The sequence below is a fragment of the Parabacteroides sp. CH2-D42-20 genome (genome assembly GCF_003670185.1).
GTDB classification, from domain to species: domain Bacteria; phylum Bacteroidota; class Bacteroidia; order Bacteroidales; family Tannerellaceae; genus Parabacteroides; species Parabacteroides distasonis.
Genome location: NZ_RAYG01000021.1, coordinates 1 through 115,343, shown reverse-complemented (window position 1 = coordinate 115,343; position 115,343 = coordinate 1). Strand labels below are relative to the sequence as shown.

The window sequence follows — 115,343 nt, the reverse complement described above, 5'->3', positions numbered from 1 at the left end:
TTCCAAACCTGTATGAGTGACCGCATAAACCGCATCATAACTTTGAGAACAAGACAATATCTTTCTCAAGTTGTAAAACATCAGTTTCCACTTATGAAGATAGGGATTGAAGGGAAAGGTATGATATATACATTCAACACCATATTGAGATAAATGTGTCAGACCATATAAAAGATGTCCGGGAATCTTTCCTGCCTTCCAATCTTCATAATAAGATTTAATGGGCACCATATGGTAATAATAAACTTTCATCATCAATTCTATTTATTCAACAAGTCATCTAATCGGTTCATAAAATTAGCAAAATATGTATCATAACTATTTAGCATCTTATTCTCCTTAAGTCTCAACTCTGATAAAACAGGAGTCATATCCAAAGCTACTGTCAATTGCTCTACCAGCCCATCTTTTGAGTGAGAATCAAAAATCGCACCATTCTCTAAAGGATTAACCAAACAGGCGGCTCCTGCCGCAGAAGAGCATAAGGTATAACAACCTGCCAATAATGCCTCATTCACCACCGCTCCAAAACGCTCATAATAACTTGGCAGCACAAATATCTGGCCGACATTATAACAAGCATATAGATCCTTACCTTGCTTTTTCCCAGCGAAAATCACATGGTCAGCCAATCCATTTCTCTCCACATGTCGCTCTAAAGCCACTCGCTGATCACCATCACCTACAAATAAAAGAATAGCCTTAGGATACCTATTTACAACCAAGGCTAAAGTATCCAGTAAAAAGAATAAATTCTTGATATCTATTAAACGACCGACAAACAGCAGAACTTGCCTACCTCTTAGATGATACGTATCCTCCAACATCCTAGAAACAGGCAACGCGTTCTCCAATAGCAACCTAAAATCTTGATCTTTTTGGATAATCGGGAAAAACAAAAATTTCCGCTTCGCCTGAAAGTGTTTAACATACCAAGACAGCACATCATCGTTTGTCAAGATAATACCACTGTAAAACTTAACCGCGATAAAACGCATACATCTTTTCACAAGACTTGCGCTTTCAGCAATCTCTTTGCTATCATCACAAATCGTAAAAATAGACAATTTCCAGTTGAATAGGAATTTATAAACCAACAATAATAAACCCAATATATTATACTCACTACAAAATACCACATTCGGCTGTTCCTTCCTCAATATCGAGAAAACCTGCGTCCTAAGATTCTTAATCCCGAATAATCCCGGAGCCAGAAAGCGAGGTGCAAATTCCAATCGCCCTCTCAACTCATCTTGAGCGAATGATTGCTCCAATACATCTCCAAACTCAAAATAGAATATAGCATCAAACTCCTTATTCAAGGAATTAAAAAAATCTACTCGATAAGGAGCTATCGCCGGATGAAAAACCACAAGTTTCTTTTTCATTTCAAAATGCGTTTTATCTTTTCGGAGTTCCATACTTTCCTATTTGTCTCCAACTTCATTTTCCAATAAGAACGTCTTTCCGGATTTCCCAACAATAAGAATTGAAGAATACGAATATAACTTTTCAACTGGGTAATAGCAAAGATCAATCGGCAGCCAAAGATACCATAAACCTTTCGAAAATAAATGTATTGTCCCTCATATAAAAAATAAAGACGAGATTGCTTTATATAAGAAGCACGACCCTCCAGATGAGTAATTTGAGCGGATGGAACTGAATAAATGGAAAAGCCCGCCCGGTTGATGCGATGGCACAACTCCGTTTCCTCATAGTTCATAAAAAACTCCGGAGAGAAACCACCCACCTCCAACAGAACAGATTTCCGAACCATTAAATCCGCTCCTGTAATTGACGCTACCGGGATAGGCCTATCTTCCTTATTAAAATATACCGATCGCGGGAATGATAAGTTAATCGGAGAGATATACAAAACAGATAAAAATTCCCATATAAATGAAGGGAATTTTCTGCTAAATGAAGTTGTGGGTACCCCTTGCTCATCATACAAATTCCCGCCACAAGCTCCCACATTGGGGTGTTCTACCAAATACGTATACAACGTATCAACCGCATCATTCCGTAATAGGGTATCCGGATTCAAAAACAAAATACAATTACCGGAAGCATACGACATACCCAAATTATTCGCACGCCCAAATCCTAGGTTCTCTGAAGCTTGTACACATACAACTTCTGGATAACGTTTTTTTATCAATTCTAACGAGCCATCGCCTGAATCATTGTCTACGACTATTATTTCATAACGATACCTTACCGCTTTCTCTTTCAGCGACCTAATACTGTCCAATATCAATGGAGCTGTTTTATAATTTACATATATAATAGAAATATCCATCTTAATTAAACACTTTGAACTTCAACCACGCTAGCCCTGATCGATTCGAAACATACAACCAAGCTAAACGCCACCAATCTTTCTGAGAATATTTAATCTGCTTACGTCGATGTAGCAAGAGATATATGTCTTCCGCCTTGCCGACAAAATAGCTGAGCCCCAATTCTTCACCCTCTTTTTTACCCCCTCCACAAATCGCAGATACTACATTATCCGCATGTTGTCTATATTGAACCAGTTTATGATCACAAAGATAGATACCTCCGTTATGATAAGCCATAATCGCCAGCCATTGATCATGGTAATAATAATGAATCGGAAAAGGAAATAATATGTCTTTCAATGACGCACAAAACAAACAAGTACAGCCCATCACATTATTCAAGCCATAAAGATATGTAGCTAACGGAACCGAACAAGGGAAATCCAATCTCTCAGTCATCTCTCGCCCTTTCACATCCACATAACGGATATTTGAATGTACTAACGATACCTTCTTTTCACGCATTATATGCAACAAGATCTCCAATTTATTTCTCTCCCAGATATCATCTTGGTCTGAAGGAGCGATATAGTCACCTTCCGCTAAAGCAATCGCCTTCTCGAAATTACGCCGGACACCCAAACGAACCTCATTCCGTATAATCATCCAACGGATACTTGGATAGTCATCCGCAAACTCTCTTACAATATCCATCGTACGGTCGGTCGATTGGTCATCACACACTACGATCTGCCACGGTAGAATCGTCTGTCCAACGATACTCCGCAACTGCTCACGAATGAATTTCTCTCCATTATAAGTACATAATGCGACACTTATTTTATCCTTTCCTATCTTTACCTCTTTCATTTCCGACATTTATTAAGGAGTAAATTCACGCCTTCCAAGAATACGACAGAACGCAACCGCCATAAAGCGAACGCATAAAAAAGAATTGACAAACTAATTTTCAATAGTAACAATATATATAGATTCTCAATCTTAATCGTTAAGACATATACCACAAAGAAGACGAACAAAGTAACCACCAAATAAGGTAACACATCTTGCGCCAATTGTACCAAACGGACACGAATCAATCGATAAACCAAAAGATGCCACACAAATAACATAAATACATAAGTAAGCACATATGCAACAACCATACAAAGAATACCAAAAGATGCAGTAAGCCATAATATAGCCAATTGTAATATACCATGGAACACATTCGCATATAAAAACGTATCCGATTTCCCGTGCGAGACAAGAACTTGGGTATATAGCAATATAAGCGGTCCTATCGCCCCTTGAACGCACAATATTTGTAATATAGGTACACTCTCTAACCATTTATTGCCAATCGTGGCACAGATAAACTCCTCTGCTACAAAAGCCAATCCCAGCATAGCTGGAAACGACACGAACGCAGCGAAACGAACCATCTTGCGGAATACATTCCGCTGACGTTCCAAATCATCATTCACTTGCACGAATACAGGTTGCGCCACCGAATTGATCATATTGCTCAACATCGAACCTCCCATAGTCATCCACTTATTTCCTTGCGAATAATAGCCTAACACATTAGCGTTATATAATTTACCTAACAAAACAGAAAACACATTATTATTGACCTGTTGGAAAATATTCGTAAGGAACAACTTTACACTAAACGGAAACATCTCTTTCAGAGGTTCGATCGAAAAATCAAGACTAGGGCGCCAAGATACAACCATCCATTTCAACAAAGATACACTTGCCACATACACCGTACTTTGAATTGCCAATGCCCAATAAGCAAAACCATTGAATGCCAAAAGAACCCCACATATACCCGACAAGAACAACGCAAAAACATCAATCTTCGCCTGTATCTTGACTTGTAATTGCTTAAATAAGATAACATGAGGAACAATCGCCATTCCAGAAAACAAAAAACTCGCAAATATTACCCGAGATAAATTAACCAGTTCTTGACGATCATAAAATGACGCAATCAGCGGAGCTGAAAAAAAAAGAACAATATACAAACAGATGCTTACAACAAAAGAAAACCAAAACACTGCATTATAATCCTTATGAGTAGCATCCAATTTGTTAGTCAAGGCTACCGAGAAGCCACTATTTATAATCGTACCTGCAATACCACTAAATATCGCCAACATCCCAACCAATCCATAATCCTCGGCATTAAGTGTACGTGCCAGATAAATACCAAACAACATCCCCAACAACTGTTGCACACCATTACTTACCCCTCCCCAGAAGAGCCCTTTCGCTGTCTTATCTTTTAATGATTGTTCCGCCATTTGATACGTATGGTAAAGTGCGGCAAAGATAAGCATTTACCTTTGGCTAACACTAAAAAAATGAAAGCTTTTCTTTGCTTTATGTATATTTACGATCTTCCGCAGATGATGTGGAAACAAAGAGTTATTGTAAAAATTCTTTTTATCCCTCGAACCCTCTTTATCTTCCATAGAAAAACACGTACGTGTTTTCTTAAAAACATGAGCAACTTTTCAAAAAAAGACGTACATGTTTTCCGAGAAACATGCACGTCTTTTTGGAGCTCTGATTATCAAATAATTATAGCGACACACAAAATCATCACCTTATTGTAATGATTTCACATATCTACTCACTACTATTTCACACTTTTCCCCGCATAAATCCTCCGTATAATATCCACCACCTTCATACCTTCCAAGACGTTGGTCGTTATGATCTCGCCGGGGACGCCGGAAAGGACATTGACCACGTTACGGATCACGAAGTTGTGGTTTTGGGCGGAGCCTTTGTAAGGGCCATAATCATTGCCGGGGTTGGTAGGGGCCAATTCCGGTATTTCATACCCCTTGATATGGCAATATTCTACCTCATTCATATATTGACCGCCGATTTTCACGCTGCCATTCTCAGCCACGATCAGCATGCTGCTTTCCAGATTCTTGTCCCATACCGCCGTAGAGTAGCTCAAACTACCCATTCCACCGTTCACGAAATTAAAATTCACGAAACCGGAATCCTCAAAGGCGGTCAGTTTCTCGTGGTTGAAGTCGGCGAAACGGGTCTGGATATTACAGATATCCCCGAATAACCAGTACATAATGTCGATGAAATGGGAGAATTGGGTGAATAAGGTACCACCATCCAAGGCAGCGTCGCCATGCCATCCTCCGGGTTTATAGTAGCGTTCGTCACGGTTCCAGTAGCAATTCAGCTGCACCATATAAATCTGGCCTAATTTTCCGGACTCAACCATCTCCTTGATCCAGACCGAAGGCGGGGAATATCGGTTTTGCATCACGCAAAATACCTGCTTACGGAATCTCAACGAGGTATAAACCACTTTCTCGGCATCCGCCAAGGTCAAGGCCATAGGCTTTTCTATGACCACATGATGTCCGCTCTCTATCGCTTGGATCGCCATCTCGGCATGTAAGCCGTTGGGCGTACAAATATTCACCACATCTATATCCAATCCCAAACGGAATAGTTCATCTATATTCCGGGCGAAAGGGACCGCATAAGCCTCGATCCCCAGCTCCTCTTTCGGACGGATATCACATAAAGCGACCAACTCCGCTCCTTCATCCCGGGTAATCATCTCGGCATGACGCTTACCTATATGACCACAGCCGATCACGGCGAAACGTATCTTCTTATTCATAAAACACTCTTTATAGATTCTATAATATAAGCCTGCTCCTCTTCTGTCATCTCCGTATGAATCGGCAAGGATAATACGGATCGGCTCAAGCGAGAAGCGACATTCAAATCCCCGGAAATCCGGCATCGACCCCTCATCACCTCTTGCTCCTGCAAAGGCAATGGATAATAAATCATAGAAGGAATGCCTCGTTCTTTTAACGCAGCTTGTACTTGATCCCTCTTTTCTACAGCTAGCTGTACCGTATATTGATGATAAACATGCGATGAAAAGGCTGATTTTAGTGGTTTGCGTACAGCATCCAATCTGGAAAAGGCAGCATCGTATCTAGCAGCCACTTTACAACGAGCGGCGGCAAATTCATCCAAATACCGAAGCTTAACATCTAAGACAGCGGCCTGCAAGGTATCCAAACGGGAGTTGCAGCCCACCAAAGCATGATGATATTTTACCTTTTGCCCATGATTGGCGATCATTCGCAGTCGTTCGGCCAATCGTGCGTCGGAAGTAAACATCGCCCCACCATCACCATAACAAGCCAACGGTTTCGAAGGGAAGAAGGAGGTCGTTCCTATAGAGGCGATCGTACCGGCTTTCTTCACCGTTCCATCCGAGAAAGTATAATTAGCACCGATGGACTGGGCATTATCCTCGATCACATATAGATTATGACGGCTGGCGATACGCAAGATCGGTTCCATATCACAACACTGGCCAAAAAGATGAACTGCGATAATAGCTCTCGTCTTTTCAGACAAGGCATCTTCTATCTTTTCCGGGTCTATATTGAATGTACCGGGATCTACATCCACTAATACCGGCACTAGGCCCAGCGCCAAAGCGACCTCAGCCGCAGCGATATACGTAAAAGCAGGAACGATCACCTCATCGCCCGGATGTAAGTCGAATGCCATCAAGGAGATTTGCAAAGCATCCGTACCGTTGCCGCACGGGATCGCATAAGGAATACCTAAATAATCTGATAAATGGTTACAAAATCCCTTCACCTGAGGGCCATTGATAAAGGCGCAAGCATTTATCACCGTTTGCATGGCGGGATCGATCTCACTACGCAAACGTTCATACTGCTTCCGCAGATCTACCATCTGTATCTGTTTCTCAAGCATCTTATCCACTCAAAAATAGGGCTATCCCATCGTTAAAACGGAATAGCCCCCTCATTATTGCGTCTACCTTATTATTTCACCTCGCTACCCGGTTTCACCTCTTTCTCCGGGGTGATAACGGCCAGCTTTCCATCGAAATTCTCGGCGGAGAGAATCATGCCCTCGGAAACAATACCTTTCAGCTTACGGGGAGCTAAGTTAGCGATGAAGCAAACTTGCTTGCCTACCAATTCCTCGGGTTTATAATGCTGGGCGATGCCCGATACGATCGTGCGTTTCTCCAGGCCATCGTCTATACGGAACTGAAGCAGCTTATCCGCTTTCGGAACCTTCACGCATTCCAGAACCGTACCCACACGGATATCCAGTTTCATGAAATCATCGAACTCAATATTCTCACGGATCGGTTTCGCCTTATAATTCGCTTCCTCATTCGCTTTCTTCGTATCCAATAATTTCTGCACTTGGGCCTCGATCACGCTATCCTCTATCTTCTCGAACAACAACTCTGCCTTGCCCAATTGATGACCGGCCTCCAATAGATCCGTAGCACCTAGGCGATTCCATCCCAACGGCTCTACATTCAGCATCTTGTTCAGTTTCTCCATGCTAAACGGCAAGAACGGCTCAAAAGCGATCGCCAGATTAGCCGTAATCTGCAAAGCGATGTTCATGATCGTAGCGACACGAGGCATATCCGTCTTCGCCAACTTCCAAGGCTCCATATCAGCGAGATACTTATTTCCGATACGGGCTAGGTTCATCGCCTCTTTCTGAGCGTCACGGAAGTGGTAGGTATCCAACAGGCGTTCCACGTTCTCTTTCACATCCGCGAAATCCTTCAAGGTCTGACGATCATAATCCGTCAACTCGCCAGCCGCCGGCACCTTACCCTCGAAATACTTATCCGTAAGGACTAAAGCACGATTCACGAAGTTCCCTAAGATAGCGACCAACTCGTTATTATTACGAGCCTGAAAATCTTTCCATGTGAAATCATTATCCTTTGTCTCTGGCGCATTGGCCGTCAAGACATAGCGCAACACGTCTTGCTTGCCCGGCATATCCACCAGATACTCGTTCAACCAAACCGCCCAGTTGCGGGAAGTAGAGATCTTGTCGCCCTCCAAGTTCAAGAACTCGTTGGCGGGGACATTCTCCGGCAAGTTATAAGAACCTTCCGCTTTCAGCATGGAAGGGAACACGATACAATGGAACACGATATTATCTTTACCGATGAAATGGACCATTTTAGTCTCCGGATCCTTCCACCAAGTCTCCCAGCTATCCGGCAGCAACTCCTTCGTATTAGAGATATAACCGATCGGAGCGTCGAACCATACATACAGCACCTTTCCTTCCGCCCCTTCTACGGGAACAGGGATACCCCAATCCAAATCGCGACTCACCGCACGGGGTTGCAGACCCATATCCAGCCAACTCTTACACTGCCCGTAGACGTTCGGCTTCCATTCCTTATGATCCTCCAAGATCCATTTACGCAAGAATGGCTCCCACTTATCCAAAGGCAGATACCAATGCTTCGTCTCACGCATCACCGGCTTGCTGCCACTGATAGCGGATTTCGGATCGATCAAATCCGTCGGGCTAAGGGAGGTACCGCAAGCCTCGCACTGATCGCCATACGCCTTCTCGTTTCCACAATGCGGACAAGTACCCGTGATATAACGGTCGGCCAAGAATTGCTTCGCCTCCTCATCGTAGTATTGCTCGCTTGTTTTCTCGATGAATTCGCCTTTATCATACAATGTACGGAAAAAATCCGAGGCCATCTGATGATGCGTAGCGGAAGTAGTACGAGAATAGATATCAAACGTGATACCGAACTCCTCGAACGATTTCTTGATAATACCGTGGTAACGATCCACCACATCCTGCGGCGTGATCCCCTCCTTCTTCGCTCTCAACGTGATGGGTACCCCATGTTCGTCCGAACCACCAATCATCAACACTTCCTCCCCCTTCAAACGAAGGTAACGGGCATAAATATCAGCAGGCACATATACCCCGGCCAAATGGCCGATATGCACCGGTCCGTTCGCATACGGCAACGCCGTAGTAATCAGCGTTCTCTTAAAATGTTTTTCCATACCTTGTGTTCTCTTTTTGAGGGGCAAAGGTACGGAATAATTTGGTTAGACGGAAAAGAATAATTTCCTTTGTGAGTGAGTTTCCTCTTAATGAGGCTAGGAACTTTACCTCTAATAATAATATATATGGGAAGAAGACATAAAAACAAGGTATAAAAAAAGAGCTTACCGCTAGGGGACATAAGGCGGAAGCTCTTGACATCATCGAAAAAGGTAATTTCTTCGACAAAAAGAAGATTATTATAATAAAGATCGAAGATAAGATTTACACAGCGTCCATTACTACTTCCGAGAAAGGGACTCTAATCTCGTTTATTTAAATCCAAACCTATACACCAACGCCAACCGGAAATTAAGCATGAAATGGGTCGCCGAGAAATTCTCCGTAGTCTCGCTCACCTGTGCATCATAATCCCGCTCGTAAGTGGAAGCATCAAAGATAATTCGTGAGCCAAAGCCAAACCCAGCCTCAAAAGCGAAATTCCCGGAGATAGGTTGCAAATAATTCAGCATCGCCCCGATACCGAAGAACTGTCCAGTCTCTCCATGTCCTAACGGCTCATTATCGCGCACGTTGAAGTTTCCGTATTTCATCTGCAAGCCCACGTTGAATCCCCGATAAGTACTATCATCGTTAAACCATAGTCGAGGCTCCAAAGATAGCACCGACACTCCCCACAAATTATTAGGATTCCCTTTATAACCAAACCGAGAATACATACCTCCCAATACGACAGAACCCCAACCTCCAAACATATACTCCAATTCCAAGTTTGGCATGATAGACCCTGTCTTCAATTCCGCTCCCTCCTTACCGACACTTAAACCCGGGGGAACCGTCATCCAAGGCAGTACATTCGTCCTAACAGTCAAATTTGTCATTTGGAAAGTAGGATAGACTTTCTCCATCGTCACGGCACGAGTCTCCGCCTGCCGGGGCTGATATGCGGTAGACTGCCGTTCCGGAGCTTGAAGCTCAGGGGTTACAGCTACCGTTGCCTGCCCAGTAATCTCAGGTTCCGTCCGAGCCGGTTGAGAGACTACCGGCGTTTGCCTCACCTTCTCCTGCGCAGGAGGAGCCACCGGAACCATCGCCCCTTCCTCATAAGGAAGATCGGCCTTATTGCTGATCACGACATAAGCGAACACCTCATCATCCACGCAAAGATCCGGATCATTGAGCACGTAAATATAAGGGACCTCCGTATATCGTTTTAGGCTTGCCGAGATAGCAGGTATAGACTGATCCGTGGAATAAAAGATCTGCTTATTGGCAAACTCCGGCATAGCGAAATAAAGCAGATACACATGCACGCTATTCCCCCATTCCCCGCTACGGTCTACATAGAAGGAGATTTGTTTATTATCAAGCTCGTATTTGTTTTTCAGATATTTCCTCACGGTATTCCCCCGCCACATGGCAGTGTTGACAGCGTTTTTGGATACCGCTCCTGTCTCAGTATAGATATGCGAGACGATCAGCACATGAAACTCCCCATCCATCAAAGGATTCATCACCGGCCAGATTTTCCGATTGAGTCGCTCCATCTCTATTGAATTATTCCCGTAGGTAGCTTGTAGATCAGCCTCTCCGGGTATAAAGGAAAACAAGAATGAATCGCCCTTGGATTTCTCATTCTCCGATTGCCCATGGGCCATAAAGATTGAGAGAAGCGAAAAACTGAATAGAATAATTAGCGAATGTCTCATACCTTGTTCTTTATGTTATATTTTTTGCAAAGTTACTACAAAAAGTAAGATACGTAATATCATTACACTTGGAAATCGGACGGAGAATCTGGATAAATGGAGACAATCACTCGTAAGGATTGACCTCGACCGGTATCTCGACAATCTCTACCGTTCCGTTTACATTAATGGTCAACGTTAATGTGCCTTGCGTGTTCGCAAGACTGTATTGCACGCTGTAGTTCTTGGTGGCGGCGGTGATGGAAGTCTCTTCCGATTCCCGTATCTGTGACGAGGTGGAGAATATCTTGGTCTCGTCTGCGATCAGCTTGCCTTCTATACGGATAAATACATTTGAGAGGCCAGGTTTCACGAACAAGGTCTTGCCGGTTTCTAGGGTATTTGCGGTGGATAGCAGGGTATATTCCGGGTTCTCTTCCGTAGGGTCATCGGCGGTACCAGTGTACACATAAAGCTTGGTGATCGTAGCCATCTTCTGCAACTTAGCGAACTCTTCCGTATTGATCGTGATGATCGAGTTGGTGAGCGTGGCTGTAATAGAAGCGGAGGCAGCCGCAGCGTTAGGGGTAACGGTTACACTTTCCGTTGTCTTCCCCGCAAGCGTGGGGCTGTCGAACTGCAAATCGCCAGTCATTTTATCGTAAGTGGCTGATAGTTCTGTATAGGTACCGGCGGGAACGGCCTTTGTGACCTCATTGGCGAAATCGGAGGATTTGCCTAAAGTAATAGAGCTACCACCTTTTGTCCCGGTGATCACCAAATTTTTTTTAACTTCGTCACTGATCGTAACAGACGTAGTCGATGTGGCTTTCGTTGTTACACTAACGGAGGCATCCGCCTCAAGGGCAAGGCTGAGCTTGCCGGTCTCGGCGATAGACGAGGGGCTTCCGGAGTCCTCTAGGATGTTGCTACAGGAGGGGAGGAAGAGTAATAAGAGGGTGGTTATGCCCAATAAGAATGTTTGTTGCATATTCATTTTTTTTCATAAGTTTATTTATATAATATCTGTAAAGTATAAACTTTAGCCCAAGGACCTGCTGCTGAATACGAACTGTTCAACGTTACCACACGACCGTCCGTAGAAAAAGTGCCATTTCCCGATAATGAATAATTTTTTCCTGCATTATCATTATCCTCACGATTTCCAGGTTGAGAAATAACAGTTGACCCGTTTATACTTGCCGTAAATGTTGTCTCTCGCCACCCGAAGAATACATAGCCATCCCTTACTGTGACATTCGTATCCAAGGTTACATTTACATTATTTGGAATATGGAAATTCTTCGACGTAGCAGTACATTTTCCAATTCCATTTATGCCTCCCAATTGTATCATACCATTCTCATATTTACAATTCCCAGAAGCTAAAGTCCAATCAGCCCCTATCATTGTATCTGGGACATACGGCAACCCCGTGATATGCACCCCCAACGCAATCTCTTTCGTCACGCCATCAAAGGTAGCGGAAGCAGATACAGCATATTGTTTCCATTCCGATACAGACAGGTCACCCTTATCAAAAGAATTGGATGCGATATTCTCAGCCGTTCCCTCATAGGAATAAGTGAACGAGCCATTATATTTCGCATTCGTCAATAGATCATTCGAGATATTCACAGAAGCCTTGACATTATAGATCTTATTATTCTCGCAGCTATTAGCCTCGGCAATCTTTCCCTCCGTATATTTCGTGTAAGAAGTATAGGGTGCGAAAGCAACCTCAAACTCCGGAGCCGGCACAACCACCGTAGCGGTCTCCGTCTGTTCCTCACTTACTTCCTCGCCATTTAGCATGTACTTATATTTCAGCGTATAGTTTCCTTGCGGAAGATAAGGCCAAGCGTTAGCGTCTACCATCACGTCGGGAACAGTGAAGTTTGTGGAGGTATAGGCGCGGACAACTTCGTTCGAAGCGTTCACCAGCTCCGCAGTCCAAGTAGAGATCAATTTCGTAGGTACGCCGGAGAGATCTCCCAATGACAACGTCACCTTGGTACCGTCCAAATAACCGCTCGCATCTTTCGTATGCGTAGCCGTCGCTCGTAACCCAAACGAGAACACCGGGATATCCGGCGTTACATTCAAGGTATACTCCATGGCGGCGGGCAAGGTCGTTTGCGAGAATAGAGGATTGGAGACTTCTTGATTCGTATAGTTCGTACCCGCCAAGTGAACCGATGCGTTCGTGCCCGCCAAGAGATAAACCGTAGGGAATGTATTGTCGGCATTGAGCAAAATCTGCTTTTGCGTCTGCCCGACCTTGACATCCAAATGATAAGATTTATAATGAGCCGCCAAATCCTCCGCTATCACAGGATAAACAGCGGAATAGCCCCATTTCGCCGAAATGGAAGCCGTAGCGGTCTCGCCGGGAATGATCGATACCGTGGTAGATCCGGCGAAGTACCTCGGCAAGATAGTCGTTATCAGCTCCTGATTATTGCCATAGTGTACCTCTACTGTGTACTTGCCCGTTTCTAAAGGAATCCCCGCTTGAGGTATCTCCGTTACAGGTTTATCGAATAGCACTTCCCCCGTCGCACCGATCACCTTCACGGAAAAATCCTTCGCATCCGGCAGATTTTCCAGTTCAGTCTTTGCGGTAGCGGTTTCGTCCGCTTTTGTCTGCGTGGCGGAAGAGACCTCAGCCGTTACGGAAGCGATCTCCAAGCGCAACCTTCCCTCCCCTTTCGGAGCAGAAAGCTCCTCGCCCACACAAGCGGAGAGTGTTGCGAGCAGGGCAAAGAAGGGTAAATATATGTACAAGTGAATATGTCTCATTGCTTTCATCCTATCGTTTGTTTTCCTTATTGTTAGTCGTAAATCAATTCACATTCATCCAGCCAAAGTTTGCTACCCTCGCCGCCCGTGAAGTAATCGCCATACTTGCTAGCAGAAGCGACTACCACGATGTATTTAGGCGTACGGTTCGTGTAGCGGTAATCCAGCACGATATCCGCTTGCGTCCACGAGGAGACAGACTCGCCCTTCGTCAGCTCGCCGTAAGCGATCACCTTCGGATCCGAAGGGTCAAAGAGCTGACGTTCGGAAGGCCGGGTACGGATCTCCAGCGGGGCGTCCCAGTCAGTCAAGGCGATATAAACCTGGCACGAGTCCGGGCGACCTACCAAATATTTGAAATCATCGTCGCCCGACTTGTTGATCGGAACGCAATTGTATTTATAATGGATCCGCAATTTCGAGGGGAAGCTCGTGAAGGGACGGCCGAATTGCAACACACCGTTCGTCCCGTCCGTCCGCACGTAAGTACCCGTAAAGATGTTGCCGGCAGCAAACTTCAAGACGATATATTTCGACTCCAGCGAGGCAGCTTGCCCACTTCCCGTGCTCGTCTCGGTAGTAGGCGTGGAGTTGCTGTTACCCACGGTGGTAGCCCCTTTGTTTCCCGTATCCCAGAAGGAGGTTCCTCCCTCCGCCCAAGGCTGCCAAAGCGTATTCTTGCCCGCAGGCACGGAACTCCAGTCATCGAAGCCTCCGTTCGTCAAGGGTATTGCCTCCGCCGTGGTAAAAGATTGCTCCTCTCCCGCTGTTCCATCTACCGATACCCGGTATTGGTAGGCAGTGGCTGCCTTAAGCCCTGTCAGCGAGGCCGTAAAAGAGGTACCGGACACCTTCACCGCCGAAGCTGCCAACGTGCTCCAAGCTGCGTCAGCCTGTCGCTTATACTCCACGACCGGTGTCTTCCCGCTCTGGATCTTCCCGGAAAGCGTAGCACGGGTTACCATCGCGAAAGCCTCCGCACCACTTGCGTTACTCTCCTTATGATACACGAAGACATTCCATTTCGACATCGTCTCCTCCCAGTTATACCCCACATAGAACTGCCGGGGACCTTTCGAATAATCTTTCTCAGCGGGATCGGTAGGATCTGGTTCCACACGCCCGAACTCCCCTCCAAGCGTCATGCTGTTCACTTGCAGGTCGCTCAATGATTGATCCGGAGAGACATAGATAATCACGTTACGGTTCACCGGATCGATCACGGCATCCGCCACTTGCCCCGTCACGTCCACTTCTCGTTTGATCAATTGCGTCACCGACACCTTCCAGACATATTCCTGATACGTTTTCACCGTAAAAGAAACCGGCTTGGTAAAATCCACCCGCGTATTCGCTTCGGAAGAGACACTGTCCAAAGAGGCGAAACCCGTTGTCGGGAAACGGCGTATATCCGCACACGCAGCCGAATCGGCCATCAAGGTAGCTCCCTCTGTCACTTTCAAGGATTTTATCTTCAAACGGGAGAGATCCACCGAGTCGTTCACGAATAGGGTCACCGTGCGGGCCTTCGCATCGATCGTAGCCTCCACGCTCTGTCCTTCCTCACCGGCACGCTGCCCTTCCACCGTCATCGAAAGGATGGCTCCCTCCAACAACGGATAAGGGATATCATCTTCAATCACGCAAGCGGTCAATGATAACAGACATATTATACAACAGATTATATTTCGATTCCTCATCTTCATTCCTTACAGATAAAACGTCATACCAATATTGATCGAGAAGAGATTGATCTTGAAATTTCCGGAAGAGACCCGCTGCCGTCCCTCCTCTACTTTGTTTGTTTCTTGATCGATCCACTTGAAGTCGAAGCCCATCACACCAACCGACACCTCTACCGCCGACCAATCCGTGATAAACGCCGTCATACCCGGGGCGAAACCGATCTGCATATTCTGTACTGTCTGATACGAGCCGTCATACTCCGCACCGGAACCGGTAGAGTTCTTTCCCGTGCCATACCCATACGTCAAGCGAGCCTCGTTGAAAAGACCGAATATCTTGCTTTTGCCGATCGGCATATACGTCCGGATAAAGCAAGAGGCCTCATATTTATGTTCCAGATAATACAAATTCTTCAAGCTAATATTGAAATCCTCACCCAAGTTCAAGTCGAAATTACCCAGATCCAAGTAATTCCGTTTATAGGCGAAGCGTGCGCCCATAGAGATATTATCGCGAAAGAAATACCCGAAATAGGGGCTTATGCTAAAATCGTAACCTTTCCCCTCTATATCTTTAAGTACCAAGAAGTTCAAATTACTCTCATTATGTTCCGAGTAAGATATCGTACCACCAGCCATCCAAGTGCCTTTAGGGATAAAGACCGTCTTCTGTATCTCGCGTTCGATACGTTGAATCCGTTGAGCCTGCGCCACACCGGTATTACTCAACAACCAAAGAACCACTCCCCACAGGGGAACTATCAAAAACTTATGCATCATTTACTTTCTATTTTAACTCTAATATTTCCGGACGGATCTCTCCGGGAAAGTCGGACAGCTTATTTGCTGTCCGACACCGCAAATGTACTATTTTTCTGCTCATGGTCTAACAGGGAAAAACCTAAACTCAGGCTAGAACTTGTACGGAGAGAGCTGAGAACTTTCTATTCCGAACCGAGCAGCTTAGGAGAATCGCCGTAGATGAGTTCGAGATCATCTAGATATAGTGTGCTACTAGTACTTCCCGTAAAATAATCACCATACTTGCTCGAAGAGAAGACGATGATGACATGGGTCGGTTTCTCCACCAAGTTACGATAGGTCAAGTCAATCGTGAACTGCTTCCACTCTGGAGAAGCAACACATTCCTCATCGGACAAGACCCCGTAGGCGATCACGTCAAAGCCACTGGCATCAGGTTTCCCGTTCTCCAAGATGGACATGAAGTCCTTGGAAGTCCCTGCCATATCCGTATTATTCAACTGATACTTGCCATTCGTAAGGACGATATAGGCAGACCAGAGGTCTGTATCGCCTTCGCCTACCGGCAAACCACTTTGCGCATAATCAATTGCACCAGTAGAATATTGGAACCAACCAGTTAATTGAGTCGGACGAGCAGTGAAGGGTTGACCAAAATCAATCTTGGCACCATTCGTACCTACCAAACCATTGAAAGCACCAGCATAAAGGCTGGCAGCCGCAAATTTACCAATACCAAAAGCGGACGCATACTGAGACTTCAGCTCAGCCGATTTTCCCCCAGCTGTATGCACATTTGTATTGCTTCCTAATGTCGGATTCACATTAACTAGAGCACCTGCTCCCGTAGTTGTTCCAGGATTACTAGAGTCCCAAAAGAATCTTTGAGCCTTAAAATCAGCCTCAGAGATAGCATCCCAAGTCTTACCATCTTGATACCAATCATCCAGTTTCCCATTCGGCAAAACCATTTGCGACTCTGTCGTGAAAGAAGACTCGGAACTAGTTACCTCCTCATTACCATTCTTATAAACCAAATGATACTCATATTTTGTATCAGGAATCAGTCCTTTTAAGATTGTCATGCTATTACCCTCCAAATCGGATGTAATATCGGTTATCACCTTCGTCCAAGCTTCCGTGCCCTGCTGACGATATTCGAACGTCAGATAAGAGGGATCAACCAAATTCCCTTTCATATCCTGGGCATTACCCTCCAAACGGGCGAACGTACTCCACGCATTCGCCGTCTTCACTTCCACAACGGCCGAAGGCTCTGGATAGACATTAAAAGTAAACGTATATACCCGCTCCGTATCATCCGCTTTTACGACGATAGAAGCCTCGCCTTGTTCCTTCACACGATAAGTCAGCTTGTAATGATCACGCGCCTTGACCCCAGCAATCGTATCTTTCTGCCAAAACGTAACATTATGCTTATTCACAACAGAAAGTTCTGTAATCAAGCTATCTACAGGAAAAAAATAATCCCCATCGTCCGTACCCATTTGATAAGAACGAATATCAACTCCCGCTTTAGTAGACTTTATCGTAACCGCAGCTGATTGGAAAGCACTAGAGAAACTCTTATCAAAAGAGACGGTTACCATGACATTCGCCAAAGTACAAGTCAATTCTGCCGTACATTCCTTGCCCGCAGCAACAAATACCTCCGTAGAACCGGAATAATAAGGCTTCGCACAAGAAGTTGATCCATCAAATCCGTTAGAGGAAGCCTTCACCGTATAAGTACCTGCCTTCAAACGAAACGTCTGGCCTTCCCAATCCGTTGTGCTAACCACGGTATCGCCTTTCTCATTAAGAATCCGCACATGCAATTTCTTGGGATCATAATCCGCAGCCGGTCCGTTTGACTTCGTCCGGGGAGAAGAACTCGCTCCAATCTCTAGGCTCAAATAGCCCATAGTGTCACTTTCGCTTGCTAACTCTTCATTTTGACAAGAACTAAATGCCCAGAAACAAAACAGAAGCAAGTATATCGAAAACATCATATATCTCATACTCATATCCCTTGCGTAATTATTCATTTATCGTAATCTTCAACGTCTGTTCTTTAGTAAATTTCCCGTTCACATCCGTGATAACAATATGAAACTCGTGAGCCTTACCCTCATCAGTAGCACCTGTCATATCCAAGAACTGGAAGAAGACACCTATTGGGAAAGTGTATGTCTTTGCTCCTTTAGCAGGAGCGGGAGGTAATCCCATACTTGTCAACAGATTTGTAAAATCATTATTACCAACAAGATTAACACCGCCGTCTACAAAACTCTGCCCGTCCATGCTCAAATCTGCCAATATACCATTAAATCCTGCATTTCCCCCATCAATAGTAACCAATATACTTTCCAATCCGGCAGGAGCAGCAATCAGAGCATCCGCACTAGCTGGTTGATTCCCCTCGGAAAGAGAATAAGTAACATCCGCAGGCAAGGTCAACGATGGCTCCTCACCATCCCCCGGTTCCGGATTCACCGGATCCGTAGGCTTTTCCGGTTCCGTCGGCTTATCCCCAACCGGAATCTCCACCGCTTCCATTTCATCCTCGAAAGTGATCTCCACCTTCATATCAAACCCGGTAATTTTCCCGGATGCGTTCTCAACCACGCCCAGATTAAACACCAAGGCATCCCCACCGGTAAAGAAATTCGAACCGTCATCGTAACCCTCCACGGCATTTTTTCTCGAATACGTCCGCGATTGAGACTTAACTGTTTCGCCAGTCATTAAAGTAGCGTTGAAATTCACGGTCACCGTCTCCACGCCCTCCTCGAAATACCAATAAACAGGAGCAGGATTCGTCCCATCTTTCTCCGTAAACGGCAACGCCGTCTCCGATCCATCATCCACCGTGATTGTCCACGTTTTGAAGTTCGCAAGGAAATCAGCGTTATACACCACCTGCATCCGGCTGTTCTCCCGCTTGCAGGTCACGGTCTCTTGAAACGTTTTATTCGCCTCTACCTTAAGAGCCTTCTCCGTCCCGTAATAAGGAACGCTCATTTTCTTCTTCAACTCACCGGGAGTATGCGCCCTTATGCTATAGTTACCCACAGGCAAGGTAATCGACTCGGGCAAGTCTTCCCCCACGACATAATTGCGAATCTCCTCCTTGTTATCCTCATCCGTGCCATACACCCGGACAGGGAACCCATTCGTGCTTACGTCCGCACCTGTCTCCTCTCCGGCTTTCGTCTGCATCGATACCGGTGCTTTGGCCTGCACGCTCAGCTCCAATACACCCGTATCCTTGACACTTTTATTTCCTTTGATCTCCTCCCGCATCTCGCAAGAGGCCAGCCCTACCAGAACAAGGGCCGCAAAAATTATGACATTATGCTTTCTCATGACTTACTATCCTCATTTTTTGTCGCATCAATCCATTCGGTAGGAATCTCGATTGGTATCTCATGATCCACCGTTGTCTCATCAATCGTGATCTTGATACCCAGCTGCCCAAAAGAAGAAGAGTAATTCGGGGCCACGCTTAACGTCCACGATTTATTACGCGATAATTTATAGGTTTTCACGACCGTTCCCTCTTTCGCATCACCGGCCGGTTCATATTCCTTCTTAGCAGTCAGGTGGATTGTAGCGGTCACGGTCTCACCACCGGACGGCAACCATAAATACCAAGGGTCAATATCCACCTTTTCCCACCGGACGGTAGCCGAACTCGTCTTATATTCCACATAATAATCCTCGAAATAGTCGGCCATCTTCCCGTCAAACGCCGTTTTCACCTTTCCGCAAACCGGCATGCAAGTGAAACTAACCGAAGTATCCCCGCCTTCCACGTTAACAATGCTGGAACCTTCCACATAAAATCCGGCACGGGAAGATTTGGTATCCGCAGTAATCCCTCCCCCTTTGTAAAAAGCCTTCACAAGATACGAACCATTATCCAATGTGACAGATTCCGGATTAGCCGAATAAGTAAATTCCCTTTTCACGTTATCATCCATGTCCAAGATCTGCACCGTATATTGATTCAGATTCTTATACACAGCCTCATCTACTGCCTTTGTCTTACTATTGGAGGAAAAACCGGCATCAGCCACCAAGTCGAGCGTGATCGTCCCCGTCCCTTTCGCCACAGGCACTCCTCCCAACTCCTCCTGTTGGCAAGAGGCCAGCGACAGGCATCCGCCCAGCAGACAAGCCATCCCCCAACTCATAAATCTCATTTTTCTCATATTAATATCTTTAATATACTCACTCCTCAACAATAAGGATATTCAAACCCAAATTCAACTGCAAAAGAACAACATCCCAACAACACGTACAAGGTCTGTTTATATGATTACCTATTCTCTTTTTTAGATTTCACTTCTCACTCCCACACATACAGAAGTGTTTAAGAAAACAACTATGTCCGATTTTTGTAAGCCTCTGTTCTCTTTTTCAAATAGCACAAAGCGACAAGCCATCGCCTTGATCGTGGAAGAAAGATCGTTACAAAATGACAATTTGTAATCTTAACTCCCGAAGAATCGATTATTCCGGGTAAAAGTACGTGCCGCTCCCAAATTTTCAAGAAAAAAACCGCAATCCACTGTTTAATAGTTCTATAGCCCAAAACGGCCTTTTATTCTAGCGAAAACAATTCATGCTAATTCATATTCGAAGCGTAAAAAAGGGAGATCCGGGGGCAAGAATCGGGTTATACCAGTATACGAATGCCCATTCGCAACTACTCACGATCCAGTTCTCGGCTACTTACGATGCCCAACGGCAGTATCGGCATTGCCCAACGACACCTATCGTGCGTACTTTCGCCGCCTAAAAGGTATCCAAAACACGGTTTTCTCACAAAAAAGGCCGATTATTACCTGTGTACTCCCACTATTTTTGGAAGCCTAGAGAACAGTCTTGTCACGATATACGGATCCTTTTGATCAAAACGTCACAAAAGAAAGAATTCCGATAACAAATGTGCTTTCCGGCAAAAGCGGAGCTCAATCCTACCAAGTACAAGAAATATTCTGCGAAAAGACACGACAAGTCTTTGAAAATATCTACTTTTGTCAAGTATTCATGCTTAAGGAATGATAAGAGAGACATGGAAAAAGACATCCCTAAAATAGACCTGCCCCAAGATTGGGTCATCGGGAAGCTCACGGCCGGAGATATTGGATTGCTGAACCTCTACGCCAATTATCCCTGCCGGCTGAAAGCGGGGATCTTCGTGCTCTGTCTGGGAGGAGAGGTGGAGGCTTCTATCAACTTGACGCAGTTCAAGGTAGAACCAGGAAGTTTTATCACGATCTTACCGGGTAGCATTTTCCAGATTCATAAGGTAGATGGAGATCTGCAAATCTATTTCATGGGATTCTCGTCCGATTTCCTTAGTAAGGCAAGCGCAAGTAAATCGGGCATAGATATGCACTATATCGTGAAAGAAAATCCGATCTATCAACCAAAAGAAAAAGCACTACCTCTGTTGAAAGATTATTTCGAGTTGCTGATCAAGACGTACGATATTTGTGGCTCCCAATTGAACAGGAATGTTATCAATCATCTGTTTGGCGGTATATTAATGGGGGTTAGCTCCATGTATAAAGATCAAATGACAGATAAGGCAAATCTCTCTAAAGCAGAGCAAATCAGCAAGAACTTCACACAACTAGTAATGCAAAACTACACCATGCAACGATCCGTTGCATGGTATGCCAAGCGGCTTGGCATCACACAAGCGCATCTAAGCAGCATTATCAAACAAACCACCGGAAAAACTTGCGTGGAGATCATCACCTCCATGGTAATCATGGACGCAAAGGCTCAGCTGAAATCAACAAACCTTTCCATACACGATATAGCCTATGCCCTTAATTTCACGAATATGTCTTTTTTCGGGAAATACTTCAAGCGCCACGTGGGTATGAGCCCGCAGGAATATCGGAATAGTTAAGTTGATACTCACATTCCCCAATTCTCCCTATCCAAACTCCTATACTGTATCGCCTCCGCCAAATGCCGGACTTCGATATGTTCCGAATTATCCAAGTCCGCTATCGTGCGGGAGACTTTCAGGATACGGTCATAGGCACGGGCGGAGAGGCAGAGACGTTGCATGGCGGTTTTGAGGATGGAGAGGCCGGAAGCGTCGGGAACGGCGTACTGATGGAGTAGCTTGGAGTTCATCTGGGCATTACAATAAACACCCTCATAAGCGGCAAAACGCCCTTCCTGGATCGCACGGGCTTTTATGACCCGCTCACGGATAGCGATACTAGGCTCTGAGGGCTGTTGCTCGGATATCTTCTCGAAAGGGACAGGGACAATCTCTATCTGAATATCGATACGGTCCAATAAAGGGCCGGAAATGCGGTTCATATATTTCTGGACGGCTCCGGGAGAACAGAGGCAAGGACGGTCCGGATGGTTGTAGTAGCCGCAGGGACAAGGATTCATGGAGGCCACAAGCATAAAGCCGGCCGGATATTCCACCGTGAAACGGGCACGGGAGATATTGATCACTCGATCTTCCAATGGTTGCCGCATGACTTCCAAGACACTCCTGTTAAATTCCGGCAACTCATCCAAAAAAAGGACACCATTATGAGCCAAGCTGATCTCTCCCGGCTGCGGGAAAGTGCCACCTCCTACCATGGCGACATTAGAGATCGTATGATGGGGAGAGCGAAAAGGACGTTGTACCATCAAGGAGGCGCCACCTCCTATCTTACCGGCTACGGAATGGATTTTAGTTGTTTCCAAGGACTCATGCAAGGTAAAAGGGGGCAAGATCGTGGGGAGACGTTTCGCCAACATCGACTTGCCACTTCCGGGAGGACCTACCATGATCAGATTATGTCCGCCGGCTGCGGCCACCTCCATCGCACGCTTCACGTTCTCTTGTCCCCGGACATCGGAGAAATCGCAATCAAACAATTGCTGGCGGTCGTAAAACTCCTTACGGGTATCAATAACCGTAGGCCGCAATGTAGGTTTCCCCTCCATAAACTCCAGCACCTCTTTGATATTCGAAGCTCCATACACTTCCAGATCGTTCACCACCGCAGCCTCACAAGCGTTTTGCTTGGGTAAGATAAAGCCCTTAAAGCCTTCTTCCCTAGCCTTGATAGCGATAGGCAATGCCCCTTTTATCGGTTGGAGGCTCCCATCCATAGAAAGTTCGCCCATCAATACGAATTTGGATAAGTTGGATGAATCTATCTGCTCTGCCGCCGCCAGAATACCGATCGCCAAAGGCAGATCATAAGAAGACCCTTCCTTACGGATATCTGCGGGGGCCATATTAATAACGATACGATTACGGGGGAATTTATAACCACATACTTGAAGAGCCGAGATAATGCGTTCATGGCTCTCACGAACAGCCACGTCCGGAAGACCGACTAAAAAGAATTGGATACCTTTGGAACAGTTCACTTCTACGGTAACGACCGTAGCGGAAATCCCCTGCACGGCAGCGGCATAAGATTTTACTAACATAGTTAAGAATTTTGAGTTACTAATTACAAATTAAAACCGGAACCTCCTGTTTTCAATCGCTCAGTCTTCGAACAAGTTCTCCAGTGTTTGCTTGATCTCGATTCCATTCTCTGTTTTCATCAAGATCTTATGATCCTCATCTATCAAGAAACAGCGTGGCAATACGCTTACGTTATACAGATCTATCAACATAGCCGCTTGTCCGGCCGAATCTGTTACCAGATTCCACGCTATACTATCCTTCTTCAGTACATCCCGGACATTATCCGGATTATCGTCCAAGCTAACCAAAAGAATATCCAACTGATCTTTCGGATATTTCATCGCTACCTTATCCAGATATAGATCCTCTGTCTGGCACATATCACACCAAGGAGCGGTAAACGTCAGCAATAAATATTTCTGCGGGAAAGAGTCCAAACTTACCGTATTCCCATAAATATTCCTTACGGAGAAATCTGGGGCTTCCGCACCCAAAGCCGTACGTTTCGCACGGGCGCTATATTGCTCCAGCTCCTTCACCAGATAAAAGTCTTTCAACCTTGGATTCAACAACGCCAACAACTCATCAATTTTACGAGTATCATCGGGATCTGAGAAAAAAGATTGAATCAAGACAACGGATGCCTCTTCATTCGGGTTCTCTTTCACATACCGGATCGCTTCCTCGCTCAATTGCATATTAACATTCGCCAAACGAGCGGCGATATCCGTCTCCTCGATCGTATCGTTCAAATCCTTGCTATTTAAAGAATTTGATAAATTTGTCAATTCCGTCAATAAAGGAGCGATTTTCTTCTTAAAAGCGGTCAACTTATCATTTGTCCGTCCCCCCTTTACCTGCAATAGCAATGGAGAGTTAGCGTCGCCCGTGATTTTTACGGTTTCTCCCGGTTCCAGATAAGCCGTAACCCAATGCTCTTTATCCGCGAAGAAGATAGTCACACAATGGAAACCCGCTTCATTTTGATCGATCTGGAACTGCCCGGGTTTCGTACAAGCCACTGTATCAACTACTTTATAATTATCCTTCTCAAATACAGCATATACGGTTTGATCTTCCAGATTAGAAAGTTCCCCTTCAATCCGATAGACATAATCCTTGCCACAAGATGACAAACAAATTATAAAGCCAATAATAAGTGTCAGTTTTTTTATCATTACTCCTTTTTAAGCTCTTCTTATAACAGATAATCCGGTCTAAAGGTAGGAATATTTTTTAAAACTACTTCACATTTATAATAAAATTAACGCAGTTATCATAAAAAAAGCGCAGAATTAGTAATTCCACGCTTTTTTATAAAGATATTTTTAAACCTTGACCTTTTTTAATCAAGGTTTTTTAAGCAATTATAACTGAGGACCAGCAGCAACCAATGCCTTACCAGCTTCGTTGCCTGTGAACTTAGCGAAGTTCTTCTGGAAGCGAGCAGCCAAATCCTTCGCTTTCTCATCCCATTGAGCAGGATCAGCATAGGTATCGCGAGGATCTAAGATCTTCGGATCTACGCCCGGTAATGCAGTCGGAACCTCGAAGTCGAAATACGGGATCTTCTTTGTCGGAGCCTCGTTGATAGAACCATCAAGGATAGCGTCGATGATACCTCTTGTATCTTTGATAGAGATACGTTTGCCGCTACCGTTCCAACCTGTGTTCACCAAGTAAGCCTTAGCGCCAGTCATTTCCATCTTCTTAACCAACTCTTCGCCGTATTTTGTCGGGTGCAATGACAAGAAAGCAGCACCGAAACAAGCGGAGAATGTAGGAGTCGGTTCCGTGATACCACGCTCTGTACCTGCTAATTTAGCGGTAAATCCAGACAAGAAGTAGTATTGAGTTTGCTCCGGAGTCAAGATAGATACTGGAGGCAATACACCGAATGCGTCAGCAGACAAGAAGATAACTTGTTTTGCGTGCGGGCCTTTAGAAACCGGCTTAACGATGTTCTCGATGTGATAGATCGGATAAGAAACACGAGTGTTCTCTGTAACTGACTTATCAGCGAAATCGATCTTACCATCAGCGGCAACTGTTACGTTCTCAAGAAGAGCGTCACGTTTGATAGCGTTGTAGATATCCGGCTCGCTCTCTTTATCCAAGTTGATAACCTTAGCGTAGCAACCACCCTCGTAGTTGAATACACCTTCGTTATCCCATCCGTGCTCATCGTCACCGATCAACAAACGTTTCGGGTCCGTAGACAAAGTAGTCTTACCAGTACCAGACAAACCGAAGAAGATAGCTGAGCTCTTGCCCTCTTTATCCGTGTTAGCGGAGCAGTGCATAGAAGCGATACCACGCAACGGGTTCAAGTAGTTCATGATAGAGAAGATACCCTTCTTCATCTCACCACCGTACCAAGTATTCAAGATAACTTGCTCTTTAGTCTTCAAGTTGAAAACAGTAGCAGTCTCAGAGTTCAAGCCTAATTCTTTGTAGTTGTCAACTTTAGCCTTAGCTGCGTTGAAAGAAACGAAATCAGGTTCGCCGTAGTTAGCCAATTCCTCAGCTGTCGGACGGATGAACATATTAGTTACGAAGTGAGCTTGCCAAGCAACCTCCATGATGAAACGTACTTTCAAACGAGTAGCCTCGTTAGCGCCACAGAATGTATCGACAACGAACAAACGTTTGCCAGACAATTCTTTTACGGCTTTAGCCTTCAAGTCTGCCCAAGCAGCCTCAGAACAAGGCTTGTTATCATTCTTATATTCATCAGAAGTCCACCATACAGAATCTTCGCTGGCTTCATTCTTTACGAAAAATTTATCTTTAGGAGAACGACCTGTATAAATACCAGTCATCACGTTTACAGCACCTAGCTCAGTTACTTGGCCTTTCTCGAAGCCTTCCAAACTCGGTTTAGTTTCTTCTGCGAACAGAACATCATAAGACGGATTGTGAACGATTTCTTTCACATCAACAATTCCGTACTTGCTTAAATCTAAATTAGCCATCTTGAATTTAATTTAAATGATTGACTTTATATAACTTTTCTCTCTACTCTAGTTCGATACGGTGAGGCTTTCCGACCTTTTGGAGCTTGCTGCGACTCCACCTTGTTAACCGCGGTACAAAAGTAATATTTTTTTTTATCGTACACAGCTTATTAAGGAAATTTTTCAGTAATAATTACTCTTTTCCATGCAATTAACAAAACCCTTAGTCTATTTGTAATATGGAGTTTACAAATCATATACTTTTAGCTAGCATCTCAACTATTTCCGAAGTCGTCATCATAGGTATTCGCTTTTATTGTGACTGAAACAAAGATATATACTTTTTTCCGCACAAACAAATCCAGCGTATAAATATAAGAAAGGCGCAGGATAAATATCTTGCGCCTTCTCTTATATCCGATCAGAAATATATTACTTTACCTCCCAAATCTCACCTTTCATCAAAAGGTCGTGTAATTTACGTGTAGGATTCTTCGCTTGTACCTCCTCGATTTGCTGGTGAACAGCCTCATCATAGGTCGGTCCCTCCACATCTCGTATTACGCCTAACGCAATTGGCATATCACCGCTCATCATGGCAAGCATCATATGCAAGGTGTTATCCTTCTCATGGGCGTCGTGTACCAATACGTCATCCATCGTATAACCATCTTGTCCGATCGTTACGGATTTCAGTTTTAGGCCATCTAGCACAAGACCTTTATCCATGTTAGCGCCATAAACCATTTTCTCGCCATGGCGAAGGAAAATCGTACGATCCGCACGGTATGCCTTATCAACGATCCCCTTATGGATACCATCATTAAAGATCACGCAGTTTACCAACACTTCCGTAACGGAAGCGCCTTTATGACGGGCGGAAGCCGTCAATACCTCGGTCGTATTCTTCAAATCCACGTCAATCGTACGGGCGAAGAAATTACCACGGGCACCCAACGCCAACTCGGCCGGGATAAACGGATCTTCCACCGTCCCATAAGGAGAGCTCTTGGATACAAAACCACGGTCGGATGTCGGGGAATATTGCCCCTTCGTCAAACCATAGATCTTATTGTTGAAAAGAACGATATTCAAGTCGATATTACGACGGACAGCGTGGATAAAATGATTACCGCCGATAGCCAAGCAGTCGCCATCACCCGTAATCAACCACACGCTCAAGTCCGGGCGAGCCGTCTTTACGCCGGTAGCGATAGCCGCTCCACGACCATGGATCGTATGGAAGCCATACGTATTCATATAATAAGGTAAGCGGGAAGAACAGCCGATACCTGAGATAACTGCCATATTGTGAGGAGCCACTCCTACCTCGGCCATAGCCTTATGCAGGCAATTCAGTACCGCATGGTCGCCACAACCCGGGCACCAACGTACGTACTGGTCGCTTTTATAATCTTTCGGTTGAAATTTAGTTTCTTCTGTTGTCATCTTTTAAGCCTCCAATATTTTAGTGAATTCCTCAACTAATCTCGCAACGACAAAAGGTTGTCCCTTTACACGATTGAAGCGATACGGGTTAAATCCGGGTACCTTTCCACGTAAATAGTTAGCGAACTGGCCGTTATTTTGCTCAGCCACCACCACTTTCTTATACTTAGAAAGAACCTCAGCCGTATTCTTAGGCAGCGGGTTGATAAACTTGAAGTGAGCGAAAGCCACCTTCTTGCCATTCTCCTGCATCGTCTCCATCGCCTCGTAAAGGTGTCCGTAGGTTCCACCCCAACCAACGATCAATAAATCAGCGTCCTCATCTCCGATCACTTCCAGTTCGGGGATATAGTCGGCGATCTTATCGATCTTAGCCTGACGGGTCGTCACCATCTTCTGGTGGTTAGCCGGATCGGTAGAGATAGCGCTCGTCTCGTAGTCTTTCTCCAGACCGCCCAGACGATGAGCGAAACCTTCCGTTCCCGGAATCGCCCAGTAACGAACCAAGCTTTCCTTGTTACGACGATACGCCTTCCAAACTTTCTCGTCTTGATAATTAGCTACGTAATTCGGCTTAATCTCCGGATATTTATCCATTTCCGGAATTCTCCAAGCGGAAGAACCATTAGCGATAAAGGCATCGGTCAACAAGATAACCGGAGTCATATGCTCCACGGCCAACTTACTAGCCCAGAAAGCAGCATCGAAACAGTCGGTCGGCGTAGAAGCGGCGACTACCACTACAGGGCTCTCACCGTTACGGCCATACAGCGCTTGCATCAAGTCCGTTTGCTCGCTCTTCGTCGGCATACCTGTAGAAGGACCGCCACGCTGAACATCGATAATCACCAAAGGCAACTCAGCGATTACAGCCAAACCGATCGCCTCGCTCTTCAAGGCAAGACCCGGTCCGGAAGTAGACGTAGCCGCCAAGCAACCGGCGAAACTAGCTCCGATAGAAGTACAGATACCGGCGATCTCATCCTCGGCCTGAACCGTGATAACGCCTAAATCCTTACGTTTAGATAATTCATGTAAAATATCAGTAGCCGGAGTGATCGGGTAACTACCCAAGAACAACTGCAAACCAGCCTTCTCGGCAGCGGCTATCAAACCATAGGAAGTAGCCTTATTACCATTCACGTCCGTATAGAATCCGGGCTCGGCTTTCTTACTCTCGATACGATACGTAGAAACCGAGGCATGGATGTTATTACCATAATTATAACCGTCCGTCAAAGCCTTGATATTAGCTTGGGCGATAACCGGTTTCTTAGCGAACTTATTCTGCAACATGTGCATAGCCTCCTCCAGCGGACGCTCGAACAACCAGCAAACAAGTCCTAAGGCGAACATATTCTTACAGCGAAGAGCCGATTTATTGTCCAAGCCAAACTCAACCAATCCGTCTTTTACCATCGTAGAGATCGGAGCGGCAACAACCTGCACGCCAGTCAATCCCAGCTCAGTAAACGGATCATCGGTCGTAAACAAGGCCTTATCCAAATCACTTTTCTTGAAAGAGTCCGTGTCGATTAAAACAATCGCATTGGGTTTTAGGTGTTTTACGTTCACCTTCAGCGCGGCGGGATTCATGGCCACCAATACGTCGGCCTTATCACCGGGTGTGAAGATCTTGCGCGATCCCAAGTGCACTTGGAATCCAGATACACCACTTAGTGTTCCTTGTGGAGCACGTACTTCTGCCGGATAGTCTGGGAATGTAGAAATCTCGTTCCCGAAAACCGCGGACAGGTTTGAAAAGATTGTACCGGTTAACTGCATACCATCTCCCGAGTCTCCCGAGAAACGAATTACAACCTTCTCCAGCGTCTTAACTTTTGTCTGTTCTGCCATAATATACTTTATTAGCTTTATCGCTTATTGGTATTTAGATCGTCCGCAAAGTAAAGCATAAACTTTGCGAGTTCAAAACTTTTCCGCATCAAAAAGCAGAGAGGTATAGATCAAGATTATTAGATGATAGATTAAAATGGTTAGACACATAACTATTCACTGTCTTCCCATAATACATATATACTCCCGCCCTAAAGCCCTTATCCGATTTGATCATTCCTTGCACGGAACCGGCGTCGCCCAACGACAATAATAAAGGCACGAATATATTACTATAAGCCATCGAGGTAGTACGAGCCACCCGGTTGCTGATATTCAGTTTACAATAATGTAATACCCCATATTGCTCGAACACCGCGGGATCTTCCCTCGACAAGCAGCAAGTCGTCTCAAAGCAACCGCCTTGGCTTACCCTCAGATCGATCACCAAAGCTCCCTTTTTCATCGTACGCACCAAGTCCGTAGCGATAATATAGCGATGTCTCGTATTAATATAACGCATCGCCCCGATCACCACGTCAGCGCTACGAAACGCGTTATGCAGCACATTCGGATGGAACGTGGAAGTAAAAAGCCCTTGCCCCAAGACCTGTTGTATTATACGCAATTTATTGATATCATCATCGAATACTTTCACGGATGCTCCCAAGGCCAACGCGGCACGCGCGGCCACGGTCCCGGCGTTTCCGGCCCCGATGATCACCACTTCCGTAGGGGATACGCCCGGGATACCGCCTAATAAGATCCCTTTACCTCCTTGGGTATTGCTCAACAGCTCGGAAGCGATCGTTATGGAAGCCGCCCCCTCGATCTCGGAAGTGACATTCAGCACCGGGAAACGATTATATTCATCCGCCATCAACTCATAAGAGATAGCGGTAATCCGTTTCGCCATCATCAACTCGAAAGCCTCTTGAGCGAATAAATTAAACTGCACCAATGAGAAAACGGTCGTGCGAGGTCTCATAAGCGCGATTTCCACCGGCAACGGAGGCAATATCTTCAAGATCAGATCCGCTTGGAAAACTTCCGCGGGCGTATCGACGATCTCCGCCCCCGCCTCCGAGAAATGATTATCGGAATAGTTGATGCCTAATCCGGCGCCACTTTCCACCAGCACCCGGTGACCGCAATCGGTCAGCATATCCACTGCCTCCGGAGTTAACGGCAAACGTTTTTCCGCCTCGCATCGTTCACGAGGAATACCGATAAGCAAACGGTTATTCACCTTGCTGATCTCTTTCAATACTTCCTGCGGGATATAGGCCCCCTGTGCCTGCCGGCCGTCGTTCGCTTCCATATGCTATAGGATTTTCATTAACGCGTTCGATATGTCATGTACATCAGATTCTGTTAACATCTTCTCGGCATCAAACGTTATGAACGCCTTCGTATAAAACGGATTCCTTTTCTCCAGACTCTCGGCGATAAACGCCCTCAGTTCCTCCCCGGAACGTCCTTTCAACACCGGACGGGTATGTTTGCACAACTCCAGACGCTTCGCCAGCTCCTCGACTGACACCTTCAAGTAAACCGTCGTGCCAGAAGCGTTCATAAACTCCATGTTATCGAAAAAACAAGGAGCGCCTCCTCCCGTGGAGATCAGCACGTCCTCAAACTCAGCGACCTCGTGAAGCATATTCCGTTCTATCTCTCGGAAAGCCTCCTCCCCTCTCTCGGCGAATATCTGCGAAACGGCCTTATGATAACGCCCTTCGATATAGTAATCAAGATCTATGAACGAAAGACCGGCGAGCTTGGCAAGCTCCTTTCCCACCGTTGTCTTGCCCGCTCCCATATATCCGACCAAAAAAACACGTTTCATACGTTATTATAATAGTTTTCGCAAATGTAAACTTTTTCCGGGAACTCTATCTTCTTTATTCCTAAGAATCAATAAAAAAATCATAGGCCAATGGCTTTTACGGTCTGGGTCGCACGATCCACTACCAATAAAGTATGACGAGCACCGGCTATTTTCTCGGGATAGACCATCGAATCTGTAAAGTCCTGCAATAATTTTCCGTTCTTAGGGCTGATCTCCCATAGCTCCGACCGTTTATCATCGACACGAAGCGTAACAAACAAACGATCCCCTACAAACGCTATCGCCTGGGGAGACTTTTCAAATCCCAATGTCACCAGATACGGCGCAAAGCCCGTGTCCCCTGCCCGAATGTCCGCAGGATCGAATAAATAGATCATATTTTTATTCTGGGCCGTCACATACAAAAAGCCATCATTTCGTGCCGCTACCGCATAAGTACCCATTGCCTCTTGTAAATTTACGCTACGGCTATATATAGGTACCCGAGCAGCGGAACCGGGCTGTACATCTTGCTCCAAGACAACTACCAGTTTCCGTTTATCCCGGATAAAGACAGCCCCTTGACTAGCCGTCACATCAAACGCATGAACGGTCTGATAACCACCCTCACCCCAAGTACCCGTACCGATACAAGTAATGAACTCATACGTTTCCGCATCGAACACATCCGTACGGCTTCCCGTATTCGTGACATATATTTTCCCATACGAGCGAGTCACGCCGTTTGGCTCCCCCGCAAAGGTCTCTTTCTTATCTCCGTTCATCCACTCAACCATACTTTTCACATGACGCACATTACCGGAAGATACATCAAAGACCTCCAAACTATAATGTCCCGGAGCGTCATTTGCTACATATAGCGTATTCCCATAAAGATGGACCGCTTTCGGATGAAAAGTTTCCACAGTGGCACCGGGAATATCCAAGGCAGAAAGTATAAATGAGAGAGAAGGACCCTCATCGCCGGCTCTATCCGTCTCCATCGGAGCAAGCCCAAGCCCACCATCTATGGCATCCAGTTCCGGATCATCGATAATGTATTTCGAGGAGGTATACACGCTTTTGTTCTCTACCAAGTTCTTATTCCTCCGAGTATGCAAGAAACGGCGGGAATAAATCGGCAATTTCTTACTCACGGAAAGCTGTGAGTAAACCTTCATACAAATCGTAGGGAAGCCTCCTTCCGCCGGATAATACGTCATATTCCCACTATGCCCATATCCCAAGCAGTGCGCCAGCTCATGATACGGCACATCAGTCCCGTTGGCATCATCCGCATAATGGGTAAGATAGACATATTCACCTAATCCAAAGGTATTTCCCCCGCCCAGGCCGACAACATTCACCACACGCCCATAACACAATCCGCCATGATTCAAGATCTTTTTCTTCAATACATCTATATCCACGATTTGCTCGTTATTTATCAGCTTACCACGCCACTTCTCCAGTTCCTCGTCAAAAAGCGAGGAAGAAAACATCGCCGCCATATTCAAGGAAAGGGCAACCGCCTCACGAGCCAGATGTGGCCTGAAGTTACCCCAGTTTGAACCGGAATACTTACCAAACCAAATATTCCACTTTGGTTTCACGTTAATCATTCCTTGATATACCGGATCTCCACATTCAATCCGCAAACTTATATTCTCGGCCGCCATATCCGGATAGGCTTCTATGGTAACCTCCTCGCCGGAACGCGTATAATAAACCTTCGCCTGTTCCAGAAAAGGCAACTTCATTTTAAACTCCTGAAAAGGTAAAACCGTAGTAAACTCCGCAAACCGTACCTCGTCCTCATAGCCTTCAATCGTCGCCCATACGATCACGTTATGTATAGCCCTGGGTGAATAGAAACGAAGCATCAGCTCATTCTGCTCGGTAACCGACACCTGCAAAGGTTCATTCACCTTGAATTTTCGCTGCGACGAATCGAAAAGAACCTCGTCCGGTTCCTCATCCTGAAGGATATAAGAAGTATTCGACGAATCATAATCCTCCTCCGCCATCCGTATTAAACCATATTTACTCGTTCCTCCACTATTATCCACATCATCTTCATCCGAACATCCGAGAACAAGAAAGCCTCCCATTACAAACAGAATGACACGAATGATCGTGTATCTCAACATTTCATTCATAAATAATCTCTTACCAGTTTTGGACGCAAAAATAGTATTTTTATTTAACTCGCATAAAAGTCACCGTTTTTATGTAATTTTGCCCCGTAGACAGATGTAGATTCGATGATGAAATTTATAGATAAGTTCAATACAATTATCCATAAGCCATTTTTCAGCAAATATAGTACCTTAATGGGGCTATGGGCATTGCTGGGGGTTATCGCATGGATTACCAAGTATTTCCCCGGGAAATATAACAACTTCTCCATCTTCAGGCAATCCTTTTGGCATACGTTGAATGAGTTACCGCTCTATGCCGCCTATCCGGAAGAATACAACGATATTTTTCACTACGGGCCGGTATTTAGCTTGGTAGTGGCTCCGTTCGCCATTACACCGTTATGGTTAGGACTGCTTACTTGGTCGGTGGCGCAAAGCCTTTTCTTATTCTGGGCGGTCAAGATGCTACCGGGGATCAAGCGGGAACGTATCTTTATCTATTGGTTCTGTGCCCACGAGTTGCTTACCTCGCTTTTCATGTCGCAATTTAATATCAGTATCGCCGCTATCATTGTCCTCGCTTACGTATTGATAGAGAAAGAGAAAGACGTATGGGCCGCTTTCGTGATCATGTTGGGTACCTTTACTAAATTGTATGGGATCACGGGATTGGCGTTCTTCTTTTTCTCTCGCCATAAGATGAAGTTCAGCCTATCTTGCGTAGGATGGGCGGTCGTCATGGTCGTAGCCCCGATGATATTGTCCGGGCCGGATTATATAATGTCCCAATATACCGGTTGGTTCGAGGACTTATCCGGAAAAAATTCGGAGAACTTATTCGCGCTCATGCAGAACATTTCCTTCTTGGGAATGGTTCGTAAGATATCGGGATCGGTCAGTTACTCGGACATGTATCTGATAATAGGAGGATTACTATTATTCGGCCTGCCTTATCTACGCATCAGTCAATATAAATATGAGGCTTTCAGGAAAACGTTATTGGCCTCGGTGTTGATGTTTGTCGTACTGTTCAGCACGGGTAGCGAGTCCAGTACCTATATCATAGCGTTTATCGGAGTCGCTATTTGGTATACGGCTGTACCGTGGAAACGTTCGACATTGGATATTGTCTTGATGGTCTTCGCCTTTATATTGACCAGCATGTCTCCGTCCGATCTTTTCCCGAAATACATACGAGTGCATTATGTATACCCGTATGCGTTAAAAGCGTTGCCTTGTATGCTGATCTGGCTAAAGCTGACATTTGAGATGTGTACGAGGAGTTATAATCCGGTAAAGGCATAAATGGAATGAACGCACGAGCAGACATAGATTTGGTATTACCTTGTTACAACCCGCCTTCGGGCTGGGAGGAACAAGTAGCCACCCATTTCCGCAAAGTGGAGCGATTATTCAGCCCGGTACGTTTCCACCTTTTTATTGTCAGTGATGGTTCGAGACGGGGATACGAGCCGGAGACGATCGACCGCCTCCGGCAATTGATACCGGATGTCTGCGTCGTGGACTATAAGCCTAACCGGGGAAAAGGATATGCCTTGCGAGAGGCGGTAAAGCGATGTACCTCTCCTTACATTATTTATACAGACTACGATTTTCCATATACAAACGACTCATTCGGCAGGATGGTCGAGGCGTTGCTAGGAGGAGCGGACGTAGTCGTGGCTACCCGCAGCAAAAGTTATCAGGATAATCTACCTCCTTTCCGGCAAATGTTATCCAAACTGTCCCACATATGCAATACATGGGTCTTGCGGATCAAGATCAAGGATACGCAAGGGGGCATGAAGGGATTCAGCCAAGCGGGACAGGCGATATTCCTGACGACCCGTATCAATAGCTTCCTATTCGATACGGAATTTATCTATAAGGCAAGTCGCCGGAAAGAGATAAACTTACGGACGATCAACGCGAACATCAAAGAAGGACTGGCGGTATCCGATATGGGATTCAAAGTCCTACGGCGGGAAGCGTTGAACTTCTTATCCATCTTATTTCATAGAGATTAATTAACATTCATGATATTACTTAGTTTTGATATCGAGGAGTTTGACGCTCCATTGGAACACGGCGTGGAATTGCCGTTCGAGGAACAAATGCGCACTTCCGTAGAAGGAACCCGGAAGATATTGGCATGTCTGGCCCGTCACCGGGTAAAAGCGACTTTCTTTTGCACGGCGAACTTCGCCCTTCATGCGAAGGATTTGATCTTGGACATCCAAAAGGGTGGACATGAGATCGCTTCGCATGGTTTTTATCACTCGTCGTTCGAGACCCCCGATCTACGCAAGTCCAAAGAGGCATTGGAGGAACTGACCGGACAACCGGTGAACGGTTTCCGTATGGCCCGCATGATGCCCGTCGAAGAAGAAGAGATCCATAAGGCCGGTTACTTATACAACTCGTCCTTGAACCCGACTTGTATTCCCGGCCGTTATAACCATCTGGGGCAACCCCGCACCTATTTCATGAAAGATGGCGTATTGCAACTGCCCGCCTCGGTGACCCCGATCGTCCGTTTCCCCTTGTTTTGGCTGGCTTACCATAACCTTCCGGCCACCTTGTACCGTAAGTTAGCGCTTTGGACTTGGAAAGAGGACGGTTATTTCCTGACCTATTTCCATCCGTGGGAGTTTACCTCCTTGAGCGACCGGAAAGAGCTAAAGTTGCCGTTTATCATGACCAACCATTCCGGTTGCGGCATGGAAAGAAGGCTGGACGCCTTGATCCGTTTCTTCAAGGATAAAAGAGCGCCGTTCGGTACCTATACGCAATTCTCACAAGAAATCTTGAGTAAGAGTCATGGCCAAGAATAAGTTTTATGTCGTATGGAAAGGGTTGAACCCGGGAATCTATGATAACTGGGCGGAATGCAAGGCACAGGTAGACGGACAAGAGGGAGCCAAATATAAATCCTTCGAGAACCGGGAGGAAGCCGCCAAAGCCTTCGAGGCCGGCTATACCCATTACCTAAAGACCGCCTCTTCCCCGAAAGCCGTGGCCCGTCTCGCGCCAGAAGCCCCGATCGGGAACCCCATCAATGAGAGTCTTGCCGTAGACGCCGCCTGTAGCGGTAATCCCGGGGATATGGAGTACAGAGGCGTTTATACCGCTACCGGGCAAGAGATCTTCCATATCGGCCCGCTGAAGGAGGGCACGAACAATGTCGGGGAATTCCTCGCCTTAGTACACGGCCTCGCCTTGCTACAGCAAAAGGGAAGCGACCTGCCGATCTATTCGGATAGCCGCAACGCCATCAGCTGGGTCAAGAAAAAGAAATGCAAAACCCTATTAGCACGCAAACCGATCAACGAACCTATCTTCGAGCTCATCGAGCGGGCCGAGAAATGGTTGAACACCCATACCTATACCACCCAGATCCTCAAATGGGAAACATCCGTATGGGGGGAGATCCCGGCGGATTTCGGAAGGAAATGAGGTAAAGGTAATTAAAATTATATCGTATATTTGCCCAATATATCGAATTCAAGCCTATGAAGATCGCTTTCGACGCAAAACGGATTACGCATAACGCTACCGGACTGGGTAATTATAGCCGGTTCGTAGTGAATAGTTTGTCCGCTTCTTTCCCGGAGCATATCTATCAACTCTATACGCCGGGCAAAGGCAAAGAGGCGTTACGGAAACGGATCGAGGAGCGTCCAAGTGTCTCATTCCATTATCCGGAAGGCAGGTTCGATAAACTATTTCCGTCTTTATGGCGTACCTCCGGTCTAACGACTACGCTTCGAAAAGAGCACGTAGATCTGTTCCATGGCTTGAGTAATGAGATTCCTATGAATCTAAAACAGAACGGAATCCCAGCGGTCGTAACGATACATGACTTGATCTTCTTGCGTTACCCGCAGCTTTATAAACCGATCGATCGTTCCATCTATACCTACAAATTCAAGCAAGCTTGTTTACGGTCGGACAAGATCATAGCGATCAGCCGACAGACGATGCGAGACATCCGGGACTTCTTCCACATTCCGGAAAGCAAGATCGAGGTTATTTACCAAGGTTGTGACCCGATATTCGGGCAAGCGGTTCAAGAAGACGTGAAATCGTCCGTACGCGAGAAATATCAGATAAACGGGCCTTATATATTATATGTAGGGAGCATCGAGGAACGGAAGAATTTATTGCTTCTGGTAAAAGCCCTGAAAGCCCTGAAAGAAGATATCTCCGTGATCGCTATCGGTAAGCATACGCCTTATACGGATACGGTAGAGACCTATATCCGGGAAAACAACCTGTCCGGTCGCATCCGTATCTTGACCCATATACCTTTTAACGAATTAGCCGCTTTCTATCAGATGGCGACCTTATTTGTCTATCCCTCGTTTTTCGAAGGATTCGGTATCCCGATCTTAGAAGCCCAACTTGCCGGTATTCCGGTGATAGCGGCTACCGGTTCTTGTCTGGAAGAGGCGGGCGGATCGTCCGCTCTATATACCGATCCGAGAAATGAGCAAGAGCTGCGCGGCTTGATAGAGTCCGTATTGAACGAGCCGAAGCTGGCCGAATCCATGCGTTCCGGCGGACGAGAGAATATACGGCGATTCATGCCCGACGTATTAGCGGCTCATTTCATGCGAGTATACGAGAATATCTCACGATCTTAGCAAATCCATTTTATCCATACACAATGAATATACTTTTAGTCTATAAAGAAGCCGATATAGCGACCTACAAAATGCTGGAAGGATTGTCCAAGCTTGAGGACTTCAACATCTATATCGCTTCTCCCCAATCGTATACCGACAAAAAGATCTATGGGAATTGTACACCTTTGGATCTGCCGGTCATTACCTCGAAGTTCAACTGGAACGTTATTCGTGCCCTGCGCCAAATCATCAAGACTTATCGGATCGACCTTATCTACTCACCGAGTAGTTCCGGTTTATCAAACGCTCTATTCGCCTCCATAGGCACACGGGCGAAGAATATCGCATACCGAGGTACGCAGGCTAAATTGAAGCGGTTCGATCCGACCTATTATCTAGGCATATTAAATCCCGCCGTAGAGCATGTCGTATGCGAGACCAAAGATATCGAGGAATATCTCTCCCGATTCATCGCACGAAAAAGACTAACAACCAGCACAAAGCCATTTGATATCGATTGGATCAAGGAGGCAGTCCGTACGCCCAAACAAGCAGACGATATTCCGGACGACGCCTTTCGTTGCATCTATATCGGAGCGACGAAGAACAGGCCGTTCAAAGGCTTAACCGATTTGATTCATGCGTTTATCTTATTGGATGATCCACGGGTACATCTTACGATCGTGGGAGAATATGGAGAAAATGATTTCCAATTAGCCCAACAGTCGAAGGTAAGCGCACAAATTCATTTTCTGGGACAGCGTTCCGACGCCATCTCTTTTCTGGTCACGTCCCAGTTGTTTATACTTCCCTCGCACCGGGATGCCTCCCCAAGAGTCGTGCGGGAGGCTATGGCTTGTTCCGTTCCTTGTATCGTAACAGACATACCGGGAGCAAGAGACTTAATCATAGACGGAGTCACCGGATTGTTAGTGCCGCCTTCTTCTCCTCAAAAAATGGCGGCGTCTATCCGCTCGCTTATCGATAACCCGGAGCGATTGGAAGCGTTCGCCAAGGCCTCACGTGAGCATATCATCCAAGATTTCAGCGTAAAGGCTTATACAGATGGCTTCGCCACGTTATTCAGGTCGATCAAGAAAGCATAGATTATTTACAGATTCAGAAACAACGGATATAAGCTAATGAATAGCTATCATAAAGATGGTCCTTCATTCCATGTTTATATTGGAAGGACAGGATATTTTTCTTAAGCTCATAATTTAGCTTTGTCCGTAGAATCATCGGCTTATCTCCATTATCCCGATATCCCCGGAAACCGGCATAATTACAATCCAACGAGAACCCCCGATAGGTCCCTAACACACCTGCCCCATAACAGAAAGCGTCGTTCTGACGATTAACGACATCGTTAGTCATCCAACAATAAAAACCCGCTAAAGCTTGCACACGGATCGAAGCGTTTACATCTTTCCGCTTCCACAACGTACGTCCCAGATTGGCGTCGAACCAATAAGAGGCCGCATCCGTATAACGAGCGTCGCACAAGCGTCCGCCACTGGCGGTTTTCAGGTTGGCGCTTACCACGATATCCATCCATTTCTCGCTCCGGAGGGCTTGGAAATAAAAATTAAAGATCACGTCGCCCCGGCAAACAATCGGGGATTTCAATTCTACCGCATAACGCTCATCCCGCACTTCCGGCGACATCTCATACCATTCTTGGAATACCCAACTGACATTCACCCCTACACGTCCCTTTACGACAGGAATGTACAAACGGGTAAAGATATCTTTCGTCTGATCGCCTCGCGTCTTATGATATTCCCCCCGAAGCTCCACTTCACAACGGCTGGACAGGCTTCCTCCTACCAACTCGGGAATCGGAAAGGCATTTGGCCCGAAATAACGGGGCGAGTAAGTCAGATACTCTACCTTTTCCCACCATTCTAACGCCTTAACCGGAGATACATAGGCCAAAAGACAACTAACAACTAAACAGAACCGGAGTATTTGTATTTTCATAAAAGTCTATAATTCAAATTCAATCTCATGCTTCAACGCATATTTCTTCCAGAAACGATTTCGATAGTATAATATCCAACGAAGGCATTCCGCTTTATCAAAATGCCGGCTCTCGGCATAGGTCTCTGCCATTAAACGAAAAGCGGCTTCCCGTCCCCACAAACGGGAGAAATTCGCGCATCCTCGTTTCAGCGAGACAGGCCCGAAGTGCATCCGGTTTATATCGATCAAGGAGAACTTAACCCCTTCCTCCGTACGATCGTACAATACATTTCCGGGAGAGAAATCGGCATGATAAACCTCCGCCTCATGCAACTTTGCCATATAAGTACCTAACGCACGGAAAATATCCTCGTTCTCCTCTACCGGACGCTGTCCGACTTTATACAATGTCTTATAGCTGGATTGCAAACTGATAAAATAACTATATCCCAAAAGGCCTTTCTCCCGAAAAAGGACATAAGCGATCGGGGCAGGAGTCTCAAACCCCTTGGCAACCAATCGCAGAGCGTACTCATAGGCTCGCACAGCCTTAGGCTGACGGAAAAAACGATAAATAACACGGTTTATCAAGAGGGGGATTCTATACCGCTTGACATTCAGTTCCACACCATCTACCTCAAAAACCTTGATCTCATTCCTCGCCTTATAAATCGTTTTTCCCTCTTCCGAAAATATACGAGGTACACGCCTTACAAAATCCTCGAATCGCCCGTACGCCGGGTTAATGACCTCCTTCATCCGAAACCATTTCATTTAAAGAGGTTAATACCTTGTTTATGATTAGATCCGGATTGAGCTGTCTCATACACGCCCAATCCTTCCGCAGGCAGGGCTTTTGGCCGAATACGGAACAAGGACGGCAAGGTAAGTCCAACTGGATACAATCTTCCGGATCCTGATGATATCCGTAAAATCCGGCATAGGGATGGGTAGCGCCCCAAACGGAAAGCACCCGTGTACCGACCAAGGAAGCGAAATGCATATTGGCGGAATCCATGCAAATCAACAGATCCAACCGGCTGATCAAGGCCAGTTCCTGATCCAAGGAATACTTGCCCGCCACGCTTTTTACCCGGGGATACTCAAAAGCCCATTGATCCAAGAGCGCCTCCTCGTAGCCACGACCACCGAACAGGAAGATGGTAAAATCCTCTCGATCGGAAAGCTCGGCCATGACCAGCTCCATCTCCCCGGTCGGATAAATCTTTCCCCGGTGCTTGGCGAAGGGGGCGATACCGATCCATTTGCCCGTCTTCGTTCCCGCAAGGGGTTCCAAGGCGGATAAATCAGGGGTCGAGGTCTCATAAAGCGAGGTGAACGATTCCGTATAATGAAGTCCAGCGTTACGGAACACATCCGCATAACGTTCGATCACCGGGCGAAGTTGTTTAAATCGTTTATGCTTCGCGTCGGTCAACCGGGCACGATCTTTCCGGGCCTTATCCACGACAAACACCCGTCTGCCGTTCAAGCGGAACAGCGTACGGATAATCATGGTTCGCAACACATCGTGCAAATCCAGCACCATATCGAAATCGTATTTCACCAAGGCAGAGGCAAAACGAAGCAATCCCGCCAACGTTTTCTCCGTGCTCTTCGTATTGATACCGATCACGTTCACGTTCTTCGGGCGGTTGATAAAAACCGGGATCAAGAACGCTTGCGTCAACACGGTAAACGAGTCCGTAGGATTCGCCTTGGCTGCGGAATAGATAACGGGAACGGTCATCGCCACATCCCCGATAGCCGAAAGTCGTATTACTAATATATTTGCCATTATTTCTTACCGTACAACACAGGATTCAAGGCCGGGTCGTTGTACATCTTCATTTGCTTGTAGACCTTCATGTATTTCTTACCGTCACGGATATCGGATAGCAATTGATCCAAAGCCATCGACAAATCCTTCTTCTGCTCCATCAGCACCGCCAGTTTCTGCTCACAACGAGCCTTATGCTCGGCAGTAGCATCCGGACGGTTTGCCTCCTCACGCATATGATAGATCTTTAGCGTAAGGATAGAGAGACGATCGATCGCCCAAGCCGGGCTTTCCGTATTGATCGTAGCGTCCGGCAATACTTTCACGTTCTTGTATTTATCCAGAAAGAAACTATCGATCAACTCTACCAAATCCGTACGATCTTGATTCGACTTGTCGATGCGGCGTTTGATAGCCAGCGCTTCCACCGGGTCGATCTCCGGATTCCGGATAATGTCCTCCAAATGCCATTGTACGGCATCGATCCAGTTCTTAAGATAAAGATAAAACTCGATGCTCTTTACCGCATAGGGATTATGCACTGTAGCATCTACATTGTCAGTTACATGATAAGCCTCCGTAGCTTGCTCAAAAATGCGGAAACATTGTTCGCTGAAGTTCATATATGATTTATTTTCTTTCTGTGAATACTTTGTGGGACAAAGATAATGCTTACGGATCAGAAACCCAATTCTACCGGATAAATTCTATCCTCTTAGCATATATCCTTTCTTTGGCAAGGATACGATGCCGGTAGACGGATCGTTATGAAGCGCTTTACGGAGATAGGTGACCTGCACATTCAAGGCCAGGGAGTTGGCGTATGAGCTAGTTCCCCAGACGGTTTCCAGCAGAAGGTCACGATCCACCGCCAGATTCAGGTTTGTCGCCAGGATTCGCAGAAGATCCGCTTGGCGGGAAGTGATCAATACCTTGTTATTGCCGGTACGGATCTCGTTCGTGGTATAGTTGAAGGTCGTATTTCCGAAATGGAAGCTCTCCTCCAGCACGCTTTCATGGACACCGATCTCAAAACGGTCCTTGATACGGGCGATCAGCTCTTCCGGATAGAAGGGTTTCGCCAAGTAATCGTTTCCGCGCAAGCTAAAACCTTTCAAACGGTCGTTCTTATCGGAACGGTCGGAAAGGAAAAAGATCAAGACATGACGATCTTGCTCACGGATCTTTTCCGCTACCTCGAAACCGTTTAGGCCGGGCATGTTGATATCCAGCATGACCAGATCCGGTTTCACAACCGGGAATTGCTCCAAAGCCATGGTACCATTGCCAGTATAAGTCACCTCATACCCCTCCCGTTCCAAGAATCGCTTCAAGACGAGGGAATACTTAAGGTCATCGTCAGCGAAAAGTATTTTCAATGTCGATTTCATAAGGCTGTAGTCGGTAGATTTATAGTAATTCGAGTGCCTTCACCTAATTCACTTCGCAGGGATACAGAGCCATGATGCGCCTCTATTATTTGGCGAACGTAGCTCAATCCCAACCCAATACCCGGAATTTGCTTATCCGGCAGATGAGACGAACGGTAAAATTTATCGAACACCTTTCGCCGCTCATCCGGAGCGATACCGAAGCCATTATCCGAAACGGTCAATTCGACCCCTTGCTGATTCCAAAGCACTACGATATCGATATTCACTTCCTCTCCCGAATATTTGATAGCGTTCTCTATCAAGTTAGACAAGACATTCGCCACATGTACCGGATCAGCTGTCAGATCCGGCATATCCGGGGGAAAGGCCGTCGAGAAAGAGACTTTTTTCCCGGCAGGGATATTGGTTAGGCGTACCACCTTCTCCACCAACTCACGGAGATTAAAAGCGGAAGGTCTCAAGAGCGTCTCCCGCTCGTCCGCACAAACCATATCTTTCAATTTTCCCAGATAGGCGGAAAGATTATCCAACTCGAACATGGAGTCTTGAAGGACCCGTTCCGTCGTGGCCTCATCCATCCGCATCTCCCGGTCATTCAAGAAAGAGACGAATACCTTCAAGGTTTGTACCGGTCGCCTCAGCTCATGGATCATCGTATGCACGAACCCCTCACGCAACTCGTTCAAGCGCATTTGCTCCCAGATCGTACGGATCTGGAAACCCAAACAAGCCAGCAATAACAAGATAAGGAAAATACTTAGGAAAAGCTGCCATCCCATCCGGCCCAATAACGGATTCATGGGAAGATCCACATCCACCCACACCGCCTTTCGCTCGATCGGGGCGAACACATAGCATATCGAGATAGAGGTTGAAAACAGGTTTTTCGATAATGGTAACCATAAGGCCGATGACTGTCCGGACAATGTATCGCTCGCTACGAACGGACGTACCCGATAATCCAGACCGGGCAGACCGGCAGACAAGATGGAGTCCAAACGCTCCGCAGAGAAAGGCACAAAGAACTCCACGACCGAACGATCTACCCCAACCAATAAGCTATCTTCCGGCATATTCGGGTCCAGATGAAGCCGAAAACTATGGATCTTTGTCGTATCCTTGGGATAAAGCTGGAAACCGAACGAGTTTTTCAACCCATTTAACACGCTATCACCAGACTGGTATTTCGACTGGCGTTCTATGATATAAGTACCTTTCGTCATCTCCGCCTCTTCCTTCCGTATACGAAATTCCTCCTGCCCGGCATGAAATACCTCACCGGCGATCTCATCCGCATAAGTACACATCTCATACCGGAACTGATTGAACAGCCAATAGCCTTGTACCCCGATCGCCGCCAAAGCCGCCGCCAACGAGATTACCCATATCCATCGAATCCTCTTTCCCATATCTTATTCCTTTCCGGCAAAGATAGATAGCTACTCCATGATTACAACGTACATGTAGCCATTTTTATAAGCGGAGTAATATTTCAGTAATAAAAATCTTCCTTACGGCAAACGTTCCTCTCTTACATTCGCGACAAATAACTTCTAAAACCAACAGATCATGAAACGAATCATAGCGACAATCGGCCTGCTTTGCGTAGGTCTGTCAGGGGCGGGACACGAGACGAACGCCCAAGTGACAATCAACATCTTCAACCTAAACGACGTACTAAGAGCCAAGCCCATCGACGAGACACGTTTCACGGTACAATACCAGACCACGTCCATGCCGGACACGCTCCAACCCGACAAGAAAGAGGAAGAGACCCTCATGCTGAAGGTCGGGGATAAATGCTCCGTTTACTATAGTTACGCCAAATTCCTCACCGATTCCGTACTAGAGGCCGACAAAGCCGCCGGAGCCTCACAAGAAGTCATCAATGAACACCTGCAACAATATTCATCCAAGACCAACGCGCAGGTCTACAAGAATTATCCGGCGGGAAAGACCACGACCTTGGATGCCCTTGCCGCCAGTCGCTTTCGCTGCGAGGAAAAGGAGGAGCGCCCGGAATGGACCTTACTGCCCGATACGATGACCATCCTGTCCTATCCTTGCCGGAAAGCGACCTGTCATTTCAAGGGCAGGCATTATGAGGCTTGGTACACGCCGGAGATACCGAAAAGCGAGGGTCCTTGGAAATTATGCGGATTACCGGGCCTGATCCTAAAAGCCCAAGACAGCCAAGGACATTACACTTTCATCTGCACGGGTATCGAACTGAGCCGGGATAAGAACCCGATCCTTTTCGGGGGAAACGATTTCGAGCCGATCAGCCGCAAGAACCTGCAAAAGGTTTACGAACGATATGCCGCCGATCCTATCGGATACATCGCCTTGACCTCGCCACAGGTGAAAGTGACCGTCACCGACGATAACGGGAAACCTTACCAACCCAAGAACATGCCGTATAACCCTATAGAAAGGGAAGAAAGATGAAATGGATCATACTGCATATACACACTTTTTGTTTACTTACGCTGCTCTGCCCGGCAGGATTGGCCGCCCAATCCGTCATCCGAGGGATCGTGATCGACAGGGAAAGCCAACTGCCGGTAGAAGCGGCCACCGTGCAATTAACTAGAGGCAACGTCTCCCTTCCGATCAACTATACGTTAAGTAATAATGAAGGGACCTTTACCCTCACCCAACCGAAGCGGACGGACTCACTTCTCGTCTCCGTCTCGCTCTTAGGGTACCAAACCCAGCAACAAGCCGTACATGCCGGACAAACGCTTCGTTTTGAGATGGAGCCGCAGGTATTCAGCCTAAAGGAGGTGGAAATCCGTCCGGGACGTGTCTGGGGGCAGCAAGATACGATCAATTATGATGTCACCCGCTTTCTCTCCCCAAAGGATCAATCCATCAAGGACGTATTACGGAAACTTCCGGGTATCGATATCGATGATCTGGGGAAGATCTCTTACAACGGGAAAGAGATCCGTAATTTCTATGTGGAGGGACTGGATCTCACCAACGGGAAATACAAGCAAATCAGCGAGAACCTGCGAGCCGACGCCGTACAGAACATACAAGTGATGGAGAACCACCAACCGATCCGTGTGTTACAGAGAAAGATCAAGACCGAAGACGTAGCGTTGAACCTCAAACTGAGACCGGAATTCCGGGATCGCTGGCTGATCAATGCCGAAGGCGGTCTCGGCGCATCCCCGTTCTTATGGAAAGGAGCCGCTGACGCCTTGCAGATCAGCCGCAGAAGCCAATCCGCTTATCTATATAAAGGGAATAATACCGGGCAGGATGTATCGGGCGAGCAAAATACGCTTACCGAATCACCCGAATCCCGTTTATCCGAGCCCAAGATTCCCCAATTTCTGCTACAGCCCTCATTCTCCGCCCCGCTAAAGAAAGAGCGCTGGCTGTTCAACCATATACACAGCCTATCCGCAAATCGCCTATATAAACTGAACGAGAACACCCAACTCCGTATAAACGCCGGTTATATCCACGACCTGCGAACACAGGAAAGGGGGAGTGAGACGACCTATTACCAATCCGAGGACACGATTCATCTAACGGAGCAAAGCGATAGCCGCATTCGCTCGGATCAAGCCAACCTAAATATCGGAGTGGAAAACAACTCGCAGGAAAGGTATCTCAAGAACCAGTCCTCAGCCACCGGAGATTGGCAATCCAGCCTTTCCCATATAACCGGAAACATGGCTTCCACCGGCCGTACAGCATTGAACCAACGCATCAAAACCCCGAACCTCGACTTGCGTAATAATTTACGGAGCCTGTGGAGCTTGGACAAATACACGTTGGAAGTCCAGTCTTTGCTCCGTTACCACAGCAACGCGGCCGATCTTCGCTTGGATAACCACCCTTATCCGATGAACTTACGCAACTTTTATACCGATAATTCCTTCTCATTCCTGAAAAAGAGCGGTTCCCTCACCCAGCGATATACGGTAGGCATAAACGGGGAGATCAGCAATATCGAGAAAAGCCTGCAAACTTATCTCTCACCCGATTACCAATGGAATACCTATAAATGGACCCTATCCCTCAGCGTTCCTCTCAGATGGACCGGATATACAGAGGTCGGTTTCTCCCGCATCTCGGTTAATCCGTCCCTGTCCATTATCTACAAACTGAATTACGCATGGCGTTTCACGGTACACGCCTCCTATAAGGAAAGATACGGAGAGATGACCGACTTATACGACTGGCCTTATCAAACGGATTACCGGAATAGCGTCTGGAATTGCGGAATCCTCCCGGTTTACAGACAACAGCTTTATTCCGTTTATGGGGAGTACAAGAATACGGCACGGGAATTCTTCGCCACGGTAAACCTGACACACAACCGGGAGTGGTACAACCGTATATACGAGCAACGTATAGAGAACGGACAGATACAACGAGTCTCCTTACCACTGTCCAACCACGGTTCCGGATATACCGTCAAAAGCACGCTATCCAAAGGCTTTTACGATCTAGGGCTAAAGACCTCGCTCCTGGCGCTCCTCAATATCAGCAAGGCCGAGCAAATCAGCGGGGGACAAAGGCTTCCCTATCAATATCGTCTCATGCGCCTAGAACCCAAAGTGATCTGGACTCCCAACCGCCATTGGGAGACCAGTTACCAAACCGATATCCGGTACGGAGGAAGTAAAATAGGAGAACGTACCCGTTTGGCGCCCTTATGGAACGTCACCCAACAAGTACAGCTCTCCTACATTTTCTCACCCATAGAGGCAAGCCTTTCCGTAGATCATTATCACAATGACGTGAATGAAGACCAATCCGTCAACGCCGTTTTCGCGGACTTCTCGGTCTCATGGAAATCCGGGCGTTGGCAAATCACCGCCACGGCGACAAACCTGTTCGACAAACGTACCTACGCATACACACGATACGCATCGTTGGAAAGCTATACCTCATGGGTACGTATCCGTCCCCGGGAGTTTCTGGTAGCGATCCGCTACCAGCTATAAACGATCCAGACGAGTCCGGGTTATAGGCGTATCTTCCGCTCCACCGTACCCTCTGCCGTATCTATCCGTATGAAATAAACGCCGGGCTGGACATTTCCCAAGGAAACAGCGTAATCCACCGAGGCTGGAGAATCTACCTTCTCACCATACAGATGACGGCCCGAAGCGTCATGTACATGGATGCTGAACGAACCGGGGACCTCCGCCCAACGGACATGGAAACTTCCTTTCGTACCGCTAGCATATACGGACACGGCCTCTTGCGGAGCCTCCTCGAATACGTTCTCCGTAGAGGTAGGGATTCCCAATATATCCAGCAGACCTTTATACACGTCTATCTTTCCCCATCCCCATTGCTTGTTCGGATAAGAGAGCGGTTTATCCTGAACAGCCGTACGGGAGAAGACATCCTTGATATCATCCGGGGATAAAGCAGGATTCGCCTGTAACCAGAGAGCGATACTGCCAGTCACGAAAGGACAAGCCATCGAGGTTCCACTCATATACCCCCATGGATATCGATGTCCATTGAAAGTGGAATAGCGAGCCTGTGATGCCTTGGCTCCTTCACCGGTCTCACCCTCCAGATAGAATGAGTTATAGGAGGATGCCACCCAAAGTCCGGGTGCTGTTATATCTGGTTTCATGCGATTATCAAGCGTAGGGCCTACGCTTGAAAATGATGTTAACTCACCCAAACTATTACCTGCCAAATAAGAGGTACCCCCATCTACATTTACCGGGCATATACGAGTGGCATAAGCCCCGACAGCTATCACGTTTTTGGCTGATGCCGGAGAGCCGACAGTGAAATCTCCCGTACCGACCGTATAAGGATACCCTTTTCCCAAGTCCGTAAATAAGCTCTCGCCATTGTTGCCCCAAGCCCGGACCGGCGTGTTATTTGTCGCCACATGAAGTAAGAATATCTTTTCATTTTTGGTGCCTTCCGGATAATTGAACTGAATAAAAAGACGGTATCTCCCATTAAACACATATAATTCAGATTCCATTTGCGCCTCATACACCAACGTGCCATCCACGCTCTCACTAGTAAAAACAGAAGACTTAGGCATTGTATCCAAGGCGAAAAACCCGGTAGTATTTAATATCTCATCGCTTTCGCGATCATACAGATCCAGGCAAACAGAAAAAGGTTCCCCGGGCTCGTCCGCCCAAATATCCACCAGTCCATAAGAAAGACCCGTATTAGACCTGCCAACAAAAGTACGCAAGGTATCCGAAGGCGACATCAGTTCGGTATATACTGGCATGTCCCTAGAATTTCCCATGGCAACCGTGATGATTTTTCCCGGTCCGACCATTCGGTCCAACATTATATCCATAAAATTAGTACCATCGTGTCCTCCAATACCATCCCCTAAACTAAGATTCACCACGCAAGGTCTACCCAGTCTCTCGCTCTCCTTGAATATATAGTCCACTCCGTCTACGATATCAGAATTCTGCATGGTAGTAGCCACCAAGATCATATCACTCTCGTTGGCCACACCTTGGTAGGGCGTATCAAACCCTCCTCCGGCAGCTATGCCCGTGACATGGGTACCATGCGTATTTACATCCGAATCAAACGAGCAAGCCGCATCCAGCAGTTCCTCTTCCGTCCTGTATTCCGCTTTACTATAAGGACTCGTTTGGTCCCAAACTTGTTTGATACGATACGCTTTACCCTCCTTGTCATAGAAATTCGGGTGAGTAAAATCTAATCCCTGATCGACCACACCCACGATGACCCCCTTGCCCGTATAAGGCTGGGGAAGCTTAGTCCCCGCATAGGCATCCGCCACGTCCGAGTAGTAACGGGCCGAGTCCATACTGGCCCTCATAGGTTGTGAAGCGGATACATATTGGATACAACCCAGCTCAGACACCGACTCCACGGCAGACAGGGGGATCAACACCGTAGCGATATCTCCCGTCCTTGTCCGGATACGGCACCCGGCCGAATCCAAGGAAGCCCATCCCTCATCCGTCGCCACCTTCACGAAAGCCGAGAGATAATCTCCCGAGATAGAACTCCTCAACAACGAGTTCGCCGTATCTTTCTTCGCTAATTTGTCTAAAAGAATACGTGTATAGGGAGACATCTTGGAATACGTAGGTTCTTGGGCAAACATCCCTCCTACCACAAAAATCGCTAGAAGCAGCGATAACAAAATAGATTTTCTCTTCATATTAACCATCTTTTCCATTATATTTCAATTAAGACGTAAAGCTCGTCTCATCACGCCAGCCACGACATTTTAAATGCGCCATTTTATCTGTCTTATTGTGATACAAAGTAAGGCTTTTAAATGCGGACTTTCATTAAGAAACCCCGCTACCTTACGACATTTAGTCCAAAAACAGTGTGACATATAATCTGGATTCGAGGTAAACTAGGCCCTTTTCATATCTAATCGTCACCAAAAACACTTATAAATCAAAGAAAAATTTATATTTTTGTTCGCTAAAAAGTAAATGAATGAAACTAACATATATAACTTTATTCTTTTTTTCTATCGTACTCTTGAGAGCGGCAAACCCTTCCGCAGATAACCGCCCCCAAGAAAAATTATCTTACCAATCCATATTCAATCAGATCATCGCAACCCCCGAAAAAGCGATAAACCTAGCCGATAGCGCCGAGAACCTACGGATCATACCGGAATACAAAGCACATATCATCCGGTCACGGGCATACGCCCGGTTGAAAAACGAGAAGAAAGCGCTGGAATACGCTCTAGCCGCATTCCACACCGATTCCGTACAAAACGACTCCACGGCCTACATGAATGTTTGCCAGATACTAAGTAATTGCTATATCGAGCTATCCCGCCAGAACGAAGCCATAGAATACGCAACGATAGCGATACGGATCGCACGCTCCCAACGCGATAAGAGCGTCGAGGCTACCTCTATGATCTCCATCTCACGGGCACAAAACGAGCTGGCACAAAAAGACAAGGCTATCGAGACACTTGACCAAGCGATTGAACTGCTACAAGGCACCACCGATCCGGAAGAAAAGTGTACGTTGATCTCACTTTATATGGAGAAGCTACGAAACATCATGATCCAGGAGAAAAATGAAGAAGCAATAAATACTGGAAAGGAAGTAGAGGCACTTCTGGAAAAGATGGAACAAACAGGCGATATGCAAGAGACAAGGGTGGATATGCACCTAGGTTATTTATATAGCTTCCTTTGCGAAGCGTATCAACTGATCGGAGAGGAACAAGCAGCGGCCAGTTACTACCAAAAGTTCCTCACCACCAAATTCGCCCAAAAGCCGCAGGGAAGAACGAGAGCGGACCCTTACCTGCTATTAATAAATGATTATAAGCAAGTGATCCATAACACCTTGGAACGGGAGAGACTGACTCCGGCGCAAGATACCATCAATAAAGATTATACGGTGATGCTAGCGAAGCTAAAGAATACCTATTCCTTAATGGGCGACTATAAAACAGCTCTCCAATACAGTGATCGCCTCTCCAACATACGAAAGGAACTGTATGCCCGCGACAAGGAAAACGCGGCCATGGAACTTGCCATCGCCTATGAGACGAACGAAAAGGAAACCAAGATCATCAAGCAGGAAATGGAGCTGAAGCAGCGCAACACATTTCTCGGAGCCTCTCTAGGCATCATAATCCTCCTTATTCTCTTGCTTTGGATCTCGTACCGGAACAGCAAGGTCATCAAGCGAAAGAACAAGATCACAGTGAACCAAGTAAACCAACTCCTAGCCTACAAGAATGAGCTATTGGCGATCAAGGAACGTGACAAAGAGGCAGAACTATCGCACCAAGAAGAACTTCCCAAATCAGATAGCAAGACACAAACTGACCCAGATCAACCAATCGACCAAGATTCTTTCATCCTGTTGGAAGAAATAATGCATAAAGAGAAACTCTATCTAAAATCAGATCTTACCCGTGAGGACGTACTAAAACGGCTCCGCATGGACAAAAACCGTTTTGCCCGGATGATACAGAGCAACACGGGAGACAATTACACGAACTATATCGGCAACCTCCGCATGGAACACTCCATACAGCTAATGAAACAATATCCTTATTACAACCTAGAAGCCATCGCCTTCGATTCCGGATTGGGAAACGTACGTGCCTTACACCGCCTCTTCAAGAATAAGATCGGGATGACGCCTACCGAGTATAAAAAAGCCTTACATGTGAATTAAATTAACTATTTGCAGCAATCGGTCCCAATCCCGTACAAAAAACTTACTTTAAGCCCTTTTATTCAATAAATTCATCTAATTTCGCGCCATTTATAAACGACACGTCTCTATGAATAATGATAAGATCGTCACACCCAGCTTTTGCTATATACTAGCGGCGAATTTCCTGCTTTTTTTCGCTTTCTATCTAATCCTGCCGATCTTGCCTTTTTATCTGAAGGAAGAATTCATGATCGGGAAGTCTATGATCGGGTTTATCTTGTCGTGCTATACGCTAGCGGCGCTCTGTATCCGTCCGTTCGCCGGATATTTACTGGATACTTTCGCCCGCCGTCCCTTATATCTGGTGGCTTATTTCATTTTCACCGCCATATTTGGCGGATACATGGTAGCCACGGCGCTTACCCTCTTTATCGCCTTACGCGTCGTACACGGTTTCGCCTTCGGCATGGTGACGGTGGCTGGAAATACGATACTGATCGACATCTTGCCCTCCTCCCGCCGTGGGGAAGGTATTGGCTATTACGGCCTAGCCAATAACATCGCCATGAGTTTCGGGCCGATGATCGGTCTGTTCATGCAAGGGAACTTCACATACGACGTGATCTTTTCCTGCTCGTTGCTATCCGGAAGCCTTGGTTTTATCATGGCCTATATGCTCAAGACTCCTTATAAGCAACCGGTCAAACGAGAACCGATCTCCCTAGACCGCTTTTTCTTGGTGAAGGGAACTTGGGCGGGTATCTCCCTATTATTGCTCTCCATTCCTTATGGTATGACTACCACTTATGTAGCGATGTACGCCGCTGAGATCGGGATCAGCGTAAACTCCGGACTTTATTTCACCTTTATGGCCGTGGGACTCGCCGTCTCCCGCCTGTTCTCCGGACGGCAAGTGGATAAAGGACGGATCACGCTTGTTATCTCCCTCGGGATGTATTTGGCGGCGGCCACATTCTTTCTTCTTGCGGCGCTCAAGGAGTTGATGCATTGGAATCCGGTATTTTCCTCTTATCTCTACATAGGTATAGCCCTCTCGCAAGGCGTGGCGTTCGGAACCATGTTCCCTGCTTTCAACACGCTTTTCGTGAATCTGGCACCCAATAACCAGCGGGGTACGGCCACGTCTACATATCTAACTAGTTGGGATGTAGGTATCGGTATCGGGTTGATGGCCGGGGGCAGTATCGCACAAGAGCTGGGTGGCTTCAACTACGCCTACCTGTCCGGCGCTTGCCTTACGGTATTGTCTACGTTTTTCTTTTTGTTCAAGGCAGGGCCGCATTTCAACCGGCACAAGCTAAGATAAGCGTCACGTTATAAAGAAACCTTAAATTCCCCCGAGCGTATCCGCTCATTCAGTTCTTTCACCAAATCCTTATATTGATACCGGTTACCGCAGGTATGAATCTCTGTTAGCGGGTGTTTATCGATTACCTTCTCCAGTAATTCGGAGCGAGACGGCGTAGATGGCAAGGCCGCGTATTCCTCGTACGTGTAAGACAAGAAAGCCACGTTGCGCCCGATACCCCGGTTATCCAACAGATAGCCATCGGCCAAAGGAGTCGGGTAGGGATACTTATCCCCCACTTTCACATCGCTTACCGCCGGATACGAGACAATCGTCTGGCCATCCTCACTCAATCCAACCGGGACATGACGGCTATAATCTTTCGCCGTCTTATAGATCACCACAGGAGGAACCGCTTGCACGGAGGAAGAAATCCGTCCGGAAGAAGCTGGTGTCGGCACCATTCCGGAAAACCGGCTGTCGGTCGTTTCTAACCCGGCAGCCTGCTTCCGACTGGAGGAACAACTGATCCCCCAGCAGGAAGCGATGAAGCATAAAGCCATAATCCCTTTTTTCATTTTTGCATTTTCTCTGTTATCGCATAAAGATCTCCCGTGAAGTTAAAACTTTCCGGTACCTGTCACAATACTATTTTCTTCTCCGCCCAACCCTGTTCGATACGGACTTTCAACACATAGATCCCCCCGGATAAACCAGCGGTAGAAAGGACGGACCCCGTCCCGTTCATCACGCCCGTAGAGCAAAGCCTGCCCGATACATCGTATAAGTAAGCCTCATGGAGCGGAGACGTGAAGGATACGGACAGACGGCCTTCTCCCGCCAGGACCCGAAGCTTATCATCAACCGCCAATGGATGGATGCCTGTGGGAACGCCTTCCACGGTTACAAATACCTCTGTTCCTTTTATAAAATAGACACCATCAGATACCACACTATACGCAGCCAGCACGTAGCGACCCGGGGATAGGTTTACTTTTATTTGAGTACGTACCTCTTTCTCTTCCCCTGACTGAAAGTAAGCGCCTTCAATAGACAAGTCCGTATATTCCCCCGTAGACAACGAATGCGCCATGAAGGCTATCATCGGATTACGCTCATAGGCGCTCTCGTTGCGAATCACCGTGCACAACACGTTCGAGCCATCCACTACCAAGCTCTCTTCCGAATAGACAGAACGCGTCCCTGTATATTCATCAGCGTAGGATATCACCTCTATCAAGGAATCCGTCGCCAACAAATGGATTTCGTTATTCCTCATCCTTGAAGGGGTTAGCTCCCGCCACTCCTTCTCGCCAGATACACGATACAACGCCCTCAACCCGTATAGACCCGGATCCAAGCATAGTGGATCAGTCTTCCACAAAAAAGAAGGTGAAACCACAGCTGGACTTATAACGCCCTTTTCCTCATAAACGATCTTGGATAGACTATCTCCGGTAAAGACTCCTAGAGCAAGCTCTAGCTCCTTCTCGGAGGAGGCATCTAGCTGTAGGGCATATTCAATGCCTAAAGAATCACCTTGCGAGATCGATGGACGATCTACATTCACCGAATTAACATTCAACGACAGATAAGGCTCGCTCGCCTCCGTGGGTTTCTGGAAACCGATAATCATATCTTGACCATAAGAGAATCCGCTATACGTTTTAATATATGGATTCAGCACATCCAGCTCGAAGAAACCGTTAGCGGCTCCTCCCCAACCCCAATTGATATGGAACAGGCCGTCCTTATCATAGCCATCGCAAACAAAGGCATGCCCACCACTCGTAGACGTCCCCCCGTACAAGACCGGACGTTTGGCCGCGAGCTCGACCTTCAACAACCTTTTCCAGCCTGCGGTCATATAATAGTCACGATGCAGACATAGCAGATTTTTATCATAATTAAGATTCTCGATCAATCCCTTGGCCATATATTCGTCCATAGTTCCGCTGCCAGCAGCAGAATAGAGCATATTACCAGCCACGCCCACAGCATACATCAACTCGGCGACAGCCTTATCTTGAACGGCGGTGGAAGTAGAGTCGTACACATCCAGCATATTCTTCCAGTCAAACGTATAGCCACTTAAATCCACGGGGAAAACAGTCTCGTTCACATTTTCCTCTCCCATTCGATATTGCCCTTTACCTACCGCTTTCTCCGGCCATTGGTGGTAATTCATGATCTGGACGGCAGCCGTAGCCACACAACCCGTCGCTGAACGCTTATCCCCATCCAACGGGCAAAGACTATTGTAAGGAGCGCCTTGATTCCATTTCGTCTGTATCAACGGCTCCACTCGCTCCGGAAACCCATCGTCTGAACGCAGAGACGAAACATTCTCCGGAAACACCTGTTCAAGCTGCGTATGGGCATGATCGATCTGGCGCTCGTATTCCTCAAACCAACTCCTCATGTTCGACGGCATATCTCCCGGATCGAAAGAGCCCGACAGGGAGTAACCCAGCACCGGGGCGACACGGTCGTCGCCCGACACCATCACGAAACCATCCCCTTCCCCTACATTATAGATATAGTAATACGGATCGGACGACACGGAACGCAGGCCGCTCCCCTCTCCCGTATACACCAACCGAAAATCGGATCCCGGGGCCGAGCGTAACATACCCTGTCCCTCATAAAAAGAGCGGGCTATCCTCAACGCCTCCGCCTCAGTACGCTGACGGGCCTCCAACGAGAAGGCCACGCTCACGACACACAATAAACATAACAGTAATCTTTTTTCCATCTATTATTTGTTTTTGACACTCGCAATGTACGCCTTTATTTAATGACGAATCCTTCCTCACAACCTTGAGTTGTGACATTCAGTCCTTAGTTTATGTCATTTGATACAAAATAACCAACAGGGTATGACCGTTTCCATACGGCTCTTTCATTTAACCATCCGTCTTTGCCAAGCTGGAATACAGGGATCCCCAATAAAATTCCGTACAATAAGCTCGTAAAAAGGAGACCGCATATAACACATTGATAATCAACACTCCAAAAACAGAATGATCTTTTCCGGAAAACACGTACATGTTTTCGCGAAAAGTCGTACATGTTTTCCGGAAAAGTCGTACGTGTTTTCCCGGGATCCTTCCTCCGAAAACAAAAGCGCATGATAAAATTCACAAGAAGCGAAACTCCCATCACTTGTATATCCCCTGTTTTTTACTTAATATCGCGTAACGATAATCAAGCTGATAAGATGAAAATAATAGCAGATAACACGGTTCCTTACCTAAAAGGGATCTTGGAGCCGATAGCGGACGTATCCTACCTTGACTCCAAAGAGTTTACTCCCACGAACATAAAAGACGCGGATGCCTTGATCGTACGTAGCATAGATAAATGTACACGCGAGCTATTGGAAGGTAGCCGGGTTCGCCTCATCACGACAGCCACGATCGGGTACGACCATATCGATATCCATTATTGCGAGAAGACAGGGATCACGTGGAAGAACGCCCCGGGTTGCAACGCCGCTTCCGTGGGGCAATATGTATTATCCTCTTTGGTAGCCGTCGCCCTCCGCAAAGGAGAGAGACTAGCAGGGAAGACTATCGGTATTGTTGGCGTAGGCCATGTAGGGAGTATCGTGGAGATGCTATGCGAGGCCATGGGGATGCGTGTGCTTCGCAATGACCCGCCCCGTGCCGAGCAGGAAGGTGAGGATGGATTCGTATCCTTGGACACGATCGCGAAAGAGGCGGATATCATAACCTTGCATGTGCCGTTGACCAAAGAGGGACGTTTCGCCACCCGCCATCTCGCCGATCATGCTTTTTTCGACAGATTGGAACGAAAACCATGGTTTATCAACAGTTGCCGGGGTGCCGTACATGATACGCAGGCCTTATTGCAGGCCAAACGAACCGGCAAGGTCAGCGAACTGATCATTGATTGCTGGGAGAACGAACCGGATATCGACCGGGAATTACTGTCGGAAGCCACGATCGCCACTCCTCATATAGCCGGTTTCTCCGCCGACGGGAAGGCGAACGGGACACGAATGTGCTTAGAGAATATAGGATGCTTTTTCGGTATCCGTATCGAAAAGATCAAGGAAGTCATTCCACCTGCCCCAACCAACCCGTTCATCGACTTGGGACAATTCAAGGAGCACCGGGTGGAAGAAGCCATCTTGAGAAGTTTCAACCCAGAAGTAATCGACCAAGCACTAAGAGCGAATCCTCATCATTTCGAGCGATTTAGGGCAGCGTATGACCATCCCCGTGAGTTCCATGCTTACCAAGCGATCAAAGCTGACCCGGAAGAATTCGCCGTACTCCAGAAACTAGGTTTTCAAGTAGGCTAATGACAAAAAAGCCTTACAATAAACTTTCGATCACATGAGGATAATGCGCATACTCCAGGGCATGCACTTTCGAGGCTACCTCCTCCGGCGTATCCGAAGGTAATACCGGACAAGAAGCCTGGAAGATGATAGCGCCCTCATCATAATGCTCATTAATATAATGTATAGTAATACCCGACTCCCGCTCACCAGCCTTCACGACCGCCTCATGCACATGCATGCCATACATCCCCTTGCCGCCATATTTAGGGAGTAACGCGGGATGGATGTTCACGATCTTACCGGGAAAAGCCTGAAGAATCACGTCTGAGATCTTATTCATAAAACCGGCCAACACGATAAGGCAGACATCATATTCCGCCAACTTTTCCAAGATCGGCACACCGGCAATAAATTCCTCCCGTGAAAATACGAAAGAAGGCACTCCCAATTTGTTTACCCGCCCATGCACGCCAACATTACGATTATTTGATAAAACAACCGCAACATTAACGTTTTCACTGTTAGCAAAATATCGGGCGATGTTCTCGGCATTCGTACCAGATCCGGAAGCAAAAATCGCTATGTTTTTCATATTTTTAGATGTTTAAATGCACAAGAAAAGAAAAAATGTGCAGTTTTCCGCATTTTTAGCTTATTAAATTTGCTTTGTAACATAAAAAATTCTTTTCTTTGCACTGCAAATTTAAAAAGTATATTCGTATTTATTAATCTAAATTGAAAAAGTTATGTCTGAAGTTGCTGAAAGAGTAAAAGCTATCATCGTTGACAAGTTAAGTGTTGAAGAAACAGAAGTTACAAACGAAGCAAGCTTTACTAACGATTTAGGAGCAGACTCTCTTGACACTGTAGAATTGATTATGGAGTTCGAAAAAGAATTCGGCATCTCAATTCCTGACGATCAAGCAGAAAAGATTACAACTGTAGGTGACGCTATCGCTTACATCGAGGCTAACGCGAAGTAATCAATCCTTTTAACTAAAGGTATGGAATTAAAAAGAGTTGTAGTAACAGGTCTTGGAGCTATTACTCCTCTTGGTAATACCCTCCCCGAAACATGGGAAGGTATTATCAATGGAAAAAGTGGCGCAGGACCTATTACTCAGTTTGATGCATCCAAATTCAAGACACAATTTGCATGCGAAGTTAAAGGCTTCGATCCGTTGAAAGTTATGGATCGTAAGGAGGCCCGCAAGTGTGATCGTTATAGCTTATTTGCGATCGACGCGGCGAAACAAGCGATCGAGGACGCGGCAATGGACTTGGATAACGAAGATAAGAACCGTATCGGCGTTATTTTCGCTTCAGGTATCGGTGGTATCAAGACATTTGACGAGGAAGTATTGAGTTATGCGAAGATCAAGGATACGATCGGTCCGAAGTTTAACCCGTTCTTCATCCCGAAAATGATCTCGGATATCGCGGCCGGACATATTTCCATGCTTTATGGATTCCACGGCCCGAACTTTGCGACCGTCTCAGCTTGTGCATCTTCTACAAACGCTATCAGTGACGCATTCAATTATATCCGTTTAGGCAAGGCTAACGTCATCATCACCGGTGGAGCGGAAGCTGCTGTTTCTGAATCGGGTGTAGGTGGATTCAACTCCATGAACGCGTTATCGACACGTAATGATTCTCCCGAGACCGCATCTCGCCCGTTCAGCGCTAGCCGTGACGGATTCGTGATGGGTGAAGGTGGAGCTTGCTTGGTATTGGAAGAAATGGAGCACGCATTGGCTCGTGGCGCTAAAATATATTGCGAGATCGCTGGAACCGGAATGTCTGCCGATGCTTATCACTTGACCGCTTCTCATCCGGATGGTTTAGGAGCGAAGCTGGTTATGCGCAACGCATTGGAAGATGCGGGAATGACTCCGGAAGATATTGATTACATCAATGTTCATGGAACATCGACTCCCGTAGGCGATATCTCAGAGGTTAAGGCGATCAAAGATGTGTTCGGAGAACATGCTTATCAACTGAATATCAGTTCTACAAAGTCAATGACCGGTCACTTGCTTGGTGCTGCCGGAGCGGTAGAGGCGATCCTGTGTATTATGGCTATAAACGATGGTATTATCCCGCCGACCATTAACCATGCGGAAGGCGACGATGATCCTGAAATAGATTATAAACTGAATTTCACATTCAATAAGGCTCAAAAGAGAGAAGTGAAAGCCGCTTTATCGAATACGTTTGGTTTCGGTGGACACAACGCTTGCGCCATTGTTAAAAAATTCGTGAAATAACGTGTTTAGAAAGCTATACAAACAGCTACATAAAAGAATAAGGCTCCTGCATAATAAAGGTAGGGAGCCTTATTTGTCTTTATCAAAGATTCTAGGTTTTTATCCGGATAATCTCCAGATTTACGAGCAGGCCTTGTTGCATAAATCATCATCAGTAGAGACGGGTGATGGTAAATGGCTTAACAATGAGCGTCTTGAATTTTTAGGAGATGGCATTTTGGATGCGGCGGTCGCCGATATTGTCTATAAGCGCTACCCGAATAAGCGGGAAGGCTTTTTGACAAACACACGCTCCAAGATCGTACAACGGGAAACGATGAATAAGGTCGCCGTACAACTCGGCCTTGATCAAATGGTAGTCTATTCAACCAAGATAAACTCTCATAACAATCATATGTATGGTAATGCGCTCGAGGCTTTGATCGGCGCTATTTATCTGGATCAAGGTTATGACGTTTGTTATAAGTTTATCCGTGACGTGATGATAGAAAAGTATATCGATGTAGATACGCTCGTCCGGAAAGAGATAAATTTCAAGTCAAACTTGATTGAATGGAGCCAAAAGAACAAAATATCGATCTCGTTCGATCTAATAGAGTCTTTTACGGATCATGATGGAAATCCTGTATTCCAAAGCGCGATTAAATTGCTCGGCGAGCAAATTGGCATAGGTATCGGTTACTCCAAAAAAGAATCCCAGCAAGCGGCTTCTAAAATGGCGGTCAAAAGATTGCGGACAGACAAAGAACTCCAGCAACGTATCTCTGCCACAAAGAAAAAGAAGACTGGTGAACTAACCGATGAAAAAGAGTTTTCTGACCTCCCAGAGGAAGAAACTGTATGATAAATAGCAGAACTTGGGTATATCGTTTGATATACCCAAGTTCTTAGTTATATAAGAATAAGCTCATATAAAGTTGTATGTATGAAAAAACAGTACAGTAAATTTCTCCGAATATTAATAACCGGCATATTATATATCGGCTATTTCTCGATTTCAAGTTCGTTGGCGCAGATCAGCGAAGGAGGACTCCCCCCCAGCTTTCAATTCGCAGGTTCACTTCGAAGTGAAAAGCTAGCAGAACAAGTTCCAGTGAATTTCAGTGTGGAAGACCTCAAGACGGTCGATGCGTGGAGGGTCAGCCAAGGCGCTCCGTTGCGTGTAGCCAAGTCGATCCCAACCAGCTTCGACATCGCCGATAGCGGCGATTGGATTTCACTACCCGACGGTAGCCAAATATGGCAACTTCACCTTCAAGCGAAAGGAGCGATCGCCTTGATCCTGTATTACTCCGATTTTTATATACCCAAAGGTGCCCGGTTATACCTGTATAACGCAGCGAAAACCCAAGTATTGGGTGCCTATACGCATCGTACGCATCCTAAAAACGGACCGTTCGCAACCCAAGCCGTAGCAGGCGATGAAGTGATCCTCGAATATGTACCTGCACCATCCGGCGAGACACCTCGACTACGCATCCGGGAGGTCGGTTACGGGTATAATCATCTTGAAGCGATCATGCCAGAAGTACAGGAAGCGCCGGGAGCCGGCTTTTCAGAAGCTTGCGAAGTGAATATCAATTGCGAGGAGGGAGCCGATTGGCAGGAGCAAAAGAAGGGGGTGATACAAATGATTCAATACATCCGTAATAAAGAGGGAGAAGGAGGAAGCTATATTTGTACGGCTTCTCTGGTAAATAATACGGCCCGTGACAAAAAGCCTTATGTATTATCCGCCTTCCATTGTTCGCAAGATATGCTGGGCGAACAGACGGTTACTCCCGAGGAATTAGCAGTCTGGTTGTTTTATTTCCACCAAGAACATGTGGGCTGCGATAATGAGTCACCCATTTATCCGATAAAAACCATGGTAGGATGTACACGGAAAGCCTCTACCCCTGTCGAAAACGGTTCCGACGGACTGTTGCTGTTGCTTAACGACGAGATCCCCGACGATTATAATGTATTCTTTAACGGATGGGATCGTTCAAATATGCTTTCACTCTCGGGCGTAGGCATCCATCATCCTTCCGGCGATTATATGAAAATCTCCACCTATGGAAATTATCCGACAGAATCGATTACATGGCGTAATAGTGATGTTGGGAAAACCGGGGCCACGAACGCTCATTGGAACGCGACTTTCGATGCCACGCTAAACGGACACGGGGTGACCGAGGGAGGTTCTTCCGGCTCGCCTTTATTTAATAGCAAAGGTTTGATTATAGGTACGCTGAGCGGTGGAAGCTCCAGTTGCGAACTGCCCGAAGGATTGAATTTATACGGTAAATTGTATTATCACTGGAATAAATACAGTGATAATGATACAGCCCGGATGGATGTCTGGCTAGATCCACTCGGAACGGGCGTCACCTCGTTGCAGGGAATGACGCAGGATGGGAAAACGATCGGAAACGAGTATGAAGGTCCGACTGATTTGAAATACAAACAGATCTCCACGGGTGAGATTCAACTGACATGGAATGCCCCAGTCCTCGAAAAAATAGCTGGTTGGGGATCACAAGATCGTTATCAACAGTTCGGTCTCGGAGGAGATCCATTCTATTTCGCTCAGAAATGGGATACGAAAGATCTACAACCGGTGCATAAAAAAACGATCCGGAAGGTTAATTTCTATCCACAGGAAGGGGTCACTTATGGAGTCTATATCAAACAGGGAAACCGGGAGTATGAAGAGAGTTTCACTCAACTGAAATCAGGTAAAATAAATTCGGTCACACTTAAAACACCATTCGTAATCGATGCGAAGCAGGATTTACTGGTAGCCATTCATGTGATAAGCTATGCCAATAACACATACCCGGCATGCTCCGATGAAGGCCCCGCAGTCGATGGAAAAGGGAATTTATACTCTTTGGACAGAAAAAAATGGGAAACATTCTCAGATGATGAGCTAGATGCCAATGTTGTGTTATCGATCGTAATAAGCGCGGAAGAAGGTGAGCTCCCCTCGAGTTCCGTATTCTCCACGAGCACTTTCTCGGAGAAACCGCAACCCATGAGAACGGGCCGATTATCATTCCGGAAACTGGCTATCGCCTCCGATGCGCAAGAAGCAGAGTTGATCACGGCTTTTCCGGAGCTGACCGGTTATAAGGTATATCAAGATACCCGGGAACTGACGACATTACCTGTTTCTCAACGGAATTATACGGTGAAAAATCTGACAACAAGTACCCCTCTGCTCCAAGTAACGGCACTTTATGGTACCGACGAGAGCGCTCCGGCTACGGTAATTCCGGAAACGAGCGTAGGTAACGAACTGAAGCCAACAGACGAAGAAGTAGATATTCAACCACGTATCTTCTCGAATGAAGTACAGATCCAGAATTATCAACAACTGAAATCGCTTGAGATCTACAGGGCCGATGGAAAGTTGATACGTAGCGTCCCGCAACCGGGAAGCAGTCTCAGCACGGGTGATTTTGCCACTGGAATGTATATCTTCCGCTTGACTACCGAAAAGGGAAGCCAAACCGTTCAAGGTATTAAAAAATAAACGGCCGCCTACTAGTATAAAGTAAAAAAGGTTGTGCGTTCTCTGACACACAACCTTTTTTATTTTATTTCCCGAATGTTACCCCCATCCGTTTTCCTTGTACGATCAAATCATGATCCGGTGTCACTAATTTTAGTTTTCCCGCTACTTCTAACAAGGGAATGGATTCTACCCTATCTCCTTTCATACAAACCATACGTCCGAATTCACCATTAGCGATCAGTTCCGTGGCATGGCCTCCCAAACGAGTCGCAAGGTTACGGTCGAACGGAGAGGGGTTTCCACCCCGTTGGGTGTATCCCAATACGGTATCCCGGGTCTCGATACCCGTTCCTACCTCGATAGCCCGGGTAATATAATCAGAAGGACGCTTTTTATCCGGAGTCTCGATACCCTCGGCTACTACAACGATGGAATAAGGTTTGCCCCTGCGAGCCCGATCCAAGATCGCCTCGTTCACCTTATCGATATCGTATCCCAATTCCGGAAGTAAGATCACGTCGGCACCTCCAGCCATCCCGGCATACAAGGCGATCCATCCGGCATGATGGCCCATCACCTCCACGACCATCACCCGCTTATGTGAACTAGCCGTAGAATGAAGACGGTCTATAGATTCCGTGGCGATATTCACGGCGGTATTAAAACCGAACGTAATATCCGTACCCCATATGTCATTATCGATTGTCTTGGGAACGCCTATCACGTTCAATCCGATCTGAGATAACAGATTGGCCGTCTTCTGCGTACCGTTTCCTCCGATACAAACCAAGCAGTCCAGCCCCAGCTCCTCATAATTTTTCTTAATGATCTCCGGCTTTTCCGAATATCCCGAGGCCAAGAGCTTACGGAAAGGCTTCTCTCTGGACGTTCCTAAAATGGTTCCCCCTAAATTTAATATGCCGGATAAGCTCCGTTCATCGAAAACTTGGACGTCTTTATTCAAAAGACCTATAAAACCGCTATGAATACCTATCACTTCCATGCCGTAATGCATGATAGCGGTCTTGCCAACACCACGGATCGTAGCGTTGATACCGGGGCAATCGCCACCCGATGAGAGAATCCCTATTTTCATCGTAACGTTAATTTAGTACTTAGCAAAGATATAAATAAAAAGAGAATGCCTACATTTGCACTCGAACAAATAAAAAGAGCATGGATATTTTAACACAGACGATTTCGCTCCTTTTCCGCCATCGACAAACGGAGATCGGACGATTTGGGCAGGATATAGACCATATCCAGCGCAAACAGCTGCATGCTCTGCTTTCGACGGCACGCAAGACGGAATGGGGACTCAAATATGATTATAAAAGCATTCGCTCTTATTCTGACTTCTGCCAACGTCTTCCCTTACAGACTTATGACGAGATAAAGCCGTATGTCACCCGAATGATAAACGGAGAAAGGAATATTCTCTGGCCTTCGGTGGTGCGGTGGTACGCTAAGAGTAGCGGGACCACGAACGACAAAAGTAAATTCCTGCCCGTCACCCCCGAGATATTAAAGGGTTGCCACTATAAAGGCGGCTTTGATTGCGTGGCCATTTATCTGCGGAACAACCCGGAAAGCCGTTTCTTCTCCAAGAAAGGCTTGATATTAGGCGGCAGCCATAGCCCTTCCCCGCTAAACTCCGAGGCTCATCAAGGCGACTTATCCGCCGTATTACTTCAAAATCTCAATCCGCTCGTCAATTTAATACGCGTCCCCAAGAAACCCATTATCCTAATGGATGAATGGGAAAGCAAGATCAAGGCGATCGTGGAGAACACTTGGAATAAGGATGTAAACAGCCTATCCGGTGTTCCTTCTTGGATGTTGGTCTTGATCAAGGCCGTATTGAAAAAAACGGGTAGGGAATATCTTACGGACGTATGGCCTAATCTGGAGATCTTCTTCCATGGGGGAATCAGTTTCGAGCCTTACCGGGAGCAATATAAAACCTTGATTCCATCGAATAAGATGCATTATATGGAGACCTATAACGCATCCGAGGGCTTCTTCGGGCTGCAAGACGATCCGACAGACCCCAGTTTGCTTATGATGCCGGATTACGGTATTTTCTATGAGTTCATCCCGATGAACGAGGTGGGTAGCGCCCATCCGACCGTGTTACCGCTGGAATCGGTAGAGACCGGGAAAAACTACGCGATGGTGATCACGACCTCAGGAGGATTATGGCGCTATCAGATCGGGGATACGGTACGTTTCACCTCGTTATTCCCTCATAAATTCGTTATCTCCGGACGTACCAAGCACTTTATCAACGCCTTCGGCGAGGAGCTAATGGTGGATAACGCCGATAAGGCGATCGCCATGACTTGCCTACGAACCGGGGCGAAAGTAAAAGAATATACCGCCGCCCCACTCTTTATGCTGGATAAGGCGAAAGGACGGCACCAATGGTTTATCGAGTTTGACAAGAAACCGGAATCTCTCGATGAATTCGCCACTTTATTAGATCTGAACTTACAAAAGCTGAACTCGGACTATGAGGCGAAGCGGTATAAAGAGATCTCCCTTCAACCGCTGGAAATCGTTATCGCCCACGACGGTGCTTTCTATGAATGGCTCAAGCAGAAAGGTAAATTAGGCGGCCAACACAAGATCCCACGCCTCAGCAACGACCGCACGCATATAGAGGAGCTTTTGCGCATCAACCAGTCTCTATAAGCCGGTATGCGCTTTATTCATAAGACGCATTAAAATTGATAAGTCAGATAGAATCCCGCCATATTCGAACTGAATACCGGAGCGGCCACGATCGGGCAGTTCTTCACATTTCGATTGATCCGCCGGGCGATAGCGTTACGAATCGGGAAATAGATCAGATACGATAACTCTACCGACAAGATCCCGAAACCCGCGCCGGCTACTACATCCGCCACCCAATGCCTGTTATTGTATAAGCGGGAACCCGCCACGAACGCCGCTATCGCATAACCCGAGTAAGCGAGTATAGGCGAGCTATCCTTAAATTCCTTATAAGCCATATGCGCCCCTAAGAAAGCATTCGAGGTATGTCCGGACGGAAACGAATAAGGCGCCCCGTCCGGGCGAGGCTCGTTTACCCAGTTCTTCAGCCCATGCACCATCAATCCGTTCATCCCTTCCGCTAAAGCGACCAAGCAAAGTTGGTCCACCCAGTTATGCTTCTCTTTTCCCATAAGGTCGCAGACAAATACCCAACCCAGCATTCCCCACTCCAAGTAATTGTCGATATGGATTTGCTTCACGGAATCTTTCCGTGAAAACAGGTGAAAGTCATTCATCCCGTCGATCGCCGTGCCTACGGCTCCCACCGTTATCAATGAGGCCGGAAGAATCAAGCTTTTCGGGTTAAACTTATAGGCGACGACAGGCATTCTCTCCTTGACAGGGGCTTGAGAACGTACGTTTAACGTATCGAGATCACCAACGCCGGCGAACGCAATGTTTACGAAGCCTATCAAAAGGCTTACCAAGACGATTAATTTCCTATATATCATATCCGTTATTTTCCTCTAAGACATCCCTCTCCCGGATAAACCCTTCATCAAAATAGTTGTTCTCTATTTTCGAATGGATCACCCGCTGGAAATAGAAACGATGGTTATTCCAATGGAAGGCTGGGTATTCCTTATTTTGTTTGACAATATTATTCGTGAAGACCAACCCGTCCACGGACTTGGCGTATACCAATGGCCTATCGAACGTAATAAACTCGTTTGCGTCGATCACGATATCACTATGGAAATATTTCCTTTGCGACGCTAAATCCGGGATTTCGGGATAAATAGAGATAATAGCGTTCGTAAATTGGAACATATTCGTCAAGGAGTTGATGAACTTATTCTTACGGATCAACACGTTCCGGCAAGCGCCGGTCTCGAACCAGCCGTTGCAATCACCGCACAGCAGGATCGCCGTCCCCGAGGTATGATCGAAAACATTATTCTCTACGACCGTTTGCCGAGGCGTGCTGAACAGGGAACCGCGGGCACGGTTATTCCGGATCACGTTATCCGAGAATAGGACCGTCGGCGTCCACTCCAGATTCTCTATGCCGAAGCCGCTTCCCTCATGGATCGAAGGATTCACCGTATTCTCAAACCGGATCTCGAACTCCTTCGCCCCTCGGTAATCCGGTTGATCAACTGCCTTGATAGCGGTAATCCGGTTTCTCGCCCCTATCAATTCCATGGTGCTCGAATGGATGAACTGCACGGAATCCCCTACCCTTCCCCATTCGAAACCATACGATTGCGGGTGCATATACCGGCCTACCAAGGTAGAGTCATTCACTCGTCTCACCACTTTCAGGTAAGTTCCATGCACATTGATAGCGTCGTCCATCATCCCTTCGTACAAGCCATTCTTGGAGATGATCGTTCCCTTGCAGGCCGAGAAATGGGTAGCGTCCGCCTGTGTCGTGAAATACCGCGGATCGTCCGCCCCTTTCAAGCAAACGGAGAAACCATCCAGCGTGATATTCTCGCTCACTTGCGCCAAGAGGCCCATTCCCTCGGCATAATGAACCTTGATATTCTCCAGAGTCGTATTCACGTCATGATACAGGAAGACACCGGGAGCCGGACGTTCCCAAGAACGCATGGCGATCACCGTACCGGGCACCAAACGGCTGTCTTTCCAACGGGGAGACTTTATCAGCCTTGGAGAAACCTCGATCAAGCCCCGCACGCCTACCGGGATATCGCTTGTATTATACACCAAATGACGTGTATCTCCCTCGAAGGCGATACCGGAACCGGGAGTCAACTCCCAGCCTTCTCCCTCCGCTACAAACACGCTATCCCGTATCTCATAGCGTACCCATGGAGCCACCTCGAAGGTGATCCCGCCTTTCAGCGTATCGTTCTCCACCACTTTTACCTGTGAAATCTGAGGATGCTTGAAGTCTATACTGAAATTCTTCAAGACACAATTCCTCGAATCCAGCAAAGAGACCGGCAACATCCTGCCGTGGAAGATTAACTCCGAGCCTTGCCCGTCGAACACCATATTCTTCATCCCCTCGAAAGGCAAACCTACTTTCTTCGGATTCATTTGATCATGATTCGAGATGAAATAGACACGCTCCGCCGCGCTATCGGGATAAAACTCATAGCGGCCCTTAGGCAAGGTCACCACAATGGTCTGGTTTTCCTCGCATTTCTCCCGTATCTGCTCCAATGCCCTCGCCATAGCGGGCGCATTATCCACATTCTCGACCGGGGATAAACCATAAGCCGACAAATCATACCTCCGTTCCGTAGAACAAGCGCTTCCAAACAGGGAATAAAGCAGGACAACTGCCCCCCATAGATACCATTTCATAGAAAATCAATTAAATATATCCGCGAAGGTATGTATTTTACAGGGTAAGCGCACTAAAAACAGACAATAACTTTCCGTCTCATGAATCCTATCACGAATCTCCTATAATAGCAGCCTGAGTTTTCTCCTAATAAAACAAAAGTTTCCTCAGTAAGAAACTTTTGTTTCCCTATATAGAAACGAAAGTTTTTCCTTGAAGAAACTAAAGTTTTCCGTATAAGAAATTTAGAAAAACTGCAATAGGCTGATAATCAATTAAAGTACAAAAAGAAACAGCTACCCTTTCCATTCTCGGATTCTACCGAGATATGGCCGCCATGTAAGGTGATTATTTGCTTACAGATGCTTAAACCGATACCCGAGCCGGAGGGCTTGGTGGTGAAGAAAGGTACAAAAACCCGGTCGATAACCTCGGGTAAGACACCGATACCGTTGTCTCGCACGGTAAAGACGAGTTCGTTTCCCTCCCGCTGAGCCGCCACGATAATCTCGGGGTTTGGCTTTTCCGCACAAGCCTCACAAGCATTCTTCAGTAAGTTCAAGAAGACCTGCTCCATCTGCGCCCGATCTGCGAACCATTCCAGAGGCTCGTCCGGCAAGCGGAAACGGATAGAAGGCTCAGGGCACAAACGCCTTAAATCCGAAAAGAAATCTTTCACTAAGATACGGGTCTTTACCGGAGAGGCGATCCGGGTCAATCTCCGGTAATTCTCAACGAAATCCAGCAACCCTTTACTCCGGCGATGGATGACATTCACCCCATGCTGGATATACGAACGATTCCGGACATCATCCGGATCTGCTTTGCAACGTTTGCTCAAGGTCTCGGACAACGAGATAACGGGTGTGATGGAGTTCATGATCTCGTGCGTCAAGACACGGATCAATTTCTGCCAAGCCTCCATCTCATTCCGCTCCAAGGTAGAATGGATGTTCTTCAAGCTGACGATCCAACGCTCGCAACCTCGCAAGTCGATACGAGTGGCATCGATCGCCCAATCTTGCGGAACGGATGGTTTTCCGTAACGCACCACCGTCTTCCCCGCCTTGATAGCCTCCAAGAACTCATTGGGTAACCGACACCTCGTATCCAGCAACGCGTCGGCGGCCCGGTTCTTCCATTCAATAGCCCCTTCCCTGTCAGTAACGAGTACGGCAGTGTCCACCTTATTCAACAGACTCTCAAAATACAGCCGCCTCACCTCCTCGTCCATCAATCGGCCACGCAAGGATCGCAGAGCCGCGGACAAATCGTCCGCCAACTCCCGCATCACCTTATCCTCATAAGGTGAACGAACGATCTGGATCAAGTCTTGCTGCCGCAAGCAATCCACCACATAACGCCAATACTTCACCTGCCGCATCTGTATGAAATAAAGATGAATCGAGAAATACAAGATCGCGATCCCGCAAAAAGTAGGACAAAAGATAATCTCCTCATGCACGCAATAGAACAGGAGTCCCGTAGACAAGACGATGCCTAGGATGTGCGAGATGACCGTGAACGCATACGATCTCATAAGCCGAACTTCTCTATTTTACGATACAAGGAAAAACGGGTGATACCCAATAGCTCGGCGGCATAGCTCATATTACCGTTGCTTTGCCGCAAGGCTCGCTCAATGATTTTCCGCTCGGCTTGTTCCAGATTCAAATCAGGGTCCGGTTCCTTCTTTCGCTCGTACGAGGCCGTATAGAGAGGGAAATCATCCGGTCTCAGCACCGTACTCTCGTTCAAGATCACGGCTCGCTCCAAAACATGCTGCAACTCCCGGACATTACCGGGCCAAGGGTATTTCATCAGCTTACTCCCCGCCTCCCGGCTCAACCCTTTGATCGTTTTCTTGTATTTCCGGCTATACAGCCTCTGGAAATGATCGGCCAGCATCAAGATATCCTCTCCCCGCTCACGCAGCGGTGGTATGGCTATCTCTATGGTATTGATCCGATAGAGCAAGTCTTGCCGGAAACTCCCCTCGCCCACCAGCTGACGCAGATTGGCGTTGGTGGCGCAGATCAAACGGACATCGATCGAGATCGGCTCCACCGCTCCCAAACGGGTGATATGACGTTTCTCTATAGCCGTCAACAATTTAGACTGCATCGGCAAGGACAGGTTACCGATCTCGTCCAGAAAGAGCGTACCACCGGAGGCCATCTCCATCCGTCCCGACTTAGACCGTCGGGCATCCGTGAAGGCTCCTTTCTCGTAACCGAACAACTCACTCTCAAATAATTGTTCCGGGATGCTTCCCAAATCGATCGTCACGAAAGCATCGTCACGCCGGGGCGAGTAATGCCTCAACAAACGAGCCACCAAATCTTTTCCCGTACCGCTCTCGCCGGTAATTAATATATTCGCGTCAGTCTCCACGAGCTTGTAGATCGTATCCTTTACCTTCAGCATCGCTGGCGACTCACCGATCAATTCCGGCAATGTGTCGTCCGCCTTCATGGCTTTCATCTGCTCCCGCAAACGTCCGACCTCCTTACGGGAATGGCTCAATCGAATGCCCGACGAGAGGGTAGCCAGCAACTTCTCCGTTTCCCACGGCTTGGAGATGAAATCGGTAGCGCCAACCTTAATGGCCTTGACCGCTTTCTCTATATCCGAATAGGCCGTCATGAAGATCACGACCGCTTGCGGATCGATCTCCAAGATTTGTCCCAAATACTCAAAACCCTCCTGCCCGCTCACGGCATCCCGATGGAAATTCATATCCAGCAAGACCACGTCCGGTTGAAACGTCCGCATGAAATACTCAATGCGTGCCGGTTGTGTCGTTACCTTCACCTTTTGCATGTACGGCTCCAACAGTAAGTTCAATGCGAACAACACATCCTTATTATCGTCGATGATCAATATCTTTCCTTTTTCTTCCATACGGACAAAGATAAAGGGAATAAAGACAGCTTGTACGTGCATTATCGCACAAAAAATGTACGCTATCGCACTACATGAAGAAATACAGATTTTTCTATGATTCTATTTTCTAATACGTTACATTTATGGCATGATATTTGAGTCGGATTCAGCGAAATTGAGTCATCAGCGATATCATCAAAAAACGGAATTGCCATGTTAATACATTACTGTGTCATTGCCTTCAAAAACATCTGGAAGTATAAAGTCAGCGCCTCCATCAGTATCCTAGGGCTGGCTTTCGCCCTCGTCTGTTTCGTGCCCATACTCTATTGGATGGATCATGAGACCACTTACGATTCTTTCTACAAGGATTCCGAATCCATCTACCGTGTCTATAGCGCCGAGAAACAATCCGGGAAAGTGAACAAAGGAGCTTCGAAAGGTATCGAAAATAGCTTACGAGAGCAAGTCCCAGCTATCGAAGCCTCCACCACGCTTATGCTTTCAACCGAAAACTGCCGAACCCAAGCGACTCCTTATATCCAAATGAATATGCTTTATACAGACAGCACGTTCCTAGAGGTATTCCCGCAATCTTTCGTTTGTGGAGAAATGAATCATCCGCTACAAATCGTAAACAACATGATCTTGAGCGAACGTACGGCGGTCCGTCTATTTGGCGACGCGGAAAAGGCGATTGGGCAACCTATACACACCTTGATGAGAGCCTCCTTACCTCCCTACATCGTCACGGCTGTGGTGAAAGACCCACCAACCCATACCAATCTACCGTTCGACGCGATCATCAACCATAACATGATACAGCATTTCTCCCAGTTACCTCCAGAGGCACAATGGAGCTTCTTCGTGATGGACTTATACGTGAAACTCCATCCAAGCTCAGACCCAAAAGCCTTCGCCAATCAACTAAAAGAGCTACCTGAACGTATCGGGGTGAACAAGGAGATCGAGTTGCGAACACTCCCCATCCGTGAGATCCGGCATCATCTGAATGAAGATACACCCTTTACCTTAAATTTCATCGGCTTGTTTGTCGTATCTGGTGCCCTATTATTGTTTGCCGCCCTCTTCAATTTCTTGAATTCCTATATGGATCTCTTTCGGCAACGTGTGCGGGAATGGCGTTTACGGACGGTCAACGGCGCAACGAGAAAGCAATTGATCGAACAAATGTCTGTCGAGCTAGGCTGTTCCGTACTTGCATCCTTGTTGGTAGCCTTGATCTTCATAGTCCAAGTCAAGCCGCTTTTCGCCCGATGGCTGGAGATTGATTTGGAGATGGGCCGGTTCCTGTTTCTTTTCGCAGGGGTAGGTATAGGTACATTCCTCATCCTCCAATGTGCAGGATTAGTATTCTTCGGGCAGTTCAGCCATACGGCAACCACCTCGCTCGTTCCCAAAGAGACAGTCAAACCCCTTTTGTTACGCCGCATGGCCGTGACCTTACAATTGATGATCAGTATCCTGTTCATCGTAGCATCGCTGGTTGTCATGGAGCAAATGCGATTCGTAAATCAAAAAGATTTAGGTTTCGATCCAAAAGGCCTTATCCAACTATCCGGCTTCGTAGACGTATCCGGGAAAATAGAATCCACGTTGATGCAAGAGTTAAGTGCCCTGCCGCAGGTCAAAAGTTTCACCGACACGAACTTTAAGCCTCAACATCATGTCGATCCCATGGCGATCTTCACGAATGTGGAATGGGAGGGAAAACCGCTGGACACAAAGGTGGACTTCCACCTCTATGGAACCGATCACCGATTTGGTGAGACCTTCGACCTAAAGATGTTAATGGGCCGGTGGTGGACAGAAGGCAACGAACTTAGTGTCGTGCTCAACGAGTCGGCGGTTCGTGCCATGGGCTTACAAGACCCAGTCGGCAGCATCATCCGTATGCCGTGGTGGTCAGATTTCAGCGTGATCAAAGAATACGAGATCGTCGGTGTCGTCAACGATTTCCATGCGCTATCTTTCCGGGAAAGTATTCATCCGATGCTATTCATTCCTTCGGGTGGACTGGTGAATAATCTGTATATCCGGGTCATACCGGGCGAGGAAGGAAACATCGCCCACCATATCACGGAGCTACTGCCCAAGATAGACCCGACATTAGCGGATACCCGGATCACCCCGATCGGAACGCTTTACGATCAACTGAACCAATCCGAGATCGTCGGGCTGAAAATATTCTCGTTCCTCGCTTTCGCCTGTTTGCTAATCTCCTTGTTCGGCATCTACGCCGTCGCTACAGCCTCCACGAAACGGCGGCGTAAAGAGATCGCTATCCGGAAAGTAGTAGGCTCGAAAGCCTCCGAGATCATTTTCTTGTTCTTCAAGGAATACATGCGATTAATTGTCATCGCCGGAATCATCGCTTTCCCGATCAGCTATCTCGTCATGAACTACTGGTTGCAAGGCTACGCCTATCGCATCCAAATCCAGATCTGGTGGTTGGTGGGAATATTCATCACCATTACCAGCATGGTTCTAGGTACGATACGTGAACAGGTATGTAAGGCAGCCAATGAGAATCCGTCGGAAGTCATCAAGAGTCAATGAATGCCTATGAAAACTACAGACTATTCACGATCAGCTTGATAATACCAAGGATTTTATGTAAGTTCGCGATTCCTAAATATATAATAGAATATGGAACATCCATTGAATATTTACAACACGCTTACGAGAAAGAAGGAGCAATTCATACCCCTGCACGAGCCGCATGTAGGTATGTACGTATGTGGCCCCACGGTTTATGGTGACGCCCACTTGGGACACGCACGTCCGGCGATCACGTTCGACTTGCTATTCCGTTACCTTACCCACCTAGGATATAAAGTGCGTTATGTACGTAATATAACGGATGTAGGGCATCTGGAGCACGATGCCGATGATGGGGAGGATAAGATCGCCAAGAAGGCACGGCTAGAACAGTTGGAGCCGATGGAAGTGGTTCAATATTACCTCAATCGTTATCATCAAGCGATGGATGCGCTGAACGTACTTCCTCCCAGCATCGAGCCGCACGCTTCCGGACATATTATCGAACAAATCGAGTTAGTCAAGAAGATTCTGGATAACGGCTACGCTTACGAGAGTCAAGGCTCCGTCTATTTCGACGTAGAGAAATATAATAAAGATCATAAATACGGCATCCTCTCGGGTCGCAATATCGAGGATATGTTGAATACGACCCGCGCGTTGGACGGGCAGGACGAGAAGCATAACGCCATCGACTTCGCCCTTTGGAAATGCGCCCAGCCGGAGCATATCATGCGTTGGCCGTCTCCGTGGAGCGACGGCTTCCCCGGTTGGCACTGCGAATGTACCGCTATGGGCAAGAAATACCTCGGGGAGCATTTCGACATCCACGGGGGTGGCATGGACTTGATCTTCCCGCACCATGAATGCGAGATCGCGCAAGCCGTGGCTTCCCAAGGGGATGACATGGTTCATTATTGGATGCACAACAATATGATCACCATCAACGGGCAGAAGATGGGTAAATCATTAGGTAATTTCATCACACTGGAGCAATTCTTCACGGGTGATCATCCCTCCTTGCAACAAGCGTATTCCGCCATGACCATCCGTTTCTTCATCCTGCAAGCGCATTACCGCAGCACGGTTGATTTCAGCAATGAGGCTTTGCAAGCTGCCGAGAAGGGCTTGTCACGCTTGATGGAGGCATACGGACATTTGATGAAGTTGCAGCCGTCCGCTACCTCTACCGTAGACACGAAAGGTCTTCGTGAGAAATGTTTCGAGGCCATGAATGACGATTTGAACTCACCGATCGTGATTTCTCATCTATTCGATGCCGCCCGTGCGATCAATTCCGTAAAAGACGGTAAGGCTACTCTGTCCGAGGAAGACTTGAAAGAGTTACAAGAGGTATTCCATTTATTCTTGTTCGATATCCTTGGCATGAAAGACGAGGCTTCCGCCGGTGGTAACAGCTATGAGACTTTTGGCAAGGCCGTAGACTTATTATTATCCATCCGCCAGCAAGCCAAGGCGAATAAAGACTGGGCCACCTCCGACAAGATCCGTAACGAATTAACCGCGATGGGATTCGAGATAAAGGATACCAAGGATGGTGCGGAATGGAAACTAAGCAAATAATCCACCAAGCGAATAGTAAGAGGTTATGACAATCCATGAATTTCTTCAAGGCGATAAATTCGCCTTGCTTGCGGGCGTTGAATTATTAGAAACGGGCAACGGTTACGCCAAGGCGCGTATGCTCATCAAGCTCGAACATTTAAATGGTGGAGGCGTATGTCAAGGTGGGGCGATCTTCACGTTGGCGGATCTGGCTTTCGCCGCGGCGACTAATAGCCACGCACGCCTGACATTATCCATTACCTCAAACATCAATTTCTTTAAGGCGGAGAGTAAGGGATATTTATATGCGGAAGCGAAAGAAGCGTTCAGCCATAAGAGACTGGCGAATTGCGAAGTCCGTATCACCAATGAAGCCGGAGAATTAATCGCGACTTTTAATGGTACAGGTTACCGCAAAGACACGGAATTACCCTTCACTCCGTTGGTTTAAAAAAGAAATTCTATAAAAAGCGAAAGCCTTTGGGGTTTGTTCCCAAAGGCTTTCGCTTTTTTATGCTTATACGCAACACATTATAAATCAATCTAAATAAACAATATGTCATAAACAAATTATTCACATGTCATAACCTCTGCCTTTATGAGCCCCCTTTATTATAAAACATCTTTTATATTTGTCTACATCAATGCTACACGATCACGATAACTACCCTATCAATATAAAAAGCTCTCGCCCCAGCTCCGTGATGAGCTGGGTGCGAGAAACACAAGCCTATCTAAAAAGCTTTCATTTCTTCTGCACCACGATACGGCAAGTAAGTGGGGCACACAGGTTATAGGAGTCTTTATAATAGACCTCCGCCGCCCCGATCTTCAGTTTCGCCCGGATCTTTACCGGGATATGGTTCTCGTCATCACCGATCCAAACCTCCGCCGCTTCCTTGGCTTGGGAAAATGCCTCATCGTAGATATCGATATAGAAATGGCGGGTACGGAATTTCGCCTCCTTATGCTCGACGATCTGTTGTCCCGTATAGCGAAAACGGGCGTTCACGAGCTCCCGGCCGATAGCGATCATGAAAGGGAACTCCGCACCATAACTCATCGTCCGCCAATCCAGCGAACGGAGATACATCGTAGCTCCCAGCATATCGAATACACGCCCTTTCGCCATTAGCATCGTGTCGATCTTCGTCTCCTTTAATGTATGGCGATGCGAGTGGATATCGATCCTACCGCTTCCTTGATACTCAAACTGGAGATTATCCACCAGATAGTAGTCTCCCTCGTTCGTGCGCTTCGAGCTGAACAAGAGCCGAGGCTCCTTTGAGTAATGACAATCCATCGTATCACGCATCCTAAAGACTTTCTCGATCACGCCGGCAGAGCGGAACAACAGGTTATAATGCCATGACGGCGCTCCTTGGTATTCCGATTCTTTCACGGAAAGGGTAGCCAATCCGGCCTTCGACATGATCAGCCCCCATTTGAAATAAAGATCGTAATCCACCCGTTCCCCATGGGATAACGGCAACGTTTGTGCCCGCAAAGACGTAAGACTCGCTACACACAAAAAGAAAACGCATATATACAGTTTAGAAGCGCAAGCCGCCCACACCGCTGTTCCTATTGGACGAAGACTGTGTTCCCTCATTTTTGTAATCTCTTTTCTTTTTCGTTAGCTCTTTCGGTTTATTCTTCGTGATATCGATCGGTTTCTGCCGTTTCATCGGTGTAGCCTTGATATTCCAAGTCTCCTCCACTTGCCAGTTCTGCATGATATTGAATATCTTCGGGCAATAGAAGACAAGTTCCGGCTGCCGTTTATCGGCGTAATTACCGGTATCCCAGACACCGTTATCATTCACGTCTAATACTAAACGGGCATAATATTTATCCGGTTTCAAGTCCATGAAAAGCACGCCGCCATCTTTTACCTTCACCTTACGGATCGGCTGGTCGCTGCTATTCAATAATTCCACGAAAGCGGTGGTATCCGCTCCCTCGATATTGATATATAAATGTCCGTACTCATCTTCCTTCTTGATCTTGAATTCCCCGCTATACACATCGTTCCATTTACCATAGGCACTGAATATCGTGGCGGAATCTACTTCCAAACGGAATTCCTCGCCATACTTCCACGGGCGCTTGATGAAGAAATTCAAGGAATTCGTCGTATCCGGAAAGAAATCGAAGTCTACGGCTTCCCAAAGCGTATCCACTTTCTGATCCAGATAAAAATGATCTTTCGTCAACCCCGCTACCGGTTCGCTAAACGTAACAGCGACCGTATCATACAGGTTGATGGAACCGGAAGCGTTTACGTTCATTCCTAGAAACTCGATGGGTTCCGGCTCCTCGTCTTTTTTCTTTTTCTTCTTCTCCACAGGACGGCGACGCATGGTAAATTGTACCGTATCGGTCTGCGGACGAAGTATATTCATGGAATCGCTTTTCAGGTAACTCACCTCCACTTGTAGCGTATCTTGCTTCCAGATCAAAGAATCGGTCAACCAGTAATGCACGGCTTTTCCTTCCTCCGCTGTTTGCAAGAAATACCAATTGCTATCCGCCGGGGTGAAATTCAAAGGAACCGGTACCGGAATAGTATCCAAGGAGGTATTGAAACGCAAGGTTAGTATTTTCTCATCCGTACGCTCCGGCTTCAACATATATTGACGCTCTACTTTTTCCTTAAACAGGCGCAACTCGATATTGTCCGGCATAAAATGGGTATAACCGACTGTCATCACCGTATCGATCGTCAAGCTATCTTTCCAAATCGTATCTTGACGGGTCGTCAACTCGAACGCAGGGACGATCAAGGAATCGTAAAAAGCGATCTGCTGCCCGGGCTGGCTGTACTTGTAGGAGCGCATCACATCCTCCAAGGCATAGATCCGATAGGTTCCGGGGGCCATATTACGAATCGTAAACTCGCCCTTGTCGTTCGTACGGGAAGTACGGACAAATGGGATCGTCGTAAAGGCGGAATCCTCCAGATTCGTATGCACGCCGATCGTAATACCCGGCATAGGCTCCAGATTCTCGGCGTTCAGCAAGACTCCGGACACCTCCATACTATCAATGGATTCGCCGGTAGAGAACGCGAAGGAATAATTCTCCAATACATTCTTCTCATTATTATCGGAGATCGAATTGGTAAAGTCTATCGTATAGGTCGTATTCTCCTTCAACGTATCCATCAGCTCGATGACCGCCTTCCGGCCGTTCGCCCGGATAACGGGTTGCTCCATTTGGGGTGGAGTGATGATCACGTTCTCGGTAGGCTTATCGATCTGGATCAACTCATCAAAAATAATCTCCACCTTCTTTCCCTTATAGTTTATCTGGTTAGGCAACGGCGTACTGCTTACGAACTTAGGCGGGGCCTCATCATAAGGCCCCCCGTTCGGCGAGGCTATATTCGCGCACGAGTACAGCACGACCAACAGAAGTACTCCTATAAAGAACCGTAAACTATTTCTTACGTATTTATCTTCCATTCAATCTTCATATTTCAATTGAGGGACAAAAATAGGGAAAAATCCCGTGAACGATAAGGATATATACGCTAATTAATCTATCTTTACAAAGGACAAGGTTCCGTTTGATTCGTCGATTGACATTTTGACAATTTGTCATCTTATCCTCCGGAAAGTCGCATATTTCGGACCAAAGTACGTCTCGCTCTCAAAAACGAGAAAAAATTTCAGCAACGCAATGATTGATAGAGAGATGACGAAAAACGGCCTTTTATTCTAGCGAAACCATTCATCGTAATTCACCTCAAAAGAGCCAAAATAGAGCTCCAATACCGCCTCAACCGGTTCATGAACCTACTTGAATGCCCATTCGCACTTACTTTCGATCCAGTTCACAGCTACTTCCGATGCCCAACGGCAGTACTTGCGCATCCAATCGGCAGTACTTGCGCATCCTTTTTCCATTACTTTCGCATAAAAACAGCCCTATTTCCAGTCCCCAAACCTTATTTTCACCACTTCACGCTCCTAATTCGTCCTTTTCGTTCACATCACTTGTCACGAAATGCAGCCTCTTTTCGACAAGAAGATAGCCATACCCGACCTGTTCCTTACAAAAACACAATCGGATGAAACAAACGCAAAGCTCCTAACGCACATGCTATAAAGGAAAACCATAGCGACCCCATAAGATCATAAGCATTTGATAACTAAAGGAAAAGAAACAAAAAAGGTGATTTCCGCGGACACCAAAAGTGATTTCTATGGACACTTACCTGTCTGAAGTTCTCCTCTTTTCATAAACTTTATACTACATTCGTTTCACATATACATATATTCGAGAAATTCTAATAAAAAACAACCGTATGAAACAATCTTTCCTTCGAAAAGTAACAGGTGGAGTCTTGCTATTATTGGCAGGATTGACCCAAGCAGTCATGGCACAACAAGCGCAAACAGATCCATTGATTATCACAGAAGACGTAGACTATGCGGATGAGGTTCGCGTAAAAGAACTAATCATCAAAGGCGCCTCTGAGGATCCAACGGATATAATTGATATTTCCTTACGGAATAACAGCGCGATCGAAACCATCACGGTTAAAAGTGGCAAAGCGAAAATACACTTCACCAGAGATGAGAACGTAACGTACACGCTAGGGACTATCAGTATCGCGAAAGAGGCAGAACTGACATTGTCTGGCTCTCCCCAAAAACTAAGTACACAATCTGTCAACAACGAGGGTCAGTTCTCGGACGAGACAGGAAACGAAGGCATGATCTTAGGCCCGGCTGGATTATGGATACAGGGAATCACTCCTAATGCAGACATTACCGCACCGGATGGCACTCAAATAAAAAGTGTTTCCCTCCGGTACGCGATCAAGTCTTTCTACAAGAAAGTGATCGTGGAAACTTACCAAGAAGGTCAATGGGTAAATTATGATGAGATCAAAGGCGGTGAATCCGAGAATGAGAATCCGAAATTGAGATCCACCCAAGGAAACGATACGGAGAAGTGGACTCTACATTCATCCCACACTTTTGCGACAGCCATAAAAGGTACCTATCGTTTCAGAATCGAGACAACCAAAGACCAATGCAAGACCATTTGGTATAGCAAACCTTATGAACTAATCGCAAGCGAATACGAGATCAAGGATGATCAGCTGACGATGGGAGAAGAAAATAGTACCACTATCCTACCCAGCCTATTGATCACAGCCGGCAAGGAGGGAGAGGAAGTAAAAGAAGCGACATTGGAAAACATTGAAATCGCAGAACATGCCGTTGGAACGCCTTCCGTAAAGATAGAGTCCAACGCAAAGGTAAATCTCACCTTGAAAGGGACAAATAACCTCGGTTCCATTGAGTTAGGAAAAGGTTCAACAATCACCTTGAAACCGGAAACGGCAGGTAAGGATATGAACGAAAAGCTCTCTATCTCTTCCGTTCGTAACGGAGGCTCTTTCACGGACGAGACCGCTACGGTATCCTTGGTAAAGGATTTGGAGAATCATACGATGATCGAGTTCACGGATACGGTTATCTATCAAATCGACAATGCGATCAGCGTTAGCTTAAGAGCGGTAGGAAACTCATTGGATGGGGATTATTTGTTATGGGGAGAGCATACGATAGAAAAACTTAATAGTGGTAAGTGGGAAGCCGTACAATCGAAATCCCGATTGCGTGCGGATACCCCCGCGGAAAACCCGAACCGTTCCGCTGAAGTCGTAATCAATCTTACGACTACGGAGACAGGTACTTATCGCATGAAAGTTACCTCCACTGATATAGAAGACGAAGCACATAACGCTACTTTATACTTCCTGTTTGAAATCACTACATTAAAAGACAAGATAATCGTCAAGATAATCGATGAAACCACCGTCTCCATCGATGGAACCAGCGAAGAGTACAAGAATGCCAATATGTTGCTATTTGCCAGTGATGGAAATACAGAATCTCCGATCAAAGTAACCTTAAACAATGTCCGATTGAAAGAAGTGGAAGGGTATGAGGAATACACGTCCAGCGTTGTCGCCGCAAAACAGAATTATGAGCTTACATTAAATGGGGACAACGACTTGGCGGCCTTTACCATTGAGGAGGGTGCTACCGCTACCTTGAAAAAGGGAGATTCTTTCAAATCCTTGAACGCTACGGTTTATAACGGCGGCAAGTTCATCGACGAGACCGGGACGATCCAACAGGTAGTGGATCTCGATGGCTTGAATATGCTATCCATTACCGGATACGAAATGACAGATTGGAACGGTTATAGCCTAGTGGCTTATTCCGACTTCTTCTTTGGCGATTATGAGGTGTCGGATAGTGAGTTGGAACATCTGGTAAACGGGGAATGGAAACCTTATCATAATAGCGTAATGCGTTCCGCAGAAGGGACACCGGAAGGAGGTGCTTCGGATAGTCACGAATGTGCCTATACCTATACAGGCTTAGAGGCAGGACAATATCGTATTCGGGTTTACGCAGAGAAATGGACTGAAGGAGCTGAGTTTGGGGAAGCGAATCATGCCGTTACCTTATACCATCACTTCACGATCACCGAGCCGGAACCCGAACCTACCTATTACAGCATCACCTTGCCATCCGTAGAAGGTGCCACCACCTCTCCGGCAGCGGGTACATACTGGGAAATCGAGGGTTCCTCTTTCAGCTTCTCCCTGACGTTGGATCCGGATTACGACCAGTCACAGCCCATCGTAAAAGCGAACGGCACGGAAGTAACCCCGGATGCAAACGGCACGTACACGGTCTCAAGCATCTACGAGGATATCACGATCACGATCGAAGGTATCACGGAGAATACACCGACCGGCAACGCCGAAGTGGAGGAGAATGACGTGAAGGTATGGGCTGCCGATGGGCAACTCCATTTGTCGGTTCCCTCCACGGAGCGTGTATGGATCTACGCTTTCAATGGCAACTTGATCCGCTCTTTGGACGAGGTAGCCGGAGATATTACCGTAAACTTGAACAAAGGCTCTTACATCATCGTTGTTGGTGAGAAACGATATAAAGTAGCCTTATAAACATTCACCGGATGCGGCATGCGCTCTCATAGCCGCATCCGGTAATACTTACTCATAGATAATCCCTTATGATAGTCAAAGAAACCATCTGCTTGAATTGCGGAACTATTTGCAATGGCTCATACTGCCCCAATTGCGGACAATCGACACAAACACCTGCCCGGATCACGATGAGAACGTTTGGCAAAAGTTTTATGATGAACTTCTCGGGAATCACCTCCGACTTCTGGGAAACCTTTGTTGGTTTGATACTACATCCATGGATCGTCATAAAAGAATATATCCATGGTAAATGGACGAAATACTCCTCTCCCATCGCCATGCTCATGCAGCTATTGGTCGTCTTTACAGTAATATACTCCATACTGGGCGACATTTTCGGGATAGATCTTTTATCCCGCCAGAATATAACAATCACCAACAATTGGTTTGCAAAGACCATCCTCTCATCGGACATCCTTTTCAAGATGACACTGTTGCTGCCAGTCGCTATTAGCTGCTATATTGTTTATCGAAAAGTAGGAAGCCATAAATATAATTTCGCCGAGTATTTCACGGCGTGCGTCTATATGGACTGCGCCTTTTGCGTTTACAATTACGTGCTTATAAAACCGATAGAGCTACTCAATACGAACGTAGCTTATGGCCTCAAGGTTGTCATGATGATCATCGTAGGAACAATAGCCTTGTTTAAGGTATTCCCGATACAGTCACCCTGGAAACGATATACGACATGGCTGAAATTCATGACCTTAAATATAGGCTTGATAGGTATCATCTTTATGATCATTTTCTGGATCGCAAGTTCCGAATAAAGGTAAAAGTGATTTACGTGGAGAACAAGAGAGATTCCCGCGGAGAACGACCGCCACGGAAAACTCTTTCCAACAAAAGAATCCGGCTACTTTCGCACCATGTTCAATTAAAAAACAAAACAATGATGAAAAAAGTAATTTTATTTGTTTGCACGGTATTTACATTGTCTAGTTGCGCGATCGTCAGCGCTCCGGTAAACGGGGCTATCTACCAAAAAACACAATCCGCGGTTTCGGCTACCGCAAATACCTTAGGCTCTAAAAAAGGAGAGGCTACCGCTACCAGCATCTTAGGGCTCGTTGCCTATGGAGACGCCAGCATACAGAAAGCGGCGAAAGAAGCGGGTATCACGAAGATCAGCCATGTGGACCAGCAGTCTAAAAGCGTATTGGGGCTTTTCTCTAAGTACACGGTAATCGTTTATGGTGATTAATCTATTTTTCATATTCATATAAATAACAAACAATATTATAAAAAGCTTATGAGAAAAAGATCTACACTCTTGTCGTTACTTTTAGCATCGATAGCTGGTGTCAGCGGTTTTTCCCAAGATGCGACTTATTCAAAAATGTCTCCTCATACCCGTATCCTTTTGGATCGGCTGGAGAGAAATGACACGATCCATTCGTCTTTGCGCGGTGCCATTGAGGATGAATACCTGTCCGCTTTCGTGAAAGTAGAGACCGAGGAAGCTTGGGCGGAGGTGGAAGCCGCCGGTTGCCGGATACAGACCCGTACGGGGGATATCGCTACGGTATTGATCCCGCTGTCGAAGGTGGAGACGCTCTCGGAGTTGGCTAGTGTTCAATACATCTCGGCTTCCCAACCGATGTCGTTGAGCATGGATTCCGCCCGTTATTATTCCAACGTGGCGGATGCCTATGCGGGGAAGAACCTGCCGCATCCTTATACGGGAAAGGATGTCATCGTTGGGGTGGTAGATGGCGGTTTCGATTATACACATCCTAATTTTTACGACAAGGAGGGGAAAACGTATCGTCTCAAACGGGTTTGGGACTAGGCAAGCCCATTCAGCCATGCCGTATATACCACAGAGTCAGATATCTTAGAGCACGAATGTTCCTATGATTCTGATGTGGAAACACATGGTACCCATGTGATGGGCATCGCCGCCGGTGGAGGTTATGACACGCCTTACCAAGGAGTGGCTTATGAGAGTGATATGATGGCGGTAGCCACGACCTGGCAAAATGCGGATATCATAAATGGGGTGGATTATATATTCCAAGAGAGTGAGAAGGAGGGCAAGCCCTGTGTGGTAAATCTTAGCTTAGGGTCTTCTACGGGACCTCATGATGGAACTGATCTTTTTGATAGGATGTTAGATCGTCTGACGGGGCCGGGTAGAATTATCACGGCCTCTATGGGTAATTCCGGAAGCAGCAACGAATATGTGGGTCTTATGTCTCCGATTGATACGTTGCGTACCTTTATTGGCAAGGGAGCAACTTCTGCCGTAGGAGTTAGTCTGTGGGCTGACGAGCCCGGAAAGCCCTTTGCGATAGATTTAGGCATATATGATTCTGAGAAGAAAGAGTATTTGGCAAATACGGGCTTTTTATCAGTGGATACGTTGGAGAAGGTGATTTCCTTACCTATTACCGGTCCGGATAACTCGGTGTATGAGGCTTGGATATCTTCATCCTTGTCTCCATTCAACGGCAAATATAATGTTACGATAGCATTTACTTACTCGGAGGAAGCGGGGAAGCTGGACTTTAGCTTACAAGTGGCAACCAAGAGCACACCGGTCAGGGCTTGGGCCTATAATGGTTCATTCAAGGATAATGGTATGTCCCCTTTGTATACTGCCGGGACTAGTGATTTCTCTATCGGTACTCCGGCTACCGCCCAGGATCTGATATCCGTGGGTGCCTATACGAGTCGTTTAGTTCGGGTTGACGCACAAGGAAATTCTCAAACTTTGCCTGGTAGCGAGTTGGGAAAACTCGCCCCTTTCTCTAGCGTAGGACCTACGATCGATAACCGGATCAAGCCGGATATCACGGCTCCGGGCCTTTTTGTAATTTCTTCTTACAATTCGTATTATCTGGAGGAAGAAGCCGGAGAGATAGATCGAGATATCCAAGTCAAGTACTCCACGTTCAATGGTCGCGAATATCCTTGGGGTTATATGCAGGGTACTTCCATGTCTTGTCCTTTCGCTACAGGTACGATCGCCCTTTGGCTGCAAGCGAACCCCACCTTGTCTCCGGATGATATCAAGGAGGTTTTCTCTCGCACGGCTATTCAAGACCAAGAGGGTGAGACCTATCCGAATAGTCGTTGGGGTTGGGGAAAGATCGATGCCTATAAAGGCTTGTTGGATGTCTTGGGGCTCCCTACCGCATCGGAGAACATCTTCGAAGAGAAGCCTTATGAGGCGGTATCCGTGTACGCCGGCACTTCTCCCGGCAGCTTCCACGTGCGTTGGGCGAAGATCCCGGGCGCTTTCAGCATCCAAGTGTTCGATGCCTCCGGACGTAGCTGGTATGGCAATAAGGTGGACTCGCCTACCTCCGTGGATTATCCGGTTGTCTTAGGAACCGACCAGCCCGGTGTTTACTTTGTCCGTATCGAGACGGCGGAAGGTACGGTAGAGCGTAAGATCAAGCTATAGGACAGCTGCTTATATCAAGTTTCTTAGAATGCCCATTGTTAGCTCCTTAGAATGCCTATCGTAAGGAGCTAATAATGGGCATTGTTAATTGTCCAATGGGCAGATTGACGAATGACTGGATGGAACAAGCCACATGAAGCGTTCATATGAAACTGCTGGGTATCAATAATTCTGAATAATATATGTGATTCCCGTGGAGAACAAGGGAGATTCCCGTGGAGAACAACCGCTACGGAAATCTCTTTCCAATAAAAGAATCCGGCTACTTTCGCATTATGTCCAATCAAAAAAATAAAACAGTAGACATTAATTTTATATAGCTTAAAAATGAAAAATAGAACAACTTTTTTACGATGGATCACTGTTATGGGATTGGCACTCTTTGTCTACAACGCCTCAGCTCAATGGAAAGTCGGCGTACAGACCGGTTACACTCACAACAGCCTATCAACCGAATCCGGATATGCCTACGACCGGCATTACGACGCACTAGGCGGTTTCACGGTTGGCGTACCCGTACAGTATGAGTTTGCGAATTGGTTCGCATTACAAGCCGATCTGTCTTACACGCAAAAGAACTATGCCTTATACCGGAGCGGCACATACGCAGACGTACGAAGCGAGACAAGAAATGGATTCATGCAACTGCCGGTTTACACCCATTTCTCTTTCGGGGGAGAAAAGCTCAGAGGCTTTATCAACGCTGGTGCCTATATGGGATATTGGATCGCGAGTCGGACGGAAGGTGCCCAATATGAATATTTCTATTGGATGATAGATCCCAATGCCCAAGCCTCCTTCCACTTCGATGAGAAAGTCCCTTTTGATAACCGGCGCGATAATCGTTTCGACGGTGGATTGATGACCGGACTAGGCATACAATACCAATTGACCCCGTACATACAGCTGGTGGTGGAAGGACGGTATTATCGCGGCTTGTCTGACCTGCAAAAAGATTATATGCTGAAGCAGATACACCGCTATAATGACACGTTCTCCTTACAAATCGGTTGTATGTTCACATTGGGAAACTGAGACAAGAGAGATAACTTTAAAAGAGATTTAAACATTATCCACATCAAAGACAAATGAAACATTATAAAATATATCTGACATTGTTTATAAGCACTCTATTGTTTTCTTGCAGGGAAGAGAACCCCGCCGTATTCAATCCGCAAGACCAATTGTTTTTTTCCTCATGGGATGAGATTTTCGAATCGTATTGGAACGGCATGAATTACAGCTATGCGTTCTGGGACATCGATCCGACCGATTGGGACGCGGTCTATCGGGAATACAAACCCCGCTTTAAAGATCTAGAGTTCAAAAATAGCGAGGACTCCGCGACCGTAAAAGAGTTGTTCGAAGGAATGACAGAAAATCTCATCGACCATCATTATCTTTTGACATTATATAAGGAGAACGGAGAGGAATGGTTTCAGATCAGGCCCGCAATCAATAATGATATCAAAAAAAGAGATTACTTCCACCTGCCATTTTCCGAAGAATCTCTTAGAAAAACAATCGAGGCTAATGAGGAAAAAGGACGTATAAAACAGTGGTGCAGTGCACAAGTAAACGATTTACAATTGCATTCGTATTGCATAGACAAGAACATTGTGTACTTTCGTCTGAATACTTTTGCCCTTTATGATAATATAGCACATCCGGAAGTGGAAAAGACATGGGATAATTACCTTAGCTTAATCGAGACAACACCCGATTTGAAAGGCATTGTCATTGATACAAGATGCAATGGTGGTGGTAGCATAGTTGATCTATCTTTCATTTTGTCTCCATTGATCACCCAAGAAACAACATTCGGATACACACGTTCCAAAAACGGCATGGGAAGATTGGACTATACACCTTGGTCGCCTTTTATCCTCTATCCCGCAAGCAAAGCCGATGGAGAGCTTGAATACCTCAAAGAGATACAAATAGAGCGAAACCTTGAAAATATTCCGATTGTGGCATTAGCGGATCTTCATTCTGTAAGCATGGGAGAGATAACTCCTATGGCAATCTGCTCATTGCCGAACGGATGCTTTATCGGGGAGACCACTTGGGGGGGCCATGGTCCATTAACAGGTAACTTCAATGGCACTTATGGTGGAGCCTTTGCCAATAAGGCCTTTGAGGTATATACCTCTACGTCTCATACCAAGAATATAGACGGAACTATTTATGAGGGCATCGGCTTGACCCCGGATATAGAAGCTTTATATAACGAGGAAGCATTCATGCAAGGAAACGACACGCAGTTGGAACGAGCTATCCAATATATTCAGACAGGGAAATGAAGTTTCTTATCAGTTGCTTCGATTAACAGAATTACCAAATATATTCTACAATCAACAACGGGGGGGACTATAGTCTCCCCCGCTAAGTTTTCAACGGTCATCAACATTAACAAGTTAAATAATCAACAAATGAAAAAAACAAGTTTACTTTACACAGCTGCGTGTTTATTGTTAAGTATGACATTATGCTTATCCGGTTGTGGCGACGATGATCCCATAATCGAAACTCCCCCGGTAGACAAGCCGGAACCGGAACCAAAGCCGGAGCCGGAGCCAAAACCGGAAAAGTCAACGATCGACATGTACACGTTACAATTCGGCCATGAGACCGAATATATCAAATGCGCGGGCGATTCCCTGGCTTTCTATGATTTATTGGAAAAACGGATCTCGTTCATGCAAGACTCCGTAAAGAACGCAGGTGGATCCTTGGACATTAAATACATGAAAGAGATGAGGATCGTCGGCTTCTTTGATTCTACCGGCGTGGAAGATGTAACCCGCAATGCTCATCGGAACTTACTCTCCTACATCAAGGATGAAGCCGAAAAAAGCTACTTAGGTTTTGTATACACCGGAGCCGCTTTATCAAAAAATAAAAAGATAGAACGTTCTATTTTCAATTCAGAGGAACTTCCGAATTACATTTCCTCGTTAGCATCATCCATGACCGTCGATTTCCATTTACCGAACGTGAAAGCCACTGTTTGGACAACGACAGACGAGACGACCGCTATCCGCTCGTTAAGCTTCCCGGATAAGTACGTAGCGAACGTAAACGATGATTCATCCGTATCATACAGCTGGAAACACGCGGGATACGACATCACGCTTACAGCGGAGAAGGAAGAAAAATATGCCTTCCTGCTGAATACCGAAGGGACCGAGCTACGATTAGTCCGGATAGATGGTAAAGCGGTGGAAAACGGAGCCGTGTACACCTGTCCGAACTTCTCGAAGGAATAAAGGAGGCTCGGAAAAACATCAGCCTATTTTCCGGAAAAGTCGTACATGTTTTCCGCGAATTCTCTTGTTAGCAAAGTATCTTAACTTCATCGACCAAGTATCTTAAGATACTTTGCTAACGCAACCAAATATGAAGAACAAGATCATAAACCTATTAATAACCAATGATCTAAAAGTTAAAAGATGATTTCCACGGAGACCTAAAGTGATTTCTGCGGACACCTTCTTGACAAACGATATCCCTCTTTTTTGACACTTTTCATTATTTTTGTTCCTCGTTATAATTCCTATAAAAATAGATTAATGAAACGTTTTCTAATATGCTTTGCGTTTTGCTTCATGCAATGGGTTGGCTTTTCGTTTTGCTCAAGCGATGAACCCGTGCCCGCTCATTTTACCGAATGGAAAGCGGAAACGGTTGTCGATGAATCTGAAATCGACCGGACCGGCTTGGATGCTTGGTTCAAATCGGAGGAAATCAGCGATGACGTTTTCGACCGCATGTGGCTGAAATCATGGAAAGAGGATTGTCCTTTGGACAGGTCCGACCTCCGTTACCTGAAAATGTTGCATCGCAATGCCGATGGACTGCCGCAACGCGGCGAGATGGTGGTAAACGCCGCTATCGCGGATAAGGTACTGGGGATATTCCGCCGGCTCTATGAAGCGAATTACCGGATCGAGAGGATGGCATCGATTGATAACTATGGTGCCAATGATGAGACAGCGATGCGCGCCAACAACTCCTCCTCGTTCAATTTCCGCTTCATGACGGGTTCGACCACTAAGATATCCAAACATGGCCTTGGGCTAGCCATCGACATCAACACGCTTTACAATCCATACGTCAAGCGAAAAGACGACGGCACTTGGCACATCGAGCCTGCCACCGCAGAACCGTATGCTTTCGACCGCGAAAGCAGAACCGACATCCCATATAAGATAGACCATGACGATCTGGCGTACAAGCTCTTTACCGAAGCCGGATTCGAGTGGGGCGGGGATTGGACCTCATTGAAAGATTACCAACATTTCGAAATAAATTTAGACTAAAAGATTATGGACAAAAACAACCGTATGAAAATAATGATTGGCATACTGTCGTCAATCCTCATCGTTGGAACAATTCTTACCTCTTGTAAAGACGATGAGCTGGGAAAGATAAATAATGAGGACGATACGGAGGCAGCTCCTCCGGTGACTGATTTGCCAACGCATGATGTAATTGAAACGAAGGTAACGGCTCAAACAGTGATTTTCGCAACAGGGCTTGATGAAATGAGCCGTCTGTTTCAGAATCGCTTGCCGAGCGAACTCATAAGCCCCTACTTGAATGACGACACCGAACTAGTGGTTTTTGACGAGGATGGGGTAACGCAGTTTATCAACGACGATGAAAAGTATGAAAAACTCGAAGACTTCTATCTCCGAGGAGGTTTGATATACTTCCACAAGCCAGCATTACAAGCTTCGGCATTGATAGCCCGCCTAGAGCTAGGGATCTTCAACAATGTACCAGACGAGGCCATTCCTCCGGTATGCGATGCCTACATCTTTAATATCCAAGGAGCTGAATACCGTACCGACGATATCCATGTTGCAGGTTCTCAAGTTATCGAGTTCACGGATGAAGACGGCCATATTCATACGGAAGTTATTGATAATGCAGAGAGGCCAAACGACTATTTTTATGGTTTATACGCAGAAAATGCCGCAAAATTTATCAATGAAGCATTAGAGACCAGCGTCCGTACCCGCTCTACCGCAGTCACGTCGCGGGCAGGACATTCGTTTGCTGAACCTCCCCTAATTCCTATACACTGGGACAAGACACTTCGTTTATACAAGACATACAATAAAAAAGACCGTCACATGGCAAAGGAAGTGACTCTGGAGGCTGAAGGAACCGTCAGTATCGACGCAAAAATCCGATGCGCTTACTCCTTCGACCAAGACAAGGACTACTATCAGATAACCCTTAATGAATATTATCCCGGTAAAAGTCTTTGGCAAGGCGAGAGCAAGGTTAAGCATGGAATCTACTCCGACAAATATGCCGGTTTCGCTTTGGAAGGGGTTCTAGTAGATGCGAGATTAAAAAATTTGAATCCCGGCGTTAACGTAAGTACCTTGGAAAGCGTGGTACCCGACAATCATCCGGCAAACGGCACTAAAGAGACCATCAACGGATGGACTTTGGGAGGTTCGATCGGTTTAAGCGCCGGCGGTATTGCCGGGGACTTGAGCATAGGATACACATCCTCAACTTCAATTTCCTTACCCTATAGCGAGATGCCTGCTACATTCAACCGGTTTGAAAAATCGTATATTCAATGGAAGTATAGTATTCAAAATCCCATGAAATACCACCGCAATAGCGGGCGAAACGGAGGTGTGAACAAATTTTCCAATATCAGCATCAAAGATTTCCCACTTGAGCAGACTTGGTGTTGGATCATCGACAACACCAGCAAACAGCAAGACCAGCCTATCAGTTTGAATGTAAGTGTAGTGTATAACATCACTTCGGGAGCGGCCACTTCGGGTGCCGGCTCCAACCATGCATATAATTTTTGCTATGGATATGGTCCTACAAAGACGTTTGATCTGCCAACTCCCGACCGCTACAAGGACAAAGTGACAATTGTTGCCAGCCCGGTGAATGCCACCTCCAGTTATTTGCGAAAATTGATGTCGGAAAACAGCCCAAGCTTCAGAGAACTCTCCGACTATCCCAACCGGGCCGGAATAGTCCGCAAGCATCTTACTCACCGTCTTAGCGATGAGTGGAACGATGTGTATGATGAACTCAAGAGGATAGAACCCTTCACCGGCATAGACGAAGAAGTGACCTTCACCTTGCAAATGAGCAATGGCGAGCGTCTGTCTATTGGCAATACCGGAATGACAGGCATTCATATAAACAAGAACGGTTTCGTATCTATGGTAAAATAGTAAATAACATGAACCTATTTCGACTATTCGTTTTATTTTTGACTATTATCAGCTTCTGTCCCGCATTCGGACAAAAGGACAGGAACGTTATCTATAAGGTGGGCGTGGGAGAACTCATATACACCCCGCCGAGTGAAGGAAATCCTAACGCCGCCGTAAAGGTCCTTAAGGATGTGGCGGATGTCCTTCTCAGCGGCCAAACCACCAAACAGCAGCCCCAATATGCCGAAGCGGTCAGGGCGAGCATTGTCAATGGCTTGAGCAAGGTTATTCTTTTCCGGCCGTCCGATGGCGCAATTCCTCAAGAAGAGCTCTCAAACAATATTCCGGCACTTTATGCCGATGGAACCATAGTCAATATCAGCACCGTTTCCAAAACGGAGACAGATAAAGACAGCAAAGGGAATAAAACCACCCATACATCTTACCGCGGGATTATAAGCGTGACCGTGAACTTGAAAGACGCTTACGATGGTACGTTGATCAACAGTCAGACATTCAGCGTATACGACAGTGACCTTTATTGGATGACTTCCGGCGAGAAAGCGATCAACAACGCCCTTGAACGCCTTACTTCCAAGGTGGCTAGCTTTTATAACCAGATGTTTCCACTACGTGCCTCTATCGTTGAAAAAGGTGAAGCCAAGAAAAACAAGCAGAAGGAGGTCTATATAGATCTGGGGGCACCCGACGGCGTGTATAAGGGACTACAATTTGATGTTTTCCTCGTCAAGACAATCGCAGGCAAGGAAGCGAAGACAATGATCGGCCGGCTTAAGATTGAAGAAGTGGAAGGTGACGAGATTAGCCTGTGCAAAGTCACCAAAGGAGCCGACAAGATAAAGACCGCGCTCGATGAAGACCAGACGCTTCTGATAACAAGCAGATAAACGATCACTAATAAGCAATCTTACAGTTCATTATTTTACAAACACAAACTTTCATACAACATGATTTACAAATTCAAAACGATGGCATTCGTGCTACTTACTTGCTTAACGCTTTTCTGTTTTACCGCATGTAGCGAAGATAAAGATGACGCACCTACACCTGAGCCAACACCGGAAGAAGTTTCCGCAAATATCGATTATGCATACGGTTGTGCTTCAGATCTGCTAGAGATCGCAGATATTCAAATCGTGTACACAGATACCACAGGAAAAGAAGTGTCAGAAACGGTTCAAAAAACAGAATGGACAAAATCGTTATCCGAGGTAAAAGTTCCTTTCACGGCCAACCTACAAATTATTTTCACGAAAAAAGAGGAATTCACTCCTAAAAAAGAATCTTACGACATGGCTTCTTGGCAGTATATCAACTATACAACTTCTAACGGAAAATATGATCTTGGGCAAGAAAAAGAGATCGAAGTGGAAGTTGAAAAAGGCGATATCGACACTTATTTAAAACTCTTAAATGAAACCAGCAAGCATGTCAAAGAAATCAAATAAAGAATGAAGAAAAATATACCTTCCGGCTGAATACCAAAGGAACCGATACGCAATTAGTCCGGACAGATGGTAAAGCGGTGGAAAACAGCCACATCTGTCCGACGTACATATTTTCCACTAAACACGTACGACTTTTTTGAAGACTCAACTTAGCAGTATCCTCTTTTAGCTTTTCCCTGACATTGGCTCCGGATTACGACTAGTCACAACCCATCGTAAAAATGATTTATGCGGAGAATAGAAATGATCTCCGTGGAGAATCACCCGTAAAAAGACGGGGCACTTTCATAATATTTCTTCTAATTTCGCACTAGATTAAAATGATAAATTTAAATGGAGCAATTGTATTTATATATAGCGATCATCCTATCTGCGATCATCATCGTGATGCTCTCCATCGCTGTCGTCTATTATCGACGGAAACTGAATAAATGCAAGACCGCACTTGTGCGCTGTATCAACGAGAACATTGAAATGAGAGAAAAGCTTCCCGAATACGAACTTCCCCATTTTATCGGCAGGGACGACATCACACCTGAAGAATTTACCAACATCATACACAACATATTGAAAAGGCTGCTCTACGTGTTTACGTTTTACCACATGATCTGATCGATATCAAACATGAATAAAATAAGACACTTTATAGTACCCCTATGGGTCATTTCTCTCGTTATCGGATGGAGCTGCGCCAATAAGCATACCCCCGGCATGACGACCGGGCAAGACAGTATCTATCATGTCGCCCGTATACAGGATATGACAATCACTCGGCCGCACGAGGTACTCGCGCTGCTTGATACCGCCGAGCAGAAATCCCTAATGACACCTTTCGATATCAATCGCCTGCGTTGCCTAGCCTACCACAACGGGCTTTCCAATTACAAACGCGCGCTGCGATACGCATTGGAAGCATATAAGTTACCTTCTGCGCGAGAAGATACCGAGGTACTCCTATCGCTTGTGGAACTGATCGCCGATGAATATTATATGGAAGGAGATTACGCGAATAGCGTGCGTTATTGCGGCGAAGGAATCAAGCTGGCGCAAGAGACCGGCAACCGTATGTCGGAAGCGAACTTTCATGTCACCCTCGGACAGAATTTACTTCAAATGCGCCAAGAGGAAGAGGCATTCCGGCATTTCAGCTTTGCCACAAACGTGACGGAGGAGAAAGCCCGGAAAAGTTCCAGTTGGGTTGAATGGGACAACTATCTCTATGCGTTAGGCATGCAAATCAGTTCATTTAGCGAAAACAAACGGTATGAGGAAGCCATCGCCATGTGGCCTGTTTTCGAGAAGGCCATGGAAAACCTGAGCAAATGCGATGATACCCCTGAAGGCCTCGTGGATATGCGAATCGCCAGCGGATATGCGGCATACGCCTATATCTATCGGCAGAAAGGGGATACAATAAAGGCCGACAAGCTATACGACCTGTCAGCCAGTACCCGTTATGCCTCTACACCGGATGGGGAAGGGATACGGATACCTTATTTGATCGCTTCCCGACGTTATCGGGAGGCATTGCATTATATCACCCGAGAGAAACAGTACAAGCAGGCTCATTCCGATACAGTCAACTATGAGTATATTGAATGGCACCTGAAATATGAGCTGCAAGCCTACGAGGGTATGGAAGATTTCCGTGCCGCCAACCATGTGCAAAACAATATCATCGCCTTGATGGATACGCTTCAAGAAAAAAGCCGTCAAGAAGATGCGCTGGAGCTGGCGGAAATGTACAAGAGCAACGAGCAAGCCCGGCAGATCGAGCGGCAAACCGCCTCCATACGGTTACGCAATGTCATCATCATTTCTGCCATCGTGTTTTTACTCGCGGCCATCGCGTTTAGTGTCCGTATGCTGTATTATAATCGTATCATCCGAAATAAGAACAACGTAATGATTCATACGATCGACGAACTGATGACATACAAAGATGAACTTTTTGTCCAACAGGAGGAGAACACCCGCCTAAAAGCAACGTTACAGGGACCACAAGAGGAGCAATCCCAAATGCCGGCCAAGGAAGATGCTGATTCGCGCCTTATGCCCAAATTGACGGATAACGACCGTACGCTCTATAACCGCATGATCCATGAAATAACAAACCGCCGCCTCTACCTAGACACGAGTCTTACAAAACAAGACTTGCTGAAAGAGTTCCACATACCCACCAACAAATTCTCCATCTTGTTCAAAGAGTTTGCCGGGTGTAGTTTCACGCAGTACATACAGCAATGCCGGCTCGACCATGCCACCCGCCTGATGCGTAAGCATCCGCAATGGAGCTTGGAGGCAATCGCCAAAGAATCCCAAATGTCGAACGGTGCTTTTTACAGCCAGTTCCAAAAGAAATATGGGATGAAACCCTCCGATTACCGTAACAAGGAATTGTCCAAAGGGTGGATTGACGAATGACTGTTCATTATTCATTATGTTTATTATTCTAATTTTTAAAAACTTAATTGTATATATTATGAAACGATTCTTTGTGTTTTTTACTGTTCCTCTAATGCTTCTATTAGGAATGGTATCTTGTTCAAACGAAGACCTGCCGGACAGTCAGTCACAACCCGAACCGGCCGAGAACGGTTATTGTCTGCTTTTTTACGCCTCGGGAGGTGACCCGGAACACGATCTTAGCGAGATGAACTCCATCACCCAAGCCGCACAAGCGACCGCAGGCCGCCAGGATATAGCCATTACCGCTTTGTTCAAAGCCTCCGGTAAGAGTGAAGGCGAGGCGCACAACGGCGTGCGTCGTTACATCGGTGAAGATGGCCAACTGATTCAAGACACCGACTTCGCCCCCAGTGACGATTTCAGTATCATCGATCCGGCAAGACTCACCGACTTTATTCGCTGGTCGGCCCAGCAATACCCCGATCGTAAGTATTTGTTGGTCTTTGCGGGGCACGGCCTTGAATTTATCCCTTATTTAGACATACCAGCCGTGAAAACCCGCTCCACACTTAGTGATGGAGACGACATGATGTCTTCCTATCACTTGGCACAGGGGATCCGCGACGCAGGTATCCCACTTGAGGCCATGATCGCCCACTCCTGTCTACAAGGTAGCATCGAGATGCTGGCCGAATGGGAGGGACTGGCGGATTACCTACTCGGCTCACCCTTCTCGATCCCCGACTTTGCCTACGATTACGCTTCCCTGCTGGAGGATCTGTCCGAAGGCCGTACAGTGGAAGACGCACTGATCCGAACAGCTCACCGCACCATGAATCTCTGGCAGGAGTTTCACGACAACCAATCGAATGGCACAGTTGTCGAGGTAAGTCACTTAAAAGAGCTTACTCCCCTATGGGATGTATTACAAGAGACCATTACCCTCATGCGATCTACCTTGCAGGAAAAGAACACCCATTCCACCGACTTGCCGACCGTGTGGGGCGAGACCTACAAGAAGGGCTATCAAAGAGCCTTCAAGGCTATGTATCAACATAATGAAGATAACTTTTTCGATAATTTCCGGGCTGATTACGCCATCGACCTGCCTGACTTTCTGCGCAATGCCTGCCTTTATAGCGGCAACGTACAGCTCGTTCCTTATCTGAACCGTTTGCACGAGGTGCTGGAGGATGTCCTCGTCTGTCATTTGCAAAGCGATGGACTGCATAATCATATATATAATGTATGTGCAGGCTACTTGGCGATCCCGGAGGAATTGGCTACCTATCGCACCTGCCGCTTCGATCAACTGACCGGATGGAGCAAGCTGCATGAAGACTTACTTGGTACCAAACAAGAATAAACAAATATGACTACAGCAAAAAGCAGACTAAAGAGTTCATCTGAAACTGCTGGGAATCAATAATTCTTAGTAATATATGTGATTCTCGTGGAGAACAAAAGAGATTCCCGTGGAGAGCAACCGCTACGGAAATCTCTTTCCAACAAAAGAATCCGGCTACTTTTGCATCATTTCTATTAAAAAAACAAAAATAACAAACGTTATGAGGAAATTATTACTAAACATTTTTGCCTTATCCGTAATGGGGCTATGCGCACAGACACCGGCGTTGAAGCCGGCACGAACAAGCGCTACCGCCTCAAAGCCGGTAACCAACCCAGCGACAACGTGTGTGATCGCCGAGGGTGTGGAGCAAGGCCCGGCCTTGGTATATAGCGCGACAGGCAAATCGTATGCGAACTTATCGGTTACTTGGCTGGATGAGCAAAGCGTACGGATAGACGTATTGTCCTTGCCGGAGGGATTATACATCTTGAAGTTCAAGGACGGAAGCGCTAAGTTCATGAAACAGATGAATTATTAATATATAGATATTTAAAAACACTAACTACCCAATATATCCTATAATCGGCAATGGGGGCTTTTATAGCCTCCATCGCTAAGTTTAGAAAAATAAAGAAAAAGAAATAACACATTTATTTTACAAATTTTATAATCATGAAAAAAATCTTTTATTTCGTGTCATGCATGATGCTAAGCATGGCTTTGAGTTTGACAAGTTGCAATGATGACGATCCGGTTCCAACTCCGGAACCGGAGTTGGGAATGGCCGAGTAACGTTGATGCTGTATGGTTGCGGTGGAGGCAATTTGGACCTAGCAATGGCCAGTAACTTGGATCAGGCGTTATTAGCCGGCACAAATGACAAGGTCAAGATGACATGCCAAGTGAAGTTCTCCGCAGACTTTCAAAACGACCCTGATTTAAAGGGGACTCGCCGCTTCATCCTAGAAGATAAGAATAAAGATGGTGATGTAGACGAAGAAACAGTCTTGGATGTCTCTCTGCCGCTTTACGATCCGGCTAACTTAGCTGAATTTATCCAGTGGAGTAAAGAACGTTGCCCGGCTCAAAATTACATCTTAATTCTTTGGAATCATGGTGGTGGTTGGAGTCCCATTGATGATCAACCCAAAACAAAAGGTGTTATTTATGACGATAACCTGAATCAAGTAGGTCTTTCCCTAGATGATCTGATCACTGGTGTAAAACAGTCTGATACGCATTTGAAGATGCTCTATTATGACGCTTGCCTTATGGGAATGCTCGAGAATTATAGCAGCCTGACGGAAATTGCGGATTATGCGATGGGGTCTGCACATAGTATACCGGGGGTAGGTGGTAATTATGCATCCCTCATAGAGAATTTAACAGAACAAGACGAATTTGAGCCGGCAATCAAGCAATATATCCATGAAGTAGTGTCATTGTGGGGGACATATTACAACGCCGTAGATCTTGCTTTGGCAAATTTATCGTCATGGCCGAAACTAATGGATGCTATAAAGCTATTTACGGACGAGCTGGTGAATACTTATGAAGAGGACCAAGATAAATATGATGCCGCAACCAATGCTTGTTATCGGTTTCAGCCGGGTGCTTATTTTTTCGACGCAATCGATTATATGCGGAAATTAGCGTTCTATTCCATGAATCCCAACTTGATCTCTTACACAGCTCAGGCGCAGCGTGCCTTAGATGATATATTCGTATATCAAGAGCTGACAGGCGCATTAGCGAGTGAGGGTCTGTCAATCAGCTTAGGTGTTACCTTGATCGAGAATGGACGATGGGTAATGGGAGATAAACTGAAGCTAAATTGGGACGGATCCGTAACGGATATGAATGACCAGAATATCGGATCTTGGGGGAGTACAGGAGATAAAACCTATGGCAATCTGGCTTTTGACAAGGCTACGGGCTGGAGCCGTTGGTTGAAGATGAATCAACAGCTGCCAACAGACAATCCTTGTTTTGGAAGCGACCACGATGAAGATGAGGGCGAAGACGATAATATCGATGAGTAGCAGAGAGGTCTTTTTAAAACAGAACTGAAAACCAAGTTGAAGAATATCACCGCAACTCAGGCAGAAAAAACATCAGCCTATTTTCTGGAAGGGGGTGTGTCAAAACTAAGACACATCTCCTTTTTTATCTTAAGATAGCCGTTCCTCTTTTTTTGTCTATGCAACTATTTTTTCAGTAATTAGGTAATAAGGTTTAATATTCGTCGTATGTTGAGTCACACGTGGTCTGATAAAGATAAATATAGTGTGTGCACTCCTTCTCCTTCCAGCTTTTAGTAGTTTTGTACACATCTTTTTGATGTTAAAAGCTATAGCAAAGAAGGCAAAGTCCATAGTAACCTTGTCTTCTCCCACATGCCGGAACCTTCTGTATGCCATGTTGTGTTTCATCTGTCCAAAAACCGCTTCCGGTTCTATACATCGCCTTCCCCTATGCCTGACGCCTTCTTCCGAGAGCAGCCTTTCCCGTGCCTGCCGTTTGTATTGGTTTAACCGGTGGTTGACTTCTATGATACGGTTCCCCCGGGCTTTAAAGCAACTGCCGCGCAAAGGACACCCTCCACATCTTTGTACTTTATACCGGGCACTTTCGGTGACGTATCCGCTAACTGTCTTGTCACGTCTGGTTCCTATACGGTTCATGTGCTGCCCCATAGGACAAACGTAATAATCCTCCTCCGCATTGTAATGGAGACTCTCCGTATGGAATGGATTGGGAGTATGACGGGGACGCTGTTCTTTATGGAAGTAGTTGTACTTGACGAAGGCTTCTATACCATTCTCCTGCATGAACCGGTAATTTTCTTCCGAGCCGTAACCGGAATCTGCCACACCCACAGTTGGTAAGCGGTTATAGCGTTGCCCAAAGGAGTGGAAGAAAGGTATGAGGGTCAGTGTATCGGTTGGGTTGGGAAACAGTCGGAAGTCTATGAGGAATTGGTTCTGGGTACCTATTTGCAGATTATATCCGGGCTTGGTCTGCCCGTTTCCCATGGCGTCTTCCCTCATGCGCATGAAGGTGGCATCAGGATCGGTCTTGGAATAGGAGTTGCGTTCTCCTAGAGTGTCAAGACGGTTGTCGTATTCCATCAACTTGTCACGGTACTCCTCTAGTTCCCGGACCTGTTTCTTCTTTTCCCGGATGACTTTCTTTTGTTCCCTGTCCTTTGTTACAGGCTGGTGTTCCAGCGCCTCTTTAAGTTCATTCACTATATCTGAGAGCATGGCGGGGGTGAACTCTACGGGGGTGTCTTTGGCGGAGTTCTCTTGGGCTATGGCCTCGTCCACCTGCTCCATGAAAACGCGGATCCTATCCATCAGCCTTGTACGGTTCTTTTCGACTGTCTTGCGCCAGACAAAAGTATATTTGTTGGCTCTGGACTCGATCTTGGTACCGTCGATATACTCTACGTCAAGGCTGATGAGACCCTTGTCGGCTAGGACCAACCGCGTGAATACATTATTTATCTCTTCTTTTACACGATTACGGAAACGGTTGATGGTAATAAAATCCGGATGTTCGTTGCCGGAAAGCCAGATATAATGAATATCACGTAAAAGAAGTTTCTCTATTTTACGGCAAGAATAGATATTGTTCATGTAGGCGTAGATAATCACCTTAAGCATCATTTTAGGATGATAAGGACAACGACCGGTTGCTTTATAAAGCCTCTTGAGATTGTCAAGATTGAGATTGTCAACAACCGTATTGACCACACGGACCGGATCGTTCGCCGCTATGTTCTCATCAATTCTGCCGGGAAAAAGAACCGTTTGGTTGGGAGCGTAATCCCGAAAGTGTGTTTTTGTGGGCATTTGTCTTTTTATTTTTTTACTAAGTTACAGAAAAATAGCGATATAGGCAAGATTTTAGTTGAGAAAACAGAGGCTTCACCTCATGTTTTATGGCTTACCAGAGAATAACCGGATTTACCAAGAAAGCGCATCCCTGTCACGGGACATGCTTTCTGCCATAATTAAAGTTCCGGTCATTCAGGTCCCTTAAAGGCCTGTTTACAAAAAAAGCCCGGCTATATAAACAGCCAAGCTATACGCCTTTGTATAGTCAAGGTTCATTTGGTCAATCAGTCACTCTCCATGTTTGATAGCTCTTAAAACGAACAACTCTGCAAAGAAAACATTTTATTCTGTTAATGAGGTTTTTTTGACTCTTTGTTTTACATGCTTTGCAACACAATTAAGGGGATATGTACATTTTGACACACCCCCTTCCCAAAAACATGCACGTGTTTTGCCAAAACAGATTATCAATCACTTAAAAAAACAGCATCTTCGCAATAGACAAAAGTATAACCAAATCGAATGACTTATATATAGTACATTATATCACCAACAACCACAAAGACAGAAAATACATACATCCCTCAAAGAGGAGGATTGACACTCCGTTTCAGTAACCTGAACCCAATCCGGCAATACAAACACTTTCGCTTCTCGCAATATTCCCGTTTCAGCTGGATGAGCGATTGCGTATCACCGGCGTTACGGACATGGATACCGGATCGAGCGAAAGCGGTTACGATATGGTTTCGTTCCGGTGGGATACTCTCCAACAAACGAGTCGCACGGGTACAATATTCCGGTAATTTATTCCGCCCCCCATAAGCGAAAAGCAGAGGGACAACCGTGTTTATCAACAATATATTAAGAGCATTCTCCCCGATCTCCTTCTCTTTCTCCGGAGAGGCATAACGGAAATGATAATGATTCTTCCAATAATCCGAGGGTTGGATACGGAAATAATCCTTGATCTCTTTAGGAGAAGAAGCGGACAGGATCATCGAGAATAACGTATCGTACCGATGCCAGATAGCGGCCAGTTGCGCCAACTTCACATGCGGGAAGTTGGTCGGACGGATACGGAGGCTTTTGAACAAGGAGTCATCCAAAGGCTTGAGCCCGAACTTATGGCGGAGAAACTCATATTCCCGCCTCAGCAGACGGTAGTAATGGCAGGAGCCCTCTTCCGAGAGCATACCCGCTTGTCCGAAAAGCATCGCCTCTACTTGCGACTCGCTAGCCCTTTGCTTTTGGATATATCGTAGGGGGAGGCTTTTCGCCAACCACTCGAAAGCGTCGCTATTCACGCCAAAGCCGAAACTACGGGTTAATAGGATATAGAACACCTCGTTCCAATCCTCTTGGTACTGATCCAGCAGACGGTATATATCCTCTGTCTTTCGTTCCAGCCGCTCACTGAGCAAGGTATCCATCCATGAGGCCAGATGCACGGAGTCCACATCTTGAATCCGCTCAAGACAGGGGACGGGCACCTCTCTTACCAATAACCAATCGATATTTTTCCGGACAGGTTCCGGAACGGGTAATATCAATTGAGGAATAGGCTCACCGTTCATCCGGCAGATAGATGCGTCATTCACACCCGTTACATGCAAGATAACGGAGTCATATGCCTTATCTGAATCATGATGATGCAGCAACCAATCGGAAGCTTTTTCGTGGATCTCCACGCTTCCGGCCCATACCGTGCCGTCAATCTTTATCTTGGCGTTGAAGAAGTCGGGACCGGCGTCGGTGTTTTGTATTCCGGGATCGATAACAGCGATAGGAAGCCCCTCGGTGGTAGTCAATGGAGTACTTGCGTAGAGTTTGTATTTCCAAACATAGTGTAATAAACGTTCCATATTCTTTCAGAGTTAAGATTTTGGATTCAAATGTAATTCATTTTCTGTATATTTGCGACATTAATTGAATTAAAGTATGAAAATTGCACTTATAGGTTACGGGAAAATGGGCAAAACGATCGAGCAGATCGCCATCCAAAGAGGACATCAAATTGTTTCCATCATAGATATCAATAACGCTGAGGATATATATTCAGAAGCGTTCAAGAGCGCCGACGCGGCAATTGAGTTTACTACCCCGGCTACCGCTTTCAATAACTATATGAAATGTTTCGAGGTAGGCGTGCCGGTCGTATCGGGTACTACCGGATGGCTGGACCGTATCGGCGAGATCAAGGAGAAATGCGAGAAAGAGGGCAAAACCTTCTTCTACGCCTCCAACTTCAGCATCGGCGTAAATATCTTCTTCGCCATGAACAAGTATCTGGCGAAAATCATGAACAACTTCCCCTCCTACGACGTTAAAATGACGGAAGTCCACCATATCCACAAGCTGGATGCGCCCAGTGGAACGGCTATCACGTTGGCCGAAGGTATCTTGGAAAACATCGATCGTAAAGACCGCTGGACCTTAGAGAACGCCGAGAACGCGACCGACCTGCCGATCCACGCCATCCGTGAGGGTGAGGTTCCGGGTATCCACGAGATCACGTATGAGTCGGACGTAGATACGATCAGTATCAAGCATGATGCCAAGAGCCGTGCCGGATTTGCGCTAGGCGCCGTAATAGCGGCAGAGTTTACCGCCGGAAAGAAAGGTTTCCTAGGCATGAATGACTTATTCAAATTCTAAACGTATTAGCTAAAAGATGAAGAAGTTCACGAAAAAACAATGGATCAAGTTTAGTATAGCGGCCGTATTATACACATTGTTCGCTATCTGGATGCAAAACGTATGGCTACTGCTGGGATTAATCGTCCTAGTCGATATATTCTTGACGCACTACATCCCTTGGGGAGCTTGGAAACGGTCTAAGAACCCGACGGTACGCAACGTATTGGAATGGGTGGACGATATCGTATTTGCGCTGGTAGCCGTTTATTTCATCAATTTGTTCGTCTTCCAGAACTATCAGATACCGAGTTCTTCCTTGGAGAAATCCTTGCTGGTAGGAGATTACCTGTTCGTCAGCAAATTAAGTTACGGCCCTCGCGTACCGAACACGCCGATCTCCTTCCCGTTGGTACAAAATACGTTGCCTATCTTAAACTGTAAATCGTATCTGGATTGGCCGGAATGGGGCTACAAACGGGTGAAAGGTTTGGGGCACGTGAAACGTAATGATATCGTAGTGTTCAACTTCCCCGCAGGCGACACGATCGCCGTGAAAGTGCAAAACCCGGATTACTACTCCTTGGTCGAGGAGTACGGACGGGAACGTATCTTATTGGATAAGGCCACGTTCGGCGAGGTTATGTACCGCCCGGTCGACAAACGGGAGAATTACGTGAAGCGTTGTATCGGTATGCCGGGTGATACGCTCCAACTCATAGACAACCAAGTGTACATAGACGGTAAACCCGCCGAGAACCCGAAAGATATGCAGTTCAACTACTTCATCGAAACAGACGGTTCCCCGATCACAGAGGAGCAATTCCGCCTAATGGACGTAAGCAAGGATGACCGTATGCTGGCCTCCAGCGGCGGTTATTACCAGAACCTATTGTCATACCTAGGCTTTACGCCTAACGCGAACGGACAGTACAACCCGGTATATCGCCTGCCACTCACGAAAAAGGCCTTGGCGATAGCGGAGAAGTTACCTACCGTGAAGAAGGTTATCATCGAGCCGGAGACGTTGGGCGGCCCTACCTATCCGGTCGGATACAATACTGGCTGGACCCGTGATAACTTCGGGCCGCTTTGGATCCCGAAGAAAGGGGCTACCATCCCGTTGAACGAACGTAATCTGGCGTTGTACAGCCGTTGTATCAAGAATTACGAGAACAACACCTTGGAAGTGAAGGACGGCAAGGTCTACATCAACGGCAAGCCCGAGACTTCCTATACGTTTAAATACGATTATTACTGGATGATGGGCGATAACCGCCATAATAGCGCGGATAGCCGCTCATGGGGTTTCGTACCCGAGGATCACATTGTCGGCAAGCCGATCTTGGTTTGGCTATCCTTGGACAAGGATCGCAGTCTGTTCGACGGTGGTATCCGTTGGAACCGCCTGTTCCGTTGGGTGCATCCGGATTAAGAGGTGAAAACTTCGTATTATGACAATCCAACGATTCCTGATAGTTCTCATGAAATGGCTGGCAGCTTTCGCACTAGCCGCGGGGATCGTCATGCTCATACGCCTTTTCTGCATAGAGTCCTATCGCATCTCCACGGACTCTATGGAAGAGGCTTTGCATAAAGGGGATTATATCCTAGTCAATAAAATACCGGGGAAGAATAAGCCCGTCCGGGGCAAGGTCGTGCTTTTTACCAGCCCGCTCTCTCGAGATTCAGCGGATGCTCCCTTATTCATCAGCCGATGCATCGGTATGCCGGGCGATACGATCCGGGTCAGCATGGACGGATATACGATAAACGGGCATAAAATCCCCCGCTCTCCTCGCTCCCTCTGTTCCTATTTCATAACACTGAGCGCCAAGGAGACGTTCTTGGAGACGTTAGAGAAGTTGGACATCCCACTTAGGGATTTCAGGCAGGAAAGTTTCGGCTGTATGCTCAGCCTCACGGCTTTCGAAGAATATCAATTGAGGGAGGAATTGCCCGACGCCATAAACCGTCATTTTATCGGGGAACAAATGCAAGAATACATGTTGATCGTCCCCCGGAAAGACCGGGCTTACCCGCTGGACGCCGCCTCGCTCACCGCCTGCAAGGAGATCATCATGCGGGAGACGGATGGTAAAGCTTCCTTCCGTGACGGAAAGTTATATCTGGACGGGCGGGAGACTAATTTCTTCTTTTTCCAACAAGACTACTATTGGGTACTGTCCGATAATACCAACGAGGCGGTAGATTCCCGCCATCTCGGTTTCATACCGGCCGACCATATCGTCGGCAACGCTTGGCTCTGCTGGTACAGCCCCGACAAACAACGAATCTTTAAACCCGTTCATTAACATGCGACCTGTATATATAGCGACCGCCTATCTAGGCCCCATACAACAATATTGTAAGATGCTCCAATACCCGGAGGTCCGTATCGAGACCGCCGAGAATTACGTGAAGCAAACCTATCGTAACCGCTGTTCCATCGCCGCCGCGAACGGCCCACTCTCCCTATCCATCCCCATCGTCAAGCCGGATACCTTGAAATGCCAGACCAAGGACATCCGTATCTCCGACCACGGAAACTGGCGGCACCTACACTGGAACGCTTTGGTATCGGCCTACAATATGAGTCCGTTTTTCGAGTATTATGCCGATGACTTCGCTCCTTTCTACGAAAAGAAATACGAGTTCCTCCTCGACTTCAACGAGGAACTGCGCCGTCTAGTCTGTGACCTGTTGGATATGCAACCCGCAGTCGTCTACACCGAGCATTATGAGCCAGAGGTAGCCAACGATTTCCGGGAAACGATCCGCCCGAAACACGAAGGGGAAGATCCCGCCTTCCGCCCGGAACCTTATTATCAAGTATTCCGGGAGAAATTCGGATTCCTCCCCAATCTGAGTATAGCGGATTTGCTGTTCAATATGGGCCCCGAAGGACTCGTTACGTTACGGGCATCAATTACCGGATCTCTTTAATCGATTGTATCAAGGCTTCCATATCTTTCGGGAAGATATCTCCGATATTACCGATACGGAACGTATCCGCATCCGAGATCTTACCCGGATAGATCACGAAGCCTTTCTCCTTCAGCCGTGCGTAGAACGAGGTGAAATCGAAATCCGCGGAAGGATATAAGAACGAAGTGATAATAGGCCCTTGGGCATCATCGGGCAGCAAGGTCTTGAAACCCAATCCACGCATACCTTCCACCAATATCTGGTGATTCTCTTGATATCTCTTATAACGAGCCGTGATACCGCCTTCCTCGTTCAATTCCTTCATCGCTTGGTAGAAAGCGTGAACCACGTGCGTCGGAGACGTGAAACGCCATTTGCCTCCCCCTTTCTCCATCGCTTCCCACTGGGCATAGATATCTAAGGAAAGCGAGCGGGCATTCCCCTTCGTCGCCATCAATTTATCTTTTTGGGCGAGGATAAAGCCGAAGCCGGGAACTCCTTGAATACATTTGTTCGCGCTACTGACCAAGAAGTCGATACCTAAACCTTTCACGTCGATAGGGACACCGCCAAAGCTGCTCATCGCATCCACGATAAAGGTAATCCCCCGGCCCTTGATCACCTCGGCTACCTCCTCAATCGGATTCAACAAACCGGTCGTGGTCTCGCTATGTACCATTGAGAGATGCGTGATACCGGGATGTTCCTCCAAGGCACGTCGGGCTACCTCGCCGGTTACCAGTTCCGTCTCATGCAAAGAGACCAGTACGTAATTGATATGATAATAATCGGCGATCTGCGCCATACGTTTGCCATAAGCACCGTTAGCGAGGATCAACAATTTATCCTCCGGACGGACAGCAGCCCCGATCGTAGCCTCCACACAATACGTTCCGCTACCTTGCAGCAGGACACTGGTGTACTCATCCCCGTCCAGTCCCGCTATCGCCAGCAAGCCTTTACGGATCGGGGTAACGATACCCTCGTTATAATCCTTATCCCACGTACACCAATCTTGAAGCATGGCCTCACGTACCGTCTGCGACGTACTCAACGGGCCCGGTGTCAATAATAAATAGTTTCTCATATGATTGTTTTATTCTATTCGGTTATCAAGCTTAATTCCTGTTGTTAATCTTCTCGATGCAAGCGGGCAGCTCGGCGATCGTATCCAAGACGAAATGAGCCCCCGCCGCCAACATACGCTCACGCACCTCTTTCTTCAGAGATTCCCATTCTTCCGCCGGACGGCTGTTATATTCCTCCTCGCTCACGCCCATCTCGTTGCTACCGGTCACGATACCGACGCTCCATACCTTGGCGTTCACGCCCTCCTTAATATCAGCGATCGTATCTCCTACCTTCACCACTTGATCTACGGAAGGAATCGCTAAATCTATCATATTCTTATAGATCATATACGGGGCGGGGCGACCGACCGGGACCTCGTTTGGTGTCACCAGATTATCTACCCTATATCCTTTGGCCTCGGCTCCGGGACGGACAATCTCCATCATCTTCGCCGTGTACCCGGTCGTAGAGCCGATCTTTATACCTTGCTCGCGAAGCATCGCCATCGTCTCCAAGACTCCCGGTATCGGAGTGGTGAAATCCTTCAAGGAAGCGAACAAATGTTTCTCGAAACTAGCGTACATCTCATCCACGTCCCCCTTGTTCCAGTCCCTCTTATACAGGGCACGGAACTTCTCGTTCACCTCCGGCATGCTCAAGATCGCCTTGATATGATCGATCTTCAAGAGACCCATCGGCTCACGGGCCTGCCGGTAAGTGATATCAATCCCTTTCTCTTCCGAGAATACCTTGAGAAAAGCGTTCAGCGGAGCGAAGCATCCATAATCCACGGCCGTACCGGCCCAATCCATAATGACACCTGAAATCTTCTTCATATTCTGTATGTATCGTATTTAATAATTTTCTTGTTTAAGCGATCGTAAGGACATTGTTTTCGGTAGGTTCAAGAGTTGCTATTTCCTCGCAGCCACATAAAGCGGTCTCCTTGCGATAGCGTTGCCGCAAATATACGAAGGAAGCGACAAAAGTGGCGCAGCAAAAGATCCCTACATATCCGGCAAGTTGGTTATAAAATACCGCCCAGTCCAATCTCGTACCCACGAATTCCTTTAGCACCAATACCAGTATCGTACCCGTGTACCCCAGAAAATCTGTTAAGACAATAAAGAAACCGACGTTTCCCCGTATCTTGAAACAAGCGATGAAGCGATCGAAGAAAATCGTCTGGAAGGTTAAGTAAGCCATATACAGGCAAAGGCTCTGCAAGAAAAGCCATGTCACCGGGCTCAATCCCATCCGCTCCTGCCCGAACGACACGAACGCCATGACCATCATGCCCGTAATAATCAAACCGTACAGGACTGAAAGCGCCTTAAAATTATCTTTCACGAGCACCATCAAACCAAAGATCGCCAAGATAGTCAAGGTCACCACGCTATCTATTTGCGTGAACAACCAAGGCGAGTAACCGGACATATCGATGATATTCACCAAGAAGTCCTCCTTGATATCCCGCAATACCACGATCGCTATATTCGCCACGAAAAGCATCGTCAAGAAAGGCATGAAATGCTTAAAAAGCTCCCAACGCTGCCGCCCGTTCAAGGTCTCCCGCTCCGACTTCAAGGCGATATCCTCCTCCGTAGGCTGTGGAAGCCGGTTCAGCGCATATCCCAACAAGGCTAGCAAAGGCAATGCCACCGCCCCGATCAAGGCGGGCATCCAGAACTCGCTGACCTGCCACGTATCCATTACGTACAAGCCGACAGACTTTGCCGTACCGGAACTGATCACCATACTTACGCCCAACAAACTAGCGAGGACATCCGTCATCCTACGTCCTTCTATAAAGCTGAAAATAATCCCCCACATACATCCCAGCGAAAGCCCGTTCAAGAACATCGCCGCTATATTATAAGGAGCCGAGAGCAACCCGAAGAATACCAACGAAAGTTCCGCCATCACCACGGACATCAAGATGAACCGCAAGCGCTCTTCCCGCCGCAACTCCGATATCAACTTAATTCCCATGAACTTCGACACCACGTACCCCAAGATCTGCACGATCGTAACCGCCACCTTATAGTCCATATTGAATACCTCCAGATCCTCGAAAGCGGCAGCCGTATAAGGCTTACGCAACATATATACCAAGGAATAAGAAAGCAAAGCGGCCCCTCCGGCCCATAGGATGAAGAAGAGATCGGAAACCCGCCTCCGGGATGTTTTATTTGTCTGTATCGCAGTGTCCATAATCTTCTGTCGTTTTATTTTCGAAGGCAAAAGTACAGCCGCCATGTTACAGACATATTACTGAACCCATGAATGTATATTATTAATACTCAACTAGGAATCAATAAATTATAAAGAAATATTTATGTAACATTCATGAAACGGAAACGCAACATATGTCCTCTTATTTTGTAAGGTAAATCAAGAATATAAACACATGAACAATCTTCAAGAATTCTACCGAAAGATCGAATATCTACGAAGCAATGGGGTTAAGATGAAAGAGATAGCCGACTGGATCGATATGGCTCCCAGCATATTGTCCTCCCTATATACGACCGTATTGCCGAATTATTTCGAGGGCATCAAGAGTTACCCTCCGGAAGAAGCGCTGGACTCGGCGCTCGCCCTAGTGAATAACGTGTCGAAAAAACGTTTGCTTTCCCATATAGAGGAGATGATCCTTCGCCTAGACCAGATGGAGCTCGCCGAACCGGATAGCCTAAAAGATAATCCTTTCGCCAAGCAATTGATGGAGGAGACACGGCTCTCCGCCTCTAAAATAGAGGCTTTCAAAGGAATCTATACCAGTTACAGCCTTTCTTCCTCCTCGGACTGCCTCAAGATGGAACCCTTCCTACTCTCCCCCTCGGATAATCAAGTCCGTGTAGGGCGGATCAGCGCTTATGGAGAGGCTCAATGGGGATTCGGGATCATGCCCGATCCTCAGAATTTCCATTGCATGCTGAACGAGAACCAAGCGCCCCAATTCACGATGGTAACGATATACCTGCAAATACCATTTTTCAAGAATCCCCGCCAATTACGAGGATTATACATCGGGCAGGATTATAATCGTAACCCGATCGCCCGCCGAATCCTTCTTATCAAGGAATCAGAAAGCACGGAGATCGATGAATTCATGAGCCGGAAAAGCGGACTGATCGATAAAGAAGATTTTACCCCGGAACAACAGGCCTACTATGATTATACTTGCCAAACAGGAGATTTTATCAAGATGTGTACAGTCCCATCCCTGCGGATGGACGAGAGTGATTTAGTCAAAGAAAAGAAGATGCTAACCCTATAAACCAGTAGAGACGGGGCATGCCCCGTCTCCCACCATCCCAATAGAATAGAGACTGATTATTCCTTCTGGAACTTCCTGCTCACCTTCAAAAGGTTCGCCGTAAAAGAAACCACGTTCTGGGCCTCTTGTACCATGTTCAAATAAACCATGCTCACCTTCGTGCTGCCGGACTGCCCTTGGATACGCTTCAACTCCCCTTTCTTCAAGGCGGTAAGTTGGTTCATCAAAGTAATCGACTCAGCGATCAGCTCCTCAAAACCAATATAATCGTTTTTACGGATCATAGTAGCGCAATTTCTCAAGAAGGAGATGATTTGTTCAGATACCTTACCAAAATCATCTTTCTGTACCGGACTCAACGGGCTGAAATTATTATCGATATGATCTTTCATCGGTTCTGCCAAGCGACGGATACTGAATATGATCTCGCTGGCGAAGTCATTTCCTTGATAATAATAAAGCCCCTTCTCCACGGCGATATCGTGATCCAATTGGGTAACGCCAAGCGTACCGACACGTTTCACTTGCTTCAAGTGAATCTTCTTCTCCTCCACGGCAGTCAAGACCTTGCGCAACTCACGGAGGTTCTCATTCATGAATCCATTTACCGCCTTACCGAATACTTCCGCCGTAAAATCCAGATCGGATTGTAATTCCTCACGGCTATGCTCGCGGAACAGTGCCAAAGCCTCACGGGTATCCGTAGCCTTACGAAGTTTAGACACCGTAGAATTCACCTCCTCCTTCAATGCCTCTTTCCGCAATTTAGCCTTATAAGCGAAGTGGCTACGAACCAACGAATAGATCGCCAAACCAATCATAGCGACCAAAGCTGGAATACCTCCCCAATAAATCAAAAGAGCGACGATGAAACAGATCGTAAAAGCAGCCCCTGCCGTAATGAACCAACCACCTATCACGGACAATACGCCTGTGATGCGATATACGGCGCTCTCACGCCCCCAAGCACGGTCTGCCAACGAAGTACCCATAGCGACCATGAAAGCCACATACGTCGTAGATAAAGGCAATTTCAAGGAGGTTCCCAAAGCGATCAGCAATCCGGACAAAACCACGTTCACCGAGGCACGTACCAAGTCGAAGCTAGCCTTGTCATCCATGATCATCTCGCTTTGGTTGAAACGGCTATCAATCCAGTTCTTAACCGGAGTGGGCACGATACTTAATATCGTAGCGGATATATTACTGCAATTCCGTACCAATACCCGTGCGACAGGCGATGTACCGAAAGACTCCTCTCCATCCGATTGACGAGACAGATCCAAGGAAGTCTTCACCACGTTCTGAGCCTTTTTGGAGGTAGCCAAGGCGATTACCATCACGACCCCGGAACCCACCAAGAAATACCAAGGTGTCTGGGCCGGTCCCAACAAGGAGGTCATCAAAAATGTATCCGTGGTAGTGGTCCCTCCCTGCGCCATCAAGTCCATATAAGAGGAATAGCCAGCCAAGGGGACTCCGATAAAGTTCACCAAGTCATTCCCGGCAAAAGCCAACGCCAAGGCAAACGTACCCATCAAAATGACTACCTTGAATACATTCACCTTCAACCAATGCAATACCTGCATCAAGATCGTAAAAAATACCATACATCCCAAAACGATCATCCCCGTATTGGCATACACCATATCCTTGAACTCACCCGTCATAAAAGAACTTGTCTTCAATCCCTTTATCAGCATAAAGTAAATGATGGAAGTGGCCGCTAAACCTCCGAACAGACCAATAAAATATTTAGAGCTTTTCTTATAATTAAACGAGAACAAGATCCGGGACAGATACTGCACGATCACACCAAAGAAAAAAGCGATCGCCACAGAAAGAAAGATACCCAGAATCACGGTAAAAGCCTTTTCGGTATTCAGCAGATCCCCCAATTGCAAAGCGCCTGAAGAACTAGCGATCTTTACCAAGGCGATCGCTACCGTTCCACCCACCAACTCAAACACCATGGAAACCGTTGTCGAGGTCGGCATACCTAACGAGTTAAAAATATCCAGTAGCACCACATCCGTAAGCATAACGGCCGCAAGGATACACATGATCTCCGAGAAATAAAAATGCTGGGGTTGATAAATACCATGCCGGGCGATATCCATCATACCATTGGATAACGCCGCTCCGACAAAGACTCCCACAGCAGCGATAGCGATAATAACTTTAAAGGATGCGGCTCTCGCGCCGATAGCTGAATTCAAGAAATTCACGGCATCATTACTAACACCGACCGATAAATCTACGATGGCCAATACAAACAAAAATATGACCAAGAACAAATAAAATGTTTCCATACTGATTGTTATAATTCTTGCGCAAAGTTCTGAAACAATTATTTCGCATCCGTTACATACATATTACAATGATGTTACAACCTGCGGATTAGATTCAAAAACAACCAGATATGAAATTAGGTTGAAATTAACATCAAGTATTTCTCTTTTAAGAGAGAGATCCACTAAGGGTTTTTATATACATTTGCGACTATATATTTAGAAGGGAAATAAGTTAACAAGATTCTAGTTACTTGGAAAAACACTCCAAAGAAATAATGCAATGGGTCTGTGAAATCGCGCTATCCGATTCTCAAACTGCTTTTAAATCGCTTTATTTAGCCTATTTTCAGAGGCTAATGCGGTTTACATCCCTTTATGTGCCTTCCTCTGTAGAAGCTGAGGAAATTGTCTCTGATACATTTCTAAGTCTTTGGAATAATAGAAAGTCATTACCGGACATCTCTAACTTCGATTCTTATATCTATGGCATAGCCCGCCACAAAGCCATCAGCCTATACCGGACACAGCATATGGAGAAAGTCCAGATCGATGAGAATACGATCGATTTATTCGCACATACCGATACTACGCCCGAGGAAGAACTTATTTCCAAAGAATGCATCGATCATTTAAATGAGGCGATCAATACACTCCCGGATAAATGCAAGATGGCTTTTAAACTGATCCGTGAAGATAAGATGAAATATAAGGATGCGGCAAATATCCTAGAAATATCAGTAAAGACATTAGAAGCCCACATCGCCACGGCAGTCCGGAAACTACGGGAATCTCTAGCTAAAGAAATAAACGACTAATCTATCCACGTTCCCTCTTTGTAAAGACGTAGCGTGCCACATCTCTACAACGGCTGGTGTATATACCAAAAAAAGGAGCCAATCTTTCGACTGACTCCTTTCACCTAAGACG

The 115,343-nt window shown here is 46.6% G+C and carries 91 protein-coding genes (1 of these 91 running past the window's edge); 44 read left to right on the top strand and 47 right to left on the bottom strand.

Features of this window, described 5'->3' with window-relative positions; all coding sequences use genetic code 11:
• The 16 genes from D7V92_RS13380 to D7V92_RS13300 form a co-directional block, all read right to left on the bottom strand.
• Window positions 1-255 carry the beginning of a glycosyltransferase family 4 protein gene (locus tag D7V92_RS13380; RefSeq protein WP_233572850.1) on the bottom strand. 735 nt of this gene lie to the left of the window's left edge, so only the first 255 of its 990 coding nucleotides appear in the window; it begins with the start codon at window positions 253-255; the stop codon falls past the left edge of the window.
• Window positions 256-260: 5 nt separating this feature from the next.
• On the bottom strand, window positions 261-1,388 hold the full coding sequence (locus D7V92_RS13375; RefSeq protein WP_121773065.1) for a glycosyltransferase: 1,128 nt from the start codon (window positions 1,386-1,388) through the stop codon (window positions 261-263).
• Window positions 1,385-2,305: a glycosyltransferase family 2 protein gene (locus tag D7V92_RS13370; protein ID WP_121773064.1), complete on the bottom strand. Its 921-nt coding sequence runs from the start codon at window positions 2,303-2,305 to the stop codon at window positions 1,385-1,387. Before D7V92_RS13370 ends, D7V92_RS13375 begins: the two co-directional genes overlap by 4 nt.
• 1 nt (window position 2,306) lies before the next feature.
• The gene (locus tag D7V92_RS13365) at window positions 2,307-3,158 is read right to left on the bottom strand and encodes a glycosyltransferase family 2 protein (protein ID WP_051635728.1); all 852 of its coding nucleotides are present in this window, start codon (window positions 3,156-3,158) and stop codon (window positions 2,307-2,309) included.
• On the bottom strand, window positions 3,155-4,600 hold the full coding sequence (locus D7V92_RS13360; RefSeq protein ID WP_036619030.1) for a lipopolysaccharide biosynthesis protein: 1,446 nt from the start codon (window positions 4,598-4,600) through the stop codon (window positions 3,155-3,157). Before D7V92_RS13360 ends, D7V92_RS13365 begins: the two co-directional genes overlap by 4 nt.
• A gap of 338 nt (window positions 4,601-4,938) precedes the next feature.
• Window positions 4,939-5,964 carry a Gfo/Idh/MocA family protein gene (locus D7V92_RS13350; RefSeq protein WP_121773062.1) on the bottom strand — a complete coding sequence of 342 codons (1,026 nt, stop codon included), beginning with the start codon at window positions 5,962-5,964 and terminating at the stop codon, window positions 4,939-4,941.
• Window positions 5,961-7,091, bottom strand: a complete 1,131-nt coding sequence (locus tag D7V92_RS13345; RefSeq protein WP_121773061.1) for a DegT/DnrJ/EryC1/StrS aminotransferase family protein — start codon at window positions 7,089-7,091, stop codon at window positions 5,961-5,963. The genes D7V92_RS13350 and D7V92_RS13345 overlap by 4 nt, the downstream gene beginning before the upstream one ends.
• A gap of 71 nt (window positions 7,092-7,162) precedes the next feature.
• Complete coding sequence (gene metG, locus D7V92_RS13340) at window positions 7,163-9,202, bottom strand: methionine--tRNA ligase (protein ID WP_005860759.1); 2,040 nt, start codon at window positions 9,200-9,202, stop codon at window positions 7,163-7,165.
• A gap of 312 nt (window positions 9,203-9,514) precedes the next feature.
• Entirely contained in the window at window positions 9,515-10,912 is a 1,398-nt protein-coding gene (locus tag D7V92_RS13335) for a DUF3575 domain-containing protein (RefSeq protein ID WP_121773060.1), read from the bottom strand.
• Between the two features lie 106 nt (window positions 10,913-11,018).
• The gene (locus D7V92_RS13330) at window positions 11,019-11,882 is read right to left on the bottom strand and encodes a DUF4493 domain-containing protein (RefSeq protein WP_230319671.1); all 864 of its coding nucleotides are present in this window, start codon (window positions 11,880-11,882) and stop codon (window positions 11,019-11,021) included.
• A 20-nt stretch (window positions 11,883-11,902) separates the two neighbouring features.
• Window positions 11,903-13,702, bottom strand: coding sequence for a DUF4493 domain-containing protein (locus tag D7V92_RS13325; protein ID WP_121773058.1), 1,800 nt, complete (start codon window positions 13,700-13,702; stop codon window positions 11,903-11,905).
• 23 nt (window positions 13,703-13,725) lie between these two features.
• Entirely contained in the window at window positions 13,726-15,393 is a 1,668-nt protein-coding gene (locus tag D7V92_RS13320; RefSeq protein WP_370036377.1) for a PCMD domain-containing protein, read from the bottom strand.
• Window positions 15,394-15,402: 9 nt separating this feature from the next.
• Window positions 15,403-16,155 (bottom strand): hypothetical protein, encoded by a 753-nt coding sequence (locus D7V92_RS13315; RefSeq protein WP_121773076.1) that lies wholly within the window; start codon window positions 16,153-16,155, stop codon window positions 15,403-15,405.
• 167 nt (window positions 16,156-16,322) lie between these two features.
• Window positions 16,323-18,065 (bottom strand): PCMD domain-containing protein, encoded by a 1,743-nt coding sequence (locus D7V92_RS13310; RefSeq protein WP_233572849.1) that lies wholly within the window; start codon window positions 18,063-18,065, stop codon window positions 16,323-16,325.
• 115 nt (window positions 18,066-18,180) lie between these two features.
• Window positions 18,181-19,509, bottom strand: coding sequence for a DUF4493 domain-containing protein (locus tag D7V92_RS13305; protein ID WP_121773056.1), 1,329 nt, complete (start codon window positions 19,507-19,509; stop codon window positions 18,181-18,183).
• Window positions 19,506-20,357 (bottom strand): DUF4493 domain-containing protein, encoded by an 852-nt coding sequence (locus D7V92_RS13300; protein WP_233572848.1) that lies wholly within the window; start codon window positions 20,355-20,357, stop codon window positions 19,506-19,508. Before D7V92_RS13300 ends, D7V92_RS13305 begins: the two co-directional genes overlap by 4 nt.
• Window positions 20,358-20,770: 413 nt before the next feature.
• On the opposite strand from D7V92_RS13300, the gene D7V92_RS22085 reads away from it, so the two are divergent.
• Both D7V92_RS22085 and D7V92_RS13295 read left to right on the top strand, forming a co-directional pair.
• Window positions 20,771-20,947, top strand: coding sequence for a hypothetical protein (locus tag D7V92_RS22085; RefSeq protein WP_158598891.1), 177 nt, complete (start codon window positions 20,771-20,773; stop codon window positions 20,945-20,947).
• Between the two features lie 276 nt (window positions 20,948-21,223).
• Window positions 21,224-22,072 carry an AraC family transcriptional regulator gene (locus D7V92_RS13295; protein WP_008774338.1) on the top strand — a complete coding sequence of 283 codons (849 nt, stop codon included), beginning with the start codon at window positions 21,224-21,226 and terminating at the stop codon, window positions 22,070-22,072.
• Window positions 22,073-22,080: 8 nt separating this feature from the next.
• On the opposite strand, the gene D7V92_RS13290 is transcribed toward D7V92_RS13295, so the two are convergent.
• The 8 genes from D7V92_RS13290 to D7V92_RS13255 form a co-directional block, all read right to left on the bottom strand.
• The gene (locus tag D7V92_RS13290) at window positions 22,081-23,619 is read right to left on the bottom strand and encodes a YifB family Mg chelatase-like AAA ATPase (RefSeq protein WP_121773055.1); all 1,539 of its coding nucleotides are present in this window, start codon (window positions 23,617-23,619) and stop codon (window positions 22,081-22,083) included.
• A gap of 60 nt (window positions 23,620-23,679) precedes the next feature.
• A complete protein-coding gene (locus tag D7V92_RS13285; RefSeq protein ID WP_036633470.1) occupies window positions 23,680-24,780 on the bottom strand; it encodes a TlpA disulfide reductase family protein in 1,101 nt (366 codons plus the stop codon).
• A 189-nt stretch (window positions 24,781-24,969) separates the two neighbouring features.
• Window positions 24,970-26,577, bottom strand: coding sequence for a phosphoenolpyruvate carboxykinase (ATP) (gene pckA / locus D7V92_RS13280; protein WP_005860732.1), 1,608 nt, complete (start codon window positions 26,575-26,577; stop codon window positions 24,970-24,972).
• A 414-nt stretch (window positions 26,578-26,991) separates the two neighbouring features.
• A complete protein-coding gene (locus tag D7V92_RS13275; protein WP_005860730.1) occupies window positions 26,992-28,008 on the bottom strand; it encodes a 2-oxoacid:ferredoxin oxidoreductase subunit beta in 1,017 nt (338 codons plus the stop codon).
• Between the two features lie 3 nt (window positions 28,009-28,011).
• Complete coding sequence (locus D7V92_RS13270; RefSeq protein ID WP_121773054.1) at window positions 28,012-29,865, bottom strand: 2-oxoacid:acceptor oxidoreductase subunit alpha; 1,854 nt, start codon at window positions 29,863-29,865, stop codon at window positions 28,012-28,014.
• Window positions 29,866-29,953: 88 nt separating this feature from the next.
• Window positions 29,954-31,165: an alanine dehydrogenase gene (locus tag D7V92_RS13265; RefSeq protein WP_121773053.1), complete on the bottom strand. Its 1,212-nt coding sequence runs from the start codon at window positions 31,163-31,165 to the stop codon at window positions 29,954-29,956.
• Between the two features lie 3 nt (window positions 31,166-31,168).
• Window positions 31,169-31,690 (bottom strand): shikimate kinase, encoded by a 522-nt coding sequence (locus D7V92_RS13260; protein WP_121773052.1) that lies wholly within the window; start codon window positions 31,688-31,690, stop codon window positions 31,169-31,171.
• 80 nt (window positions 31,691-31,770) lie between these two features.
• Window positions 31,771-33,831: a hypothetical protein gene (locus D7V92_RS13255; RefSeq protein WP_121773051.1), complete on the bottom strand. Its 2,061-nt coding sequence runs from the start codon at window positions 33,829-33,831 to the stop codon at window positions 31,771-31,773.
• Window positions 33,832-33,936: 105 nt separating this feature from the next.
• Here D7V92_RS13255 and D7V92_RS13250 point away from each other — a divergent pair, with 105 nt between their 5' ends.
• The 6 genes from D7V92_RS13250 to D7V92_RS13225 are packed head-to-tail and all read left to right on the top strand — an operon-like array spanning window position 33,937 to window position 39,547.
• Window positions 33,937-35,118: a glycosyltransferase family 87 protein gene (locus D7V92_RS13250; RefSeq protein ID WP_008774333.1), complete on the top strand. Its 1,182-nt coding sequence runs from the start codon at window positions 33,937-33,939 to the stop codon at window positions 35,116-35,118.
• 5 nt (window positions 35,119-35,123) lie between these two features.
• Entirely contained in the window at window positions 35,124-35,840 is a 717-nt protein-coding gene (locus tag D7V92_RS13245; protein WP_121773050.1) for a glycosyltransferase family 2 protein, read from the top strand.
• A gap of 9 nt (window positions 35,841-35,849) precedes the next feature.
• Complete coding sequence (locus tag D7V92_RS13240; protein ID WP_036618936.1) at window positions 35,850-36,647, top strand: polysaccharide deacetylase family protein; 798 nt, start codon at window positions 35,850-35,852, stop codon at window positions 36,645-36,647.
• Window positions 36,634-37,269, top strand: coding sequence for a viroplasmin family protein (locus tag D7V92_RS13235; RefSeq protein ID WP_005864047.1), 636 nt, complete (start codon window positions 36,634-36,636; stop codon window positions 37,267-37,269). Before D7V92_RS13240 ends, D7V92_RS13235 begins: the two co-directional genes overlap by 14 nt.
• 56 nt (window positions 37,270-37,325) lie before the next feature.
• Window positions 37,326-38,459, top strand: coding sequence for a glycosyltransferase family 1 protein (locus D7V92_RS13230; protein ID WP_121773049.1), 1,134 nt, complete (start codon window positions 37,326-37,328; stop codon window positions 38,457-38,459).
• 23 nt (window positions 38,460-38,482) lie between these two features.
• Window positions 38,483-39,547 (top strand): glycosyltransferase, encoded by a 1,065-nt coding sequence (locus D7V92_RS13225; RefSeq protein ID WP_121773048.1) that lies wholly within the window; start codon window positions 38,483-38,485, stop codon window positions 39,545-39,547.
• A gap of 13 nt (window positions 39,548-39,560) precedes the next feature.
• Here D7V92_RS13225 and D7V92_RS13220 read toward each other — a convergent pair whose 3' ends face one another.
• The 6 genes from D7V92_RS13220 to D7V92_RS13195 form a co-directional block, all read right to left on the bottom strand.
• Window positions 39,561-40,424: a hypothetical protein gene (locus D7V92_RS13220; protein WP_121773047.1), complete on the bottom strand. Its 864-nt coding sequence runs from the start codon at window positions 40,422-40,424 to the stop codon at window positions 39,561-39,563.
• A 6-nt stretch (window positions 40,425-40,430) separates the two neighbouring features.
• Entirely contained in the window at window positions 40,431-41,165 is a 735-nt protein-coding gene (locus D7V92_RS13215) for a lipopolysaccharide kinase InaA family protein (RefSeq protein ID WP_008774328.1), read from the bottom strand.
• The gene (locus tag D7V92_RS13210; protein ID WP_009276644.1) at window positions 41,149-42,204 is read right to left on the bottom strand and encodes a glycosyltransferase family 9 protein; all 1,056 of its coding nucleotides are present in this window, start codon (window positions 42,202-42,204) and stop codon (window positions 41,149-41,151) included. The genes D7V92_RS13215 and D7V92_RS13210 overlap by 17 nt, the downstream gene beginning before the upstream one ends.
• Window positions 42,204-42,809, bottom strand: coding sequence for a DUF4254 domain-containing protein (locus D7V92_RS13205; protein ID WP_005860709.1), 606 nt, complete (start codon window positions 42,807-42,809; stop codon window positions 42,204-42,206). The genes D7V92_RS13210 and D7V92_RS13205 overlap by 1 nt, the downstream gene beginning before the upstream one ends.
• Window positions 42,810-42,893: 84 nt before the next feature.
• The gene (locus tag D7V92_RS13200; protein ID WP_121773046.1) at window positions 42,894-43,577 is read right to left on the bottom strand and encodes a response regulator transcription factor; all 684 of its coding nucleotides are present in this window, start codon (window positions 43,575-43,577) and stop codon (window positions 42,894-42,896) included.
• Complete coding sequence (locus tag D7V92_RS13195) at window positions 43,574-44,989, bottom strand: sensor histidine kinase KdpD (protein WP_121773045.1); 1,416 nt, start codon at window positions 44,987-44,989, stop codon at window positions 43,574-43,576. Before D7V92_RS13195 ends, D7V92_RS13200 begins: the two co-directional genes overlap by 4 nt.
• A gap of 160 nt (window positions 44,990-45,149) precedes the next feature.
• Here D7V92_RS13195 and D7V92_RS13190 point away from each other — a divergent pair, with 160 nt between their 5' ends.
• Complete coding sequence (locus D7V92_RS13190; protein ID WP_009276641.1) at window positions 45,150-46,028, top strand: GLPGLI family protein; 879 nt, start codon at window positions 45,150-45,152, stop codon at window positions 46,026-46,028.
• Window positions 46,025-48,550, top strand: a complete 2,526-nt coding sequence (locus D7V92_RS13185) for a carboxypeptidase-like regulatory domain-containing protein (RefSeq protein WP_121773044.1) — start codon at window positions 46,025-46,027, stop codon at window positions 48,548-48,550. The genes D7V92_RS13190 and D7V92_RS13185 overlap by 4 nt, the downstream gene beginning before the upstream one ends.
• Before the next feature lie 20 nt (window positions 48,551-48,570).
• Here D7V92_RS13185 and D7V92_RS13180 read toward each other — a convergent pair whose 3' ends face one another.
• A complete protein-coding gene (locus tag D7V92_RS13180) occupies window positions 48,571-50,745 on the bottom strand; it encodes a S8 family peptidase (RefSeq protein ID WP_199718909.1) in 2,175 nt (724 codons plus the stop codon).
• Between the two features lie 290 nt (window positions 50,746-51,035).
• Between D7V92_RS13180 and D7V92_RS13175 the strand changes: the two genes are divergently transcribed.
• Both D7V92_RS13175 and D7V92_RS13170 read left to right on the top strand, forming a co-directional pair.
• The gene (locus D7V92_RS13175) at window positions 51,036-52,757 is read left to right on the top strand and encodes a helix-turn-helix domain-containing protein (RefSeq protein WP_121773043.1); all 1,722 of its coding nucleotides are present in this window, start codon (window positions 51,036-51,038) and stop codon (window positions 52,755-52,757) included.
• Window positions 52,758-52,866: 109 nt separating this feature from the next.
• Window positions 52,867-54,066: an MFS transporter gene (locus tag D7V92_RS13170; protein WP_121773042.1), complete on the top strand. Its 1,200-nt coding sequence runs from the start codon at window positions 52,867-52,869 to the stop codon at window positions 54,064-54,066.
• A gap of 8 nt (window positions 54,067-54,074) precedes the next feature.
• Here the strand turns inward: D7V92_RS13170 and D7V92_RS13165 are convergent, their stop codons facing one another.
• Entirely contained in the window at window positions 54,075-54,626 is a 552-nt protein-coding gene (locus D7V92_RS13165; RefSeq protein ID WP_008774320.1) for a hypothetical protein, read from the bottom strand.
• Window positions 54,627-54,688: 62 nt separating this feature from the next.
• The gene (locus tag D7V92_RS13160) at window positions 54,689-56,803 is read right to left on the bottom strand and encodes a thiol protease/hemagglutinin PrtT (protein ID WP_121773041.1); all 2,115 of its coding nucleotides are present in this window, start codon (window positions 56,801-56,803) and stop codon (window positions 54,689-54,691) included.
• 465 nt (window positions 56,804-57,268) lie between these two features.
• On the opposite strand from D7V92_RS13160, the gene pdxB reads away from it, so the two are divergent.
• Entirely contained in the window at window positions 57,269-58,378 is a 1,110-nt protein-coding gene (pdxB, locus tag D7V92_RS13155) for a 4-phosphoerythronate dehydrogenase PdxB (RefSeq protein ID WP_036629136.1), read from the top strand.
• A gap of 13 nt (window positions 58,379-58,391) precedes the next feature.
• On the opposite strand, the gene D7V92_RS13150 is transcribed toward pdxB, so the two are convergent.
• Entirely contained in the window at window positions 58,392-58,952 is a 561-nt protein-coding gene (locus D7V92_RS13150) for a phosphoribosylglycinamide formyltransferase (RefSeq protein WP_005860699.1), read from the bottom strand.
• 154 nt (window positions 58,953-59,106) lie between these two features.
• On the opposite strand from D7V92_RS13150, the gene D7V92_RS13145 reads away from it, so the two are divergent.
• The 4 genes from D7V92_RS13145 to D7V92_RS13130 all read left to right on the top strand — a co-directional run bounded on the left by D7V92_RS13145 (window position 59,107) and on the right by D7V92_RS13130 (window position 64,150).
• Entirely contained in the window at window positions 59,107-59,343 is a 237-nt protein-coding gene (locus D7V92_RS13145) for an acyl carrier protein (RefSeq protein ID WP_005639879.1), read from the top strand.
• A gap of 21 nt (window positions 59,344-59,364) precedes the next feature.
• Window positions 59,365-60,630, top strand: coding sequence for a beta-ketoacyl-ACP synthase II (fabF, locus tag D7V92_RS13140; RefSeq protein ID WP_005860697.1), 1,266 nt, complete (start codon window positions 59,365-59,367; stop codon window positions 60,628-60,630).
• A 1-nt stretch (window position 60,631) separates the two neighbouring features.
• Complete coding sequence (gene rnc / locus D7V92_RS13135) at window positions 60,632-61,474, top strand: ribonuclease III (RefSeq protein ID WP_005860695.1); 843 nt, start codon at window positions 60,632-60,634, stop codon at window positions 61,472-61,474.
• Between the two features lie 81 nt (window positions 61,475-61,555).
• A complete protein-coding gene (locus D7V92_RS13130; RefSeq protein WP_121773040.1) occupies window positions 61,556-64,150 on the top strand; it encodes a T9SS type A sorting domain-containing protein in 2,595 nt (864 codons plus the stop codon).
• 64 nt (window positions 64,151-64,214) lie between these two features.
• Here D7V92_RS13130 and D7V92_RS13125 read toward each other — a convergent pair whose 3' ends face one another.
• On the bottom strand, window positions 64,215-65,228 hold the full coding sequence (locus D7V92_RS13125; RefSeq protein WP_121773039.1) for an ATP-dependent 6-phosphofructokinase: 1,014 nt from the start codon (window positions 65,226-65,228) through the stop codon (window positions 64,215-64,217).
• Window positions 65,229-65,308: 80 nt separating this feature from the next.
• Between D7V92_RS13125 and D7V92_RS13120 the strand changes: the two genes are divergently transcribed.
• On the top strand, window positions 65,309-66,826 hold the full coding sequence (locus tag D7V92_RS13120) for a GH3 auxin-responsive promoter family protein (RefSeq protein WP_121773038.1): 1,518 nt from the start codon (window positions 65,309-65,311) through the stop codon (window positions 66,824-66,826).
• 29 nt (window positions 66,827-66,855) lie between these two features.
• Here D7V92_RS13120 and D7V92_RS13115 read toward each other — a convergent pair whose 3' ends face one another.
• The 4 genes from D7V92_RS13115 to D7V92_RS13100 form a co-directional block, all read right to left on the bottom strand.
• Window positions 66,856-67,641: a phosphatase PAP2 family protein gene (locus tag D7V92_RS13115; protein WP_005864018.1), complete on the bottom strand. Its 786-nt coding sequence runs from the start codon at window positions 67,639-67,641 to the stop codon at window positions 66,856-66,858.
• Window positions 67,631-69,469 (bottom strand): right-handed parallel beta-helix repeat-containing protein, encoded by a 1,839-nt coding sequence (locus tag D7V92_RS13110; RefSeq protein WP_121773037.1) that lies wholly within the window; start codon window positions 69,467-69,469, stop codon window positions 67,631-67,633. Before D7V92_RS13110 ends, D7V92_RS13115 begins: the two co-directional genes overlap by 11 nt.
• 251 nt (window positions 69,470-69,720) lie before the next feature.
• Window positions 69,721-70,989: a PAS domain-containing sensor histidine kinase gene (locus tag D7V92_RS13105; protein WP_121773036.1), complete on the bottom strand. Its 1,269-nt coding sequence runs from the start codon at window positions 70,987-70,989 to the stop codon at window positions 69,721-69,723.
• Complete coding sequence (locus D7V92_RS13100) at window positions 70,986-72,353, bottom strand: sigma-54 dependent transcriptional regulator (RefSeq protein ID WP_172606906.1); 1,368 nt, start codon at window positions 72,351-72,353, stop codon at window positions 70,986-70,988. Before D7V92_RS13100 ends, D7V92_RS13105 begins: the two co-directional genes overlap by 4 nt.
• A 195-nt stretch (window positions 72,354-72,548) precedes the next feature.
• Between D7V92_RS13100 and D7V92_RS13095 the strand changes: the two genes are divergently transcribed.
• The 3 genes from D7V92_RS13095 to D7V92_RS13085 all read left to right on the top strand — a co-directional run bounded on the left by D7V92_RS13095 (window position 72,549) and on the right by D7V92_RS13085 (window position 76,914).
• Window positions 72,549-74,915: an ABC transporter permease gene (locus tag D7V92_RS13095; protein ID WP_008781029.1), complete on the top strand. Its 2,367-nt coding sequence runs from the start codon at window positions 72,549-72,551 to the stop codon at window positions 74,913-74,915.
• Window positions 74,916-75,005: 90 nt separating this feature from the next.
• Window positions 75,006-76,481, top strand: coding sequence for a cysteine--tRNA ligase (gene cysS / locus D7V92_RS13090; RefSeq protein WP_005864007.1), 1,476 nt, complete (start codon window positions 75,006-75,008; stop codon window positions 76,479-76,481).
• A gap of 25 nt (window positions 76,482-76,506) precedes the next feature.
• Window positions 76,507-76,914: a PaaI family thioesterase gene (locus tag D7V92_RS13085; RefSeq protein WP_121773034.1), complete on the top strand. Its 408-nt coding sequence runs from the start codon at window positions 76,507-76,509 to the stop codon at window positions 76,912-76,914.
• A gap of 294 nt (window positions 76,915-77,208) precedes the next feature.
• On the opposite strand, the gene D7V92_RS13080 is transcribed toward D7V92_RS13085, so the two are convergent.
• Entirely contained in the window at window positions 77,209-78,075 is an 867-nt protein-coding gene (locus tag D7V92_RS13080; RefSeq protein ID WP_121773033.1) for a DUF3108 domain-containing protein, read from the bottom strand.
• Window positions 78,017-79,930: an Ig-like domain-containing protein gene (locus D7V92_RS13075; protein WP_121773032.1), complete on the bottom strand. Its 1,914-nt coding sequence runs from the start codon at window positions 79,928-79,930 to the stop codon at window positions 78,017-78,019. Before D7V92_RS13075 ends, D7V92_RS13080 begins: the two co-directional genes overlap by 59 nt.
• An 845-nt stretch (window positions 79,931-80,775) precedes the next feature.
• Here D7V92_RS13075 and D7V92_RS13070 point away from each other — a divergent pair.
• The 17 genes from D7V92_RS13070 (at window position 80,776) to D7V92_RS12995 (ending at window position 100,403) form a co-directional block, all read left to right on the top strand.
• Window positions 80,776-83,469 carry a hypothetical protein gene (locus D7V92_RS13070; RefSeq protein ID WP_121773031.1) on the top strand — a complete coding sequence of 898 codons (2,694 nt, stop codon included), beginning with the start codon at window positions 80,776-80,778 and terminating at the stop codon, window positions 83,467-83,469.
• A 68-nt stretch (window positions 83,470-83,537) separates the two neighbouring features.
• Entirely contained in the window at window positions 83,538-84,284 is a 747-nt protein-coding gene (locus D7V92_RS13065) for a DUF3667 domain-containing protein (RefSeq protein WP_121773030.1), read from the top strand.
• Window positions 84,285-84,406: 122 nt separating this feature from the next.
• On the top strand, window positions 84,407-84,718 hold the full coding sequence (locus D7V92_RS13060; protein ID WP_233572847.1) for a TRL-like family protein: 312 nt from the start codon (window positions 84,407-84,409) through the stop codon (window positions 84,716-84,718).
• A gap of 48 nt (window positions 84,719-84,766) precedes the next feature.
• Window positions 84,767-85,306 (top strand): hypothetical protein, encoded by a 540-nt coding sequence (locus tag D7V92_RS22465; protein WP_233572846.1) that lies wholly within the window; start codon window positions 84,767-84,769, stop codon window positions 85,304-85,306.
• 75 nt (window positions 85,307-85,381) lie between these two features.
• Window positions 85,382-86,926, top strand: a complete 1,545-nt coding sequence (locus D7V92_RS13055; protein WP_233572845.1) for a S8 family peptidase — start codon at window positions 85,382-85,384, stop codon at window positions 86,924-86,926.
• A 327-nt stretch (window positions 86,927-87,253) separates the two neighbouring features.
• Complete coding sequence (locus D7V92_RS13050) at window positions 87,254-87,961, top strand: porin family protein (RefSeq protein ID WP_233572844.1); 708 nt, start codon at window positions 87,254-87,256, stop codon at window positions 87,959-87,961.
• Between the two features lie 80 nt (window positions 87,962-88,041).
• A complete protein-coding gene (locus tag D7V92_RS13045) occupies window positions 88,042-89,229 on the top strand; it encodes a S41 family peptidase (RefSeq protein WP_158598890.1) in 1,188 nt (395 codons plus the stop codon).
• Between the two features lie 129 nt (window positions 89,230-89,358).
• Window positions 89,359-90,195 carry a hypothetical protein gene (locus tag D7V92_RS13040; protein ID WP_057328587.1) on the top strand — a complete coding sequence of 279 codons (837 nt, stop codon included), beginning with the start codon at window positions 89,359-89,361 and terminating at the stop codon, window positions 90,193-90,195.
• A gap of 303 nt (window positions 90,196-90,498) precedes the next feature.
• Window positions 90,499-91,248 (top strand): M15 family metallopeptidase, encoded by a 750-nt coding sequence (locus tag D7V92_RS13035; protein ID WP_057328586.1) that lies wholly within the window; start codon window positions 90,499-90,501, stop codon window positions 91,246-91,248.
• A gap of 6 nt (window positions 91,249-91,254) precedes the next feature.
• Window positions 91,255-93,150, top strand: coding sequence for a hypothetical protein (locus D7V92_RS13030; RefSeq protein ID WP_121773028.1), 1,896 nt, complete (start codon window positions 91,255-91,257; stop codon window positions 93,148-93,150).
• An 8-nt stretch (window positions 93,151-93,158) separates the two neighbouring features.
• Window positions 93,159-94,040 carry a hypothetical protein gene (locus D7V92_RS13025; protein WP_121773027.1) on the top strand — a complete coding sequence of 294 codons (882 nt, stop codon included), beginning with the start codon at window positions 93,159-93,161 and terminating at the stop codon, window positions 94,038-94,040.
• Between the two features lie 81 nt (window positions 94,041-94,121).
• The gene (locus D7V92_RS13020; protein WP_147441526.1) at window positions 94,122-94,601 is read left to right on the top strand and encodes a hypothetical protein; all 480 of its coding nucleotides are present in this window, start codon (window positions 94,122-94,124) and stop codon (window positions 94,599-94,601) included.
• Window positions 94,602-94,934: 333 nt separating this feature from the next.
• The gene (locus D7V92_RS13015; RefSeq protein WP_057328582.1) at window positions 94,935-95,213 is read left to right on the top strand and encodes a hypothetical protein; all 279 of its coding nucleotides are present in this window, start codon (window positions 94,935-94,937) and stop codon (window positions 95,211-95,213) included.
• 12 nt (window positions 95,214-95,225) lie between these two features.
• Window positions 95,226-97,025 (top strand): helix-turn-helix domain-containing protein, encoded by a 1,800-nt coding sequence (locus D7V92_RS13010; RefSeq protein WP_081031980.1) that lies wholly within the window; start codon window positions 95,226-95,228, stop codon window positions 97,023-97,025.
• A gap of 58 nt (window positions 97,026-97,083) precedes the next feature.
• Window positions 97,084-98,376 carry a clostripain-related cysteine peptidase gene (locus tag D7V92_RS13005; protein WP_158598889.1) on the top strand — a complete coding sequence of 431 codons (1,293 nt, stop codon included), beginning with the start codon at window positions 97,084-97,086 and terminating at the stop codon, window positions 98,374-98,376.
• 202 nt (window positions 98,377-98,578) lie between these two features.
• On the top strand, window positions 98,579-98,899 hold the full coding sequence (locus D7V92_RS13000; protein WP_121773025.1) for a T9SS type A sorting domain-containing protein: 321 nt from the start codon (window positions 98,579-98,581) through the stop codon (window positions 98,897-98,899).
• Between the two features lie 298 nt (window positions 98,900-99,197).
• Entirely contained in the window at window positions 99,198-100,403 is a 1,206-nt protein-coding gene (locus D7V92_RS12995) for a clostripain-related cysteine peptidase (RefSeq protein ID WP_158598888.1), read from the top strand.
• 156 nt (window positions 100,404-100,559) lie between these two features.
• Here D7V92_RS12995 and D7V92_RS12990 read toward each other — a convergent pair whose 3' ends face one another.
• Together D7V92_RS12990 and D7V92_RS12985 are read right to left on the bottom strand one after the other, a co-directional pair.
• Window positions 100,560-102,218, bottom strand: a complete 1,659-nt coding sequence (locus D7V92_RS12990; RefSeq protein ID WP_121773023.1) for an IS1182 family transposase — start codon at window positions 102,216-102,218, stop codon at window positions 100,560-100,562.
• Window positions 102,219-102,787: 569 nt separating this feature from the next.
• On the bottom strand, window positions 102,788-104,068 hold the full coding sequence (locus D7V92_RS12985) for a DUF2851 family protein (protein ID WP_121773022.1): 1,281 nt from the start codon (window positions 104,066-104,068) through the stop codon (window positions 102,788-102,790).
• 76 nt (window positions 104,069-104,144) lie between these two features.
• On the opposite strand from D7V92_RS12985, the gene dapB reads away from it, so the two are divergent.
• Genes dapB through D7V92_RS12965 form a run of 4 tightly spaced genes read left to right on the top strand, consistent with a single transcriptional unit; the run spans window position 104,145 to window position 107,786 of the window.
• Window positions 104,145-104,861, top strand: a complete 717-nt coding sequence (dapB, locus tag D7V92_RS12980) for a 4-hydroxy-tetrahydrodipicolinate reductase (protein ID WP_005863996.1) — start codon at window positions 104,145-104,147, stop codon at window positions 104,859-104,861.
• Window positions 104,862-104,877: 16 nt separating this feature from the next.
• Entirely contained in the window at window positions 104,878-106,275 is a 1,398-nt protein-coding gene (locus D7V92_RS12975) for a S26 family signal peptidase (RefSeq protein WP_121773021.1), read from the top strand.
• 19 nt (window positions 106,276-106,294) lie between these two features.
• A complete protein-coding gene (lepB, locus tag D7V92_RS12970; protein WP_008774293.1) occupies window positions 106,295-107,155 on the top strand; it encodes a signal peptidase I in 861 nt (286 codons plus the stop codon).
• A 1-nt stretch (window position 107,156) separates the two neighbouring features.
• Window positions 107,157-107,786 (top strand): WbqC family protein, encoded by a 630-nt coding sequence (locus tag D7V92_RS12965; protein ID WP_008774292.1) that lies wholly within the window; start codon window positions 107,157-107,159, stop codon window positions 107,784-107,786.
• Here D7V92_RS12965 and phnW read toward each other — a convergent pair.
• Genes phnW through D7V92_RS12950 form a run of 3 tightly spaced genes read right to left on the bottom strand, consistent with a single transcriptional unit; the run spans window position 107,770 to window position 111,053 of the window.
• Entirely contained in the window at window positions 107,770-108,855 is a 1,086-nt protein-coding gene (gene phnW / locus D7V92_RS12960; RefSeq protein ID WP_036618811.1) for a 2-aminoethylphosphonate--pyruvate transaminase, read from the bottom strand. The two genes, D7V92_RS12965 and phnW, sit on opposite strands and share 17 nt — an antisense overlap.
• 31 nt (window positions 108,856-108,886) lie before the next feature.
• Complete coding sequence (phnX, locus tag D7V92_RS12955) at window positions 108,887-109,675, bottom strand: phosphonoacetaldehyde hydrolase (protein WP_121773020.1); 789 nt, start codon at window positions 109,673-109,675, stop codon at window positions 108,887-108,889.
• Window positions 109,676-109,709: 34 nt separating this feature from the next.
• A complete protein-coding gene (locus tag D7V92_RS12950) occupies window positions 109,710-111,053 on the bottom strand; it encodes a DUF5690 family protein (protein WP_008774290.1) in 1,344 nt (447 codons plus the stop codon).
• Between the two features lie 196 nt (window positions 111,054-111,249).
• Between D7V92_RS12950 and D7V92_RS12945 the strand changes: the two genes are divergently transcribed.
• Window positions 111,250-112,122, top strand: coding sequence for a hypothetical protein (locus D7V92_RS12945; RefSeq protein ID WP_009276618.1), 873 nt, complete (start codon window positions 111,250-111,252; stop codon window positions 112,120-112,122).
• 56 nt (window positions 112,123-112,178) lie between these two features.
• Here the strand turns inward: D7V92_RS12945 and D7V92_RS12940 are convergent, their stop codons facing one another.
• Entirely contained in the window at window positions 112,179-114,434 is a 2,256-nt protein-coding gene (locus tag D7V92_RS12940) for an inorganic phosphate transporter (protein ID WP_044545184.1), read from the bottom strand.
• A gap of 257 nt (window positions 114,435-114,691) precedes the next feature.
• On the opposite strand from D7V92_RS12940, the gene D7V92_RS12935 reads away from it, so the two are divergent.
• On the top strand, window positions 114,692-115,231 hold the full coding sequence (locus D7V92_RS12935) for an RNA polymerase sigma-70 factor (protein WP_022192324.1): 540 nt from the start codon (window positions 114,692-114,694) through the stop codon (window positions 115,229-115,231).
• Window positions 115,232-115,343 lie beyond the last annotated feature (112 nt).

What these genes read in the sequence shown, in the direction of transcription:
- D7V92_RS13375 (WP_121773065.1), bottom strand. Translation starts at nt 1,388, where the DNA reads ATGAAAAAGAAACTTGTGGTTTTTCATCCGGCGATAGCTCCTTATCGA.
- D7V92_RS13370 (WP_121773064.1), bottom strand. Translation starts at nt 2,305, where the DNA reads ATGGATATTTCTATTATATATGTAAATTATAAAACAGCTCCATTGATA.
- D7V92_RS13365 (WP_051635728.1), bottom strand. Translation starts at nt 3,158, where the DNA reads ATGAAAGAGGTAAAGATAGGAAAGGATAAAATAAGTGTCGCATTATGT.
- D7V92_RS13360 (WP_036619030.1), bottom strand. Translation starts at nt 4,600, where the DNA reads ATGGCGGAACAATCATTAAAAGATAAGACAGCGAAAGGGCTCTTCTGG.
- D7V92_RS13350 (WP_121773062.1), bottom strand. Translation starts at nt 5,964, where the DNA reads ATGAATAAGAAGATACGTTTCGCCGTGATCGGCTGTGGTCATATAGGT.
- D7V92_RS13345 (WP_121773061.1), bottom strand. Translation starts at nt 7,091, where the DNA reads ATGCTTGAGAAACAGATACAGATGGTAGATCTGCGGAAGCAGTATGAA.
- metG (WP_005860759.1), bottom strand. Translation starts at nt 9,202, where the DNA reads ATGGAAAAACATTTTAAGAGAACGCTGATTACTACGGCGTTGCCGTAT.
- D7V92_RS13335 (WP_121773060.1), bottom strand. Translation starts at nt 10,912, where the DNA reads ATGAGACATTCGCTAATTATTCTATTCAGTTTTTCGCTTCTCTCAATC.
- D7V92_RS13330 (WP_230319671.1), bottom strand. Translation starts at nt 11,882, where the DNA reads ATGCAACAAACATTCTTATTGGGCATAACCACCCTCTTATTACTCTTC.
- D7V92_RS13325 (WP_121773058.1), bottom strand. Translation starts at nt 13,702, where the DNA reads ATGAAAGCAATGAGACATATTCACTTGTACATATATTTACCCTTCTTT.
- D7V92_RS13320 (WP_370036377.1), bottom strand. Translation starts at nt 15,393, where the DNA reads ATGAGGAATCGAAATATAATCTGTTGTATAATATGTCTGTTATCATTG.
- D7V92_RS13315 (WP_121773076.1), bottom strand. Translation starts at nt 16,155, where the DNA reads ATGCATAAGTTTTTGATAGTTCCCCTGTGGGGAGTGGTTCTTTGGTTG.
- D7V92_RS13310 (WP_233572849.1), bottom strand. Translation starts at nt 18,065, where the DNA reads ATGGGCTATTTGAGCCTAGAGATTGGAGCGAGTTCTTCTCCCCGGACG.
- D7V92_RS13305 (WP_121773056.1), bottom strand. Translation starts at nt 19,509, where the DNA reads ATGAGAAAGCATAATGTCATAATTTTTGCGGCCCTTGTTCTGGTAGGG.
- D7V92_RS13300 (WP_233572848.1), bottom strand. Translation starts at nt 20,357, where the DNA reads ATGAGAAAAATGAGATTTATGAGTTGGGGGATGGCTTGTCTGCTGGGC.
- D7V92_RS22085 (WP_158598891.1), top strand. Translation starts at nt 20,771, where the DNA reads ATGCTAATTCATATTCGAAGCGTAAAAAAGGGAGATCCGGGGGCAAGA.
- D7V92_RS13295 (WP_008774338.1), top strand. Translation starts at nt 21,224, where the DNA reads ATGGAAAAAGACATCCCTAAAATAGACCTGCCCCAAGATTGGGTCATC.
- D7V92_RS13290 (WP_121773055.1), bottom strand. Translation starts at nt 23,619, where the DNA reads ATGTTAGTAAAATCTTATGCCGCTGCCGTGCAGGGGATTTCCGCTACG.
- D7V92_RS13285 (WP_036633470.1), bottom strand. Translation starts at nt 24,780, where the DNA reads ATGATAAAAAAACTGACACTTATTATTGGCTTTATAATTTGTTTGTCA.
- pckA (WP_005860732.1), bottom strand. Translation starts at nt 26,577, where the DNA reads ATGGCTAATTTAGATTTAAGCAAGTACGGAATTGTTGATGTGAAAGAA.
- D7V92_RS13275 (WP_005860730.1), bottom strand. Translation starts at nt 28,008, where the DNA reads ATGACAACAGAAGAAACTAAATTTCAACCGAAAGATTATAAAAGCGAC.
- D7V92_RS13270 (WP_121773054.1), bottom strand. Translation starts at nt 29,865, where the DNA reads ATGGCAGAACAGACAAAAGTTAAGACGCTGGAGAAGGTTGTAATTCGT.
- D7V92_RS13265 (WP_121773053.1), bottom strand. Translation starts at nt 31,165, where the DNA reads ATGGAAGCGAACGACGGCCGGCAGGCACAGGGGGCCTATATCCCGCAG.
- D7V92_RS13260 (WP_121773052.1), bottom strand. Translation starts at nt 31,690, where the DNA reads ATGAAACGTGTTTTTTTGGTCGGATATATGGGAGCGGGCAAGACAACG.
- D7V92_RS13255 (WP_121773051.1), bottom strand. Translation starts at nt 33,831, where the DNA reads ATGAATGAAATGTTGAGATACACGATCATTCGTGTCATTCTGTTTGTA.
- D7V92_RS13250 (WP_008774333.1), top strand. Translation starts at nt 33,937, where the DNA reads ATGATGAAATTTATAGATAAGTTCAATACAATTATCCATAAGCCATTT.
- D7V92_RS13245 (WP_121773050.1), top strand. Translation starts at nt 35,124, where the DNA reads ATGAACGCACGAGCAGACATAGATTTGGTATTACCTTGTTACAACCCG.
- D7V92_RS13240 (WP_036618936.1), top strand. Translation starts at nt 35,850, where the DNA reads ATGATATTACTTAGTTTTGATATCGAGGAGTTTGACGCTCCATTGGAA.
- D7V92_RS13235 (WP_005864047.1), top strand. Translation starts at nt 36,634, where the DNA reads ATGGCCAAGAATAAGTTTTATGTCGTATGGAAAGGGTTGAACCCGGGA.
- D7V92_RS13230 (WP_121773049.1), top strand. Translation starts at nt 37,326, where the DNA reads ATGAAGATCGCTTTCGACGCAAAACGGATTACGCATAACGCTACCGGA.
- D7V92_RS13225 (WP_121773048.1), top strand. Translation starts at nt 38,483, where the DNA reads ATGAATATACTTTTAGTCTATAAAGAAGCCGATATAGCGACCTACAAA.
- D7V92_RS13220 (WP_121773047.1), bottom strand. Translation starts at nt 40,424, where the DNA reads ATGAAAATACAAATACTCCGGTTCTGTTTAGTTGTTAGTTGTCTTTTG.
- D7V92_RS13215 (WP_008774328.1), bottom strand. Translation starts at nt 41,165, where the DNA reads ATGAAGGAGGTCATTAACCCGGCGTACGGGCGATTCGAGGATTTTGTA.
- D7V92_RS13210 (WP_009276644.1), bottom strand. Translation starts at nt 42,204, where the DNA reads ATGGCAAATATATTAGTAATACGACTTTCGGCTATCGGGGATGTGGCG.
- D7V92_RS13205 (WP_005860709.1), bottom strand. Translation starts at nt 42,809, where the DNA reads ATGAACTTCAGCGAACAATGTTTCCGCATTTTTGAGCAAGCTACGGAG.
- D7V92_RS13200 (WP_121773046.1), bottom strand. Translation starts at nt 43,577, where the DNA reads ATGAAATCGACATTGAAAATACTTTTCGCTGACGATGACCTTAAGTAT.
- D7V92_RS13195 (WP_121773045.1), bottom strand. Translation starts at nt 44,989, where the DNA reads ATGGGAAAGAGGATTCGATGGATATGGGTAATCTCGTTGGCGGCGGCT.
- D7V92_RS13190 (WP_009276641.1), top strand. Translation starts at nt 45,150, where the DNA reads ATGAAACGAATCATAGCGACAATCGGCCTGCTTTGCGTAGGTCTGTCA.
- D7V92_RS13185 (WP_121773044.1), top strand. Translation starts at nt 46,025, where the DNA reads ATGAAATGGATCATACTGCATATACACACTTTTTGTTTACTTACGCTG.
- D7V92_RS13180 (WP_199718909.1), bottom strand. Translation starts at nt 50,745, where the DNA reads ATGAAGAGAAAATCTATTTTGTTATCGCTGCTTCTAGCGATTTTTGTG.
- D7V92_RS13175 (WP_121773043.1), top strand. Translation starts at nt 51,036, where the DNA reads ATGAAACTAACATATATAACTTTATTCTTTTTTTCTATCGTACTCTTG.
- D7V92_RS13170 (WP_121773042.1), top strand. Translation starts at nt 52,867, where the DNA reads ATGAATAATGATAAGATCGTCACACCCAGCTTTTGCTATATACTAGCG.
- D7V92_RS13165 (WP_008774320.1), bottom strand. Translation starts at nt 54,626, where the DNA reads ATGAAAAAAGGGATTATGGCTTTATGCTTCATCGCTTCCTGCTGGGGG.
- D7V92_RS13160 (WP_121773041.1), bottom strand. Translation starts at nt 56,803, where the DNA reads ATGGAAAAAAGATTACTGTTATGTTTATTGTGTGTCGTGAGCGTGGCC.
- pdxB (WP_036629136.1), top strand. Translation starts at nt 57,269, where the DNA reads ATGAAAATAATAGCAGATAACACGGTTCCTTACCTAAAAGGGATCTTG.
- D7V92_RS13150 (WP_005860699.1), bottom strand. Translation starts at nt 58,952, where the DNA reads ATGAAAAACATAGCGATTTTTGCTTCCGGATCTGGTACGAATGCCGAG.
- D7V92_RS13145 (WP_005639879.1), top strand. Translation starts at nt 59,107, where the DNA reads ATGTCTGAAGTTGCTGAAAGAGTAAAAGCTATCATCGTTGACAAGTTA.
- fabF (WP_005860697.1), top strand. Translation starts at nt 59,365, where the DNA reads ATGGAATTAAAAAGAGTTGTAGTAACAGGTCTTGGAGCTATTACTCCT.
- D7V92_RS13130 (WP_121773040.1), top strand. Translation starts at nt 61,556, where the DNA reads ATGAAAAAACAGTACAGTAAATTTCTCCGAATATTAATAACCGGCATA.
- D7V92_RS13125 (WP_121773039.1), bottom strand. Translation starts at nt 65,228, where the DNA reads ATGAAAATAGGGATTCTCTCATCGGGTGGCGATTGCCCCGGTATCAAC.
- D7V92_RS13120 (WP_121773038.1), top strand. Translation starts at nt 65,309, where the DNA reads ATGGATATTTTAACACAGACGATTTCGCTCCTTTTCCGCCATCGACAA.
- D7V92_RS13115 (WP_005864018.1), bottom strand. Translation starts at nt 67,641, where the DNA reads ATGATATATAGGAAATTAATCGTCTTGGTAAGCCTTTTGATAGGCTTC.
- D7V92_RS13110 (WP_121773037.1), bottom strand. Translation starts at nt 69,469, where the DNA reads ATGAAATGGTATCTATGGGGGGCAGTTGTCCTGCTTTATTCCCTGTTT.
- D7V92_RS13105 (WP_121773036.1), bottom strand. Translation starts at nt 70,989, where the DNA reads ATGAGATCGTATGCGTTCACGGTCATCTCGCACATCCTAGGCATCGTC.
- D7V92_RS13100 (WP_172606906.1), bottom strand. Translation starts at nt 72,353, where the DNA reads ATGGAAGAAAAAGGAAAGATATTGATCATCGACGATAATAAGGATGTG.
- D7V92_RS13095 (WP_008781029.1), top strand. Translation starts at nt 72,549, where the DNA reads ATGTTAATACATTACTGTGTCATTGCCTTCAAAAACATCTGGAAGTAT.
- cysS (WP_005864007.1), top strand. Translation starts at nt 75,006, where the DNA reads ATGGAACATCCATTGAATATTTACAACACGCTTACGAGAAAGAAGGAG.
- D7V92_RS13085 (WP_121773034.1), top strand. Translation starts at nt 76,507, where the DNA reads ATGACAATCCATGAATTTCTTCAAGGCGATAAATTCGCCTTGCTTGCG.
- D7V92_RS13080 (WP_121773033.1), bottom strand. Translation starts at nt 78,075, where the DNA reads ATGAGGGAACACAGTCTTCGTCCAATAGGAACAGCGGTGTGGGCGGCT.
- D7V92_RS13075 (WP_121773032.1), bottom strand. Translation starts at nt 79,930, where the DNA reads ATGGAAGATAAATACGTAAGAAATAGTTTACGGTTCTTTATAGGAGTA.
- D7V92_RS13070 (WP_121773031.1), top strand. Translation starts at nt 80,776, where the DNA reads ATGAAACAATCTTTCCTTCGAAAAGTAACAGGTGGAGTCTTGCTATTA.
- D7V92_RS13065 (WP_121773030.1), top strand. Translation starts at nt 83,538, where the DNA reads ATGATAGTCAAAGAAACCATCTGCTTGAATTGCGGAACTATTTGCAAT.
- D7V92_RS13060 (WP_233572847.1), top strand. Translation starts at nt 84,407, where the DNA reads ATGATGAAAAAAGTAATTTTATTTGTTTGCACGGTATTTACATTGTCT.
- D7V92_RS22465 (WP_233572846.1), top strand. Translation starts at nt 84,767, where the DNA reads ATGAGAAAAAGATCTACACTCTTGTCGTTACTTTTAGCATCGATAGCT.
- D7V92_RS13050 (WP_233572844.1), top strand. Translation starts at nt 87,254, where the DNA reads ATGAAAAATAGAACAACTTTTTTACGATGGATCACTGTTATGGGATTG.
- D7V92_RS13040 (WP_057328587.1), top strand. Translation starts at nt 89,359, where the DNA reads ATGAAAAAAACAAGTTTACTTTACACAGCTGCGTGTTTATTGTTAAGT.
- D7V92_RS13035 (WP_057328586.1), top strand. Translation starts at nt 90,499, where the DNA reads ATGAAACGTTTTCTAATATGCTTTGCGTTTTGCTTCATGCAATGGGTT.
- D7V92_RS13030 (WP_121773028.1), top strand. Translation starts at nt 91,255, where the DNA reads ATGGACAAAAACAACCGTATGAAAATAATGATTGGCATACTGTCGTCA.
- D7V92_RS13025 (WP_121773027.1), top strand. Translation starts at nt 93,159, where the DNA reads ATGAACCTATTTCGACTATTCGTTTTATTTTTGACTATTATCAGCTTC.
- D7V92_RS13020 (WP_147441526.1), top strand. Translation starts at nt 94,122, where the DNA reads ATGGCATTCGTGCTACTTACTTGCTTAACGCTTTTCTGTTTTACCGCA.
- D7V92_RS13015 (WP_057328582.1), top strand. Translation starts at nt 94,935, where the DNA reads ATGGAGCAATTGTATTTATATATAGCGATCATCCTATCTGCGATCATC.
- D7V92_RS13010 (WP_081031980.1), top strand. Translation starts at nt 95,226, where the DNA reads ATGAATAAAATAAGACACTTTATAGTACCCCTATGGGTCATTTCTCTC.
- D7V92_RS13005 (WP_158598889.1), top strand. Translation starts at nt 97,084, where the DNA reads ATGAAACGATTCTTTGTGTTTTTTACTGTTCCTCTAATGCTTCTATTA.
- D7V92_RS13000 (WP_121773025.1), top strand. Translation starts at nt 98,579, where the DNA reads ATGAGGAAATTATTACTAAACATTTTTGCCTTATCCGTAATGGGGCTA.
- D7V92_RS12995 (WP_158598888.1), top strand. Translation starts at nt 99,198, where the DNA reads ATGGCCAGTAACTTGGATCAGGCGTTATTAGCCGGCACAAATGACAAG.
- D7V92_RS12990 (WP_121773023.1), bottom strand. Translation starts at nt 102,218, where the DNA reads ATGCCCACAAAAACACACTTTCGGGATTACGCTCCCAACCAAACGGTT.
- D7V92_RS12985 (WP_121773022.1), bottom strand. Translation starts at nt 104,068, where the DNA reads ATGGAACGTTTATTACACTATGTTTGGAAATACAAACTCTACGCAAGT.
- dapB (WP_005863996.1), top strand. Translation starts at nt 104,145, where the DNA reads ATGAAAATTGCACTTATAGGTTACGGGAAAATGGGCAAAACGATCGAG.
- D7V92_RS12975 (WP_121773021.1), top strand. Translation starts at nt 104,878, where the DNA reads ATGAAGAAGTTCACGAAAAAACAATGGATCAAGTTTAGTATAGCGGCC.
- lepB (WP_008774293.1), top strand. Translation starts at nt 106,295, where the DNA reads ATGACAATCCAACGATTCCTGATAGTTCTCATGAAATGGCTGGCAGCT.
- D7V92_RS12965 (WP_008774292.1), top strand. Translation starts at nt 107,157, where the DNA reads ATGCGACCTGTATATATAGCGACCGCCTATCTAGGCCCCATACAACAA.
- phnW (WP_036618811.1), bottom strand. Translation starts at nt 108,855, where the DNA reads ATGAGAAACTATTTATTATTGACACCGGGCCCGTTGAGTACGTCGCAG.
- phnX (WP_121773020.1), bottom strand. Translation starts at nt 109,675, where the DNA reads ATGAAGAAGATTTCAGGTGTCATTATGGATTGGGCCGGTACGGCCGTG.
- D7V92_RS12950 (WP_008774290.1), bottom strand. Translation starts at nt 111,053, where the DNA reads ATGGACACTGCGATACAGACAAATAAAACATCCCGGAGGCGGGTTTCC.
- D7V92_RS12945 (WP_009276618.1), top strand. Translation starts at nt 111,250, where the DNA reads ATGAACAATCTTCAAGAATTCTACCGAAAGATCGAATATCTACGAAGC.
- D7V92_RS12940 (WP_044545184.1), bottom strand. Translation starts at nt 114,434, where the DNA reads ATGGAAACATTTTATTTGTTCTTGGTCATATTTTTGTTTGTATTGGCC.
- D7V92_RS12935 (WP_022192324.1), top strand. Translation starts at nt 114,692, where the DNA reads ATGCAATGGGTCTGTGAAATCGCGCTATCCGATTCTCAAACTGCTTTT.